This is a genomic window from Ruegeria sp. BE9, assembly GCF_056538765.1.
Genome location: NZ_JBQFTS010000003.1, coordinates 55,478 through 168,809, shown reverse-complemented (window position 1 = coordinate 168,809; position 113,332 = coordinate 55,478). Strand labels below are relative to the sequence as shown.

The window sequence follows — 113,332 nt, the reverse complement described above, 5'->3', positions numbered from 1 at the left end:
CGCCGCCTTGCGGCGTGTCCGCTCGTGATCGCCTTGGGTGACGTGTCTGTTGCGAAAGGAGATCATGATGACACACACCCGATATGCTTTTATCAAAGCCAACTGGCATTCCGATATTGTTGACCGTGCGCTTGATGGGTTTCAGGAACTCATCCCCGCCGAACAAATCGACGTCTTCGACGTACCGGGTGCGTTCGAAATGCCACTATTGGCCCGCGATCTGGCCCAAACTGGCCAATACGCCGCTGTTGCCTGCGCGGCCTTTGTCGTTGACGGCGGTATTTACCGGCACGACTTCGTGGCGCAGGCCGTAGTCGATGGGCTAATGCGCGCAGGCATGGATACGGGCGTTCCAGTTCTGTCTGTTTCGCTTACTCCGCATCAGTATCAGGAAACAGATCACCACAACGCCATCTACCGAGACCATTTCGTGGAAAAGGGTCGCGAGGCCGCCCAAGCCGCCCTAAAGATCACCGAAACCCGTGCGAAAATCACCCGGGCTGCCTGATCTGCCTGTTTTTTCATAAGCACAAACGCGTTGCCCATTGGGCAGCGCGTCCCGCGTGATGCGCAAATCCGCTTGAGGCCAAGCCCTGCGCCCGCTAATCACATCGCGCAAAGGAGCACGCCCCATGTCGATGAACAGCTTTGGACACCTTTTCCGCGTCACCACCTGGGGTGAAAGCCACGGGCCCGCTTTGGGAGCGACAGTTGACGGCTGCCCGCCGGGCGTTCAGATCGACGAAGCGATGATCCAGCACTGGCTGGACAAGCGCAAACCCGGCCAGAACAAGTTCACCACCCAACGGCGCGAGCCCGATCAGGTGAAAATCCTGTCCGGCGTATTCGAGGGTCAGACCACCGGAACGCCGGTGCAGTTGATGATCGAGAACACTGATCAGCGCTCGAAGGATTACGGTGACATCATGGACAAGTTCCGTCCGGGTCACGCTGACATCACCTATTGGCAGAAATACGGAATCCGCGACTATCGCGGTGGCGGACGCAGCTCGGCCCGTGAAACCGCATCACGCGTAGCGGCTGGCGGCTTGGCCAGGGAGGCAATCAAGCAAATCGCTCCGAACGTGCAGATCACGGGCTATATGACTCAGATCGGGCCCCATAAGATCGACCGCGCCAATTTCGACTGGTCTCAGATTGAACAGAACCCGTTCTGGACACCTGACGCCCAAGCAGCCGAGGATTGGGCCGAATATCTGGATGATCTGCGCAAATCCGGCAACTCAGTCGGAGCCGTGGTTGAGGTCGTGGCCCGCGGTGTTCCTGCTGGTATCGGCGCGCCTGTATATGCCAAGTTAGACACTGATCTGGCCGCAGCGATGATGTCGATCAATGCGGTGAAAGGCGTTGAGATTGGCGAAGGTATGGCCGCCGCTGAATTGACCGGCGAAGCCAACGCTGACGAAATCTTCATGGGTCAGAATGGACCACAATACAGCTCGAACCACGCAGGCGGTATTTTGGGCGGTATTTCAACCGGACAAGACGTGGTTGTCCGCTTTGCCGTGAAGCCGACCTCGTCGATCCTGACAACGCGCAAGACCATTACCAAATCAGGCGAGGAAACCGAGATCATCACCAAGGGTCGCCACGATCCCTGCGTAGGCATCCGAGCAGTTCCTGTCGGTGAGGCGATGATGGCCTGTGTAATTCTCGACCACCTTCTGCTGCACCGCGGTCAAATCGGAGAGAATCGTGGACGGATCGGCTGATCTGCGTTCGCGCCTGCGCGCAGTCGTTGCGCAGCTCATGGAAACCGATCCGGCGCATGACCTGGCCCATCTGGACCGGGTCTGGGTGAATGCTCAGCAAATAGCCGGTGATGCGACCGACAAGTCCGTATTGTTAGCCGCCAGCTATCTGCACGATTTGGTCAACCTGCCAAAAGATGACCCTGAGCGTCATTTGGCCTCTCGCAGGTCCGCGCAGGAATCAGAGCCTATTTTGCGGGAATTGGGTTTCAACCCAAAGCAAATCAGCGCCATTCAACACGCAATCGAAGCGCATAGCTTTTCTGCCAATATCACCCCCAAAACGTCCGAAGCGTGCATTCTGCGCGATGCAGACCGACTGGATGCGCTCGGGGCCATAGGGATCGCGCGGAACTTTTCCGTCTCGGGCGCACTTGGACGAACGCTTTACGATGCGGCCGACCCTTTCGCGGCAAACCGGCCGCTGGACGATCTGCACTATTCGCTGGATCACTGGAAGGTAAAGCTGTTGAGCCTGCCGGATGACATGCTAACGGAGCCGGGAAAGCAGATCGCAAAGGACCGAGTCTTACGCATGATCCGCTTTCTCGAAGAGTTCGCCGAAGAGATTGGCAGCCCTTTGCCTGAAACCTGGGTGACACGCTGATCGGGCCGTTGATCTTTGCAAAGTAAAGGCGCAGGGTCGCGCCGATGGCAAAACCCTTAACATCGCACCGACCTGTTCTAGCCGTGTCGCTGAAACTCAGTGCACTGGTGCTGTTCACATCGATGCAAGCGCTGGTCAAAGCGTTGTCGGACGACTTTCCGCCCGGCGAGATGGTGTTCTTCCGCTCGCTCTTTGCGGTTCCGGTAATCATCGGCTGGTTGGTATATCGGGGTGAATTGGCGCAAGGTTTGGTGGTCAAAAAGCCAATGGGACATTTCTGGCGCGGCGTTCTGGGAACCAGCGCCATGGGATTAACCTTTACCGGCCTTAGTCTGCTGCCCCTGCCCGAGGTCACAGCGATTGGTTACGCAACGCCGATCTTCACCCTGATTCTGGCCGCCGTCATGTTGGGTGAGCGAATCCGCATGATCCGTATTGGAGCGGTCGCCATTGGCCTTTTGGGGGTGTTGATCATGATTTGGCCGCGTCTGGGCGGCAACAACATGGACACCGCCGCCACCATTGGCGCGCTCTGCGTACTGGCAGCGACCATGGCACGGGCTTTCGTCCAGATCCACATACGGCAACTGGTACAGGTCGATCATCCCGCCGCAGTAGTCTTCTACTTCTCGCTGACCGCTACGTTGCTTTCATCCCTGACCGCTTTCTGGGGTTGGACGATGCCGACGCTTGAACAGGCTCTAATATTGGCCTTTATGGGGCTTATTGGGGGTGTCGCGCAGATCCTTGTTACGTCGTCCTATCGCTATGGCCAGGCCTCAATGCTGGCCCCATATGATTATACGACTATGCTGTTTGCTATTGTCATTGGCTATGTCTGGTTCGATGAGCTGCCTACACTTGTGATGCTAGGTGGCGCAGCGCTGGTCATTTCGGGCAACGTATTGGTCATCCTGCGCGAACGCCAATTGGGGGTGGATCGCGGGAAGGATAAGTCGGCCCCGGATCCGAAGTCCTGATCTTTACCTTTGGCAAACTTCGCTTAGTTTGGGCGCAACATCAGGAAAGGTTCCGCTCATGAGCGACGCACAAGATCACAAGAAAAAGATGCAGAAGGTGCAGGCCAAGCACCGTAAGAAAGTGTCCGAGGCCGTCGACCCGGAACGTGGGCTGGTGCTGATCAACACCGGCAAGGGCAAAGGTAAATCCTCGGCCGCGTTTGGTGTGGTGATCCGCGCATTGGGATGGGGCCAGAAGGTTGCCGTGGTTCAGTTCATCAAGGGGAAATGGAAAACTGGCGAACGGCGCTTTTTCGAGGAGCGCGATCTGGTCACCTGGCACACGATGGGCGAAGGCTTCACCTGGGACACGCAGGACAAGGAGCGTGACATCGCCGCCGCCAACGCCGCCTTCGACAAGGCACGAGCGCTGATGTCCAGCGGAGAGTATGATCTGGTAGTTCTGGACGAGATCAACATAGCTCTGCGCTACGAATACCTATCGGTGGACCAAGTGATCGACGGATTGAATGAGAGGTCCGACAAGACCAGCGTGTTCCTGACGGGCCGCGATGCACCGCAAGCGCTGCGCGACTATGCAGACCTTGTCACCGAAATGACCGAAGAAAAACACCCATTTCAAGCCGGAATCAAAGCTCAGCGCGGCGTTGATTTCTAAGTTTAGAGACTAAACAGCCCCGGTTCGGGGCTGTTACCCTTGCGGGTTTTCGTTGAGATAACGAACTGAACCGCGACGATTGGCAGCGCTGTTAGGCAAGCGCTCAACCCCTCCGGTTGTTGGGTCGAGTTTCTTCTTTTCTACATAGGCGCAAAAGTCATCGTCACAGTTGCAACCGCAAGCGGTTGCCGCTTCGTGCCGTGCCATGATTTCGTCCAGCGGATCGCCCATATTTCCTTCCGATCATTCGTTTCCGAGGCGGCGGCAAGCTCTCACCATTTCATGCGCTAAGCCTGCAAACCGCCTCGAAACTCTGTACCAAATGTCGCTGCATCTGGCGTTGCTCGTTATCTGACTATTTTACTCGGATTTTTCAAGGGCAAAAAACACCTCGTCTTTGAACAATCTCGGACAAAACGCGGCGGGGAGTTAGATACCCTGAGGTTGAGGGTCCAGAGTCACCGACCACAACTCGGTGTCTGCACGATCCATGAGGCGCACGGTCATCTGCTGGGTCGCCCCGTCGATGTCGACCAGACCAAAGAACTGCAATCCCGCACTTGGTGGCAGATTGACGCCTTGCTCTTCCGTCGGAGCTTTGACGAATTTCACCTGCGGCCCAAAGGTACCGTCCAATGCATTCGGACCAAAGGTTCCTGCGTGCAGCGGGCCGGAAACGAACTCCCAAAATGGCTCGAAATCCTGATATTGAGCCGTGTTAGGGTCATAGTAGTGCGCTGCAGTGTAGTGAACATCGGCCGTAAACCAGACAGTATTGGAGATGCCTTCTGTTTTGATGAAACGAAGGAGGTCAGCGATCTCGAGCTCGCGCCCTTTTGCCGGTCCGTTGTCACCGTTTGCGATTGCCTCAGCGCCAGCTTGGTCTTTCCAACTGTCCCACACGATCAATCCAATCGGCATATCGGATGCAATTACCTTCCAGGTCGCTTGAGAAGCCGCCAACTCACGTTTCAGCCAAGCCAATTGCTCGGCCCCCAGAATGCGGGACTTATCGGTGATTTCATCCTCCATTGAGGGACCATTCGGCCCGCGATAGCTGCGCAGGTCCAAGAAGAACACGTCCAACATCGGTCCGTATGAGATCTTGCGATAAACGCGCCCCGGTTCGGCCGGCGTAATCCGCAGCGGAGTCATCTCGTGAAACGCACGGCCCGCGCGGGATTGCAGTACGTGCACCGATTTCTCGGTATAGCGGTCATCCGAAATCAGGTCTTTAGCGTCCGACCAGTTGTTGACCACCTCATGATCATCCCATTGAAAGAAAGTCGGGCAGACTGCGTTCATCGCACGCACGTGCTCGTCCATCATGTTGTATTTCCACTGGGCACGAAATTCTTCCAGCGTTTCAGCGACCTTGCGTTTCTCATCGATCAGGGTGGTGTTTTTCCAGATCAACTGGCCGTCTTTCTCAACCTCGTCCTTCATCGGACCATCGGCATATATCGTGTCGCCAGAGTGGATGAAGAAATCAGGCCGATGCTGCGCCATCGTGGCATAAGTGCGCATCCCTTCATCGTCGATACCCCAGCCCTGCCCGGCCGTGTCACCTGACCAAGCAAAGCGGATATTGCGGCGTTCGGACGGGGCGGTGCGGAATTGGCCAATAATAGGCTCTGATACGACGTTGATGTCGCTTAGATCGGCGGCCACGAACCGATAGAAGACATCCTGATCCGAGGGCAGTCCGTCAACCAATCGCTTCACCGCGAAGTCGCTGTTTGGAATGGCGTCCATCGGGGGCAACTGGCGGGCATCGGCGAAGCTCTCTGTGGTCGACACTTCCATCATCACACGCGCAGGACGATCGGTGCGGGTCCAGATCATGCCCGAACTCATATCGACGTCACCTGACTGCACACCGTGAGTGAACACGGGGCGCGACGACGCGCGGCTGATTGCGGGCATCGACAGTGATGCGGCAAAGGCGGTGCTGCCAGCCAAGAAGGCACGGCGGTTGGGGCGAAGGATTCGGGTCATACTGGCTCTCCTGTCTGGTGACCCTTGTGGATCACGCGATTGGTGAGCGGCAGTGAGCCGCCTGTTTGTAAAACAAGCGGCTCAGATTTTTGAAAGTACCACGATGATATTGTGACACTTGTGATTAGGTTGCTCAGGCCGTTACGCCCTCTTCCGGCGTGCTGAGCGAGATGACGGCGACCACCGCCGCGCCGTTCAGCCAATAGTATATCGCATCCAGACCCGAGAACCCAAACAGGCTGGGCGCGGCCAGAAACACAACGCCAACCAACAGATCAACGGCAAGATGGAATTTGTAGGGCAGCACCCGCCATACACCGAGATGGTGATCCGTCAGCACCGTTAGAGTAAAGGCTGCGACCCCGGTGACCACAGACAGCCACAACGCCATCGGGTTGGATTGCCCAAGCCCAAGAACAAATGGCAGCCCCATCAGTGCGAGGGCAACCGGATAGTCCAGATAGGCGTGTATGGTGCGGTTAACAAAACGAACAGACATCTAAATTTCCTTTCCTTGCTTGGTATAGCCCCAAGTTAAGAAAGAGCTTCTGAACGTTTAATTCTGGATCGTTCGCAAAACCTTGCAGATCGTGCGGATATGAGTCCGATTAGTGCATAGACCTATAGGCAGCCGGTGAAAGGCCAATCTGTTTTTTGAATACGCGGGAAAAGGCAGCCTCCGAAGCATAGCCAACCTCGGCAGCGGCATCCGCCACGTTCCACCGGGCCTCGGTCAACCCGTGGCAGGCAATCTGCATCCGCCAGTCGGTCAGGTATTGCATGGGTGTGGTCCCCATCTTTTCTGCAAACAACTGCGCAAAGGCGGTGCGAGACATGCCAGCCTCGCGCGCCAAAGACTCAACGCTCCACTCTTGCGCAGGGGCTTGGTGAAAGGCAGTCAGCGCGCGAGAAATACGTGGGTCGGCGAAGCCCGCCAAAGCGGTGTCGGTGGGGCTTTGATGCTCAAGATGGGCCCGGATGGCCTGTGCGAACAACACCTCGGACAGTTTCAGGGCGATCAGATCTCCACCGATACGGGCGCCACTGACCTCGGAGCCTATCATGCGCAGGGTGGCCTCGATCCAGGCTCCGGCCTCTTCTCCGTAGTTCTCGATCAAAATGTAAGGTGGCAGACGATCGATTAACATGTGCCCTGTGCCTTGGCGCCCCGGCGGGCCGGTAAACGAGAAATGACCGCAGATCAGCTGGGTATCGCGACTTTTGTCCTCACCGCCGTAAATCAGGACGCCATCGCCCTGATAGCCCGCATCCTCCAACACCTGCTCAAGCGGCAGCGCATCCACTGGCTTTACCTCGTTGCATAGCAGGGCGTGGGCAGAACCGTGTGGAATTAGGATCAAGTCACCCTGCTTTAATCGCAGGGTTTCGCCTGTGTTAGAGACAAAAACCTTCAATTCCCCACGTTGAACAAAGTGAAACCGGGCCACGTTCTGAAAAGCGGGAACCTGAACGCCGAATGGCGGCGTGAAAGAGGTGCGAAAGTAGAACGTGCCCCTAAGGGACAATCGCGTGAGGATATCGCTGAGCAGGTCCAACATGGGGTTAACCTACACTCGGATGCGCCTTCGTCCAGCCATCTGAACGATCTGCACAAAGTCTTGAACGGCAGGCAAAGAAAAACCCCCGCCAACAGCGGGGGTTCCAGAAATCAGCGGCCGGCCTGATCAGGCGCGAACCAGCGCCTCATAATCAGCGGCGATCTCGCGGGTCAGGTCTCCGACCTCGAAGGTATAATCGCCGATCTGCCCGACCGGGGTGACCTCGGCCGCGGTACCGGTCAGCCAGCACTGTTCGAAGTCGGCCATTTCTTCGGGTTTTATGCGGCGCTCATGGACGGTGATGCCCTTGTCTTTCAGCATCTGGATCACTGTCTGGCGGGTGATACCGTTCAGGAAGCAATCGGCCAGCGGCGTGTGAACCTCACCGTCCTTGACGAAGAACACGTTGGCCCCGGTTGCTTCGGCCACGTAACCGCGCCAGTCCATGAACAAGGCGTCCGAGCAGCCCTTGGCCTCGGCCTTGTGCTTCGAGATAGTGCAGATCATGTAGAGACCCGCCGCCTTGGCGTGAACCGGGATGGTTTCGGGGCTGGGGCGCTTCCATTCCGCGATGTCCAGCTTGGCACCCTGCATCTTGGCGTCACCGTAATAGGCACCCCAGGGCCAAACGGCCACGGCCATGCGCACCGGGTTCTTGGCCGATGCCACCCCCATATCCTCGCCCGAGCCACGCCAGACCAGCGCGCGAACATATGCATCCTGCAGACCGCTGGCTTTCAGCGCTTCTTCTTTTGCCGCCTCGATCTCGTCCACCGAATAGGGCATCGGCATGTCCAGCGCCTCGGCCGAAGCAATAAGACGTTCCGAATGTTCGCGGCTTTTGAAGATTTTACCATTGTAAGCGCGCTCACCTTCGAACACGGATGAGGCATAGTGCATGGCGTGTGTCAGAATGTGCACGTTGGCTTCGCGCCAGGGTACCAGTTTGCCATCCAACCAGATGACACCATCACGATCATCATACCCCGCCATGCGAAACCTCCTAACCGGGTTGAATTTTCCGATTGTTGCGCCAATTAAGTCCGATGCGGACATAAAGTTGCGCAGAAACTGCGATTCGATACCTGTCCACTATTGGAATGTCAATAACGCTGACATAAAGTCGGCATGTGTAACGAATGAGGCATACTATGTCGGATACGCGTCCCGCCCAAGTCTTTGGCGGTGAAAGCTTGTTGTTTTTGACCGACGAACAGCTTCGACAAGGGATCGAAGCGATGTTTTTCGCCTATCGCGGCTTTACTGCGGACCCAGATCGCATTTTGGCGCAGATGGCCTATGGGCGGGCGCATCACAGGGCAATCCACTTTATCAACCGCGCGCCGGGAACAACGGTCAACAACCTTTTGGCCATTCTTGGTGTAACGAAACAGTCGTTGAATCGAGTGCTTCGGACCCTTATCGAGGATGGTCTTGTCGAAAGCCGCGTGGGCACTGTCGACAAGCGAGAGCGACACTTGTTTCTGACGGAAAACGGCAAGGCGCTTGAGGCCAAACTGTCCGAAGCTCAGCGCGTTCGGATGCGTGCAGCCTACAAAGATGCAGGCCCCGAGGCCGTTTCAGGATTTCGTAAAGTGCTTGAAGCAATGATGGATGCTGATATGCGTCATGCTTACACAAAACTTCGGGATACTACCTCATGAGCGAAATGGACGCCCATCTGCTGATCGTCGATGATGATGAGCGTATTCGTGATCTGCTCAAGAAGTTCCTGATGCGGAGCGGTTTTCTGGTTACGGCGGCCCGCGATGCGGCACATGCGCGGCGGGTTCTGTCCGGCCTGGATTTCGACATGATCGTGCTGGATGTGATGATGCCCGGCGAGGATGGGGTCAGCCTCACCAAAACCCTGCGCGAAACGCACACGACACCGATCCTTTTATTAACAGCGCGCGGCGAGACCGAGCACCGCATTGCCGGGCTTGAGGCTGGGGCAGATGACTATCTGGCCAAGCCGTTCGAGCCGAAAGAGCTGTTGTTGCGAATTAACGCCATCCTGCGGAGGATGCCGGAAACACCGGCGCAAGACACCGCTACCAAGATCCTCAACCTCGGCCCAATCCGGTATGACGTGGAACGTGGTGAGATGTGGCAAGGCGAAGAACCTGTGAGACTGACGGCAACCGAGAGTCAGCTGATGAAGATTTTCTCGGCCCAACCCGGTGAGCCCATCAGCCGCGCCAAGCTGGTAGAGGATCTGGGGCGCGACAAAGGTCAAGCGCAAGAGCGCGCGGTAGATGTACAAATCACCCGTCTGCGTCGCAAAATCGAACAAGACCCTAAGCAGCCGCGGTATTTGCAGACTGTGCGTGGTGCCGGGTATATGTTGGCACCGGATTGATTTGGCAGCTTGCCGACGGCTCTGAACTGACGGCCAGCAGAAGTTCACCGAGACGAATAGGGGATCGTGATGAAGACCGCGCTTTTGACTCATGCGGATTGCCTTGGGCATGTGACGCCGGACGGGCATCCAGAGCGCGTTGCGCGGCTGGAGCATATTCTGCACGCATTGGAGGCCCTCGACCTTAAGCGGGTCACGGCGCCTTTGGCAGCAGATGATGATCTGCTACGCGTTCATCCCGAAAGTTACATCCAAGATATTCGGAGTTCGCGTCCTTCGGACGGCTTCAAGCAGATTGACGGTGACACGTTCATGTCTCCGGGGTCAGTGGATGCTGCATACCGCGCAGCCGGCGCCGTTGTGCGTGCGGTTGACATGGTTATGGGTGGCGAAGCTCCGAACGCGTTTTGCGCGATCCGGCCGCCGGGGCATCATGCCGAAACCGATACGGCTATGGGCTTCTGTCTATTCGGCAACGCAGCTTTGGCAGCGAAACATGCGCTTGACCATCACGGGCTGAACCGGGTCGCTGTCGTGGATTTCGATGTCCATCACGGCAATGGCACGCAGGACTTGCTGTGGGACGAGAAACGCGCGCTGGTGATCACCAGCCAGCAGATGCCGCTTTGGCCTGGATCGGGACGCCCGGATGAAACTGGTTCTTATGAAACTGTTCTGAATATCCCATTGGCACCCGGAACCGGTGGGGCAGAAATGCGCGCGGCCTATGAAAATCAAGCCTTCCCTCGTTTGCGGGCCTTTAAACCGGAATTGATCATCATCTCAGCCGGATTTGATGCGCATCAGGATGACCCACTGGCAAATCTGAATTGGTCCACAGGCGACTTCGCATGGGTCACGGCCGAGCTGTGCAAGATTGCCGATGAGCTTTGCGAGGGACGTATCGTCTCGACTCTGGAGGGCGGGTATGATCTGAACGCACTGGCCGAGGCGACACGCGCCCATGTGGAAGAATTGATGAAGGCAGCCCGATGACCGAGACTCCCGTTGATCAGATGACATTTGAACAGGCGATGAAAGAGCTTGAGGCCGTGGTTGGCCAGCTGGAGCGCGGCGATGTGGCGCTGGACCAGTCGATCGCCTTGTATGAACGCGGCGCGGCGCTGAAAAAACGCTGTGAGGACGAGTTGAAGCGGGCCGAAGAAAAAGTGGCCGCGATCACACTTGATGCCAATGGTCAGCCGACCGGGACGATACCTGTCGAAGGCCAGTAAATGTTTCGTGAAAAGCTAGCGCAGGACGCCGCGCAGATTCAGGATCAGTTTGATCTGGTTCTGGGCGCATTGGACGATCTCGATGTGACCCATGCGATGGCCTACACGACCCAAGGCGGCAAACGGCTGCGCGGGTTTCTGGTTCTGGAAAGCGCACGCCTGCATGGCGTCAGCGATGATCGGGCAATCTGGCCAGCAACGGCGATCGAGGCATTGCACGCTTATTCTCTGGTCCATGACGACCTGCCCTGCATGGACGACGACGATCTTCGTCGCGGACGGCCAACAGTTCATGTGAAATGGGATGAAGGTACCGCCGTTCTGGCCGGAGATGCGCTGCAAACGCTAGCCTTTGAACTGTGCACTCGCCCCGAAGTAGGCAACGCCGAGGTTCGGGCCGAAATGGCTCTAACACTGGCAAAAGCCAGCGGTGCACAAGGTATGGTACTGGGTCAGGCTTTGGATATTGCGGCAGAATCGGCATCCACACCGTTGACGCTGACCGAAATTACCCGCCTGCAGGCAGGCAAAACCAGCGCATTGATCGAATGGTCGGCTTGCGCAGGGGCAAGACTTGCGCAAGCCGATCCCGAACCCTTGCGCCAATATGCCCAAGCCCTTGGGCTTGCTTTTCAAATCGCGGATGACATTTTGGATATTGAAGGTGACGCCGAAAAAGCCGGGAAACGCCTGCAAAAGGATGCCGAGGCTGGAAAAGCCACGTTCGTTTCCTTGCTCGGTTTGGATGCAGCCAAGATCCGCGCAACAGAGCTTGTTGATCAAGCCTGCGCAGCACTGGATGGCTACGGTCCTTCGGCTGAAACCTTGAAGGACGCCGCACGCTTCGTTATTGCCCGGGACAGCTAAGCCAGGAACGCGCCAAATGTCTGACCGCCCGAACACGCCTCTGCTGGATCTTGTGAGCCGCCCTGCGGATCTCAAACAGTTTTCAGACGCGCAGTTGCACCAGGTTGCCCAAGAGTTGCGGTCCGAGACGATTTCCGCCGTCTCGGTTACCGGTGGCCATCTGGGCGCTGGCCTTGGTGTGGTCGAATTGACGACAGCCTTGCACGCAGTTTTCGATACACCCCGCGATAAGATCATTTGGGACGTTGGTCACCAGTGCTATCCCCATAAGATTCTGACCGAACGGCGCGACCGTATCCGCACGCTGCGTCAGAAGGACGGCCTCAGCGGATTCACCAAACGTAGCGAAAGCCCCTATGACCCATTCGGAGCAGCGCACTCCAGCACTTCAATCAGTGCCGCGCTTGGTTTTGCCGTCGCGCGAGATCTGGGAGGTGTAACACCCGAGGGGTTGGGTGACGCGATTGCCGTGATTGGCGATGGCTCGATGTCAGCGGGTATGGCGTTCGAGGCAATGAACAACGCCGGGCATCTGAAGAAGCGCCTCATTGTTATCCTCAACGACAATGAGATGAGCATCGCCCCGCCAGTTGGCGCATTATCCAGCTATTTGTCACGCATTTACTCCGAAGCTCCTTTTCACGATCTGAAAGCCGCTGCCAAGGGCGCTGTGTCGCTGTTGCCAGAACCCTTCCGCGAGGGAGCCAAACGCGCCAAGGAAATGCTCAAAGGCATGGCTGTCGGAGGCACGTTGTTCGAAGAGTTGGGCTTTTCCTATATCGGCCCGCTTGACGGGCACGACATGGATCAACTGCTGCCGGTCTTGCGCACAGTCAAGGCGCGGGCGACCGGCCCTATCCTGATTCATGTGCTGACCAAGAAGGGCAAGGGCTACGCCCCCGCTGAACAGGCGCGAGACAAAGGCCATGCGACTGCAAAGTTCGATGTGGTAACGGGCAAACAGCAAAAAGCACCTTCCAACGCACCATCCTATACCTCGGTATTTGGCAAGACGCTGGTCGAAGAGGCCGGACGGGATGATAAGATTGTTGCCGTGACTGCCGCGATGCCGGACGGCACCGGGCTAAGCCTGTTTGCGGAACGCTACCCTTCCCGTTGTTTCGATGTGGCAATCGCCGAACAACACGGTGTGACCTTTGCAGCGGCATTGGCAGCTGGTGGAATGAAACCGTTTTGCGCCATGTACTCCACCTTTTTACAGCGCGGTTACGATCAGGTTGTGCACGATGTGGCCATTCAGCGCTTGCCTGTACGTTTTGCCATCGACCGTGCTGGTCTGGTGGGTGCTGACGGAGCGACCCATGCCGGTTCCTTTGACATCGCCTATCTGGCCAACCTGCCGGGCATGACCGTAATGGCCGCTGCCGACGAAGCCGAACTGATGCACATGGTCGCCACCGCTGCGGCACATGACGAAGGGCCTATCGCGTTTCGTTACCCACGAGGCGAAGGCGTGGGTGTTGACCTGCCTGAACGCGGTGAAGTTCTTGAGATCGGCAAGGGCCGTGTAATTCAGACCGGCGCGCGGGTTGCTCTGCTTTCGTTCGGTACGCGCCTGGCCGAAGTCCAAAAGGCAGCCGAAGCGCTCTCGGCCCGTGGGATTACCCCCACGATCGCCGATGCCCGCTTTGCCAAACCGCTGGACCGTGAATTGATCCTCGATCTGGCCGCAAACCACGAGGCGCTGATCACCATTGAAGAGGGCGCTGTTGGCGGCTTTGGCAGCCACGTGGCACAGCTTTTGTCGGACGAAGGCGTATTTGACCACGGGTTGAAGTACCGATCCATGGTGCTGCCGGATACCTTCATCGATCAGGCCAGCCCGGCAGACATGTACGCCGTTGCGGGGATGAATGCCGAACAGATTGAGGCAAAGGTTCTTTCTGTTCTGGGCGTGACGACCATCGGCGAGAAACGCGCATAGGCCGTTAGCTGCCCGCCCCATTCAGGCTACGTTAAAACAAGATGGTGCTGGGCAGAAACCAACCTGCCCGCCAATTCACAAGCCTGCTTAGCGAAAGCTCTAAGCCCCTACCCTGCTCGGATCATTAAGGCGTTTCGCACTAGGGACGTAGGTGCTTCATCATACTCGCAGGCACGGGATTCAAAATTGGATCTGATGGGCCGCGAATCGAAAGCTCCAGTTCCGGCTTCAAATCGGGATGGCTCAACTTGACACAGAAAACCTTGACTTTGCTTCGATAGAGACCGGCCTCCAATACGACATCAGCGTAGGAGTTTCGTGGCGCCTTGGCCTCGATGAGTTCAAGATCGATTACGGGCTTGCCCTCAATATCCAATTTGGCACCACAGGTGGTAGAAAACCGATTACTCGGCCAGTCGTATGTCAACGCAAATGTATAATCACCACTTTCGCGTAAATCTAAATAGCCTTCCAGCTCAAGCAGCCAAAAACTGTCTTTGTACTTCTTGAGAGCCGGTTCAATCTCAAAAACGTCGTTGTAGCCGACCGGAAAGCTTCCTTTGTACAACAACGTAGCAATGGAACGCCCGCTGGGTGTGTCCGGTTTTCCCGAGTCGGTGACCGGGTAGAAGTTCATTAACCACCCATTGGATAATTTGGACGCATCAATCTCTTGGGCGAAAACACTGCCAGACATCGAAAACACCAAGGCGGCAATTGCCCCGGAAACTACCTTTTTCATTTACTCTCTTCCTTCTCGAATGATTTGGTCGGATTTATTGTGTCGTCATATGGATATCTTGGTTGCGCCGGTGCCTTTTCGGGTTGCTCTGATCCCACTGGAATCCGAAGGCTTGGAGAAATGTCAGAATCAAAATCGCTGTCTGGAACTTGCGACCAGTTCAACTCTTTCGCAACAACCGGGATAATGCTGGAAACAGCCAGAAATTTGGCTTCCCACTGGTCTCGGGCTTCAATTGCCATGCCAAAAGCCACATCATCCAGAAACGCGATCGACCCGCTTGTGCCCTGATGAACCTCGTTGGTCGGATCCTGAATAGCGACTTGCGCGTCAAAACTCGTGGTATCCGCCTCTGCAACCCGCATGTAGATGTTCTTGATACGACCCGCTTTCGGCACCTGCTTTAACACAACTTCTGATACCGAATTGGCCGGAGAAAACGGCCATGAGATCATCGTTTGCCAAGGCGTCCCACAATCTTTTGTCGCCTCTTCCGTAACCTCAGCCAGTGCCAGATCCATTGTCTGTATCCTGTCGGCAATAACTTCGGCCTTACCCGCCTTTACACCGGACCCTAACTCGAACGTTAAACGCGAGCTGCGCCCCAGAACGTGACTGGGCAAAAAGATGTAGCATTGGCCATTTTCGCCAAACAGGAATCCATGTCCTTTTCCCCGATCTATTGAGACCACTTCAGCCTGAGCGGGATTGTGGATGACGGCTCCGGTCAGGAGGGAAACGAAAATTAAATTGCGTAACTTCATGAATCGCTGGCACAATGTCCTGGTTAAAGGAATTAGAGGTTAATATGTTTCACAAGGCAACTGCGATTTTTGCAGCGGCAGCTCTCGCATTACCCTTGTCCGCAGCCGAACTTATTCCGGTGAGCCCCCTTAACGAGAGCTTGGGAGAACAGGCCAAGATTTCCGGAAATGTGGTTGTCGGGTTCATGTCACTCGGTACAGCGCCTGAGGAAAAACCTTATGTCGAGGCCCTTGTCCCACAGATTTGGAAGAGCGCGACGGTGTGCCTAACGCTGGTTTCTCAGGACGGTCGATACGAAGCCTATGGTGAATACACGGTGCCTCCAGAATGGTCCGGGGGCCTCGTTTCAATTCCAATAAAATCCAACCACGACAAATACCTAAGCGAGATTGGGCGGGGGCAGTTCGCGGGTATGTTGAGCAAAGGCCAATGCACAAAACGTGGGGAAACCGTAGCTCCGCTTGGGTGGAACGAAAAACTGAACAGCCTGCCCCCAGATGTTGAACTGCTGATCAATTCGCATGCGTCAGACGAAGTCTATCTGGTGTTCGAAGACGGCACAGACATCGATTGCGTGCAGACCGAAGCAGAGAACCATCTTGCTTTTGATTTCACGTGCACGATTCCGAAAGCTCAATTCGTTTCCGGCGAAGTCATTGAGATCAACAGGGTAAGACGCGGGCGCCGTGCCAGACCTCATTTCGTTGAGGTCTCAGCCAGCCAATGACGAATAGGCGCCTAACCACGCTATATCGGCAGTTGGATCCAAGCACCCGTAGGGTCATCTGGATCGCGGCTTCCTGTTCGTTGCTTTTATTTTCCTGGTACGTTTACCCGCGGATGTTCGACAGAACTTATGTCCTGTCTGTTTCGACAGCCGGTGTTGAAGTCGAATTCTCGAGAAGCCTGACAAATAGCTGGTACGTTTCCGAAGTCACTTACTGCGAACGCCGCCAAGAGCGTCTGAAGGGCAATCCAGCCCCAAGCCAGATGTGTGACAGTACATTGTTTGCCGAACGTCCGATTTCAGACGTGGACATCCTCTTTGAGAAGGAGGCCCACACGACAATTGCGGCAACGCCCGAGATGAATGGTTTATTGATAACGGTTCATAACGACAACGAAGATGGTGCGCTTTGGCTGAACGGCGATGCCGTCCCTGCAGGGTCTTTGCTCTTCGTGTCCAAGGATGCTTGGGCCGAAGCCGGTTCGCTGGAGTTCACAGGAAAAGTAACGATTGGCGAGGTCGCCTCGTCTGGTGAAACCCGACTTGTCTCCGGCGGCACATACGAAATTAGAGAGCGTACTTTCCCCGGTTCGAGCCACACAGTCACAACCAAAAGCGGACGCTTTTTTCGGGGGGATCAGATTCGAATTGTTGACAGAAGCGAAGAACAATCCGTCGATGTAAAAGGATTTCTGGTTCCAGATGGGTCGGAAATGGCCGTGCAAGCTGCATCCCCTGATGGAAACAACTTTTTAAGGATCGACCGCCTGGGAAGTGGACATTCCATTATTTCAACTAGCGCAATGGACAGAACCCGAAATGACCCGGCGATATTGTTCCTTTCTTTGCTGGCAACGGTGATCCTTACGCTTTCTCAACTGTTTTCAGCGGTTACTCCGTCGCCCAAGAAGGCAGAAGAGCCAAAAAAGGTACCTCGCGAGTAAAGGAGCTAGGACGAAGACCTCAAAATGCCGCGCGAGTTTTCTTGAAACCTTTTCTTCGATAGAACTGGTGCCGTCGAAGGGCACACGCAACCTGTTTGAGTTTGTGTGTTCTTGTTTCGATTACCGTTCAGTTACAACGTTCTAGATGAATGAACTGTCCGGGCTTGTCTTGCCGTGTTTGGCGCCACCCAAAAGAGTAAGGTGGACATCAGGGTAGATAGAAATACGGGCAACAAACAGACTTTCAGCTTCTTTTGTAAAATCAGCACCGGTGGGTAAACACTGCGATGGTGCTGGGCTTTGGACTATTTAAACGAACTGATGGTGGCACGCAGTGGATGCTGCGTGTGACTGTACACGGCCGAAAGCGTGAAATGGGTCTGGGTAGCTAGGCAGCCTGATCCGCGCAGATACCAGCCGTCTAAACTGGGAGCGGCATAAATCAAAATGCGTTCCTTATCGACATCGCACAACCTCTAGCAAGCACTAGGCGGCCAGCCGTGCGTAGCGTCCGGTATGCGGAAGACCCGAACTTTCGTCACAGTTGCGCCAATGGCCGCTATGTACGTGGTGTCAGATGTATTCCAGCGATAGTGCAGCGCACCGAACCTCCGGAAAGCTCGATGGTTGGAATCTTTAATGCCACCAATTTCGCACTTGAGGATATCTTGGCCAGTTGATCCGGGGACAAAGACTTCAAAGCCGTTTCTGAGAGGGCAAGAATGCGCCCGTCGGAACCTTGAAGCTCTATGGCGTTCCCGGCGAAATTGCTGATTTGGTCCTCGTTCAATTCAAGGATGGTCCGGCCCGATTGCCCCAAGCGTTGTAGTACATCATCGCGACGGGCGGTATTTTTGATCATGCTGCTTCCGATCAAGGCAAACTCAGTCGCGATGCACATCAAAACGTTAGTGTGATACACGGCCCGGCCTTGACCATCGACAGCGCGAAATGCCATCGGCTCGTAGTTGAAATGCGTGCAGAACCGTTCCAACGCAATTTGGCTTGTCCTCTCGGATTCAACGGCATAAGCAATCCGGTCCACATGATCGAGCACCATGGCACCTGTGCCTTCAAGGTACAGACCATCTTGCTCCAGACCGGAGTAATCCATGACGTCTTGAACCCGGAAATTGGCCTTCAGCATGTCAAGGACATCTACACGCCTCTCCAATCTACGGTTAGGAGCCATCATTGGGTAGACGGCGATATGACCACCTACATGTGTGGAAAACCAGTTATTTGGGAATACGCAGTCAGGTGTCCTCGGGTCATCTCCGTCGAAGAGATGGACATTGACGCCATGGGACCGCAACGTATCGGCGGCTTCGGTCAGTTCCAGATAGGCCTTGGTTGCATCATCATCTGAGGACGGAGTTGCGGACTGGAAAGCATTGTCAAATGTTTCCGAGTTAACGGCGAAATGGTGGGGTCGCACCATAACAACGGATGATGGTGCTTGTAGGCTCTTGGAAACGGTCACGAGGCTTCTCCTGTCAATTAACAGGTATTTCGACCTTTCAAAATGTTGGGGCAACTTTCAAATTGCCGACATTTTGGTAGCAAACTATACAAATCGCGAAGCTCATATCTAAGATTTGCATCAAATGAATGATACTGACCTGAAAAAACACCGGTTCGATGATCTTGATCGCAGGTTGGTTGCGCTCCTCATGCGTGATGGCCGCGCGCCTGTCGCAAAACTGGCCGACATCCTGTCCGTTTCACGCAGCACGGTGCAAAGCCGCCTTGATCGCATGTTGCAGACAGGGGCCTTGCTTGGCTTTACGGCCCGCGTTCGGGAGGACTATGAAGACGGCCAAATCAACGCAATCATGATGATCAAGGTATCCGGAAAAAGCACCACACAGGTCATCACAAGTCTGCGGCGTTTGCCGGAGTTGCGACGTGTTCATACAACCAGTGGGAAATGGGATCTCGTCGCGGAAATACGCGTCGAGACCTTGGCAGAATTTGATCGAACACTTCGAGAAGTTCGGCAGATCGACAATATTGAAGACAGTGAAACGAGCATATTGCTGACAAGCGTTTAGATCAGAAAGAAGCCTTTCAACGCGCTTGCGGCATGTGGTATTTGGGGCTCGATAAAGCCATCCGACGTATTCGGTCAGAGGTCCGTTTATTCCCCAGTGTTTTCGGGTATTCTGACCCACTCTAACCTCTCACATTTCTTGGCCTATGTCGGGGGTTCTAGGGGTTGGGCAGCACCTAGGGATTTCGGACTCAGACCCCAAAGGCGACCTTGTCGGGCTGACAGAAGTCGAGTGTCGCGTTAAGTTCCTTAAAACGGGGGAACGAATGGACAGACGCCTTACTACAGTGCTTGCGGCGGACATTGTCGGCTACTCAGCACTGATGGATCATGATCGTGAAGGTACGATTAGTGCGCTCAAGTCATTCCGTGAAGATACGCTCCAATTGCTACTGAAAGCCCATGGCGGGACAATGATCAAAAGCTTGGGCGATGGTTGGATCGCCGAGTTTAAGTCCACATCAGACGCTGCAGATTGCGCTATTGCAATACAGTCGGCGCAGAAACCAGACAGTATCAAGCTCCGAATTGGCATCCATACCGGCGAGGTTGTCACCGAAGGTGACGACATTTTTGGTGATGGAATAAATGTCGCCGCTCGTCTCGAAGCAATGGCCGAGCCAGACCAGGTACTGTTATCGGACACGTCTCACAACAGTCTTGACCGAGGGGACGCATCCAAATTTGACGGAGGCGAGCAGACAGAACTCAAAAACATAACGCGCCGCATCGGTGTTTGGTGCTGGCCCAAGGGCACTTCAGCCAATATTTCACCAATGACAGATGTTAGACCCGGGATTGCAGTGCTTCCCTTCGACAATATGTCTGGCGATCCCGAACAGGAGTTCTTTGCGGACGGCATAACAGAAGACATCATCACGGAGTTGTCTCGTTTCCGGTGGCTGATGGTCGTGGCTCGAAATTCATCCTTCACCTTTAAAGGCAAAAGCACGGATATTCGCGAAGTCGGTCGCATACTTGGAGTGCGCTATGTTCTCGAGGGCTCGGTCAGACGAGCAGGTCAACGCGTCCGCATTACTGGACAGCTGATTGACGCGGAAAACGGCAGCCATCTCTGGGCAGAACGCTTTGACGGCGTGCTTGATGATATTTTCGACCTTCAAGACAAAGTCACGCTAGAGGTCGTAACGGCGATCGAGCCATCTCTCAGGAACGCCGAAACCAACCGTGCGCGTGCGAAACCCACAGACAATTTGGAAGCCTATGAACTTTACCTTCGAGCACAATCGCACTTCCATCTTTTAACGGACGAAGACAACCGAGAGGCCATACGGCTGACGACCCTCGCATTGGATCGCGACCCGGACTATGCGACCGCATCAGGGTTGTTGGCTTGGTTGCACATTCAACGAATGGTCCAAGGGCTTGAGCCCATTGGCCAAGGGCCGAAAGAGGCCGTAAAGGCAGCCGAGCGGGTGCTGCTGAGCGATCGTGCAGACGGGATCGCGCTGGCGTATGCTGCGCATTCGATCTCAATGCTGGCACGGGACTTGCCACGCGCGCGGGCTGCTTTCGAACAAGCTCTCGAGCAAAACCCAAACGCCGCAACAGTGCACATGCTAGCATCCATCAACCTATTTCTGCTTGATCGGCCTGAGGAGGCACTAAGCCACGCGACGCAATCTGTGGACCTCAGCCCGCATGATCCGTTGCGCCATGCTGCTTACCTTGCTCAGGCAAGCGCACTGTTTCATCTCGGGCGTTACGAGGAGACGGTTAAGGCTTGCCGAAATGCCTTATCTGTGCGTTCAACCTTTGTTATGAGCCATCTCATGCTAATTGCCGCTCTGGGGCACCTCAACAATGAGGATGAGGCTCGCCAAGCGGTTGCTGACCTTCAGGCATTGCGCCCTGGCCTGACAGCGACCTCAGCGCAGACTCAATTACCGATATTCACTGTTCCATCTTGTGCAAACAACTGGCGTGAAGGTTGGACAAATGCAGGGTTACCACAATAAGCAACCAGTCGTGTTGTAATGCAGGCTTGAACTTCATGCCTCGCCAAATGGTCGTCTAATTTACACCAGTAGAGAACATCAGCTTCTAGCCCGACGAGTAAATGGTGAAGTCCGCTTTGGGCAGCGACCGGCTCATCGCGCAAACTGCAGAGAACGACAGGTCTGAGCCCTTAGTGACCCATGTTGCTCCATGCCAAATTCTCTAAATCGGGCGGAAAGCGGAATTTAGTTGCATCCGCAAGAGCATCTCACTCGATCATGAAAGGCGGCCAATCGCAGCCACGAAGGCAGGAGGAAAAGTGTAGGGGGCATCCCAGTGGGAATACGGACAAGCAGGCTTGCACAGTCGACATTAAAGGGTCTTTGCCAAATCGAATGGCAATATCTGACATAAGTACGAGTAATATGGGGCCTCATAGCGGCTGCAAAACGCTCCCTTCTTTTTGGTTCCATTCAATCGACCATGTATACCGTTTCGCCGGTGTCTATTGCCTGTTGCGCTGCTTGCCCCATTCTGACGGCCCAGAGGCCGTCATTCAAACTTACATCCGGTTTTGCCTTTTCGCCACGAAGCACAGCCAGGAAGCCTCTATGCTGATAGTAAGTCGATCCATTGTGATCCCCGGCCGCCAATAGGTTGGCGTCCACTGGCACGTCCATTGATACGGGACCTTTGGGATTACGCGAGCTTACGATCACCTTCGGAAGCGGCGGAGTTCCCAAATGATCAGGCCAGAACCGTTCGGGTCCGGGTACCAACGCCTCGATCTTAGCGTCTGGTCCGACGGCCGATATTTCCTCCTGATAGCGAGAGCCTTCGGCAAACATGCAAAGTTCCAACATCGCGCGCGCACCCGAAGCAAAGTCGACAAGAACATAGCCGTGATCCAGAATATCTGGGGTTTGACCGTCGTAACTCTCGTCCAAATGGTTCACCGCCTGCCCACCACTTGCCGTTATTCGCACCGGGTCAGATTTCAATATCAGACGCATGAGATCGAAAAAGTGGCAGCATTTTTCTACAAAAGTGCCGCCAGTATTGCGGTTGAAACGGTTCCAGTGGCCGACCTTTTCCAGGAAAGGAAAACGATGCTCGCGGATCGATAACATTTTTATACCACCTGTCGCCTGAGCCTTCTCGATCAGAGCAGCAATAGGGGGCATGTACCGGTATTCCATCGCGACCCAAATCGGGCAAGGGTAGTCGCGCTGCAATTGCTCGAGTCGGGCCACGTCTTGCGGGTCAGTGAACAATGGCTTTTCTACCAAAAGCGGTAGTGGACGTGTTTCAGCGATTTCGCAAATCTGGTCCACATGAAGATGGTTTGGGCTAACAATGACGACGCAGTCCAGTTCATCAACCGCCAGAAGCTCTTGCACGGAACCCACCATGGCTGCAGTTGGCGCGATTGCCTTCGCGACTATTGCCATCTCTGGATCGGGCTCAAAGATCGCTGACACGTTAGTACCTTCCAGCAATCCGATATTGTGCAGGTGCTCTTGCCCCATCATGCCGCATCCAATCAGCCCGTAATTGACGGTCCGGGTCATGTGCGATTCCTTTTACTTCAAGCGTTGTACGTAGTTGGCCCGATCTGGGTCGAACCATGTTTTTGAGAATTCAACGGGTTCGGCATTTTCCGACCAGCTGAACCGCTCGATATAACCTACCGCTTGGCCCGCTGGTTTGGTGAAGTCATGAGGTGTCCAGTCCGGTAGCGGTTGGACCGAAACTCTGTCTTCGGCTCTTGCGATCCAAAAGCCCAATTGGCGCTGATAATAGCGATAGAGTGAGTCGGACAGCAGGCTCTGGTCGATCAGGCCCGCTGATTCGTCTAGCCAAATTTCCTCGACTGCGATGATTGTATCATTCAGGTAGCGCATCCGCCGGACGCGCGAACCGGCATCAGATGCACCGAATTTTGGCAGATCGACTGGCTTCTTCAGATGGTCAACTGACAGGATATCCGCACGTGGCAGACCACCCCCTTCAGGTAGTTCCAGCCTGAACATTGCATAGACGCTATTTTGTGTACCGGTCTCGCGGATGTAGTTTCCTGAGCCTTGGATACGCTCCAACATCCCCTTTTTTTCTAGCTCGGAGAGCGATTTTCGAAGCGTTCCAACCGAGACATTCAACTCCGCCGCCATCTCCCGCTCGGGCGGCAAACGCTCACCGTCTATAAGGCGCCCAGCCGCGACGTCGCGGATCAGAAGTTCCGCGATCTGAATATATACCGGCAGGGCATTTGGGTTTCGGTTGGATGCAGTCACGGTAGACGCTTCACTCGGTCGCAGCAAAAATTGATACACTATTGATCTACATCAAAGCGATTGCTACGCAAGAGGAAAGTCAAAGATGTACGGAGCGTGAATCAAATGAGCATCGTCCCCATCACATCCCCCGATCTAAATGCGGCCGAAGTTTCGTGGTTTGCTGCGCTGTGTTCCGATGATTACCAGTTCCTTGGCGTTCCCGATGGCAACCTGCGGTCGAGTTGGGAGCATTGCTCGAGCATTGTGAAAGAGGCCGAAGCGCAGGGGTTCCGCAACATCCTCTGCCCGTCCTCCTATCAGGTTGGTCAGGACACGCTGAGCTTTGTCGCGGGTTGCGCCCCAATCACCGACCGGATCAACCTGCTGGCCGCCGTACGCTGCGGTGAGATGCAGCCGATCATGCTGGCCCGCACCATTGCAACGCTGGATCACATGCTGAAGGGGCGATTGACGGTCAACATCATCTCATCCGACTTTCCCGGTGAGAAAGCCGACAGCGCGTTCCGCTATCAGCGCTCTCGCGAAGTGGTAGAGATCCTGAAACAGGCCTGGACGCAGGATGAGATCAATCATGCAGGCGAGGTCTATAACTTCTCAGGCCTGACCACTGACCCGGCCAAGCCATACCAGACTGGAGGGCCGCTACTCTATTTCGGCGGCTATTCTCCCTCCGCGCTGGACCTATGTGGCGAGCATTGTGACGTCTACCTAATGTGGCCCGAAACCAAGGACCAACTGGCCGAACGTATGAAGGCCGTTCACGCGGTCGCCGAGAATTACAACCGCACGCTGGACTATGGCCTGCGCGTCCACATGATCGTTCGCGACACCGAGGCTGAGGCGCAGGAATACGCGGACTACCTCGTCTCGAAGCTGGACGACGAATATGGCCGCGCAATCCGTGAGCGCGCTTTGGACTCGACCTCTTTGGGCGTCGCGCATCAAGCCAAGAACCGCGATCTGGCAGATGAATATGGCTATGTGGAACCGGGTCTCTGGACCGGCGTTGGCCGTGCGCGTTCAGGGTGTGGCGCAGCGCTGGTCGGCTCGACCGATCAGGTTATGTCCAAGATCGAAGAATATCAGAAGATGGGCATACGTGCCTTCATCTTCTCGGGCTATCCCCACGTGGACGAAGCTCGCCATTTCGGCAGCCGTGTTCTGCCGAACTTGAAAACCTGCTCCCTTCCCGAAGCTTACGGAAGGGTTCCTTCAAATACCCCGGCAACACCGCTGGGCAACGGAGTTCGTCGCTGATGCAACGTGTTAAACTATCTGACTCGCTGGAAATGAGCCGCCTTGTCTATGGCATGTGGCGCTTGGGCGACGACACAGACACATCGGCGGCTCATGTCGAAGCCAAAATTCAAGCCTGTCTGGATCAGGGTATCACAACCTTCGATCAGGCTGACATTTATGGAGGCTACGAGGCTGAGGCTGTTTTGGGCGCGGCCCTGCGAACCAATCCAAGCCTGCGCCAAAAGATGGAGATCGTCACCAAATGTGACATCATCGCGCCGGTTGGCCGTTACGCGGATGCGAAGGTGAAATACTACGACACCTCGCGCGCGCACATTCTGAAATCGGTCGACACGTCGCTGTCCGAAATGGCGATTGACCATATCGATCTGCTTCTGATCCACCGCCCCGATCCCATGATGGACCACCATGAAACTGGAGCCGCTCTGGACGAGGTTGTCGCCAGCGGCAAGGTCGGCGCGGTCGGCGTGTCGAACTTCCGGCCGTGGGATTGGTCCCTGCTGCAATCGGCGATGAAGACCCAACTGGTCACCAACCAGATCGAGGTTTCTCTGGGCGAGATCAGCCCCTTCACCAACGGTGATTTGGCATTTCATCAGCAACATGGCCATCCGCTTATGGCTTGGTCTCCGTTGGGTGGTGGGTTGTTGATGGCCGGAAACCCACCTGTGGGCGTTGTCGCGGATGAAATCGCAGCCGAGTTCGGCGTGGATCGCGCCGCGGTTGCCGTGGCCTTTCTGCTGGCCCATCCGGCCAACATCTTGCCGGTTCTGGGCACCAACAATCTGGACCGGATCAAACGCGCCTCGGACGCGCTGAAAGTCAAACTGGATCGCGAAAGCTGGTTCCGCCTGTATGAGGCGGCGCTGGGGCATGAGGTACCATGATGAACGCAATCTCAAAGGACATGACCCATACCTTCGTCCCGCACAAGGATGACACCCGCACTCTGCGCGATGCCTTCGGGCGTTTTGCAACCGGCGTCACCATCGTCACCTGTGACAGTGAGGACGGCCCGGTTTGCATCACCGCCAACAGCTTTTCGTCGCTGTCGCTGGACCCGCCACTGATCATGTGGGCAGGCGACCGCAACTCGCGCCGTTTCCCCTATTTCCACAAGGCTCGCCACTTCAGCGTGCATGTGCTGTCCTCGGAACAGGCCGAGCTGTGCTTTGGCTGCTCCAAGGACGCCTTTGCGCTGCGCGACATCGTGCATGAGCGGTGCGAAAACGGAACGCCAATCCTGCCGGACTGTCTGGCGCGGTTTGAATGCGAACAGCACGCGTATCACGATGCAGGCGATCACGTTATTGTGGTGGGAAAGGTTCTTAAGGCCAGCATGGCGGATGGAGACGCGCTGACCTTTTACGCCGGGAAACTCGGCCAATTCGCGCAGCACTAAGCGCGATCTGACGACCGTGGGACATACACGCGGCTGAATAAGGGAGGATCCGCATGGGCGGACTGGCATCGGCGCTTGCGCCGGTTGCATTCGTGAACGAAACCGTGCTGCGTCTGGGCCGCGCGGTTGGTGTCGTTGCGATTGCACTCATGGTGATCGCAATCCTGATTCAAGTGTTCTTCCGTTATGTACTGGGCAATGCTCTGCCATGGCCGGATGAGGCCGCACGGTTTTGCATGCTCTGGATGACCGGCCTGATGGCGCCCACCGCCTTTCGCCGCGGCGGCTTTGTGGCCATCGACATGCTGGAGCGCTTTTTGCCACGCTCAATTGGTCAGACGCTCAACCTGTTCCTGTTGCTGATCTCGCTGGCTGTCTTGCTAGTAGCGGTCAATATCGGTTGGTCCGAGGTCACTGGTTTTGGCGGTAAATTCGCCACCGCCGCGCTATACCTTCCCACCTCATTCGGGTTCGACGAATGGTATCGAATACCACGCAGTTGGATGATGGCCTCGTTGCTGGTGGGGATCATTCTGCTGATTTCGGTGAATATTGAGCTGATCCTGCGATCCTTCATCACTCTGCTGGGCGGGGGTCACCTGTTGCCTGAAATTCCTGACGCGGCAGTGGGGGCCGAATAAGTGCTGATCTGGTTCCTACCCACCTTCCTGATTTTCCTGTTGATCGGCCTGCCGGTCTTTTTCGCCCTGCTGGCCGCTCCCGGTATCCTGCTTTGGCTCAACGGTCAGACCAACGACATCACGCTGCTCTATCGCAATGTCTACAATGGCATGGACAGCTTCCCGCTGATGGCGATCCCCTTCTTCATGCTAGCCGGAGAGTTGATGAACCGCGGCGGTATTACCATCCGCTTGGTCGAGTTCAGTCAGGCCCTGATGGGTCACCTGCGCGGCGGTCTGGCGCATGTGAACGTGCTGAGTTCGATCCTCTTCGCGGGCCTTTCCGGGTCTGCCGTGGCCGATACATCCGCTTTGGGGTCTATGCTAATCCCGGCGATGGAAAAACAGGGCTATACACGCAAATTCGCCGCTGCGATTACAGCGGCGAGTTCTGTGATCGGCCCGATCATCCCACCTTCGGGCATCATGATCATCTACGCATATGTGATGGGCGAAAGCGTCGCCGCGCTGTTCCTTGCAGGCATCGTGCCCGGCGTGATGGTCGGTGTCGGCCTGATGCTGATGATCAAACTGATGGCTGACAAGTACGACTTCCCCGTGGCCAGCCGCAAATACACTTGGCCCGAACGGCGTCAGGCCAGCCTGAAAGCCTTCTTCCCGCTGATGACCCCAGTGATCATTCTGGGCGGCATTCTGGGCGGCATCTTCACACCGACCGAGGCTGCCGCCGTCGCCGTGGGCTACGCTTTCATTATAGGCTTCTTCGTCCTGCGCACACTGACATGGAAAGAGGTGCCCGAGGTTCTCAGCAACGCAGGCATGACCTCCGCCGTCGTCCTGCTGTTGGTCGGCGCGGCGATGGCGTTCAAGACGGTTGTCAGCCTCAGCCATGCGCCGGAACAACTGGCCTCGCTGATCCTCAGCCTGTCGGAAAACCCGCTTATCCTGCTGTTCCTGATCAATCTGCTGCTTTTCATCGTCGGCATGTTTCTAGATGCAGGCCCCGCGATCATCATCCTTGGCCCGATCCTTGGGCCCATCTTCACCAGCCTTGGTGTAGACCCGATCCATTTCGCCATCATCATGAGCGTCAACCTGACCGTAGGCCTCGCCACCCCGCCAATGGGCTTGGTCCTGTTCGTCGCCGCGGCCGTATCGCGCGAACGGGTCGAAACCATCGCCAAGGCGATTCTGCCGTTCCTGGCCGTCGAAATCATAGTGATCTTCCTGATCACCTATATCCCCGCACTATCCATGACGATCCCCAGGATAACGGGATTTGCAAACTGAACTGAGTATCACAGGGAGGAAACGCATGCTCAGAAACTTCATCAAAACCGCAGCGGTGGCCACATCGCTTGTGGCCGCGTCCGCCATGGCCGCCACAGCCGCCGACTACACACTGCGCGCTACTGCCAATTCGAACGAAAATGACGAGGACTATGACGGCCTGATTGTCTTCAAGAACTATGTCGAGGCCGCCTCAAACGGTGCGATAGAGGTCGAGCTGTTCATCGGTACCCAACTGTGTTCGAATGGCGCGGAATGCCTGCAAGGCGTGGCCGATGGCACCATCGACATCTATATTTCCACCTCGGGCGGAGCCTCGGGCATTTTTCCTTACGTGCAGGTTCTGGACCTGCCTTACCTTATGGCCGATGACCGAATTGCCGAGCATGTTCTGTCCGGCGACTTCACCCGCACCATGCGTAACATGGCACTGGAGGACTCTGGCGGCGCGATCCGTCTGATGACCATTGGCAACACCGGCGGCTGGCGCAACTTCGCCAACACCCAGCGCCGCGTTGCCGAGCCTGCAGACATGGAAGGTCTAAAAATCCGGACCGTGGTCGCCGACCTGCCGCAGGAACTGGTCAAGGCTCTGGGAGCTTCGCCGACACCGATCCCATGGCCTGAACTGTTCACCAGCTTCCAGACCGGCGTGGTCGAGGGATCCAAGAACGGCATCACCGACATTATGGGCATGAAATTCCCTGACGCGGGTCTGCAATATGTCACCTTGGACGGCCATGCCTACATGGGCGCACTGTGGTGGATGAACAACGCCAAGTTCCAGGAGATGCCCGAGGATATGCGCCGCGTCGTCGTCGACGGTTTCTACGCGCTGCAACAGGCCACCTTTGCCTCGCCCAAGCGCAAGTCGATTCAGGCCTACGAGGATTTTGTCGACGGTGGTGGCGACCTCTATGTCCTGACACCCGATCAGAAGGCCGCGTTCAAAGAGGCTGCAACCCCGGTTTATGACTGGTTCCAGTCCAACGTTGCCCGTGGGGACGAAATCTTTGGTGCGTTGACCGAAGCGGTTGCTGCAGCTGAGGCCGATGTGAACGCTTCACGCGATGCGGACCTGAACTAAGTGTATGGGTCGGGCTTTGCGGCCCGGCCATCACCGAAACGGGTACATCCACCCTTTGTAGTCGTTGACCAGCACATGGGCCCTTTCAATCTGCTCCGGCGACATTTTCTTAACCACTTCCTCAAGGCTGATCGCCGCGTCGGGGTCGCCACCAATGGCGCTGAGCGTGTACCACATATAGGCTCGCACAAGATCAGGCGCGGGCATGCCCAGACCCAATTCATAGTACCAGCCAACTCCCGACTGAGCGCCCGGATGCCCTTTCATCGAGGCACGCAGATACCATTCAAAGGCCCGTTCATAATCCTGCTCGACCCCAAGACCCAACCCGTACATCACGCCGATCAACTCTTCAGCCTCGGCGTTGCCCGAGCGAGCGGCTGGAAGAAGTTCCTCGCGCGCGGCTTCAAACTGTCCGGCTTCCATCATATCGCGCGCTTGCTCCAGTTCAGCCAGAGCCGGAGAAGCATATACGCAAAGGGCGAAAACAAGCTGACGCATGGAATAGTTGCTCTCTTCTGGGTTGGGGCCGCTGCGGCACAGGATTTGCCGCGCCCGCTAACCGATGATGACTTTATCCACTTTGATATGAAACAGGCCGCTGTCGGTCATCAATTGTTTTACGACCCGATCCTGTCAGGTAACCGCAACATCACCTGCGCCCATTGTCACCACCCGGATTTCGGCACATCGGACGGGTTGTCACTGGGCATAGGAGAAGGCGGACAGGGGCTGGGGCCGGACCGCACACCCGGCACCGGGGCAGACAGAATACGCAAACGTATCCCTCGCAACTCTCCGGGTCTATGGAACCTAGGTGCCAAGGAAATTCACACCGTCTTTCACGACGGCAGGCTGAGCATTTCCAACGTCTACGGCAACGCCTTCAATTCCCCAGCGCAGGAGTGGCTGCCCGAGGGCCTGAATTCCCTGTTGGCGGCACAGGCTCTGTTTCCCCTGACCTCACAATTCGAGATGGCGGGCAATGTGGCTGAGAATGAGGTCACAGGCGCGGTGCATGATCGTATTGACAAAGGCTGGCCGATTCTGGCGAAACGCGTCCGCACCGATCCACGCTATGGTCCGGCCATCGTCGCCGCCTTTGATGAGGTTGAGACGACCGAAGACATCACTATCACGCAAATCGCCAACGCTCTGGCCGCTTTCATGGCGATAGAGTGGCGTAGCACGGACAGCCCGTTTGACCACTACCTCGCAGGAGACACGAATGCCCTTTCGCCGGCTCAAATGGATGGGATGAAGCTATTCTACGGCAAAGCACGCTGCTCCACTTGCCACACCGGACCGCTCATGTCAGATCAGAAGTTCTATGCCTTGGGTTTACCGCCCTTTGGGCCGGGCCGCACCCGGCAGTGGGATCCCTTCGTCCGGGATGTAGGCCGCATGGGTGAAAGCAACCGCCTTGAGGATGCCTATAGGTTCCGCACCCCTATGTTGCGCAACGTTGCCCTGACCGCGCCTTACGGTCACAATGGCGCCTTCCCCGATCTTGAAAGCGTCATTCGCCATCATCTAAATCCGCAGGTAAGCCTAGACGACTGGAGTCCTGAAATGGCTGCATTGCCCGAGGTGCCATGGTTGCAAAAAACTGATTTCATAGTTTGGGAGGACGACTATGAAATGGAGCGTCAACGCAAAAAAAATGACATTGTTCCGGTCCAACTCACGGAGTTAGAAATTCAAAACCTGGTTGCTTTTCTGCATTCGTTGACAGGTATCAGCGTGGGTTCGTTGAAGTTTGGGGTACCGAAAGAATTTATTCCTTAGCCCTTCCTAACATCGAAAAGGTACTGTCAGAGGGATCGTATCCTGCCGTCCTTCTTGGTTGTCCTTTCTGAGGGGACCTAGGAATGAAATGATCTGCAGAGAAATTGAGCCTGTAGAGCGGTGCGAAACAAAAATACAGGCAACTGAAACGGTATCGAACCGTACCGGTTTCTGAGATTTGCTTGCAGCACTGACGCGCGTACCCGGATCTGACCAGACGCCATCACATCCACGACCTTCATCTTCAGCAGGTCGCAGCCTCAAAGCTTGCTATCGATTGCCATATTGGTCAGGGATAGATCACCGTGGTTTTCTGCCAGTTCAAGCCGCACCCAGATTGCCCAGACATGCTTTTGCTCTAGCGGGCCTTTCTGACCTACGATGCGGCCCTCGGCCCAAGCAGGCGGAGCGCGTGGATTGCAGGTAGGTTTGGTGTTTCCATGACTGATCCTCCGATCCGCCATGTCCTGCTCAAACGACAACCCGACGTTGTACCAAAGAATGCCGCGCGACCTTCTTGGTCCTGTTTGATCCCAGACCTGCAGCCTGAAGTTAACGGCATGCTGTACTTTCATTCGGCAGGTTGCAGCCCAGAGCGGACATTCAAAACAAGAATTTGCAGTTTCCGTTTCGCGGACAAAGCTGTCGCTCAAAGGCGGGACAAGACTTGCGTGTATTTTCTGGTTGTCGCCGGCACTAGTAACGCCCCCAACGTTGCTGGATTTCAGCAGCCGCCGTAAGCTTCGGTGGATGGGAGGATTCGAATGAGACTGATTGTTACAGCGGCGGCCATAGCTTTGGCTGCGTTTTCTGCACATGCGCAAAGCTATGATGTTGTAATCCTGAACGGTCGTGTCATGGACCCGGAAACTGGGTTCGATCAAATCGCCAATGTCGGGATTAACAACGGTTGGATCACAGCAATAACGACCGAGACCATCGAGGGCGCGGAGACCATAGTCGCGACCAACCACGTCGTTGCACCTGGTTTCATCGATCTTGAACAGCATGGGCTGGATCCTTGGGGTATCAAGGTGAACCTCCGCGATGGCGTCACCACGCAAATGGACTTTGAAGTGGGTGCGGCCAACATCGGCGAGTGGTACGACGCGCGCGCCGGTGTCACCCAAGCCAATTATGGGACTGTTGTAGGACAGGAGTATGCGCGCATGCGGGTCCACGACGGGCTTGTGCTCGAAGGTGGAGACATTGATTTTCGAAATTTCTTCGCGCTGCGTGCACAATCCGTAGAAGACGGAGTTGAAGGATGGTCTTCGGTACCGAGCAACCGCGAACAGATGAACGAGATAACGGCGCAACTCGACGAGGGTTTGCGCTTGGGAGCCATAGGCGTTGGGTCAACCATCGGCTATGCCCGCAAAGGCATTACCACCTACGAAATGTTCGAAGCGCAGCGCGCTGCCGCTCGCTATGGCAGGCTTACCTCTGTCCATCATCGGTTTCACCCAAGCGCATCCACACCGACCGAGACCCAAACTGGTGTGAATGAAATTCTCGTCAATGCGATGGTTCTGAAGGCACCGCTGCACATCCATCACGACAATGACTACGGTTGGTGGGAGAACCAGGAAAAGCTGCAGATGGCGAGAGACCAAGGCTACAATGTCTGGTCCAGCTATTACCCATGGACAGCCGGTTCGGGAAACTACGGCGCTTCGATTATCGCCCCCGACAACTGGGAAGGTTCAATGGGTTACAAGTACGAAGAAACCATCTTTGACCCTCAACTCAATCGATACGTAACCAAAGAGGAGTTTCTCGAATTTGCTGAGAATGAACCGGGCCGAACTGCCATTGTTTTTAGCCCGCCACGGGAGCAATGGCTGCACGACTGGATCACAATTGCTGGCTATGGGATTTCCGGCGACGGAATGATGGGTCTTGATGTTGAAGGCAATCAACTGAATTGGGACTCCCCCTATGAAGACTACGCCGGACATCCAAGATCGGCAGGAAGCCATGCACTGGTGCTTCGGATGGCACGCGAGGCAGACGTCCCGCTCATGCTCACATTGACCCAATTGAGCTATATCCATGCCAAGCGCCTCGGTGACACCGGCTTACGTGCGATGCAAATACGCGGGCGCATGCAGGAAGGCATGGTGGCTGACATTACTATTTTTGACCCCGAAAACGTCACTGAAAATGCGAACTATACACTGGGACAGCAGGGCTTACCGTCTACTGGAATTCCCTTTGTTCTAGTGAACGGAACCGTTGTTGTCCGCGATAGTGTCGTTCAACGAGACGTTTTTGCAGGGCAAGCCATTCGTTTCCCGGTCGAGGAAAAGGGACGATTTGTGCCTGCTGGTCGCGAGCAAATCATGGGAATCTTAACACCAGATACTGGTACGACACGCCCGACATTGCTGCAGGACATCACAAACGATGAGGCGAAACTTGAGCGCACTGCACCTGCTTCAACGCAGTTCGCATCTGTCAAACCAAACGACCCGTTTGACTGGTTTTCTCCTCGAAACGGCCTCGACGACAGCGCACTGTTCTTCTGCGTGGTGCATGGGCGTTACGAGGATAAGAACGCCGCTGCACGAGATTGGGCACTGTCAATGGCAGCAAAGCTTGGCAGCGATCCAAGCAAAAGGTTCGATCCGCTGGAAACTCAATAGGCAAGCGCGTTTAATCAACTCTGTTGGCGCTGTTAGACCTGTGGGCGCTTCGGCAACAAATTGGACGTGAAATGTGGTCCTGATGTCGCCTGCTTCGACCTCGAAACCGTCATCTTACAGTTTTTGTTGGATGACGGTTCTACTTGTTGAGCGGACATTGCGATGACAGATGCCATTCATATCTGCTCCGTGATTCAAATGCGGCAGGAGGATTGCCCATGTCGCATCGGTTCTGGCTCGACTACGAGCGTTTCAACCGCATCAAGCACCTATTCCCAAAGCCATGCGGGGTTTTGAGGTCAGACGACCGCACGGTTCTCATTGGTATCATCGGCGTTAATCCGCAATGGTCTGCGCTGGCGGGATGCTCCGTCCGTGTATGAACCTCGCTAGACCCTCTACAATCGGTTTGTAAGATGGTCCCGCCTTGGCGTATTTGCGCACAACTTCAGAGAATTGGCTCAGCCCGGAACGGACGACAAAACTACTTTGATCGACAGTGCTCATCTGAAAGGCGCATCGAACAGCGGCAAGCCTTTTAAAAGGGGTACTCGGACACGGGCCATCGGTTGATCCAAAGTTGGGTTGAACAACAATTTTCACTCGGTTTGCGACGTACACGGAAGTGCATCGCGCCAAGGCTGCGCGGCTTCTTCGATCTTGGTGCGGATGTCGGGGTATCGACCACGTATGCGTGATTTCCTTGGACCAATCAGGGCACGCAATCAGCGTGTGGAACATCGGTGCGCCAACATCATTTATGCCTTCCAATGCCATAACGACCTTTGCGCCTAGGGCTTCAAGAGGCACCATTCCATTTACCAAACGGGTGAAATTAGAGCGGACAGAAGAAACACAGCTTACTCTATCACACTAATAAAATAGAAGGTTTTAGACAGAACTGGTGCCGCTGAAGGGACTCGAACCCCCGACCCCATCATTACGAATGACGTGCTCTACCAGCTGAGCTACAGCGGCCTTCCGGGCCAGGTCCTGGCTCGGCTGTTCTATCTGCTCGCCTCGAAGACATTGATTTTACGAGCCACTCCAAAGCTTGAAAGCAAATTCAGAGGGGCTTGCTCTACCACATAGGCTCCTGAGACAAGAGAAGGCTCGTTTAAACGGTCACGTTACACCGCGCAAGACTCGAAAATCAGAGTTGCCCATGGCGGATCGCCACGTCCCTGCCATAGATTCTGACAACTCCATTTGGCAGGGCTCCGGCAGAAATCCGCAAGACCCAATTTCGAAACAAAAAGCAAATTGACGAACGCTCTTAATTTCTATATTTCATGAAATATGATAGAAGAGATAACAAATCAATTGGCCGTTCTCGGTCACCCGCAGCGCATCACTGTGTTTCGCATGTTAATGCGACGGTTTCCTGACACCGTGCCCGCAGGTGAGTTGGCGTCGGAACTGGACATCAAACCAAGCACCCTGTCGAACTACCTGAACGCGCTGCAGCGATCAGGTCTGGTGACGCAAGAGCGGTCGGGAACCTCTCTGCTCTATTCAGTTGAAATGAAGAATGTGCAGCACATGCTCGGCTTTTTGCTGAACGACTGCTGCCGTGGCCGCCCTGATATCTGCATGCCTCTTGAGCAAGGAAAAGTCGACATGACGGACCGGAAATTCAACGTACTATTCATCTGCGTCGGCAATTCGGCGCGGTCCATTTTTGCGGAGTCTCTTCTGCGTGAGATTGCCGGGGACAGGTTCAATGTCTACTCGGCCGGAACCCAGCCTTTTTCGGAACTAAACCCGATTGCGACGCAGGTTTTACAAGATAAGGGTCACGACACCTCTGTATTGCGATCGAAGAACCTATCCGAGTTTTCAGGCCCTGATTCGCCGGAAATGGATTTCGTGTTCACCGTCTGCAACAAGGCCGCGAACGAGGAATGTCCAGCCTGGGACGGTCAGCCAATCAGCGGCCATTGGGGCATGGAAGATCCGGTGAAAACCGAAGGCACTGACGCCGAAAAAAGCCTGTCCTTTCAGAACGCATACGGCGCGCTCAAGCGCAGAATTCAAGCCTTTACATCTTTGCCGGTCGAAAGCCTTGACCGGATCGCATTGCAAACTGCCGTCGATGAAATCGGCAGAGGACCTATTGAGGACACAAAATGACGACTTACGCTATAAACGGCTTGGGCCGAATGGGGAAATTGGCCCTTAAGCCGTTGCTGGATAAGGGCGCAAAGATCGCCTGGATTAATGATGGGGTCGGTGACCCCGAGATGCATGCGCATCTACTGGAGTTCGACACGGTGCACGGCCGTTGGGACGCGGAATTTTCGCACGATTCTGACAGCGTCACGATCAATGGTACCCGATTGCCCTTCATCGGCACCAAGGATCTGAATGAACTGCCGATAGAGGGTGTCGATGTCGTGATCGACTGTACCGGCGTCTTCAAGACCGAGGCCAAACTGGCGCCCTATTTCGCGGCCGGAGTGAAAAAGGTTGTCGTCTCGGCTCCGGTCAAGGACGGCCTCACCGCCAATGTCGTTATGGGCGTCAACGAAAACACCTACGACCCGGCTACGCATCACATCGTGACAGCGGCCTCTTGCACCACCAATTGTCTGGCTCCGGTTGTTAAGGTGATCCACGAGAACCTCGGCATTCGCCATGGATCGATGACGACGATCCATGACGTGACCAACACGCAAACCATCGTGGACCGCCCAGCAAAGGACTTGCGGCGCGCGCGCTCTGCTTTGAATTCGCTGATCCCAACCACCACCGGATCGGCCACCGCAATCACATTGATCTATCCCGAGCTCAAAGGGCGATTGAACGGCCATGCCGTGCGAGTGCCACTGTTGAACGCGTCGCTGACAGACTGCGTTTTCGAGGTTGAGCGGGAAACAACCGCGGAAGAGGTCAACGCCCTCTTCAAGGCTGCCGCAGAGGGCGAACTGAAGGGTATTCTGGGTTATGAAACCCGGCCGCTGGTCTCGACCGATTACACCAATGATGAACGCTCTTCGATCGTTGATGCTCCCTCGACCATGGTTGTGAACGGGACGCAGGTAAAGATCTATGCGTGGTACGACAACGAGATGGGCTATGCCCACCGTTTGGTCGACGTCGCGCTAATGGTTGGGGCCTCGCTGTGACATCCAGGCCCGAAGGACTGTCGGCCTATATTGCGGTCACGGCGGCCTATTGGGCCTTTATGCTGACCGACGGGGCCCTGCGTATGCTGGTGCTGCTGCACTTTCATACGATGGGGTTCTCGCCGGTACAGTTGGCTTACCTGTTTGTACTCTATGAAATCGCCGGGATGGGGACGAACCTTGCCGCCGGCTGGATCGCGGCGCGGTTCGGGCTGGCCTCGACACTGTATGCAGGGTTGGCGTTGCAGGTAGGGGCATTGCTTGTTTTGACCCAGTTAGACCCTAATTGGGCGATTCCGGCCAAAGTTACCTTTGTGATGATCGTTCAGGGGGCCAGTGGCATCGCCAAAGATCTGGCCAAGATGTCCTCGAAATCCGCCGTGAAACTGCTGGCACCGACCGAGGGCGGCGGGTTGTTCCGATGGGTTGCTGTTCTGACCGGCTCGAAAAACGCCGTGAAGGGCTTGGGCTTCTTACTAGGGGCCGCTTTGCTGGCCACGCTCGGCTTTATGTGGGCCACGCTGGCCATGGCGATTGTGCTGGCTATCATTCTGGTCGCCGTCATCCTCTTTATGCCACCGGGTCTGCCGAAGGGGCGCAAGGGCGCAAAGTTCTCCGAGGTTTTTTCAAAGTCCTCCAATGTAAACTGGCTGTCAGCGGCGCGGGTATTTCTGTTTGGCGCGCGGGACGTTTGGTTCGTAGTCGGCATCCCGATCTATTTCTACGCGGTGCTGTCAGATGGCACCGAAGAGGGCAACCGCGCGGCGTTCTTCATGATCGGCACTTTCATGGCCGTCTGGGTCATCCTTTACGGGGCTGTTCAGGCCAGCGCGCCAAAGATCCTGCGCGCGGCGGATCGCACCGAAAGCGACCTGATCCACGCCGCCCGCAATTGGGCGGCAGCCCTGTTCTGTGTGCCAGCGGCGTTGACTGTTGCGGTCCTGATGTCCTCTGGACCCGAAACATGGCTGACTATCACCCTAGTGGTCGGGTTACTGATTTTTGGGGCTATCTTTGCCATTAACTCTTCACTGCATTCCTACCTGATCCTGGCGTTTACCAAATCAGAACGGGTCACCATGGATGTGGGCTTTTACTATATGGCCAACGCGACAGGGCGACTTGTGGGTACCCTGCTGTCAGGCCTGACCTATCAAATCGGTGGGCTGCCCCTGGTTCTGGGCACGGCGGCAATCATGGTCGCTTTTGCCGCCCTGACATCTGGCAAACTAACCGATCAGACCAAAGAGGCATACACATGAGCATCTTCGAACGCTACCTGTCGGTTTGGGTCGCGCTGGCTATGGTCGGGGGCATTCTAATCGGTCTCGCCGCGCCCGGCCTCGTAGGCCTTGTCGCCTCTGCCGAGGTCGCGAGCGTAAATCTCGTGGTCGCTCTTCTGATTTGGGCAATGGTCTACCCAATGATGGTCGGGGTAGATTTCGGTGCTGTCGCAGGTGTCGCCCGCCAACCGCGCGGACTGATCGTTACCTTGGTTGTGAACTGGCTTATCAAGCCATTTACCATGGCATTTCTGGCAGTGTTGTTCTTTGACTACGTCTTTGCCCCATGGATCCAACCCGAGGACGCCGCACAATACACTGCCGGCCTGATCCTGCTGGGTGCAGCACCATGTACAGCCATGGTGTTCGTCTGGTCCCAACTCACCAAAGGAGATGCAACTTACACCCTTGTGCAAGTGTCGGTGAACGACCTGATTATGGTGGTTGCCTTTGCGCCGATCGTGGCTTTTTTGCTGGGCGTTACCGACATCCAGGTCCCATGGCAAACATTGGTGCTTGCGACTGTGCTTTACGTGGTGCTGCCGTTGATTGCCGGCCTGATCACGCGTCATAAGCTAGGATCACAAGACGCGATTGACGCCTTTTCCGCACGGGTTAAACCGTGGTCGATCATGGGCCTGATCGCGACGGTGGTTATCCTGTTCGGGCTGCAGGGTCAGACTATTTTGGCCAAACCCTTGGTTATCGTGCTGATCGCTGTACCCATCCTAATCCAAAGCTATGGAATATTCGCGCTGGCTTACGGTGCCGCGTATGCGCTGAAAGTTCCCCACCGAATTGCAGCACCCTGCGCCATGATCGGCACGTCAAACTTCTTTGAATTGGCGGTCGCCGTAGCCATAAGCCTGTTCGGATTGAATTCCGGCGCCGCCCTTGCAACGGTCGTTGGGGTATTGGTCGAAGTACCGGTAATGCTGTCTCTGGTCGCATTCGCCAATCGCACCCGTGCCCGGTTCCCAGAGCCAGCGATTCAATAAATCTGGCGACCCCGGCAGGATTCGAACCTGCAACCTGCCCCTTAGGAGGGGGCTGCTCTATCCAGTTGAGCCACGGGGCCGCGCAAGGCCCTCTGTAGCGCGGTTTTTTCTGGATGTCATGAGTTTTGCACAACAGTTGTAAATCGCATCCTGTTCACGCTACCATCGGGCAAAACAACAGTGCAGGTGCCCTCCGTGACCACAGAAACAAAACGCCCGCTTACCCTTCGTGATGTATCGGAAGCGTCCGGTGTATCCGAGATGACGGTCAGCCGAGTTCTGAGAAACCGGGGCGACGTATCAGACGCCACCCGCACCCGCGTTCTGGCCGCGGCGAAAGAACTGGGATACGTGCCAAACAAGATTGCGGGAGCTCTGGCTTCGAGCCGGGTAAATCTGGTTGCGGTCATCATCCCTTCGCTATCGAACATGGTGTTTCCCGAGGTGCTGACCGGGATCAATCAGGTGCTGGAAGACACCGAACTGCAGCCGGTGGTCGGCGTAACAGATTACCTGCCTGAGAAAGAAGAGAAGGTGCTGTACGAGATGCTCTCGTGGCGGCCTTCGGGGGTGATAATCGCGGGGTTGGAGCACACTGAAGCAGCCCGTGCGATGCTGGATTCAGCCGGGATACCTGTGGTCGAAATTATGGACACCGACGGCAAGCCCGTGGACGCGATGGTCGGCATCTCGCATCGGCGCGCAGGGCGCGAGATGGCTGAGGCAATCCTCAAAGCGGGGTATGAACATATCGGCTTTATGGGCACCAAAATGCCGCTGGATCACCGTGCTCGGAAACGCTTTGAAGGGTTTACCGAGGTTCTTGGAAAGAACGGGATCGAAATCGAAGATCGCGAATTCTACTCTGGTGGCTCTGCCCTTGCTAAAGGTCGTGAGATGACCCAGGCCATGCTAGAGCGTTCGCCTGAACTGGATTTCCTCTATTATTCCAATGATATGATCGGCGCTGGCGGTCTGCTGTACCTGTTAGAACAGGGAATCGATGTGCCCGGCCAAATCGGCCTCGCCGGGTTCAACAACGTTGAATTGCTGCAGGGCCTGCCACGCAAGCTGGCCACAATGGATGCCTGTCGGTTGGAAATCGGACGCAAGGCGGCTGAAATCATCGCCGCACAATTGGCCGACCCGAATGCAGAAGTCGAAACCCGCGTGACCCTGACCCCCAAGATCAGCTTTGGCGACACTTTAAAACGGCGCTGATCTGGTGTCGTTGCAACGGCTGGACAACAAAACAGCGCGCGCGCTGTTCATGGATCGCCACGCATTGGCGGAAACGCCGGCGGGCGGCGCAAAAGGGGCGGATCTGCTGGGCCTAATACAACGTCTAGGCTTTGTTCAGCTCGACAGTATCAACACGGTCGCCCGCGCCCATGACATGATTTTGTATTCGCGCAGGCCCTCCTACCGCGCGGAAAACCTCAAGCGGCTTTACGAGCGCGACAAAGCCCTGTTCGAACATTGGACGCATGACGCAGCCGTCATACCAATGGAATTCTACCCCCATTGGCACCTGCGGTTTCAACGCGACGCCGACCTGCTAAAATCACGCTGGAAGAACTGGCGTCGAGATGGGTTCGAACAGCAGTTTTCTATTGTTCTTAAGCACATACAGGATCACGGACCCGTCTCCTCCTCAGACGTTGGAAAGGATGAGAAGAAGGGTTCGGGCGGGTGGTGGGACTGGCACCCTTCAAAGACTGCATTGGAGTTTTTGTGGCGATCCGGGGCATTGACGGTTGTTGGGCGGAATGGCTTTCAAAAGCGGTACGACCTGACCGAGCGGGTGATTGAAACGCACCTGTGCCCCGGAAACATGGCCTGTGACCCAGAGCAAACCGTCGATTGGCTGTGCAATGCAGCGCTGGACCGACTGGGATTTGCTACACCGGGTGAGCTCGCGGCGTTCTGGGATACTGTCAGCGTGAGCGAGGCTAAGAATTGGTGTGAACAGTGCCTAAAGCAGGGGAAATCAGAAGAAATTGAGATCACCTGCGCAGATGGGCGTGTGCGCAAGTTGTTCGCACGGCCAGATCTAGCGAACCATGAAGTACCGTCCCCTACTGGGCGGATACGTGTTCTCAGCCCGTTTGATCCAATGCTCCGCGACCGCAACCGCGCCGAACGCCTGTTTGGATTCCATTACAGGATTGAGGTCTTCGTACCTGCTGCCAAGCGGACATACGGTTACTACGTCTTCCCGTTGTTAGAAGGTGACCGGATGGTCGGCCGGATCGATATGAAGGCGCAACGCGACAGGGGCATCCTGCATGTCAGCGCGCTTTGGCCTGAACGTTCCATTCGCTGGTCAGAGGCGCGGACACGACGCCTGCAATCTGAACTGGACCGGGTGCGAAGGTTTGCCGGGTTGGATGACGTAGAATTCGCGTCAGATTGGCTGAAAGACCCTAAATAGGGTCTATTCTGGGTTCGAAAGCGTTAGGCTGATAGGCTCCAGGCCATCAATACCACCTTTGACAACATCACCGGCGTGAACTGGCCCCACTCCGGCTGGTGTGCCAGTGAGAATAATATCTCCGGGTCGCAGGTGATAGTATCCGGACAGATGGCTGATGATCTCATCAATCTTCCAGATTAACTCGTGCAGCGTAGCATCCTGACGGGTCGTTCCGTTCACACTTAGAAAAATACGAGTTTCATCTTTGGGTTCCCAATCCGAGGCCTTTGTCATCGACGCAAACACTGCGCCTGCCTCAAGGTCTTTACCCAAGTCCCAGGGCCGCTGCTTATTGCGTTCGCGAATTTGCAGATCTCTGCGCGTCATGTCCAAAGCACAACCATAGGCGAAAACCGCATCCCAGGCCTGCTCGCTCGTGGCTCGGAACACCGGCTTACCGATCGCCACTGCCAACTCCATCTCATAGTGGAAATTCTCTGTTCCCGGCGGGTAAGGAACTCTGGCACCAGACAAAACCGCGTTCGGCGCAGATTTGGTGAAGTAAAATGGGGCTTCGCGGTCAACTTCATGGCCCATCTCAGCCGCATGTGCCGCATAGTTGCGACCGACGCAGAATATACGACCCACCGGATATGAGGCGCTTCGCCCCTGAACCGGTATTGAAACAGGATCTGGGAGAGAGAATAAACTACCTGACATCACCGCCCCTTTTTTACTTGGCTGGCGGCATCTTAGTATAGATAGGGTTGAGGACAAGCTGCTCCGCAGCCACGAATTCCCCCGTATATCGCAACCTAGGGTCGTTCACATTTAAATGGTTGCACCTTGAAAACGCTGCTGGCGCTCTAGTATTGTGTGTAGGCAGGACGAGCCCCTCCACCAGTTTCAGAGGGCGATCGTTCGTGACGCCACTCACTGTTCGGCGGACATCTAAGCGTTCGCCTTAACGAGAAGACACCTTGGGTGACCGGCGTGCATATCCGGTGACAAGGTGCGTTTGTTTCAGAGAACTACGGCCAAAGATGCTGCCCCCTAATGTCTTTGCGCCCGACAGCCAGCCTTATTTCAGGCAAGCTTGTTCTCTGGAGAGCAGGTCGGACCGTCGACCCAAATCCGGCGCAACCGGCCTCGGGCCAGGCCAAAAGTCCAGTGCAAGTCTGGCCTCCCCGCCGGAGGATGACTAACCACTCCGGCGGGGTTTGGTATCAAGTTTCCAGATCATGCAGTTCATTCAAAAGGTCCAGAAGGGCTTCGTGCCGTTTCGGACCCAGCTTGGTGCGCAGTTCTTCAGCCAAGCGGATCGTCACTTGGATGTTGTCTTGTATGATCTGATCCCCTTTCGCCGTTATGTCTACAATCTGACGGCGTTTGTCGTCGGGATGCACCTTTCTCAGGATCAAACCCTTGGCTTCGAGCTTTTGCAGAATTCTCGTGAGACTCGGCAACAAAAGACAGGCCCGTTCAGCGATATGAGTCGGTTCTTGCGGGCCTTCTTCTTTCAGAACGCGTAACACGCGCCACTGTTGTTCCGTCACACCCGCATCAACAAGCATTTTGCGAATAGGTCCCATGACCCTTTCGCGTGCCCGCAGCAAAGCAATAGGCAGCGACCGTGACGTGATAGGAAGTTCACTGGTCATAATAAATTTTGGCCGAATTCGAACTCTACTGCAACTGGTCATACAGTATCACCGCACAAGTTCCCGTTTTCGCACTGTTTAGAGTCTATGTGGAACTACTATAGCGTCAAAAACCCTAACCATTTCTATGAACCGCAGTGAAAGTGCGTTGACGTCCCTGTCGGAATGGCCATCACTGGCAAACGTGAAATTTGGCGTTGAGAGCGTCGGTATCTGAAAAAATCAGGGGCATGCGATGAAGTGGGATGAGTTTTCAGACTGGGGAAAGAAAGTCGCAGAATGGACGCAGGACTATCACCTGACAGTCGGGGACAAACCCGTGCGCCCCCAGACTGAGCCCGGCGACATTCTGAACGCTTTGCCCGCTCAACCTCCGGAATACCCACAGTCGATGGAAGATATCTTTAACGACTTCGAGCAAGTGGTTATGCCCGGGATAACACATTGGCAACATCCCCGGTTCTTTGCCTATTTCAACGCCAATGCGTCGGCCCCGTCGGTATTGGCCGAATTCCTCGTCAGCGCCATCGCGCCACAATGCATGTTGTGGCAAACCTCACCCGCCGCGACCGAAATGGAAACGCGGATGATGGACTGGCTGCGCCAGGCTCTTGATTTACCCGAAGGGTTCGCGGGCGTTATTCAGGATTCCGCATCTACTGCGACGCTGGCCGCAGTATTGACGATGCGCGAAAAGGCGTTGAATTGGCAGGGCAACAGCCAAGGCCTTTTTGAGCGCAAGCCCCTGCGTGTCTACTGTTCCGCCGAAGTTCACACCTCTGTGGATCGCGCCATTTGGATCGCCGGGATCGGCCAGGACAATTTGGTGCGCATCCCGATCAAGGGCGATTGGCGTGGCATGGACCCCGCCGCATTAGAGGCTGCAATTCAGGCCGATTTGGAAGCTGGGTTACAACCCGCGGGGGTCATTCTTTGTGTGGGGGGAACCGGAACTGGTGCAGCTGATCCGGTCGATGAATGCTTGAAGATCGCACAGAAATACGAACTCTATTCGCATGTTGATGCAGCCTGGGCCGGATCAGCCATGATCTGTCCCGAGTATCGTCACTACTGGTCCGGAATCGAACAAGCCGACAGTGTTGTTTTCAACCCGCATAAATGGCTAGGCATACAATTCGACTGCTGTGCGCATTTCCTGAAAAACCCCGAAGACCTTGTGCAAACGCTGGCGATCAGCCCAGAGTACCTCAAGACGCACGGCAAGGACGGGATCATCAATTACTCTGAGTGGTCTGTACCTTTGGGCCGCCGATTCCGGGCACTCAAGCTGTGGTTCGTGATACGCGCTTATGGGCTTGAGGGTCTGCGGTCACGGTTGCGAAATCACGTGAACTGGTCCGTTGATCTGCATGACCGCCTGAAAAGCGAGCCGGACTTTGAGATCGTCACCCAACCCATGTGGTCTTTGTGGACCTTTCGCTATGTCCCGGCAGGCCACACCGATCTGGATGACCTGAACCTGCAACTGGTGAACGCAATCAACGATGACGGCCGCATCTACCTGACCCAGACTCGAGTAGATGGTGATCTTGTCATTCGCTTTCAGGCCGGTCAGTTCGAAACCACCGAAGACGACATCAAAATGGCCTATGATGTGATCACCGAAATCGCGCGCTCTTTAACTTAAAGGTCAAGCTATGCCCGCACCGACAAACGACTTTAAACAAGCTTTGAAGGACGGCAATCGCCTGATTGGATGCTGGATGAGTTTCGCCGAAGCAACCCCGGCTGAGATCATGGGCACTGCCGGATTCGATTGGCTTGTGATCGATGGAGAACACGCGCCGAACGATATCCGCTCGATCCGCGATCAGTTGATGGCGCTTGCCGGCAGCCCGTCTCACCCAATTGTGCGGGTGCCTGTGGGGGATACGGCGTTAATCAAAATGGTGCTGGACGTGGGTGCACAGACCATTCTGGTGCCGATGGTAAACAGCGCCCAACAAGCACGCGAACTGGTGCGGGCCTGCCGCTATCCACCAGAAGGCGTGCGCGGGGTCGGTGCTGGCGCCGCACGTGCGACCGGCTTTGGATCAGTAGCAGATTACATTCAAACGGCTGATGATCAGATTTGCCTTCTAGTTCAGGTGGAAAACAGGGCGGGAATGGCTGCTCTGGATGAAATTCTGCAGGTCGACGGGGTCGATGGGGTGTTTATCGGGCCGGCCGACTTGTCTACTGACATGGGTTACCAAGGTAATAGTGCTGCGCCCGAAGTACGGGCCGCTATCTCGGATGCAATGGAGCGCATAAAATCCGCCGGTAAAGCACCCGGCATTCTTGGCACGAATGACGAGGCAACACAGATCTATTTTGATATGGGCGCTCAGTTTCTGGCCGTTGGAATTGATGTGATGCTGCTGGCGCAGGCCTCTCGGGCGTTAGCAGCACAATGGAAGGCGAAATAATCCGTCAGCCCTGCATCGCGGCGGCCGCCTGTGCGTAACCGCCAGAGGCCCCATCGACGAAATGCACATGGTCGTCTCGCGTGGCCGATGGGACAAAGCAGGTCATCATTGCTTCGTCCTGGGCGTGCAGGCCATAGCGGATCTTACCCTGCCCGCGCGCTTGCTCAAGCATCGTCCGTATTTGCGCCAGCGTTGATGGATCGCAATCCAGCGTCATTTTGAGGCCATCATCAAACTTACGAAAGTCAGCGTTCCGACTGACCATCTGTTTGTAGTGCTCGGGATCGAATTCGCCCAATCGCTTGCCAGATTTGAACAAAATGGCGATCAACAGGTTCTGCCCCAAAAGCTTCAACCTCTGTGCAAGCAAATTGCGCCCGGCTCGCGACACTCGGGCGTCAAGCTCAACATCCGGTGGCGGCCAACTGATCGGTGGGCCGTTTTCCGGCACCGGGTGCCCGGCACGCTCCAGACCTTCCGACGCCGACAAAACCGACTGAGCCAAGTCGGCAAAGTCGCTCTCGGTCGCTTTCGCAGTTGGTTGCACAACCAACGATACAATCTGGCCGTGGCGCGCTTTGGTGTTGGACCATCTGCAGGACAAGCCAGTCAAATCAGGCAACGCACCCGAATCTGCCGGTGGAACCTCGAACGCGCCAGATTTCATTTGTGTTTCGGCCCAGACCAGCCCGCCACCCGAAAACATGGCGTAATCCACACCATCCGAGGGTGCGTAACGCGCCACCCTCAGATCCCTGCCCGCCAGACGGATTTCGGACACGGGAACCAAGGCCCCGCGCAATTCGATCGAGAACTCCTCTTCTGCCCAACGTCGTAGATCTGCAAGCACGGTTCGGGCTGTATCAACGGCGCCTGCAGGCACAGCGAACCCTGCGCCGTCCCCTCCGAAAACATAGGGAAATTCTTTTCCGCGCAACCCGTTGATCATGGCCGAGATGACTGCCGCCCCGACCATGTTGACAGTTTTGTACCGTCCTCTGGCAATCTCGCCGGTTGAATCCACAATGTCAGCCACGCCCAGCGCCCAATCATCCGGCACGGCAGAAAAACGTGCTGGATTGGATAAACGAGTAAAGTCCCGTTGCAGCGGAAGACTGTCATAAAACGCGGCCTGGGCGTCTTTCATTGGTACCTCGGGTTGGTCGTTCTATTTATATAGTAGCCCGATTGTGAACTCTGTCCGGTGAAAACATCATAACACATACGCTTGTGTGGCGCACCGTGACGTGCCAAGCATTTCCGCGCAGCTTGGGGGAGAAGGGGCGTTTCATGAAGGCAGGTCTGGTGGTCTTGTGTCTGGGCTATGTGCTCAGCCAATTTTTTCGCGCCTTTTTGGCGGTACTTAGCGTCGATCTGGGGCGCGATATCGGTGCCACACCAGAGGATCTGGCCTTTGCCTCGGGGCTTTGGTTTCTTGTCTTTGCCGCAATGCAGTTACCGGTCGGCTGGGCGCTGGATCAGATTGGACCGCGCCTGACAGCTGCGGTTTTGCTGCTGGTAGGAGGGGCCGGCGGGGCTGCGTTGTTTGCCGTGGCTAGCACTCCATTTCATATCGCCATCGCCATGGGCTTGATCGGTGTCGGATGTTCTCCAGTCCTCATGGCCTCGTACTACATCTTTGCGCGCGAATACCCGCCTGCCCGCTTTGCGACCCTGGCCGCAGTGATGCTGGGCGTAGGATCTGTTGGCAATCTCGTGGCCTCTTACCCCACAGCCCTTGCGGTTGAGCTTATGGGCTGGCGCGCGACCATGTGGGTGCTGGCCCTGTTCTCGGGCGCGATCGCGCTGGGCATCTGGATTACGGTACACGATCCCAAACGGGTAGAGACCGAACACCGTGGATCAGTGCTTGATCTGCTGAAGGAGCCCGCATTGTGGGCAATATTGCCGCTTATGCTGGTGGCTTATGCGCCCTCGGCCGCGACGCGCGGTTTGTGGGCTGGGCCTTATCTCAGCGATATCTTTGCGTTGAGCACCACCCAGATCGGAACCGCGACGTTGATAATGGGCGCGGCGATGATTGCAGGAACCTTTGCCTACGGACCGTTGGATCGGCTTCTAGGAACGCGAAAATGGGTGATTTTCGGCGGTAATGCGCTGGGCACGGCGGCACTGGTCCTGCTGTGTCTGTGGGTCGACAACGCGGTTTGGTTGTCGGTGATGCTGATGGCAGTGATCGGCTTCATGGGGGCCAGCTTTCCGGTCATCATGGCACATGGCCGCGCCTTTGTGGCGCCCCACCTTGTAGGACGCGGCATGACACTGCTGAACCTATTTGGAATTGGCGGTGTGGGGTTGGCGCAGTTTGTCACTGGCCGCATCCATGCCGCTACAGTGGACATCAGCCCGACCGCGCCCTACACAGCGATATTCGGCTTTTTCGCGGTCACACTTGCCATTGGTTGTGTGATCTATCTATTCAGCCGCGACAGCGTCGACTGACGCTGGAACCGTCAGGAGAGCCCATGTCCGACCCGCGCGTCATTGCCCCCAATCTAAAACGCCGGCTTTCGGGCGTGACCGCGACGATCGCCCGACTTGTTCCGTTACAGGTGCAATGGATCGACATTGCTGCCACCGGGCCGGGCCTGCCAAAGGATATTCCACATATTCCGCTGGGCCGCCTGCCCTTTTTATCGCGCAAAACCCTGCGGGTCTGGCATGCCCGCCGCAACACCGAAATGTTACTGGGCCTGTTCCTGCGCAATATCCTGCGGCTGCGACTGAAGCTGCTTTTTACCAGCGCTTCGCAACGCACCCACACGGGCTATACAAAGTGGCTGATCCAGAAAATGGACGCGGTAGTCGCAACCTCTCGTAAGACCGCCGGGTACATGGAGCGTGACGCGCAAGTTATCATGCACGGCATCAACCTCCAGGATTTCACACCACCCAAAGACAAAGCCGCTGTCAGGGCACTGCTGAGCCTGCCAGATGGTCTGCTGTTGGGTTGCTACGGCCGCATTCGTCATCAGAAAGGCACGGATGCGTTTGTTGATGCGATGATTGACCTCTGTGGTCGCTTCGACGATGTCCACGGCGTCGTTATGGGCCGCGCGACCGAAAAACACACCGGTTTTCTGGCTGAGTTGAAGGACAAGGTCGCCAAAGCGGGTCTTTCCGATCGTATCCTTTTCAAACCCGAAGTCACCGTAGATCAGATCGCTGAGTGGTATCAGGTGCTGGACTTGTTCGTTGCGCCGCAACGGTGGGAAGGGTTCGGCCTTACTCCACTTGAGGCGATGGCCTGTGGCGTTCCAGTCGTGGCCACCGATGTAGGTGCATTTTCCGAGATCGTCACGGATCCTTCTTTGGGGCGGGTGGTTGAACCCGGTGACATACCCGCGCTAGCGGACGCAGCCGCGGAAATGCTGTCTAACCGCGATTCCCTCGCGCGATCCGGAGCTGCCGCTCGTTCCCATGTCGAGCAGAATTTCGACATCAATGGCGAAGCCAAGACCCTCGTCGCCCTCTACGAACGTCTTCTGAACGACACTTGAAGTTGTTTACGGCGTAAAATCGGCGTCATTGCTGGAAATATAACCTGAAAACCCTTTTTTCTTCGCTGCAACGCGGCTATGAACGCGCGTCCTTAACTTTGGAGACATGAAATGGGCTATCGCGTCGTAGTCGTCGGCGCCACGGGTAACGTGGGCCGCGAAATGCTGAACATTCTGGCTGAACGCCAGTTCCCCGTCGATGAACTTGCCGCCCTGGCAAGCCGTCGTTCGCTGGGCACCGAGGTAAGCTTTGGCGACACGACACTCACTACCAAGGATCTGGACACATTCGATTTCACCGGCTGGGACATGGCCCTGTTTGCCGTGGGTTCCGAGGCGACCAAGGTGTACGCCCCCAAGGCGGCTGCAGCTGGCTGTGTGGTGATCGATAACTCTTCGCTCTATCGCTATGATCCGGAGATCCCGTTGATCGTGCCGGAATGTAACCCCGAGGCGATCCACGACTATAAGAATAAGAACATCATCGCCAACCCCAACTGCTCGACCGCGCAGATGGTTGTCGCGCTGAAACCGCTGCACGATCGCGCCAAGATCAAGCGCGTTGTTGTATCGACTTATCAGTCGGTTTCGGGTGCCGGTAAAGAGGGCATGGACGAGCTTTGGGATCAGACCAAAGCCATCTACAACCCCACCACCGACGTTGAACCGAAGAAGTTCCAGAAACAAATCGCTTTCAACGTCATTCCGCAGATCGACGTCTTCATGGAAGACGGCTCGACCAAGGAAGAGTGGAAAATGGTTGTCGAGACCAAGAAGATCGTCGATCCGTCGATCAAGGTCACTGCAACCTGCGTCCGCGTGCCGGTTTTCGTTGGCCACTCTGAGGCTGTGAACATCGAATTCGAGGAATTCTTGGACGAAGACGAAGCGCGCGACATCCTGCGTGAAGCGCCGGGCATCATGGTAATCGACAAGCGCGAGCCAGGTGGCTACGTGTCTCCGATCGAATGTGCCGGTGATTTCGCAACGTTTATCAGCCGTATCCGTCAGGATTCGACCGTTGAGAACGGCATCAACCTGTGGTGCGTCAGCGACAACCTGCGTAAGGGCGCCGCCCTGAACGCGGTACAGATCGCAGAACTGCTAGGTCGCGAAGTTCTGAAAAAAGGCTGATGCGCCTTTAAAACGTGATCCAGGGGGCCGCTAATCAGAGCGGCCCTTTTGCTTGAACGAACCAGTCGCAAGCAAAACCTGGTATTGATCATCCAGCAAATATTGTCGGTAGTGCTGCCTTGTTTTCCCAAGGGCGATCAGGAACCTTGCGGAACAGACGCATGAATTTGGCTCTGAACTGATCACTTGTGCATCATGAGCACAAAGTCGGAGGCGCGGATACGGTCCGCGCCACCTGTTCGATGCAGGTTAAACGACTACGAACTTCTTTTCTTCGGGGTCATAGCATTGAAGGCCGCCCTCGCCGATGTCCGTCCACAAACCGTGCAGGCTGAGCGAACCATCCTGAACAGCCGATGAGATGAAGGGGAAAGTCATCAGGTTTTCGAGCGAGGCAACAACGGCCTGCCGCTCGAACTGTCGCGCTTGATCCACGCTGTCCTCGACGTCGGCAACCAGTTCAAATTTCGGCTTAAGGATATCCATCCAGCGGCCGACAAAGCTGTCTTTCGCTTCCAACTGTGGAGCCTGGCCTTTGCACATGTCGATACAGCCCTGAACGCCGCCGCATTGCGAATGCCCCAGTACGATCAGGTGTGCAACCTTCAGCGCAGTAACCGCATATTCGATTGCAGCACTGGTGCCGTGGTGATCGCCATCCGGCGCGTAAGGTGGAACGAGGTTCGCGATATTGCGGTGGATAAAGAAATCACCCTGATCCGCACCAAACATAGAAGTCACATGCACCCGGCTGTCACAGCAGGAAATTACCATCGCGCGCGGACGCTGCCCTTCGGTTGCAAGGCGGCGGTACCAGACCTGATTTTCCGAATACGTGGTGGCCTTCCAGCCGTGATACCGCTTTACCAGATAGCCAGGCAGAAGTTTGGCGTGTTCCATTACGTGTCCCTAATTGTTCGCTGGGGATTGCTCTACTCTGAATTCGCGGAAAATTCGAGCAATTATCCTGATCCGATGCAAGGTTTTGCAAAGGAATTCACCGTCAAAGTCGATTTACGCCGTGGGGGCGAACTAAATTGGGGTGAATGTGGTGGATAAGATACTCACACTTGAACATAAGGAAACCGTTCGGCTGGACCCGGATCGCCTGAATGCACTTTACCGACAACTGGGCGACAAGAACGCTTTGGACGTGCTGTGCCGAACAGTCGAGGAACTTGCCGTGCGCCTTTCGAACTGTGAACGGTTCTGGCGGCAGCGCGACTGGCCAGGCCTACGCAAATGCGCCCGCTCATTAGTAGCGATATCCGAGCAGATCGGGATGGTGGCACTGGCCCGTGTAGCGGGCGATGTGGCGCAATCCGTGGATACTGGCGATGCTGTGGCCACCGGGGCAACACTGTCCCGGCTGATCCGGGTCGGCGAAAAATCTCTGACAGTGATCTGGGACCAACAGGACCTTTCGGTCTGACGGGGCTTGCAGACAGGCCGTGGGCAGATAGGCTGGGCGCAAATCGAAACTTCTGAGATGTCCATGACCCTGTCTTTCGCGTCCCCGTCCGACTCTTCTGTGCCACTGCATGTAATTGCGCAATCTGATCTGGATGACTGGCTGAGCAGCCAGTCCGATCAGGTTGCCTCTTGGGTTCAGGCCAATGGATTTACAGGGGCTTTGGGGCAGGTTCTGCTAATTCCAGGGGCTGAGGGCACACCAAACAATGCGTTGGCTGGTTATGGCAGCGATGCAGTTCGGGCGCGCAAAAGGTTCCCGCTGGCCAGCGCGGCCCAAGCCCTGCCAGAGGGTGTGTATCATATCGCAACTGGGCTTCCGGCAGACTCCCTCGAAACTGAATGCCTTGGATGGCTTCTGACCGGCTATGGATTTGACCGCTATGCGTCTCAATCCGGTGCCAAAGCGCGTCTGGTTGCGCCAGAAGGAATCGACGCTGCCCGTATGGAAGTTTTGGCCAATGCAGAACGCCTAACTCGTGATTTGGTTAATACCCCGGCCTCAGATATGGGTCCGAACCAGTTGCAAAAGGCAGCTGAAGCGCTGGCAAAGGAATTCGGTGCATCCTGCAGTGTGATCCAAGGCGAAGAACTTTTGGATCAGAACTTTCCCTTGATCCATGCCGTGGGACGCGCCGCCGCGCAACAGCCGCGCCTGATTGAGATGAACTGGGGCAGTTCAGGCCCCAAGCTGACCCTTGTGGGCAAGGGCGTGTGCTTTGACACCGGCGGTTTAAACCTAAAGCCGGGCAACTCGATGTCCTTGATGAAAAAGGACATGGGCGGGGCCGCCAATGTGCTGGGTTTGGCCCAGATGATAATGGCCCTGAAGCTGCCTGTTCAGCTGCGGGTACTGATACCTGCGGTCGAAAACTCGGTCGCCGGCAACGCGTTTCGGCCCGGCGACATCCTGACCTCTCGCAAGGGTCTGACAGTTGAGATCAACAATACCGATGCAGAAGGGCGGTTAGTCCTGGCCGATGCTCTGACGCTGGCAGATGAGGGTGAACCTGATCTTGTGATCTCAATGGCGACACTAACCGGCGCAGCGCGTGTGGCCGTTGGCCCCGATCTTGCGCCGTTTTACACCGATGATGACAAAGCAGCCGACGCGCTGGCAGCGGCAGGTAAGCGGGCTGCTGATCCCGTCTGGAGGATGCCTTTCCACGAACCTTACGAAGCAATGATCGAACCGGGGATCGCTGACTTGGACAACGCACCATCAGGTGGGTTTGCGGGATCGATTACTGCAGCTTTGTTTCTGCGCCGATTTGTTGGCGAACGTCGCTACATGCACTTTGACATCTATTCCTGGCAGCCCGGCAAGGCGCCGGGGCGTAGTAAAGGTGGGCTTGGTCAAGGTCCACGCGCCCTGCTGTCCGCCCTACCTGAGATTTTAGACCTATGACCAAACAGCGCGTCATAATCCCCGTGGTCAACCTGTTGCGCCGCCCTGATGGGCCGCGAGACCGGCAACTTTTGTTCGGCGATACGGTTTTGGTAACGGAAACGCAGAATGGCTGGAGCAAGGTTGCCGCGGAAAAGGACGGGTACACCGGATGGATCGCATCGGACCAACTAGACGACCCGGTGCCGGATACGCACTGGATCACAGCCCCAGCGACCCACGCATACGCTGAACCGGATATGAAAAGCCCTGATCAAATCTCGCTAAGCTTCGGCAGCAGGGTGCAAGTTCTGTCAGAACAGGGCAGGTTCTTGGAAACGGAGCTGGGTTTCATTCCAACGGTACACGCTAAACTCAAAGCCACCCGATTAACCGATCCGGTCGCAGTGGCCGAAATGTTTCTGGGCACACCGTACCTCTGGGGCGGCAATAGCCGTTTTGGACTGGATTGCTCGGGCCTGGTGCAGGCAGGGCTTTTGGCTTGCGGCATCCCGTGCCCGGGCGACAGCAGTGGTCAGGAACGCGAGCTGGGCGAAACCTTAGCGGAAGGGACTGAACCGAAACACGGAGATCTGCTATTTTGGAAAGGACATGTCGCCTGGGTCTACGGCGAAAACATGCTGTTACACGCCAACGCCTATCATATGGATGTTACGTTTGAGCCGATGGACCAAGCAATAGCGCGCATTTTGGAACAAGGCGACGGGCCAATCACATCGCATAAAAGGCTCTAATCCAAGTCTACCGATCGGATTAGCTTGCGCTCTAATACGCGCAAGACGGTACGCAGATCGTGGCCGCGTTTCAGGATGCGCCCGTCCATACCCACAACCGAATACATCCCCTGCTTTTGCCGCAAGCGGGGGTGTTTTTCGACCCGGTAGATCGGATGCTCAGCCGTGCGTCTAAAGATGGAAAACACCGCCATATCCCGAAGGTTTGAAATACCATAATCGCGCCATTCTCCGGCGGCGACCATCCGGCCATAAACGGACAGGATATGGGACATCTCGTGCCGGTTAAACGCGACGGGCATCTGGGCCGAGTTTGCAGAAAACCGGCTGGGAGGCTGCATGTTCATACTTTCAGCCTTGCCGGAAAATGCGTTTGAATCAAGCCCGAGCACGAAAAGGTGTGGTATTTTCGCCTGACGCGTCTCAGCGTCGTCCGACCTGGCGACAAATCAAGATCACGGGCAGCAACCCTACGGCCAGGATGACCAGCGAGGGCACTGCAGCACCCTCTAACCGCTCATCCGAGGCAAGCCGGTAGGCCTGAACTGCCAACGTGTCAAAGTTGAACGGACGCATTATCAGGGTGGCGGGCAGTTCTTTCATCACGTCGACAAAGACGATCAACAGTGCCGTCAAAAGAGAAGGTGTGAGGATCGGCAAGTGCACTCGACGCAATGTCCCAAGCGGTGTCTGACCCAACGACCGTGCTGCGGCGTCCATATTGGCGTGGACTGTGCTTTGACCGCCTTCATAAGCGCTGAGCGCAGCTGCCAGAAAGCGCACCATGTATGCCGCGACCAGCAACCAGATGGACCCAGTGACCAAAAGCCCTGTCGAGATGTCGAAAGTCTGCTGCATCCATGCATCCAACGCATTGTCAAAGCTGGCAAAAGGCACAATCAGGCCAACGGCGATAACCCCACCCGGCACGGCATAACCCAGCCGGGCTAAATACCCTGCTGTCGCCGAAACCCGACCCGGGCGCAGGCGCTGAAAAAACCCAACACAAATGGCGGCAAAGACTGTAACGACAGCAGCCGTACCCGCCAGTGTCAAAGAGTTCTGGATGAACCCAATATAGCGTCGTGAAAAGAGGTTCTGCTCAGACTCGAGGCCCATTTGGACCAGGATGAAAACTGGCAGCAAAAACCCTAAAAACACCGGTATGGCGCATAGCGTAAAAGCCATCACGGACTGCCAGCCCTTCAGTTGTGCTGAAGGCAAAGAGGCATGGCTTTTGCCTGCCTGATAGTATTTCGCCTTGCCGCGCTGAATACGCTCGGCCATCGCCATAACCAGCGCGAAACACAGCAGGCAAAGGGCAAGTTGCGCAGCAGCGGCGCGGTCTCCGATCGAGAACCAGCTGGTGTAAATACCAGTGGCAAAGGTCTGAACGCCAAAATAGGCCACCGTGCCGAAATCGGCGATGGTTTCCATAATGGCCAGTAGAACACCACCCGCGATGGCAGGGCGCGCCATTGGCAAAGAAACATGCCAAAAGGCCAGCCACGGACTTTTGCCCAATGCACGGGCGGCCAGAAAGGCTGTGGCGCTTTGCTGTAAGAAGGCAGCGCGCGCCAGCAAATAGACATACGGATACAGGACGAGGATCAGCATTACCGCAGCACCCTCGGTCGAGCGGATCTCGGGGAACCAATAGTCGCGCGGCCCCCAGCCCGTCACATCGCGCAAGGTGGCTTGAACGATGCCGGGATGATCCAGAATGAAAGTATAAGCATAGGCCAACACATAGGCCGGAAAGGCAAGCGGCAGGACCAGTGCAATCTCAAGGAAGCGCACGCCGGGAAAACGGGTCATTGTCACCAGCCAAGCAGCACCCACACCGATGGAAAATGTCCCAATGGCCACTAGTACTACCAAAATCACCGTCGTCAGAGCATAGCGGGGCAGCACCGTGTCCAGCAGGTGCGAAATAGTGTCCGTGCCGCCAGTTACTGCTGCCAGAACAACAGCGACCATCGGCAGCAGGCAGGCCGACGCCACCAGACAGGCCACCACAGCCACCAACCGGGTGCCAAACACACCCCGATTACGTGTTCCGTGTTCTGAGTATTCGATTTCGGCCATGTTTCCGGTATTTGGCTTGAAAGGGCGCAGAGTCCGCCTTTAATCGACCAAAATGCTAAGAAACACCAGTGGGCGAGCTTACAAATCTGCGACACATACTGCCGCAGACCTATAGTGGGATCATTCGTAGACCCGCTGATCCTCGATCACCAAGCCATCCTTTGGCAGCGATCCCGGTGCAACAACTTCAATCGCGCCTTTCAATTTCAGCACCTCGATTACCGACTTTGCATAGGTCACGTCATCGTCACGGGGGCTTTCGATCTGGACGGTCATAGTATCCATCTCTCCTTGACGGGCGGCTATGACACGAGCCTTGACGATCTCATCATGCTTGTCGACCAAAGCGGCCACCTGTTCGGGGCGCACGAACATGCCCTTGATCTTGGTGGTCTGATCAGCCCGACCCATCCAACCCTTGATCCGCATATTGGTACGTCCACAGGGGGATTCACCCGGCATGACGGCCGATAGATCGCCCGTCGCAAACCGGATCAGCGGATAATCTGGATTAAACGTGGTCACCACAACTTCGCCAACCTCACCCGGAGCAACCGGTGTCCCTGTGCCGGGCGTGACGATTTCAATGATCACGTGCTCATCAATGATCATCCCTTCCATCGCGGGACTTTCATAAGCGATATTGCCTAGATCGGCAGTCGCATAGCATTGCAGGCACGAAATGCCCCGATCCGCATATTCCTGACGCAGAGAGGGGAACAGCGCGCCCCCACCCACAACTGCCGTTGTGAAGTTGAGTTCGACCCCCATCTCATCGGCTTTATCCAGAATGACTTTCAGGTAATCCGGCGTCCCTGCATAGGACGTGCAACCAATGTCTCGTGCAGCGGTAACCTGCAGTTCGGTCTGGCCAGTGCCAGCTGGCAGGACGGCGGCACCAACGGCGCGTGCTCCGCTTTCAAAGATCATTCCAGCCGGGGTCAGATGGTAACCAAAGCAATTCTGTACGATATCGCCCGGTCCTACGCCTGCTGCGTGAAGGAACCGCCCCATGCGCCACCAGTCATGATCGGTGCTGCCGGGTTCATAAATCGGACCCGGTGATTGAAACACATGATGGAAATGCCGGGCTGGCTTGACCGTAAAACCACCGAACGGAGGTCGAGATGACTGTGCAGCAGCCAAATCAGACTTACGCAAGACAGGGAGTTTCGGCAGATCTTCAAGCGTCTTGATTGAAGAGAGATCAGCATCTGCCAGATGCGCAGCGAACCCCGGAGCGGATTTAGCCCGATCAAGCTGAACACGCAGCGCCTGCGCCTGATCAGCGGCGCGCTGATCGGCCGAACGGGTTTCGAGCGTATCGTAGAATTGTACCATGCTTAAATCCTCCATCCGCTTACAGCCATCTCTTGCGGCGGCGGTACGAGCGCACGTCGCGGAAACTCTTACGCCCTTCATCGGACATGCCGAGGTAGAATTCTTTCACGTCCGGATTTTCGCGCAGTTCGGCGGCGGGACCGTCCATCACCACACGTCCGGATTCCAAAATGTAACCGTAATGGGCAAACCGAAGAGCAACGTTGGTGTTCTGCTCAGCCAAGAGGAAAGAAACGCCCTCTTTCTCGTTCAGATCTTTCACGATGCCAAAAATCTCTTCGACCAACTGCGGCGCAAGACCCATCGAAGGTTCGTCCAGCAGGATCGTCTCGGGCCGCGACATCAGGGCCCGGCCCATCGCCACCATCTGTTGCTCACCACCCGAAGTGTAGCCAGCCTGTGACCGGCGACGCTCTTTCAGGCGGGGGAAATACGTATAAACCAGCTCAAGATCCTGTTGGATCGCCGCTTTGCCATCCTTACGGGTATAAGCGCCAGTCAGCAGGTTTTCTTCGACTGTCAGGTGTTCGAAACAGTGGCGGCCTTCCATTACCTGGATGACGCCCTTTTCCACCAGATCAGCCGGATCGCTTTCATGGACATTCGACCCGCGATACTTGATCGAACCCTTGGTGACCTCGCCCCGTTCGGAATGCAGCAGGTTCGACACAGCCTTGAGCGTGGTCGTCTTACCTGCCCCGTTACCGCCGAGCAGAGCGGTAATACCGCCTTTGGGCACGGTCAGGCTGACGCCTTTCAGGACGAGGATCACGTGGTTGTAGATCACCTCGATATTGTTGACCTCAAGCAGGGTTTCCGCCTGTACGTCGGTGGTTTGAGCCGCATCCAGCATCTGCGCGTGTCCTCGTGCGAGTGTTGGTGTCAGGGCGGCGGTCTGCCGCCGCCCCGGTGTTTCAAAAGCGCTTAGTTGCAGCGCGCGTCGATGTTGTTTTCCGAAGCGTAAGCTGCGGAGTCTTCGTCGATCAGCGCGCCGATCACTTCACCATCGGTCGGTTTGAATTCCGAGATCAGCGACCATGTCTTGTTCGCCGCGTCCCACTGGGTCACACCGACAAGTGCGTCACCGCCGTGGTTGTCACACGAAACCGCGAAGGTTGGACCAAAGTTCGGCAGACCCAGCTCGGCCATCTTCGCCTCTGTCATCTCCAGAGCTTCCATGCCATCGCGCATTTCGGCCGGAGTGATGTCGGCATTGCCCGAAAGCTCTTGCGCTGTCTTGATGGCTTCGGCGGCCAGAACGGCAGCATAGAGACCACGGTTGTAGAGAACTGTACCAACCTGATCGCCAGCACCCGCAGCCTTACCTGCGTCGACAACGTACTTCTGCATGTCATCGAAGATCGGGAAATCGGTGCCCACGTTGTGGAAGGTCAACGCCTTGTAGCCATTCGCGGCCTCACCCGCGGGCAGCACATCGTTCTCAGAGCCGGACCACCAGATGCCGATGAAGTTCTCCATCGGGAAGCGGATGTTTGCAGCTTCCTGCACCGCCACCTGGTTCATCACGCCCCAGCCCCACATCAGGACATAGTCGGGACGGTCACGGCGGATTTGCAGCCACTGCGACTTCTGCTCCTGACCCGGGTGATCGACCGGCAGGGCCACCAGTTCAAAGCCGTGCTTCTTGGACAGCTCTTCCAGCGTGCGGATTGGTTCCTTACCATAGGCCGAGTTGTGGTAAACCAGCGCAACTTTCTTGCCGCTCAGGTCGCCGCCGTTTTCTTCAAGAAGATAGTTGATCGCGCCCGAGGCGCCGTCCCAATAGTTGGCAGGATAGTTGAAGGTGTGGCTGAACACGTCGCCGTTCTTGGCCGACGTCCGACCATAACCCATGGTGTGCAGCGGGATGTTGTCTGCGGTCACTTTGGGGATCAGCTGGTAGGTGATGCCGGTCGACAGCGGTTGATACACCAGCGCGCCTTCACCCTTGGTGGACTCGTAGCACTCCACACCTTTTTCCGTGTTGTAGCCGGTTTCGCACTCGACGACCCGGATCGGAACACCACCGATGCCACCGTCACGTTCGTTCAGAAGGGTGAAATAGTCGTTATACCCGTCCGAGAACGGAATGCCGCCGGCCGCGTAAGGTCCGGTGCGATAGCTGAGATCCGGGATCACAAGATCGGCCATCGCCGGACCTGCAGCCATCAGGGCGCTCAGCGCCAGAGTCGTCAGTGTCTTTTTCATCGGGTGTCTCCTCCCTTGGTTAATCCGATGTTGGGATCGGGCTTTGCACCCGTTATCTGATTGGGCCTGCCCCTAGTGCGGGAACGGCCAGAGTCTGAGTTTTTCCTTGGCGACGCGCCACAGCTGCGCCAGCCCATGTGGTTCGAGAACCAGGAACAGGATGATCAGTGCACCCACGATCACCAGCTGCAGGTGCGCAACGATATCGGTGGGCCATCCCAGCATGTCAGCGCCGACGACCTTCAGAACCACCGGAAGCAGCACAAGGAAGGCCGCCCCGGCAAAGGATCCGAAGATCGATCCAAGTCCGCCGATAATGATCATGAACAGCACCAGGAACGATTTTTGGATGCCAAAGACTTCACCCACTTCAACTGCGCCTAGATAGACCGCGAAGAACAACGCGCCTGCGATACCGACAAAGAAAGAGCTGACGGCAAAAGCAGTCAGTTTGGCCTTCAGCGGGTTCACCCCAATGATCTCGGCCGCGATATCCATATCGCGGATGGCCATCCACGTGCGCCCTGTCGTGCCGCGCGTCAGGTTGCGTGCGATCAATGCGCTGATAGCCAGGAAGATCAGACAGAACAAATAGGTAGCCCATGCCGGAGCGTTCGGTCCGGTGATGATAATGCCAAAGACATCACGCTCTGGCGCGTTGATCTGACCAGAAGCCGAATAGTTGTAGAACCACGGCACCCGATTGAACAACCACACCAGAAAGAACTGAGCCGCCAACGTAGCCACCGCAAGGTAAAACCCCTTGATCCGCAGCGAAGGTAGGCCGAACAGCACACCGACAATGGCTGTGATTCCTCCAGCTAGGATCACATGGATAAACATGCTGACATCCGGGAATGACGTCATCAGTTTGTAACAGGCGTATGCCCCCACAGCCATGAATCCACCGGTACCTAGCGAAACCTGTCCACAGTAACCCACCAGAATATTCAGTCCGATGGCCGCGATTGCGTAGATCAGGAAGGGCAGCAAGAGCGCGTTCGCCCAATAGTCGTTGATGATGAACGGAATGATCCCAAACGCCACAGCCAGCACGACGTAGTACCGATACCGGTCGAACTTGATCGGGAAGGTCTGGCTGTCATCAACGTAAGAGACTTTGAAGTCTCCGGCCTCACGATAAAACATGTCTTACTTTCCCCATTCTTCCTGCGCCCGATTACGGGCTTCGGCGTCCAGTTGGTTGGACCCTTTGGCATATCCGCTCGCTTCTGAGGCACGCACCAGTTTCAGATAAGCCAGAACACCCATGATCAGTCCGGCAAAGGCCAGGATCGCCGCGACAGTTAACTGACCGTCCGTCAGATCGTCCGAGGTGATGGCGATATACCCAAAGGCCCAGAATCCAGCCCACGAGACCACGTTGATGATGGCGATGAGTTTGGTCATGCCCTAAACCCTCTCGATGATCTTCTCGCCGAACAGGCCTTGCGGCCGGAACACAAGGAAGATCAGCGCCAGCACATAGGCGAACCAGTTCTCGGTCGCGCCGCCGACTAACGGGCCGATTGCGAATTCGAACAGCTTTTCGCCCACACCGATGATCAGCCCGCCTACGATCGCTCCGGGGATCGATGTGAACCCGCCCAGCATCAGCACTGGCAGTGCCTTGAGCGCGATCAGCGACAGCGAGAACTGAACACCCGACTTGGTGCCCCACATGATACCGGCGACCAGAGCGACAAACCCGGCTACCGACCAGACCATAATCCAGATGAAGTTCAGCGAGATTCCAACAGACAACGCGGCTTGGTGATCGTCAGCAACCGCGCGCATCGCTCGGCCCTGTTTGGTGTATTGGCTGAATGCGACCAGTGCCGCCACCAGCAGCGCAGCGATAACCGTCGCAACAATATCCAGATTGTCGATGAAGAAGCCGTAGCCAAAAATGTTGAATGTGGTTTCATCGATCCAAAGGTTGATACCCTGCGGAAGACCCACATCAAGCTTTTTGATCTCAGACCCCCACATCAGGTCGGCCACACCTTCTAGGAAATAAGCCAACCCAATCGTTGCCATGAACAGAATGATCGGTTCCTGACCAATCAAGTGGCGCATCACGAACCGCTGCACCGCCCATGCCAAAAGAACCATCACCGCCATTGTCAGTGCGATCGCCAACAGCGCTGGAACGTTCCACCCGAAATAGTGGATATGCGTCCCGAAGATCGCGTTGATCAGATGCGAGAACGGCACCTGCCCTTTCATTATTCCCACAAGTGTCATCGCTGCGAACAGCGCCATAACCCCTTGTGCATAGTTGAAAATTCCGGATGCCTTATAGATTAGAACAAAGCCCAGCGCCACCAGCGCGTATAGCACCCCGGCCATCAGACCATTGAGGATGACCTCCATCGCGAAAATCAGCTGATCAGGCATGTGCGCCCCTCCTCATGTCTGTCAGATGCTCAGTCATGGCTCACCCCCAGATAGGCGTCGATGACCTCTTGGTTGTTGCGCACCTCATCCGGTGTGCCGTCACCGATCTTTTTGCCGTAATCCATCACGACCACCCGGTCGCTCAGATCCATCACAACGCCCATATCGTGTTCGATCAGGGCAATCGTGGTCCCGAATTCGTCATTCACATCCAGGATAAAGCGGCTCATGTCCTCTTTCTCTTCGACGTTCATGCCTGCCATTGGCTCATCCAGCAGCAGCAGCTTGGGTTCCGCCGCCAAAGCTCGGGCCAGCTCAACACGCTTTTTTAATCCGTAAGGCAAACGTGAGACCGGCGTCTTGCGGATGTGCTGAATTTCAAGGAAATCGATGATCTTCTCGACCGCCTCACGGTTCTGCACCTCTTCCGCCTCGGCCTTACCTTTCCACCAAGCCTGCTGGAAAATGTTGGTTTTCATATAGTTGAGGCGCCCGGTCATGACGTTGTCCAGAACGCTCATTCCCTCAAACAAGGCAATGTTCTGGAAGGTACGCGCAATGCCCTGACGCGCCACCTCATAGGGTCGCATCGGCGGACGTTTGGCCCCGTGAAACCAGACCTCACCCTCCTGCGGGATGTAGAAACCTGATATCACGTTCAGCATCGAGGATTTTCCCGCACCGTTTGGCCCGATTATCGCGCGGATCTCACCCTCGCGAATGTCGAACGAGATATCCTTAATCGCCACAACTCCGCCAAAGCGCAGGGTGATGTTTTTCATCTCCATCACCACGCCGCCGATATTGCGGCCGTCTTCGGTGACATATCCTTCGGAACTATCCAGCATCAGTCACTCCCTGACTTACGCAATTACGGGACGGCGGGCGGGGCGTTGACCGCAGGTCGAGCGGCGTTCGACGGACCATCATTCAGCCGCCACCTTGTGTGAAACCGTCGCCACAACCGGCGCGTCGACAACCTCCAACGTTGCACTGATCGAGCCCTTGCGACCGTCCTCATAGGTCACTTCGGTCGTAGTCGAGACACTCGTTGATCCGTCATAGAGCGCATCGATGATGTCCTGGAACTTCTCCTCGACAAATCCACGGCGCACCTTCCGGGTCCGGGTCATTTCACCATCATCCGCGTCCAACTCTTTGTGCAACACAACAAAGCGATGAACCTGACAACCCGACAGCATTTCATCCGCCGCAACGGATTTATTCACTTCCTCAACGTGGGACCTAATCGTCTCTAACACACGCGGATGGCCCGCAAGTTCCTGATAGGACGCATAGGCAACGTTGTTGCGTTCAGCCCAGTTACCAACCGCAGTCAGGTCGATATTGATGAAGGCGACACAGCGATCCTTGCCGTTGCCAAACAGGACAACCTCAAGAATGTCCGGATAGAACTTCAGCTTGTTTTCGACGTACTTCGGAGCAAACATCGAACCGTCGGCCATTTTACCTACGTCCTTGGCCCGGTCGATGATACGCAGATGACCCGTGTCATCCTCGATAAACCCTGCATCACCGGTAGCGACCCAGCCCTCAGCATCCTTGGTCGAGGCCGTGGAATCGGGGTTCTTGAAATACTCAACAAACACACCGGGTGAGCGATAGTGAATCTCGCCATTATCGTCGATTTTCAGTTCTACGTCTGGTGCTGGGACGCCAACAGTATCGGCACGCACCTCGCCATCAGGCTGAACCGTAATGAACACGGTCGCTTCGGTTTGGCCATAAAGCTGTTTCAGATTAATGCCCAAAGACCGATAGAAATCAAAAATCTCTGGTCCAATCGCTTCGCCCGCGGTGTAGCCCACACGGAACCGGCCATAGCCCAGCGTATCCTTCAGCGGACCGTACACCAGCAGATTGCCCAGCGCGTATTTCAGACGGTCCCCAAATCCCACAGGCTTGCCGTCCAGCAACAGGCCACCAACTTTTTTCGCATGTGCCATGAAATGGTGGAACATGCGCTGCTTTAGCTTGCCCGCATCCTCCATCCGGATCATCACATTGGTCAACTGGGTCTCAAACACCCGCGGAGGAGCGAAGAAGTAGGTCGGCCCGATCTCGCGCAGGTCTGTCATCATCGTGTCAGCGCTTTCAGGGCAGTTCACGCAGAAACCGCACCAATAGGCCTGACCGATGGAAAAGATGAAGTCGCCGACCCATGCCATTGGCAGGTACGACAGGATATCCTCGTTCCGGCTCAGATGGTCGAACGCCGCAGAGTTCTTAGCGCTTTCGATTACGTTTCGGTTGGAAAGAACCACACCCTTGGGCTTGCCGGTGGTGCCAGAGGTGTAAAGCATCACACAAGTGTCGTTGTACCCGATTGCATTGATACGCTTATCCAATTCCGCATCGAAACGGGCATGGCCCGCGCGACCCTCGGCCATAATGTCCTCGAGCGCGTTCATCTGGCTGTGGTCGTATTTCCGCATCCCCCGTTTGTCGGTATAGAGGATGTGTTTAACCTGATGCAGGTTCTCTTGAATTTCGATGACTTTGTCGACCTGCTCTTGGTCACCGCAAACGACGTATTTCGCGCCGCAATGCTCCATCACATAGGCCATCTCTTCTGCCACTGAGTCCTGATACAGGGGTACTGGTACAGCGCCCACCATCTGGGCCGCGACCATTGACCAGTAATGGGCCGGGCGGTTTCGACCGATCACAGCGATGTGGTCGCCCTGCTCGACACCGATCTCCAGAAACCCTAGCGCGATGGCGCGAATTTCTTTTGCCGACTCGGCCCAGGTCCAGCATTGCCAGATCCCGAATTCTTTTTCCCGATAGGCCGGGGCGTCCCCGAACTGCGTTGCATTACGGTTCAACAGCGCCGGAATGGACGTGATGCCCTCGGCGCCTGACTGCGTCTGAGCCAATCTCTCTCTCCTCCCCATCCGACCCCTCCTCCGGGCCGGAAACGGCGGACCCGAGGATCAACCCCGGACGCCAACGCCCCGATTAAGGGACGCTTGCAAGATCAGCGTCAACTTTTTCCTGATGTTTTCTCAATTCTTACGAATTGTAACAGGTGTGGAAGGAGATCTTTGGGGTTTCGTATCTCGCCTTACAGAGAAAGGTATTCACATCAATGCAACTGTAAGCATTAGCAACGCTCGAAATCGACCGCCTGGAATGTCGGGACGAAGTGCAAACCGTTTTGAATTACACCCGTATGGGCGTACCCTGCCAACTGAAATTCGGCTGACTGCCTAGAAAGTCTGGTAGATTTTGAAAGGGGAACGAATGTCAATCCAAGAGATCGGAAGAGAGTTTTTAGAGGCCTGCGATACCGGTAAAGGATGGGACGGCTGCAAAGAATTCTGTCACGAAGGGGCTACGTTTTCAGCGCAAGCCGATGCACTAGCTGACGTCACTACCGTCGAAGGCTACGCGGACTGGATGAAGGGACTTTTAACACCCATTCCGGACGGTCATTACGAACTCAAATCCTTCTCGACAGATGACGAGCGTGGAATTGTGAATGCGTTTGCCGTTTTCCATGGAACCCACTCGGTTGATGGGCCCGTGCCAGCCACTGGGAAAAAGCTGGCCGCTGATTATGTCTACGCGATCGAGTTCGACGGCGACAAGATCAAGCATATGACCAAGATCTGGAATGACACTCACTCTTTGAAGCAACTAGGCTGGGCCTAGAGCTTGGAGACCGTAAATTGGTCGGCGATGGTCGTTTAGATATGTACAACCGTCGCCTAGTCTGACCAATGAGGCTAAGCGTCTACAACCAATCCCGCAAAATCGGGATCAGCGGCACATCCGCCGCAGGCATCGGATAATTCCGCAGGTCATTCGCGCGCACCCATTTCAGCGCCTGACCTTCTTTGGACTGCGGGATGCCCTCCCATTTGCGGCAGGCGAACAACGGCATGAGCAGGTGGAAATCATCATAGCTGTGGCTGGCAAAGGTCAGCGGGGCGAGGCATGAAGCCCAGGTGTCGATACCCAGCTCCTCATGCAGTTCACGGATCAGCGCGGCCTCGGGGGTTTCGCCGGGTTCGATCTTGCCGCCGGGGAACTCCCACAGACCGGCCATGGATTTACCCTCAGGTCGCTGTGCCAGAAGCACCCGCCCCTCGATGTCGATCAGGGCGACTGCAGACACTAATACTGTCTTCATGAACGATAATCCGCGTTGATCTCAATGTAACCGTGGGTGAGGTCGCAGGTCCAAACGGTGGATTTTCCGTCGCCCAACCCCAGATCGACCGCGATCACGAGGTCCTGACCCTTCATATAAGCAGCGGCTTCGTCCTCACTGTAATTCGGGCTAACCCAACCCTTTTCAGCCACCAGAATCTCACCGAACGAAATGCTCAGCAGATCCCGATCGGCTGCGGCTCCGGATTTCCCGATCGCCATAACCACACGTCCCCAGTTGGGGTCTTCGCCGGCAATGGCGGTTTTCACTAGCGGAGAGTTCGCGATAGCCAACCCGTGCACCTTTGCGTCCGCATCCGAGGCGGCTCCGGTCACGCGGATTTCTACGAATTTGGTCGCACCCTCACCGTCACGCACCACTTGCTGCGCGAGATCCAGCATCACGCCTTCCAACGCTTCGGCAAAGGCCTCATTGCCGGTCGCATCGACGCCCGAGGCCCCTGTCGCGCACAGCAACAAGCTGTCAGAGGTCGAGGTATCGCTGTCCACAGTAATGCAGTTGAAAGTCCGATCAGTTTGCGCGCCCAGCATCTCCTGCAAGGCCGTTTGTTCGACCTGCGCATCAGTGAAGATGTACACCAGCATCGTCGCCATATCGGGCGCGATCATGCCGGAACCCTTTGCTATCCCCGCAATAGAGACTGTTTTGCCACCAATCTCGACCTGCGCGCTGGCCCCTTTCGGGAAAGTGTCCGTGGTCATAATCGCCCGCGCGGCGTCTTCGACCGCATGACGGCTGAGGCCTGATTTCAACGCCTCTAATTGCGAAACAATGCGATCATGGGGCAGTGGCTCACCAATCACGCCAGTTGACGAAGTAAAGACACGCTCGACCGGAACACCGGTCGCTTTGGAAACCGCTTGGGTCACTTCGGTCACTGAAGTCTGACCGTAATGACCCGTGAACGCATTTGCGTTGCCCGAGTTCACCAAGATTGCCGCAGGCCCATCGCTGGAACCACCGATCTTGTCCTGACAGTCCAGAACCGGAGCCGCACGTGTGGCAGATCGGGTAAACACCCCGGCAACAGAAGTGCCCGGGTCCAAAACCGCCAGCATGACGTCGGTGCGCCCTTTGTATCGCACACCTGCCTCGACGGTGGCAAAGCGCACACCGTCAATCGCAGGCAGATCGGGAAAGGCCGCTGGGGCCAGCGGGGAAACCTTGGTGATCGTTGCCACGGGGCTTACTCCTGAATCAGCTCGATCTGACGCAGAGCTTCTGGGCCGACGCCTTCGGTTGTTGGTCGATCAATCTCGGCCTGCTGGGTCAACTCGTCGATCCGGGCCTGAATAACCTCTTGCTGAAGGGTTTGGGTCAGTTCGGCACGCACTTGATCCAGTTCAGGTGCTTCGGATTTGCGCTTGTCGTTCAGGGTAACCACATGCCAACCGAATTGAGTTTTCACTGGCTCAGATACCTGACCTTTTTCCAGGCTCATCACAGCTGCCTCGAACTCCGGCACCATCTGGCCGGCACCGAACCAACCCAGTTCACCACCATTTGGACCAGAAGGACCGGTGGATTTCTCTTTAGCCAGTTCAGCAAAATCGGCACCGTCATCCAACTGCGCCTTGATCTCTTTGGCCTCTTCTTCAGATGCGACCAGAATATGGCTGGCGTTGAATTCATCAGCGCCTTCAAAATCCGCATATTGGGCATCATAGGCTGCCTGAACCGCCTCATCCGTCAGGCTCTCTTCAAGCAGAGTGTTCACAGTTTGAACGGCCCGCAGCGAACGAGACTCGTTTTCCAGAGCCAGCATATTTAGCCTGCTCAGCGCCTCTTGTTGCTGGCCCAACAGTTGCTGTTGAATCAACTGGTCGACAATCAGTTCATACAGAACATCATCTTCGATCTGCTGGTATTGCTCGGGCAGAGCTGCTGCGGTTGCGATGACGTGACCCAATGTGATCTCATCCCCGTTGACGCGTGCAATTACGGCGCTGGCGTCAGGCTTGGTTTCGGCGGCCAATGGCAGGGCCATCACGGCAGCAAGCGCCAGCGATGGCAGAAAAGTGAGGCCTTTGGGCATGGATTCATCCTATTTCTTTGCCGCGACAGGGCGCAGCGTTGACACTCTGGAACCTGCCGCTTACATCGCTTTGAAGCCTTGGACAGGGCCGCCTTTCACCCCCCGTATCTATGGGTTGCGCGCAAGGTGGGCAAGCCTGTCGCAACCAAGACAAGAACAGATCCGCTGGAGTGAACATGCTGGGACTCGGAACGCTCGCCAAAAAGGTGTTCGGAACACCGAACGACCGCAAGATCAAGGCGACCCGCCCCCTGATCGAAAAGATCAACGCGCTGGAGCCCGAGTTCGAGAAACTTTCCGATGACGGCCTGATCGAAAAAACCGCTGAACTGCGACAACGTGCGCTGGATGGTGAAAGCCTGGACGCCCTTCTGCCTGAGGCATTCGCCAACGTTCGCGAAGGCGCCAAACGCGCGCTGGGTCTGCGTGCCTTTGACGTTCAGTTGATGGGCGGCACCTTCCTGCATCAGGGCAACATCTCGGAAATGAAAACGGGTGAGGGTAAGACGCTGGTCGCTACCTTCCCGGCTTATCTGAATGCGTTGACCGGCAAAGGCGTCCACGTGGTCACGGTGAACGAATACCTGGCCAAGCGTGACTCGGAATGGATGGGCAAGGTTTTTGCCGCCGTAGGTATGACAACCGGCGTGATCTGGTCGGGGCAACCCGATGCCGAGAAAAAGGCGGCCTATGCGTGTGACATCACTTATGCCACCAACAACGAGCTAGGTTTTGACTACCTGCGCGACAACATGAAGGCCGATCTGGCTGAGATTTATCAGAAGTACCACAACTTCGCGATCGTGGACGAGGTCGACTCGATCTTGATCGATGAGGCGCGTACTCCTCTGATTATCTCTGGCCCGGCGCAAGACCGTTCGGACCTGTATACCGCGATTGACGGCCTTATCCCGTCGCTCAGTGATGACCATTTCACGCTGGATGAGAAATCTCGCAACGTGACCTTCACCGACGAAGGAAACGAATTCCTCGAGCAGCAACTGATCGCCTCGGGCCTGATCCCCGAAGGCCATTCGCTGTACGACCCTGAAAGCACTACCGTCGTTCACCACGTGAACCAGGGCCTGCGTGCACACAAGCTGTTCCAGCGCGACAAAGATTACATTGTCCGCGACGGCAACGTGGTTCTTATTGACGAATTTACCGGACGTATGATGCCGGGCCGCCGTCTGTCCGAGGGCCTGCACCAGGCCATCGAAGCCAAGGAAGGCGTGCAGATTCAGCCCGAGAACGTGACGCTGGCCAGCGTTACCTTCCAGAATTACTTCCGCCTGTATGACAAACTTGGCGGCATGACCGGTACCGCTTTGACCGAGGCCGAAGAATTCGCTGAAATCTATGGTCTGGGCGTGGTTGAAGTTCCAACCAACAAGCCAATTGCCCGTTTGGACGAAGACGATCAGGTTTATCGCACCGCCGCCGAGAAATACGGCGCGATGATCGAACAGACCAAAGAGGCGCAGGAAAAAGGCCAACCGGTCCTTCTGGGCACCACGTCCATTGAAAAGTCCGAGCTTCTGAGCCAGATGCTGCAAAAGGAAGGCATCGCACATAATGTTTTGAACGCCCGCCAGCACGAGCAAGAAGCTCAAATTGTTGCCGATGCGGGACGTTTGGGCGCTGTAACAATCGCCACCAACATGGCCGGCCGCGGTACCGATATTCAGCTGGGCGGCAACGTCGAAATGAAGGTTCTGCAAGCGCTGGCCGAAAATCCCGAAGCAGACCCTGCCGAGCTGCGCGCGGCTGAAGAAGCCCGCCATGCGGAAGAAAAAGAAAAGGTTCTGGCAGCCGGCGGACTTTACGTGATGGCGTCTGAACGCCACGAAAGCCGCCGCATCGACAACCAGCTGCGTGGCCGCTCGGGCCGTCAGGGCGACCCGGGCCGAACTGTTTTCTACCTGAGTCTCGAAGACGACCTGATGCGCATCTTCGGCTCAGAACGTCTGGACAAAGTTCTGACCACGCTGGGCATGAAAGAAGGCGAAGCGATCGTCCACCCCTGGGTAAACAAGTCGCTGGAGCGCGCGCAGTCCAAGGTCGAAGGTCGCAACTTTGACATGCGTAAGAACGTACTGAAGTTCGACGACGTTATGAACGACCAGCGGAAAGTTGTATTCAGCCAGCGACGCGAAATCATGTCGGCCGATGACCTGTCCGAAATCGTGTCAGATATGCGCGAACAGGTGATCGATGACCTGATCGACGAATATATGCCGCCGAAATCTTATGCCGATCAATGGGACACCGATGGTCTGCACGAGGCCATCAAGGACAAGCTGACCATCGACGCTCCGGTTCAGGACTGGGCCGCCGAGGAAGGTGTCGATGATGAACAGGTGCGCGAGCGTCTGGTCAATGCCGCAGATGAGATGATGGCGCAGAAGGCCGCCGCCTTTGGCCCCGAAAACATGCGCAATATCGAAAAGCAGGTGCTACTGAACACCATCGACAGCAAATGGCGCGAACACTTGCTGACGTTGGAACATCTGCGTTCGGTCGTTGGTTTCCGTGGATATGCCCAGCGCGATCCTCTGAACGAATACAAAAACGAAAGCTTCCAGCTGTTTGAGAGCATGCTCGACTCGTTGCGGGAAACTGTGACACAGCAACTTTCGCGCGTGCGTCCGTTGACCGAAGAAGAGCAAAAGGAAATGCTGGCGCAGATGGCCGCCCAACAGTCGCAGACTCAGCGGACCGTTGAGCAAGCGACCGAAAAGGCCGAAGCCGTTGCCGAAGCAGAAGCCTCGGGCGACCCGCTTCCAGGGTTTGTCGAAGACGATCCCAGCACGTGGGGTAACCCGTCGCGCAACGATCGTTGCCCGTGCGGATCCGGCAAAAAATTCAAACATTGCCACGGCCGCCTAACCTAACGTCACCCAACGGCAGACACATTGAGTCCCCTTCACGGCCACATATTGGCCGTGATTCATGACCAATATCCGACTCGCTCCTTCAACTGGGGAGGGTGTCTTGTTTGTAATTAAGAACTACGTAACCACCGGGGGTACAGTCGCTTGTGCCCTTGCTATCGGCTACCTGATGCAAAACGGTGCGCCTGCGCAGCCTGATGCGGCGCAAGCTCAAGTTGTGGCTTCTGCTGACCAATCCGCAGACTTGCTGGATCTTGAAGGTATTGTTCTGACTTCGTCATCCTCATCCGTAGAAGCAGTTACTTCTGATGCACCCACGCACCGCACTCTTCGGCCCAATCGGTCAACCCCCTCTGACCACGCCGATTGTAGCCTAAGTGCACGGGCCCGTTCTGTGCCCGGCGCGGCTGCACGTGTGATCGTTAAGGCTCCGTGCCATAGCAATTCGCGAGTCGATATTCATCACAGCGGCTTGACGGTGTCACAACACACAGATGAAAACGGAGCACTGGACCTGACGATCCCTGCTTTGTCGGAATACGCAATTTTCCTGATCTCGCTTGATGACAAGCAAGGAACTGTTGCCACCACTCACATCCCCGACATCGCGCAATTCAACCGGATCGCGCTGCAGTGGCAGGGTCAAACAGACCTGCAAATCCACGCTCTGGAGTTCGGCGCAACCTACGGCGGCGACGGGCACGTCTCAGCAGGGTCCGAGTCTCAGGGCGAAGGAACTGTCGTGCATTTGGGGCAATATGGCCTGAATAGCGCCCGTAACATTCAGGTTTATTCCTTCCCGACTTCGCAGGCCGCTCAATCAGGTTCGATCGCTGTAACGGTCGAAGCCGAGATAACACCTGAAAACTGCGGCCGTGATCTGAGCGTGCAATCGCTGGAACTGCGTGGCGATCGTGACCTACGTTCGCGCGATCTTACGCTTACCTTCCCAGATTGTTCGAAGACCGGTGAGTTTCTGGTGTTGAATAATCTGCTCCAAGACCTGACAATCGCGGCTAAGTAAACCCGCAGGCAGGCTAGACTTTCCAATGATATTTTTTCGTGCGGCGGCGGCTGCACTTATTTCTTTTCCTTTTGTATCCGGCGCGTTGGCGCAGGACATCACACTTACATCCCATGATGGCAAAGTCGAAGTTACCGGAGATTTGTTGGGCTTCGACGGTGAGTTTTACCGCATCGGTACAAAGTTTGGCGAACTGACTGTCGATGGGTCCGGAGTGACCTGCGACGGCCCAGCCTGCCCCAATTTGACCGACTTTGTGGCCGAGGTTCGCTTTTCAGGCGCTTCGGTAATGGCCGATAAAGTCCTGCCAACTCTGTTAACAGAATTCGCCCGGCACGAGGGATTGTCGATAGAAGCGCAAGCCCTTGGCCCCAACGGCAGTGGTTATGAGCTTTTCCAGGATGGTCGCGAGGCCCCGTTGGGGCGTTTTCTTTTTGATGCCGCGAATACCGGACAGGGTTTTAGTAATTTGGTCGAAGACCAGACTGACATCGTCATGGCGCTACGTGAAATTCGCCCCATAGAACAAGAGGCCGCAGAAACTGTTGGGCTAGGTGATTTGACACAATCTCACCGATCTCGGGTCATAGCGTTGGATGCCTTGGTTCCGATCGTCGCGAGTAACAACACAGTGCGACAAATATCTCCTACCGATCTGGTGCGTGTATTTTCCGGTGAGGTTGTGAACTGGTCCGATCTTGGCGGCCCAGACGCGCCAATATCACTGCACTTACCCGATGCCAGCTCGGGCATCTCACAGGTCTTGGACGATCAGTTGCTGAATCCAATCAACGCGGCCCTCTCGGAGCAGGTCGTTCGGCACGGCAACAGTGGCGATCTGGTGCGCATTGTCGCTGATGACCCTTTTGCCATCGGTATAGCCAGTCAGGCCGAGGCAGACAGCGTGCAAACCCTGCCTTTGGCAGGTGGTTGCGGTCATGCTCTGGCCGCAACACGTCAGTCGATCAAGACCGAAGACTACCCCCTTACGGCGCCTATGTTCCTCTATCTGCCAGATCATCGGCTGCCACGTATTGCCCGACAGTTCCTGGCTTTTACTCGAAGCGCGGACGCTCAGATGGCGGTCAGAACGGCCGGATTCGTAGACCAAGCTCCCGAGGCTATGCGCGTTGGTCTTCAGGGAGATCGGCTGGCGAACGCAATATCCACAGGTGCGGCTGAAGTTGGCCTGGAAGAACTGCAACGCATGATCGAGACATTGCGACCTATGTCGCGCCTTACCTTTTCTTTCCGTTTTGAGGCCGGTTCGTCCCGCCCAGATGCTCAATCAAGGTCGAACATCCTACAACTGGCTCAGCAGTTGGAGGCTGGTACACTAGAAGCGCATAAACTTGTTTTTATTGGCTTTAGCGACGGAGACGGCCCCGCATCGTCGAATGCCCGGATCGCGCTGCTAAGAGCGAAGACCGTTCGTAATGCAGTTTTGGCAGCTGTCGAAACTGCCATTCCTGACAGCGTCGAACTGGAAGTTGATGCGTTTGGCGAGGCTATGCCGATGGCCTGTGATGACACTGATTGGGGTCGCAAGGTCAATCGTCGCGTCGAGGTCTGGATTCAATAGATCCTAAAGGTATCCTTCCGCCCGAAAGCTGAGCTCATTTGATTTGCCGATGATCAAGTGGTCATGCAACGTCAAACCCAGCGCCAGACAAGCGTCCTGAATGCGGTTCGTCATGTCTATATCCGATTGCGATGGTGTCGGATCACCCGAAGGGTGATTATGAACCAGGATCAGGGCCGAAGCATTTAGTTCCAGCGCCCTTTTGGCGACCTCTCGCGGATAAACCGGTACATGGTCCACAGTGCCCTTGGCTTGTTCTTCGTCAGCGATCAGAACGTTCTTACGATCCAGATAGAACACCCTGAACTGCTCAGTCTCGCGGTGCGCCATCGTCGTATGACAATAGTCCAGCAAGGCATCCCACCCCGAGATCACATGCCGCTGCATTACGCGCGCGCGGGCCATCCTGTGGGCACAGGCCTCAAGGATTTTCAGATCGGTGATAACTGTATCACCCACACCTTTGATCTGGCGCAGACGTTCTTCGGGTGCGGTCAGAACACGGTTAAAGTCACCAAATGTGTCCATCAGTGCCCGCGCCAACGGTTTTACATCCTGCCTAGGGATAGACCGAAACAGGACCAACTCCAGCAGTTCATAGTCCGGCATAGCCGCCGAGCCCCCAGACATGAACCGTTCGCGCAGCCGCTTGCGATGATCTTTAATGTAGGAGGGTAACCGACCACTCGGCAGCGGCTGCGCTGGCGCTTCGTCCGTCTCAAACAACATAGGGGCTTCGGCAAAGGCGTCCTGGGTCATGGCTTTACCCTGACGCAGAATCGGTTTCCGAAAGGTTAACGCATCTCACCCGCCATGCGCGCCGTGGCTCGTCGAACCGCCATATGGAGCAGGATCGAGAACACGCCCAACGTCAGCATCGCGGCAAACATCAGGTCGGTTTTGGCCCTGCCATTGGCCAACAACATCAAATATCCCAACCCTTGCGAAGACCCTACCCATTCGCCGATCACGGCTCCGATCGGGGCATAAACCGCCGCCAGTCGCATCCCCGAGGCCAATGAGGGCAATGCCGCAGGAATACGGATATGCCAGAGTACAGAGCGCTGGCTTGCCTGCATTGTTCGAGCCAAGTCCAGGTACCCCGGAGGCGTCCTCATCAACCCATCAAAAAAAGACGACGTAATCGGGAAATAGATGATCAGCACGGCCATAGCGACTTTGGACCAGAGGCCATACCCCAGCCACAACGTCAGCAGCGGCGCCAAGGCAAATACCGGCAGAGCTTGGGTGAACACCAGCATCGGCTGCACCAGAACGCGGGCCGCGCGAGAGTTGGCCAGTTGCAGCGCGGTGATAACCCCCAGGACTGTGCCGCAAGCAAGTCCAATCACCACCTCAACCGCTGTGACCCAAGTGTGCTCGGCGATCAGCCAGCGGTTCTGCCACCAGGTTTCAGCCACTACGGCAGGCCCCGGCAGGATGAATTTTGGAAGTCCGGTCAGCGACACGATGCCCTGCCAGATGGCGAGTGCAAACATGGTGGCAGCAAGGGCAGACAGATACTTCATACCGCCCCCTCACGCAGCAGGCGGAGCAGAGCGCCTTGTGTTTCAAGAGTTTCGAGATCGTCCACACTACGCGGTGCAGGAGCGTGTGGCGGGTCACAGGGTGTCAGACCCTGCTGCGTCATCACTGTGATGGATTGCCCCAAACGCGCGGCCTCACCTGGATCGTGCGTTACCAAAAGAACCGTTCGGCCTTGCAATGCCTCGGCCGCGAGGTCTTGCATATCCGCACGCGTGCGCGCGTCGAGCGCTGAGAACGGTTCATCCAACAGGACAATAGGGCGATCTTCCATCAACGTCCGGGCAAGGGCCACCCGCTGACGCTGCCCCCCAGACAGTTCGGACGGCTTTTTGGTCATATGATCCTGTAAGCGCATCCGTTCGATCAGACGGTCGCGTCGGTCAAAATCTACCTTTTCACCTCTTAGCCGCGCACCGAGAGAGACATTTTGCGCCACCGTCGCCCACGGCAGCAGAAGATCATCCTGCGCCATATAGGCAACCCGCTCAGAAACCGGATGCCCATCACTCGCCGTGATTTGGCCGGCGAAGTCAGCGCCGGTTTCAAGCCCGGCAATCAGGCGCAAAACGGTGGTTTTACCTACGCCCGATCCTCCCAGCAGACAGGTCCACGCCCCAGCCCCAAGGGTCAGGGTCAAAGGTGCGAACAAAGTTGCGCCTTCAATTGTGGCCGAACCGCTAATGGTAAGATCAGGCGCTGGAGTCATGGGGTCAGGCCCATCTGCCAGAAGTTGACTTCCAGCTCGGTCGCTGTGCGAAAGGTTTGGCACAGGCGATCCCAACGCGGAGAGGTGTCGAATTCCACCCCAACCCGCCTTGTTAGAGCCTGATCCAGTAGCTCTCCAACCGCCTTGCACGCGCCCTGGTAATCATCGCTGGCATAAGTATTGATCCAGTCGCGATAGGTTTCAGAAGTCGCCTCAGACGCCAACCGCGCACCAATCTCACCATACCCCATCACGCAGGGCGCCAAGGCCGCCAACAAGTCCAGCAGATCGCCGCTATAGCCAGCCTCTAACACAAACCTTGTGTAAGCCAGATTCTCTGCACGCTCTGCTGTAGCAAACAGTTCCTCTCCGGAAATGCCTTCTGCTTCGCAGATACTGATATGAAGCTGCATTTCCTCAGCGACCAGTGCGTTCACTGTTGCCACGGCCGTCAACATTTCCGAGTGGGTCTCGGATTTAACCACTGCAAGCGCCCATGCGCGCGAGAAGTGGATCAGGAACACATAGTCCTGCCGCAAGTAGTGCAGGAACGCCTCACGCGGGAGCGTTCCGTCTTTCATACCTTCGACAAACGCGTGGCGGGTGTAATCCCGCCACGATTCTTGAGCAGCATCACGCATCAGCGTGAAGGCTTTTCCGTAAGCGCTCATTGCGCGGTCACATCGATTGCGATGTCGCTAACTGGGTTGATGCTGTCGATCATGCCGCTGTCCTTCAGGAACTGCTCGAAACGAGCATAACGGCCGGCGTCAAAACCCGCCGGGCGCAGCGCAAAGCGCGGTAGGGTGTCTACCCAAGCAAGTGCATTCAGCTCATCCTGCAGTTCGGGCGATGTGTCTGCAAAGATTTCCCAGCTTTTTTCGGGGTTGTTGACGATGTACTGGGTTGCCTTTTCCGTCGCGGCCAGAAAACGAGCAACCTTATCGACATCCATTGTGTTAGGGTTGGCGACGTAAATCAGCTCGTCATACGAGGGAATGCCTTCCTCTTCGATATAGAAGCAACGACCAGCAACCCCTTCGATATCCATCTGGTTCAGTTCAAAGTTACGGAACGCGCCGATTACGGCATCCACCTGACCAGTCATCAGAGATGGCGACAGCGAGAAGTTAACGTTGATCATCTCGATCTCATCCAGGCCGATATCGTGCTGACCCAGCAGTGTCGTCAGGATAGCTTCTTCGACACCCGCAACCGAAAAACCGATTTTCTTACCCTTCAGATCCGCCAGCGATTTGATTGGGCCGTCTTCAAGCACCAGCAGACAGTTCAACGGGGTCGCGACCAGAGTGCCCACGCGTTTCAAGGGCAGGCCCTCGTGGATCTGCAGGTGTAGCTGAGGTTGATACGAAACAGCCAGATCGGCCTGACCCGCAGCCACCAACCTTGGCGGGGCGGACGGATCCGCGGGCGGCACGATTTCAACCTCTAACCCTTCGTCAGCGAAATAGCCATTCTCTTGTGCCACGATAATCGGGCCGTGGTCGGGGTTCACAAACCAATCCAGCAGGACGGTCATCTTATCCTCGGCCCAAGCTGGCGCGGCGGCCAGCAGAGCAACGGCTGCAATCAGTCTTTTCATGTCTCGCGTTTCCTTTTCACTCACGAGGTTGAGGCCGCGACGAGGACAATCTCACCTGGCCAATCCGGTTGAATTCGTTCGGCCGCGCGCCATGCGCGCAGGCCAGTGGCGCAGCACAGCGCCAGTCTTTTACCCTTATTAGGGTCTATTTTCTGAAGATTATCCGGCGATATCCGCAGCGCATCTGGGTGCGCCATTGCCGGAGCTTCATCCGCATCCCGCAGGTCGACAATCTGGTCATCTCCCGTCAACTGACTGGCCGAGAGAAACCGGAAACAGCTATTTGGTTCGGGCGCGTCGTCGAACCTGAAGCCGCTGCTGCGCATTGTGCGGGCATCATATTGGATCATCTGACCAAGGGGTGAGGGGTCAATCCCCAGAATCAGGTTTAATGCCATTTGGGCCTGCATCGCGCCCATGACCCCGACAACAGGACCCAGAACACCTGCAGTTGCGCAGCTTGCGCCGCTGTCTGGCGCATCCGGGAACAGCGCGCGCAAAGAAGGGGCTCCACCACAACAACCACCTACGTATCCCGACAAACCAAGTACTGACGCGCTAATCAACGGCTTACTTTGCGCTAGGCATGTGTCCGAAAGAACATAGCTGGCCGCATAACTGTCGGCGCAATCGAGTATCACATCCGCTTGTGCAACCAATGAGGCCGCGTTTTCACTTGTCAAAGCTATGCTTTCGCCACGGACCTCGATTTCAGAGTTTATGGCCCGGCACCGGTCGACGGCTGCATCAGCTTTGGATCGTCCACAATCCGCCTCAGTAAACAACGTTTGACGGTGCAAGTTTGACTGGTCGACAGTATCGCCGTCTACAATCTTGATCTGCCCTATCCCCGCACCTGCCAACAATGGTAGCGCCGGAGACGCCAGTCCACCCGCGCCAATCACCAAAACACGCGCCGAGGATAGACGCGCTTGGCCTTCAGCGCCTACCTCGGACAACAGTGTCTGACGGCTGTAACGGCTCATCTGGTGACCTCGATCCACGCCCGCACACGCGCCTCGGGGTCTGTATTCAGAGTGATATCCGTAACAGCAGAAACAATATCGGCCCCTGCCTCCAGAACGCCGGGCGCGCGCTCAACGCTCATGCCGCCAATACCTACCAATGGGATATCACCGACACGAGCTTTCCATTCGGTGACCCGAGGCAAACCCTGCTGGTGCCATTTCATCTTTTTCAGGATGGTCGGATAGACTGGCCCCAACGCGACATAGTCCGGGTCCATTACCAGAACACGTTCAAGCTCATCATCGTCATGGGTCGAAATACCCAGCTTTAGACCCGCTTTTCGGATCGACTTTAGATCTGCATCGTCCAAATCCTCTTGCCCCAAGTGGATCCAGTCGCAGCCCAAATCAATAGCAGCCTGCCAATAGTCGTTCACCACTAGAACCGCACCATGCGCACGGCACAGATCGTGTGAGATACTGATCTGTTCGCGCACATCTTCGTCAGGCTGGTCTTTCATCCGCAGTTGCACCAGTTTCACGCCCAGAGGCAGCATCCGTCGCAGCCAGTCCGAGTGATCGAAGATTGGATAAAACCGGTCTAGCTTCATGACAGGAAGGCCTTTCCGATAACAGGAGTGGAAGGCTCAGCCATATCGCGCGCCTCGATCGGGTCAGCTTGGTAAGCCATCTGCCCAGCCGTTATGGCCTGTGCCATAGCTTTGGCCATCAGGATGGGATCCCCGGCACGGGCAACGGCCGTGTTCAACAGAACTGCGTCATAACCCAACTCCATCGCATGGGCGGCATGACTCGGCAGACCTATGCCAGCATCGATAACCAGAGGCACTTCGGGGAACTCGGCCCGCATCGCGCGAAGCGCATATTCGTTGTTCAACCCACGCCCCGAGCCAATAGGTGCGCCCCACGGCATCAGAACTTCGCATCCTGCCGCGAGCAAGCGTTCACCTACGATCAGATCGTCGGTGGTGTAAGGAAAGACCTGAAATCCGTCCTCCGTCAGGATACGGGCCGCTTCGACCAGTTGAAAAACGTCTGGTTGCAGACTGTCTGTATGGCCAATCAGCTCAAGCTTGATCCATTTCGTGTCGAAAACCTCTCGCGCCATTTGGGCAGTGGTCACAGCCTCTTTCACGGTATGGCAACCTGCGGTGTTAGGCAGAATGAGAACACCCAGGTCTTGAATCATCTGCCAAAACGTCTGCCCCGCCCCAGACTCGCGCCGCAGCGACACGGTGGCGACACCGGCCCGGCTTTCCTTGAAAGCCTGCTCCAGAATGGCTGGGCTGGGATACTGCCCAGTGCCTAGCATCAGCGGGTTTGACAATTCGGTTCCGTAGAAGGTTTTCATCCTCAGCCCCCCTGCATAGGCGCGACGACTTCAACTCGGTCCCCGTCGGACAGCTTGTGAGCAATACGTAGACTGGAGGGAACGAAATCCTCGTTCACCGCTGTGGCAACGCGGCCTGAAAAGCCGCATTCCTCTAGCAGGTCCGACAAGGTTTCGGCACGCACTTCGCGTGTTTCGCCGTTAAGCACGATCTTCATCGACCATCTCCGAATGTTTGTTCTCCAACGCCAAATCGGCCACCCCTTGCGCAAGTGCAGGGGCCAATAGATAGCCGTGGCGGTACAACCCGTTGGCATAGATCTTCCGGCCAAGTCGCCGGATACGGGGCAAATTGTCAGGGAAAGCAGGGCGCAGATCGACACCGATCTCAAGCACCTCAGCTTCGCCAAACGCAGGGTTCAGGGCGTAAGCTGCACTGAGCAGTTCCAGCATTGAACGAGCTGTGATGCGGCTGCTATCCTCTGACTCGATCATCGTCGCGCCCAGCATATAGACGCCATCCTCGCGGGGTACGATGTAAAGCGGCATTCGCGGATGTAACAGGCGCACTGGTCGAGTTAGTTTTACATCCGGGCATCGGATTACCAGCATCTCACCCTTGACGCCGCGCAGATCATGCAGGACTTCGCGGGCATGCAGACCACGGCAGTCGATCGCATTCTCCAGCCGAGACGGCGCGAGCTTGCGGTGAAACTCAACGCCCTGCTCCTGCAACTGCCGATACAAGCTTTGTAGTGCGAGACGGGGGTCCAGATGGGCCTCTTCCGCGAAATGGAGGCCCTTGGTGAAACCGTGCAAATCAGGCTCTAATTGGTTGATTTTTGCCTGATCAACCTCTGAAAATCCTTCGGTTCTGCGTCCAAATCGTCGCAGGTCTGGTAAATCGCGCGGGTTGGCCACGACCAGCGTGCCACACCGATGCACCGGCGTGCGGGCGCTCCACCAATCCAAAGCCGCCTGCCCCATCCGCAACACCGGCTCTTCGGCATTCTCGTATTCGCACCACGGGGCCAACATGCCGCCTGCCCACCATGAACATCCGTGCGGTCCCGGAGGTCCGCCGGGATCAAAGACCTGAACCTTTGCCCCACGTGACACAAGTTCACTGGCAACTGCCAAACCGGCAACACCGGATCCTATGATCGACCAAACGGTCACGCGCCCCAAACCCGATGAAAGTGGTGCACAGGACCGTGGCCTTGCCCAATTGTCAGATTGTCCGCCTCAGCAATTGCACCTTGCAGGTACTCATGCGCTTGCGCAGTGGCGTCGAGCAGGCTGAGCCCTTTGGCAAGCCCTGCTGCAATCGAGGATGAAAGCGTGCAACCGGTACCATGAGTGTTGCGTGTGTCGCGTCGAGGTGCCTGGAACTCTGCGACCCGTCCTGAAGGGTCGATCAGCAAGTCGTGACACACGTCGCCACGGCCATGCCCCCCCTTCATCAGAACCGCACCTGCACCAAGGCTGCACAAGGCAAGCCCCTGTTCAACCATCTGCTCAGGCGTTTCCGCTTCGCCGCTGCCAAGCAAACAGGCCGCTTCAGGCAGATTTGGCGTCAGCACCGTCGCGCGCGGTAACAACACATCCCGCAAGGTTTGCACGGCATCTTGTGCTAGCAATGCGTCACCTGACTTCGCAATCATCACCGGATCCAGCACAATTGGGCCGGTAAATTCTGCGATACTGTCGGCGACCGTATGAATAATCTGGGGCGTTGCCAGCATACCAATCTTGATCGCATCTACGTTCAGATCGGTTAAAACGGCCTCAATCTGTGCCGCGATAACTTCCAAAGGAATACCGTGAACGGCAGTCACTGCCTGCGTATTTTGCGCTGTAACGGCAGTGATAACGCTGGCGCCATAGACGCCCAGGGCTGACATCGCCTTCAGGTCAGCCTGAATTCCAGCCCCACCACCACTGTCCGACCCTGCAATTGTCAACGCAATTGGCGTCATGTCGTTGCTCCAACTCATATGGGGCAACACGGGCATAGAAAACGTCTGCAAGAGTTAGGCCGTTCCCTCCGCCGGTATTGCCCGGATCAGGTTCGATGGGTTGGCGCAGTCGTGCCTCTCAGCCCCTTGTTACAGGGCACCCCAACGGTTGACGCGGACAATCTCAGGGGTTGAGGTGGGAATCAAGGGCCAATTTCAGCTGTAACGCCGTCAAACTGGACTCAAAAAGGCCGGTCCAACGGAACCGGCCTTGTTCATATTCTCTGGCTTGTATGTCAGCCTTTCATGCCATCCCAAAAGGATTTCACAGATGAGAAAAAGCTCTTTGATTCTGGGTGGTTATCCTCACCTAGATCATCAAATTCGCGCAGCAGTTCTTTCTGACGGCTGGTCAGGTTGACGGGCGTTTCCACGGCCAGTTCTATGAACATGTCACCAACTCCGCCGCCACGCAGGGCAGGCATGCCTTTGCCGCGCAGACGCATCTGGCGACCGGATTGGCTGCCAGCCGGGATTTGGACACGACCACGTCCACCGTCAATGGTGGGTACTTCGATCGAGCCACCCAACGCAGCCTTGGCCATGCTGACAGGTACGCGGCAATACAAGTTCACGCTGTCGCGTTCGAACAACCTGTGATCAGAAACTTCGACAAAGATGTACAGATCGCCCGGAGGGCCGCCGCGCATTCCGGCTTCACCCTCACCAGCCAAACGGATACGAGTTCCAGTTTCGACACCGGCGGGGATATTGACGGACAACGCGCGCTCTTTTTCCACGCGGCCCGCACCATTGCATGACTTACAGGGGTTCTTGATGATCTGCCCCAAACCGGAACAGGTCGGACAACTGCGTTCAACTGTAAAGAAGCCTTGTTGCGCGCGAACCTTGCCCATACCCGAACAGGTTGGGCACGTTGTTGGCTCAACGCCGCCTTCTGCGCCCGATCCATCACAGGCCGAGCACGCCACAGCGGCTGGCACATTGATGGTTTTCTGCAGACCCGAGAAAGCCTCCTCCAGTGTTACGCGCAGGTTGTAACGCAGGTCAGATCCACGTGCAGCTCGGCGTCCACCGCCGGCACCGCCACGCTGACCACCCATGAAATCACCGAAGAGGTCATCAAACACGTCCGAAAACGCGCTGGAGAAATCGCCTTGCCCAAAGCCGCCACCTGGTCGACCGCCGCCGCCCATACCGTTTTCAAAAGCAGCATGACCAAAGCGGTCATATGCGGCCTTTTTGTCGGCATCGCGCAGCACATCATAGGCTTCGTTCGCTTCCTTGAACTGAGCCTCGGAATCCGGGTTGTCCTTGTTGCGGTCGGGATGCAACTCTTTGGCTTTCTTACGAAAACCTTTTTTGATCTCGTCCGCTGATGCGCCCTTGGACACGCCGAGCACATCATAGTAGTCGCGTTTTGACATCAGTTTTTCCTTCTGCCTCAACGTAATCGGGCCGGCCCGGCAACCGGACCGGCCCGAATTGGCCCGGTTACCCGTTAGTTACGCTTGTTATCGTCCAGATCTTCGAACTCGGCGTCGACGATGTCGTCATCACCGGCCGGAGCAGCATCTGCCGCTGCGGGCTCATCTTCGGCCTCTTCGGACTGCGCCTTATAGATGGCCTCACCCAGCTTCATTGCAGCTTCGGTGACGTTCTGGATGCCGGACTTGATCTTGTCGGCATTTTCGGTTTCCAGCTCGTCCTTCAGCGCGGCAATCGCCAGCTCGATGGCTTCGATGGTGGTCGGGTCGACCTTGTCGGCATGCTCTTCCATCGACTTCTCGGTCGAGTGGATGAGGCTTTCCGCCTGGTTCTTGGCGTCGACCAGCTCGCGGCGTTCCTTGTCGGCTTCCGCGTTCTCTTCGGCGTCCTTGACCATTTTTTCGATGTCGTCGTCCGACAGACCACCCGACGCCTGGATAGTGATCTTCTGCTCTTTACCGGTGCCTTTGTCTTTGGCCGAAACCGAGACAATGCCGTTGGCGTCGATGTCAAAAGTCACCTCGATCTGAGGCATACCACGCGGTGCGGGCGGGATATCTTCGAGGTTGAACTGACCCAGGATCTTGTTGTCCGCAGCCATTTCACGCTCACCCTGGAACACGCGGATGGTCACAGCGTTCTGGTTATCTTCGGCGGTCGAGAAGACCTGAGACTTTTTGGTCGGGATCGTGGTGTTGCGGTCGATCAGACGGGTGAACACGCCACCCAGCGTTTCGATACCCAGCGACAGAGGGGTTACGTCCAGCAGAACCACGTCTTTGACGTCGCCTTGCAGAACACCTGCCTGAATGGCGGCGCCCATGGCAACAACTTCGTCCGGGTTCACACCTTTGTGCGGCTCTTTACCGAAGAACTTGGTGACCTCTTCGATCACTTTCGGCATCCGGGTCATACCACCGACCAGAACAACTTCATCTACGTCCGAAGCCGACAGGCCCGCGTCTTTCAGAGCGGCTGCACAAGGCTTCATCGACTTTTTGATGAGGTCGCCAACCAGCGATTCCAGTTTGGCACGGGTCAGTTTCATGACCATGTGCAGCGGCTGGCCGTTCGAACCCATCGAGATGAACGGCTGGTTGATTTCAGTCTGTGAGGTCGAGGACAGTTCGATTTTGGCTTTTTCAGCAGCTTCTTTCAGACGCTGCAGGGCCATCTTGTCTTGCGACAGGTCGACACCGTGTTCCTTTTTGAACTCATCCGCCAGGTAGTTGACGATGCGCATGTCAAAGTCTTCACCACCCAGGAAGGTGTCGCCGTTGGTCGACTTAACTTCGAACAGGCCGTCGTCGATTTCCAGAATGGTCACATCGAAGGTACCGCCGCCAAGGTCATAGACCGCGATGGTTTGGGTTTCTTCCTTGTCCAGACCATAGGCCAGAGCAGCCGCTGTCGGTTCGTTGATGATCCGCAGCACTTCGAGACCGGCGATCTTGCCAGCATCTTTGGTGGCCTGACGCTGTGCGTCGTTGAAGTATGCCGGAACGGTGATAACCGCCTGAGTGACTTCCTCACCCAGATAGCTTTCGGCAGTTTCCTTCATCTTACCCAGAGTGAAGGCCGAGATCTGGCTTGGGGAGTACTTTTCACCACGGGCTTCGACCCACGCGTCACCGTTGCCGCCATTCACGATGGCATACGGCACCATTTTCTTGTCTTTTTCGACTTCTGCATCATCCACACGACGACCGATCAGACGCTTAACGCCAAAGATCGTGTTGTCGGGGTTGGTGACCGCCTGACGCTTTGCAGGCTGACCGACCAGTCGCTCATCTTCGGTGAAGGCGACGATCGAGGGCGTGGTCCGCGCCCCTTCGGCGTTTTCAATAACCTTCGGCTGCGAGCCGTCCATGATGGCTACACACGAGTTGGTGGTTCCGAGGTCAATCCCGATTACTTTTCCCATATGTTCAATCCCTTTCTCTTCAAGGCGATGTCCGAGGTCCGGACCCGTTATGGCACCCGGCCCCGATCTGATGTGCGCAACGGCCCTACACCATCGCGCGTCCCGGCGTATATAAGGGCGGGATGAATGGCCTGCAAGCGTTGTAAAACGCAGGTTTTCGGGAATCTGCAGCCTTTTTGGCAAGGTTTTGGCAAGGATTGAGGAATCTTGGATGGCGCGACTGCTTTTACGCGGTTTTGATATCAGAAAAGCTTGGCTGGACGGGCCAGCACAGGCGCAACTGATAGAAGTGCTGCGTCCGATTCTGAAAACCGCGCCCTTATTCAGGCCTGTGACGCCATCAGGCAAAGAAATGTCTGTGCGCATGACCTCAGCCGGATCGTTGGGCTGGGTCACTGATAAAGCTGGCTACAGGTATCAGCCACAACACCCAAAAGGGGCGGATTGGCCGTCCATACCAGAACCGATCCTCGATATCTGGCGCGCATTGGCAAGTCAGGACCGTGACCCGGATTGCTGCTTAATCAACTACTACGGCGAGGGTGCTCGAATGGGGTTGCACCAAGACAAGGATGAGGCCGATTTTTCATGGCCGGTGCTGTCGGTATCCCTGGGTGATGACGCCTTGTTCCGCATTGGCAATCAAACTCGCGGAGGAAAAACCGAGTCGATCTGGCTCAGCTCCGGTGACGTCGTAATCATGGGCGGACCCGCCAGACTGACATACCACGGCATTGACCGGATCCGGTTCGGATCATCAAAACTATTACCCAAGGGTGGAAGGATTAACCTTACACTACGCGTGGCCAGTTAACGCCGTGCGCCCCAGCTTTTGGAGATGTGTTCGCGGGTGAAGAAAATCCCCAACAGCCCGACCAATAGCAACGCAATCCCAACCCAAAGCGCGTATTCCCAACTGGTGTTTCGCGGAAAGTAGTTGCGAAAAACAAACCCGCGACACTGATCGATAATGTGAAACAGCGGGTTCCAGGCAAACATGGCGAGCGTGGCACCGCCCAGCGCATTGGCCACGAACATTTTTCCCGAAAAAATCATGTTCAGACGCCGATAGATGTTCTTGAGAATTTCGGACGTGGACGGAAACCATGGCTTGAGAGCCATGAATACCACCCCGACAGCACACCCCGTGAACCAAGAAAGGATGAGCATCGCAAACGCCCCTCCGGGTTCCTGCATTTCGATCGGTGAAACCGCTGCGCTGTATAGAAACAACAACACAAAGAGGGTCATGAGCTGTATGTACAACACGCCGAACGCCTTCGACAGAAGCACGATCATCATATTCATTGGCGAATGCAGCATCATCGGGTTACTGCCCGTGCTGACACCAGCAACGGCACTTACCGACTTGATATGCGTCATAAAGAGAAACACGCCAGACAGAAGATAAAGAATGAATTCACCGCGTATCTTTGCGATACGCGGTCCCATGAAGGACATGATGAGGTAAAACACCAACACCATCGCAAGGACCTGAATTATATTCGAGATAATTGCGATTACGGCATTCGAGTGCTTGGACCGAACGCCACGCACTACGGAATGGAAAACCAGTTCCGCCGAAGTAAACGCACCGCCCAAAAGCGTCTGGTTTCGCTTGAAATAAAACACCCGAAGCGTCTTTCCCGTTTTTTCGCCTGCAATCTGCCACGAATTTCTTGCCGTTCCGTAACCGGCACATCATAAGGCCGTCAGGATTTTCGATCAACAAATCACAGGAACGGAGCATTTTTGTGACCTACGACGCCCTTATTCCCGTTATCCGACGTCTGGCCCTGGAAGCTGGTGACAAGATCATGGAGATCTACAACTCGGACGATTTTGACGTGAAGGTCAAATCCGACTCCAGCCCCGTGACCGAAGCGGATGAGGCCGCCGATGCCCTGATATCCGCTGGTTTGCGCGACGCGTTCCCTGATGTCCTTCTGGTGACCGAGGAACAAGCCGCCTCGCATTCGGAAAAGGGCGACACGTTCCTGATCGTCGATCCGCTGGATGGCACCAAAGAGTTCATCAATCGTCGTGGCGATTTCACCGTGAACATCGCGTTGGTGGAAAACGGCGTACCGACCCGTGGGGTGGTATACGCTCCGGCCAAGGGTCGCATGTTCTACACTCAGGCAAGCGGTCAGTCGGTCGAAGAAACTGGCGCGTTGGACAAATCCCAAGCTGGCGATTTGAAACCGATTTCAGTGTCTGAACCAGACAATTCAGCGCTTTTGATCGTAGCTTCGAAATCGCACCGAGATCAGGCGACCGAAGACTACATCAACAAATATAAGGTCCAGGACAGCAAGAGCGCAGGTTCGTCGCTGAAGTTTTGTCTGGTCGCTACCGGCGAAGCGGATCTTTATCCGCGTGTTGGACGCACTATGGAGTGGGACACGGCCGCAGGTCACGCGGTATTGGCCGGTGCAGGCGGACAAGTCGTGCGTTTTGATGACCACAGCCCACTAACCTATGGCAAGGATGGCTATGCAAACCCATTCTTCATCGCCTACGCTCCGGGTGTTGAGCTGAAGGAGGCCTGATGTCCGTTCTGATCGCCATTCCCGCCCGTTATGCTTCGACCCGATACCCGGGCAAGCCGCTGGTACCACTGACCGGAGCCAGCGGTAACGCAATGACCCTTATTGAGCGGTCATGGCGTGCTGCATGCTCAGTTTCGGGTGTGGATAAGGTGGTCGTGGCCACAGATGATGACCGCATTCGCGAAGTCGCAGAAGGCTTCGGGGCCGAAGTTGTGATGACGTCAGAAACATGCGGCAACGGAACGGAGCGCTGCGCTGAAGCACATCAGGTTCTGGGCACGGGCTATGACATCGTGGTCAACCTGCAAGGTGATGCCCCGCTTACCCCTCATTGGTTTGTCGAAGATCTGGTCGCAGGCCTGCGTGCCGCACCCGCTGCTGGTGTGGCCACGCCAGTGCTGCGCTGTGACGGAAATGCCCTGAACAGCCTGTTGAATGACCGCAAAAACGGGCGTGTCGGCGGCACCACGGCAGTATTTGCTGCGGACCAAAGCGCTATGTACTTCTCGAAAGAAGTGGTGCCCTACACTGCGCAAACCTATGCCGGAGACGACGCGACCCCGGTTTTCCACCATGTTGGCGTCTATGCTTACCGCCCGGATGCCTTGGCCGCCTATCCTTCTTGGCCGGTTGGTCCGCTGGAGCAATTGGAGGGATTGGAACAGCTGCGCTTCATGGAAAACGGTCGCAAGGTTCTATGCGTCGAAGTCGAAGCCAAAGGTCGCCAGTTCTGGGAGCTCAACAATCCCCAAGACGTGCCAAAACTTGAAGAGATGATGGCCGCTATGGGGTTGGATTGATCGCCCCCGGCAGTATTATGAAAGCGCTCTGCGCTACGACGGCGCGGGGCATCCTTTGTCAGGAAACCCCATGACAAATATTCTTGTGACCGGCGGTGCCGGATATATTGGTTCTCATGCGTGCAAGGCGCTCTTTCAGGCAGGATACACGCCTGTAGCCTTCGACAATTTGGTCACCGGCTGGCAGGACGCAGTAAAGTTCGGCCCCTTTGAACATGGCGATCTGCTGGATCGCGCGCGCTTGGATGAGGTTTTCGCCAAATATCAACCTGCCGCCGTCATGCACTTTGCCGCCCTTAGCCAGGTCGGTGAGGCAATGTCTGAACCTGGCAAGTACTGGTCCAACAATGTGACCGGCTCGTTGACACTGATCCAAGCCGCGGTTGCTGCGGAGTGTCTGAATTTTGTGTTCTCATCAACCTGCGCGACTTATGGTGAACATGACAACGTGGTGCTGAACGAGGATACTCCACAAGAGCCTCTGAATGCCTATGGCGCCTCAAAGCGCGCAATCGAAGACATCCTGCAGAACTTTAGCGCAGCGCATGGGCTGAACCACGTGATCTTCCGCTATTTCAATGTGGCCGGTGCTGACCCGGATGGTGAGATAGGCGAGTTCCATCGTCCTGAAACCCATCTGGTGCCCCTGATGTTGGACGCGATTGACGGCAAGCGAGACGGGCTGACCGTTTTTGGCACCGATTACGACACACCTGACGGAACCTGTATCCGAGACTATGTCCATGTTTGCGATTTAGTCGACGCGCATATCCTTGGATTGAATTGGCTGGAACAGGGCAAAGGCAGCCGGGTTTTCAATCTTGGCACAGGTTCGGGGTTTTCGGTGATGGAAGTGATCGGACACTCCAAAGCTGTTACTAATCGAGAGGTGCCCTACTCTATCGGTCCACGCCGCGCCGGGGATTGCACCAAGCTGGTTTCGGGATCAGTCCGCGCCGGGGATGAATTGGGCTGGAAGCCAAAGAGATCAACGTTAGAGACTATGATCAGCGACGCGTGGCGTTGGCACCAGAACGGCCACTACGAGAAATGAGCCGTAAGTGAAGCGCATTGCAACCGATAGCCTTCCTCCCATTGGTTGGGTTCAGAAATACCGGTTGCGCTTAAAGCGTCGGAGATTGCTTTGGCGCTCCTTTCGCAGCAGGCACCAATTGACTTGCGTAAAAGACGAAACCCCGCAGATCGAATCGGGCCATATCCTAACCTTCACAACATTGCGCAACGAAATCGAACGTTTGCCTAGGTTCTTTCAGCACTATCGCGCCTTGGGAGTTGATCACTTTCTGATTGTCGACAACAACAGCGACGACGGTTCAGCCGAGTATCTACAAGATCAACCGGATGTATCCTTGTGGCAAACCGGCGCCAGCTATCGCGACTCTCGCTTTGGTCTGGATTGGCTAACATGGCTGCAGATACGATATGGCCATGACCATTGGACGCTGATGGTGGATGCCGACGAGCTTCTGATTTATCCGGAGCACGACACCAAATCCCTGAAAGACCTGACAACGACGCTGGATCAAAACGGCCAGACAGCTTTCGGTGCGCTGATGCTGGATCTTTACCCAAATGGCGCGCTTGGCACCCAGAAATATGATCCGAAAACCGACCCGACAGCGGTTCTGAACTGGTTCGACGCCGGCCCCTACCGGTCACAACGACAGAGTCCGATGGGTAACCTATGGGTTCAGGGGGGCGCACGGGAACGCATGTTCTTTTCAGATCAGCCCAGTCGCTCGCCGACGCTGAATAAGCTCCCGCTGGTGCGCTGGTCGCGACGCTACGCCTATGTTAATTCATGCCATTCCGCGCTACCGCGCCACCTGAATGCCGCCTATGATGGCCCAAATGGCAAAGCGCCTTCTGGCGTATTGCTCCATACTAAGTTTCTTCCCGAAGTTGTTCTGAAATCCAAAATCGAAAAGTCCCGCCGCCAGCACTTTCACGACCCAAGCCGGTTCGAAAGCTATTATGACGGCATCCTTAATCAACCGGTAATGTGGACTCCACAATCCAAGCACTACACAGGTTGGCATCAGCTTCAGGAACTGGGCTTGATGGGGAAACTTCCCTAAATCGCACCATATATGACTAACGACTTTTAAATGCGTTGCTTCGATATATGGAAAGGTGGCATAAATCGACAATTGCCCGGCACCACTCTGGATTGTCCAGCCCCCGGGCAAGCTCGCGTAGACAAGAGGGATGAGCAGACGCGTGAGCCTGTTGGATTCATACCGGATGAGACTACGGCGCAAGCGCCGCCTTGTGCGCTGCGTACGGAAACGCCGCGAGTTGAAGCCGATCGCTGACAACACCAGCAAAATCCACCGCCACGATATCCTGTTGATGAGTGTGGTTCGGAATGAGAAAATCCGGTTGCCTTATTTTCTGGAATATTACCGCAAACTCGGGATCGACCATTTTTTGTTCGTCGACAATGACAGCGATGACGGCACAGGCGAGTTTTTAAGAAACCAGCCCGATGTTTCGGTTTGGCACACCAACGCAAGCTATAAACGCGCGACATTCGGGATCGACTGGTCCAACTACTTGTTGCGTAAATATGCCCATAATCACTGGGTTCTGACCGTCGATCCGGACGAGTTCTTTATCTATCCATTCTGCGATACGCGCCCAATCCGCGCCCTGACCGATTGGCTGAACGGCTGCGCGGTGCGCAGCTTTGGAACCATGCTGATCGATATGTATCCGCAAGGCCCTGTTGAGGCCGAAATCTATAGCGAAGGACAGGATCCCTTTCAGATCGCGCGTTGGTTCGATACTGGGAACTACATGATCACTAAGAATCCGGACTACGGAAATCTCTGGATTCAGGGTGGACCGCGCGCCCGAGTGTTTTTCAGAGATACCCCCTCTAAGGCACCTGCTCTCAACAAGATCCCGCTGGTAAAGTGGGACCGGCGCTATGTCTATGTTAGTTCGACCCATTCCCTGTTGCCGCGTGGATTGAACCAAGTCTACGACGAATGGGGCGGTGAGAAAACGAGCGGCGCGTTGCTACACGCCAAGCTCATCAACACACTCGGCGACAAAGCACGAGAAGAGATGCAGCGAGGCCAGCACTACAGGCGCTCTGGTGAGTACCGCGCCTACGCGGAGCAGCTTGGCGAAAAACCCGTATTCTGGTGCAAACAATCCGAAAAATACATCAATTGGCGGCAACTTGAGATCCTTGGCCTCATGTCAAAAGGAAACTGGGCATGAGCAAACTTGGCGTCGTCATGTTGGTCCACACAGCTCTGTACAGGGCCGAGCAGGTTGCACGCCATTGGACGGCATCTGGCTGTCCAGTTGTTATCCATGTTGACCGCAAAGTACCAAAGCACGTCTTTTCAAAGTTCGTTGCATCTTGTGCAGATGAGCCACTGATCCGGTTTTCTGACCGGCATAAATGCGAATGGGGAGGCTGGGGGATCGTCGCTGCCTCTCAATGTGCGGCTGAGCTCATGCTGAACGCATTTCCGGATGTACACCATGTGTACCTGTCTTCTGGCGCGTGCCTGCCGCTGCGACCGGCAGATGAACTGATCGATTACCTAGAAGATCGGCCCCGTGTAGATTTCATTGAAAGTGCGACAACTGCGGACGTCAGCTGGACGATCGGCGGTCTGGATCAAGAACGGTTCACGCTGCGGTTTCCATTTTCATGGCGCAAGCACCGCAAACTCTTCGACGCCTATGTGAAACTCCAACGCGCCACCGGCATGCGTCGGCGTATCCCCGATGGTCTGGTACCCCATATGGGAAGCCAGTGGTGGTGCCTGACCCGCCAAACACTGTCTGCTATCCTACAAGACCCAAAACGGCGGACATATGACCGTTACTTTCGGCGCGTCTGGATTCCGGACGAAAGCTATTTCCAGACGCTCGCGCGGTTATACTCCACTCATATCGAAAGCCGCTCTCTGACCTTGTCCAAGTTCGATTATCAGGGAAGGCCACACATTTTCTACGATGACCACTTGCAGCTTTTACGCAGATCCGACTGCTTTGTAGCGCGCAAAGTTTGGTCGCACGCAGACCGCCTTTATCAGACTTTTCTAACCGATCAGGCGGGCGCCATGAAACCAGCTGAGCCCAATCCCGGAAAAATTGACAGGGTGTTTTCTAAAGCGGTCGAACGTCGAACACGCGGGCGAGATGGGCTGTATATGCAAAGTCGCTTTCCCCGCCACGGCAGCGAAAATGGTCTGACTTCTTTCCCCTATTCGGTGTTTCAGGGTTTTAATGAACTGTTCGAAGATTTTCAGCCTTGGTTGGCAGAAACGACCGGAACACGCGTCCATGGGCATCTGTTCGGCCCGGAGCGCGCTGAGTTTTCCGATGGCGACACGATCACCAACGGTGCGCTCAGTGATTGCGCAGTTCTGCGGGATTACAATCCAAAAGCCTTCGTTTCGAGCTTGATCTGGAACACACGAGGCGAGCGACAATGTTTTCAGTTCGGGCCGCGGGATACGCAAACGATCAACTGGTTTCTTGCTCGGGACAAGAACGCTCAAATCTCGGTCATAACCGGGGCCTGGGCGATCCCATTGTTCCGGTCGAACCTGAACTTTGCAGACATCCGCACCGAAGCCGCCCGCCTGCAACAGATCGAAACAAAACAGCTTGAAGTGCTTCAGTCTGTTTGGACCAAGGCACGTTTGCGAACATGGTCTCTGGCTGAATTTGTGGAATCACCGATGGAACCTCTGCAGTCAGTGGTTGAAGAGATCGGAACCGGCCACGCCGGCCACCTGACAGAAGCCCCAAAGATGGTCGAACTCTCGGGCTTTGGCCAATTTCTACAGAACCTCAAGAACCAGGGGATGCACCCCTATATGATGGGTGACTTTCCAACCGATGACGTGTTTGGTACGCAGATCAGGCCCTATCGAAAACCCTATCTGGTGCAATAACCCGTCATGACGCCCAAGTTCGACTATTTCATCGTACTCGCGGCGATGCGGACCGGATCCAACCTTCTCGAAGCTAATCTGAACGCGCTGGATGGCGTCACATGCCACGGAGAAGCATTCAATCCGCATTTTATCGGACGGCTTAAATCAGAAGACCTGCTGGGCATCTCGATCGAGGATCGCGACGAAGATCCAATGAAGCTGGTGCAGGCGATCAAGTCTGCCAACGGTGAGTTAAACGGATTTCGATTTTTTCAGGGGCACGACCCGCGTGTGTTAGAGCCTGCTTTGACCGATCCCCGTTGCGCCAAAATCATTCTGACGCGCAACCCGGTGGACAGCTATGTATCGCTCAAAATCGCACGGGAAACCAAGCAATGGCAGTTGAAGAACGTCAAACGTCGACGTGAGGCGCGGGTCGAATTCAATAGGAAAGAGTTCGAGAGATACATCGATCAGCAACAGGAATTTCAACTGACCGTGCTGAACCGGCTTCAGGACACGGGTCAGACCGGTTTCTACATCTCGTATGACGATCTGAACCGTCTGGATGCGCTTAACGGTCTCGCCGCATGGCTGGGTGTAAAGGCACGGCTGAAAGCAATTGATGATACGCTAAAACCGCAGAACCCTGTCTCCACCCTATCCAAGGTCTCCAACCCGGACGAAGCCGAGCAGGCGTTGAACCGGATCGACAGTTTTGACCTACATCGCATACCAAGTTTCGAGCCCCGGCGCGGGCCAGCTGTGGGTAATTACATCGCTGCTGCAAAAACTCCGCTCATGTATATGCCGTTGCGTGGCGGCATCGAAGGCCCGACCACTGAATGGCTAGCAGAGTTGGACCAAGTTGATCCTGAGAAGCTGCTTGTCAACCAAAACCGTAAGCAAGTTCGACGGTGGTTACAGGCGCATCCCGGACACCGGAAATTCACCGTTCTGCGACATCCCTTGGCCCGAGCGCATTCGGCCTTTTGCACTTATATTCTCAGCACCGAACCCGGCGCATATCTCAAAATCCGGAATATGCTTCGCAACCGGTTCAAGATTGCGATCCCGGGTCAGCTGCGTAAAGACAACTACCCGATCGACCAGCACTACGAGGCGTTCGCTGCCTTCCTGGTCTTCTTGCGTCAAAACCTAGCCGGGCAGACGCCGGTGCGAGTAGACGGGGTGTGGTGCAGTCAGTCTCAGGCGCTGGAAGGAATGGCTTCTTTCGCCATGCCCGACTTGGTTCTGAGAGAAGATGAAATAGCTTCAGCCTTGCCTGAACTGGCGCGCAAAATGGGCCATGATACCCCGCCCACGCCACATCTGAGTGCCGAGGATGTTCCGTTCAAACTGTCAGAGGTATATGATAGCAAGCTCGAAGCGCTGGCGGCCGAGGCCTACCAGCGCGACTACATGCAGTTCGGGTTCGGAGACTGGAAACCGCTTATGGGCGCAGGGTAATCAACGTACCCTTGTTCACCATCGCATAGATCTCTTCGATCTCGTCATTCTTGACGGCAATACAGCCCGCAGTCCAATCCGGTGTTTTCTTGGCACGCTTAAATTCCGACCGCTTTTTGGGCTGGCCGTGAATGAAAATATCACCACCCGGATCAACACCGGCCGCCTTTGCCAGCGCGACATCCTGTGAGTTAGGATAAGAGATCCCAAGCGACAGGTGATAACGGCTGTTCGGATTGCGGCGGTCGATCAGATAGCTGCCTTCCGGAGTGCGACCATCACCACGTTTGGTCTTTGTGCCTGTCGGCGCAAAGCCGAGATCGACCTTATATTCCTTAAGGACGTGTTCGTTGTGCAGAAGATACATCTTCCGCGCGCCCTTGTTGATGACCAAAGAGGTCACCTCGGGGCCATCATAAGTTAGAAATCGTGGGCCAGCCGAGGCACAGGCCGAAAGGCCCAGAGTTGCCATAGCGCCCAATCCAAATGCTCGACGATCCATGTTTCACTGCCTGCTCTTTTTTTTAAGCATTATGCCAAAAAACTAAAAAACTGAAATCACTTTTTTATGTGTGATTGCTCAATCAACCGACGTTCAATGTTTTCCAGTCTTTCCAATACCTCATCGCGATAGGCATCGGTTTTGACCTCGTCCTCAGCGTGGTGTGCATCCTGCATCGAGTTCACGATCAAACCTACCAACAAGTTCACCACCGCAAAGGTGGTGACCATGATAAAGGGCACAAAGAAAAGCCAAGCGTATGGGTAAACTTCCATCACAGGGCGTACGATACCCATAGACCAGCTTTCCAAAGTCATGATCTGGAACAGGGTGTAAGCGGACAGACCCAGATCACCGAACCAATCGGGGAAAGTGGCCGAGAACAGCTTGGTTGAGATAACAGCGCCGATATAGAACAGGATCGCCATCAACAGGAACACGCTGGCCATACCCGGAAGGGCCGAGATAAAGCCTTCGACCACGCGACGCAGGCGCGGTGCAACCGAGATAACACGCAAAACCCGCAAGATCCGCAGTGCCCGCAGCACTGACAGCCCACCGGCACTGGGGACCAGAGCTATACCGACGACAATAAAGTCGAAGACATTCCACCCATTGGTAAAGAACCGCCGCCCGGTTGCCACCAGTTTCATGGCAATCTCAGCTACAAAGATAGCAAGACAGATACTGTCGAGCGTCACAATCAGGGGGCCAGCGACCTCCATCAAGGTAGGCGAAGTCTCCATCCCCAACAGAATGGCGTTAAAAATGATGACTCCGGTGATGAAACGGCCAAAGGTGGGACTTTCAATTATGCCCAGCAGGCGTTGATTGAACCCCATATTGACACTCTCCTGTCTGCTCATGATGCGGACCCCAATACAAAGCGCGCGGCAAGTTCTGTGTGTGACGACCACCGAAATTGGTCTACCACCTGTACCCATTCAAGGGTGTAGCCTGCGTTAACCAGCATTTTTGCGTCCCGTGCGAAAGTGACCGGATTGCAAGAAACATAAGCAAGAACCGGACGCCGCGCCTGAGCTAGTTCGGCCACCTGTGCCTCAGCACCAGCACGGGGCGGATCGATAACCACGGCGTCAAAGGGTTTCACCTCGTCCGGCATCAGTGGGCGGCGGAACAGATCACGCGCCTCAGTTGTGACGCGTTTGAGCCCCTGTGCGCGACGCCAACCTTGATCCAATGCCTCGGTCATTGCCGCTTCACCTTCGACCGCATGGACTTCTGCTGTTTCAGCCAGCGGTAAAGAGAAGGTACCGCTGCCGGCAAACAGATCAACGACACGCTTTGCGCCCTGTGTTGCCTGCAAAACAGCCTTTAATAGAGCCTTTTCTCCATCCTTCGTCGCTTGCAAAAACGCTCCCGGCGGCGGCACGACTCCGGCAACACCGAAACGCTGAACCGGGGGTTCACGCATGGCTATTACTTCGCCATCCCAGCTGAGCCGAGCCAATCCGTGCTTCTCGGTCGCTTGGGCCAATGCGAGCTCCAACGGGCCATCCAATGGTTTGCCACCTTTGACGGCCACGTCCAGCCCGCCTTCGGACAACGTGATAGTAACCGCCAACACTCCTTTACGACTACCGCCCAAAACGGCCAACGCTTCGGCCACAGGAATTGCGGCAGTCAAGGCCGGATCCAACAGATGACAGTCTGGAATTTCAGTGATCGTCTCCGAGGCACGCCCGTGAAACCCGGCAAGCGTGCCTTTCTTCGTTCGACGTACTGCAATTGTCGCCCGACGACGCGAGCGTTCAGGAGATGTGTGGATCGGACGCATCTGGGTTTCCAGCCCCTGAGCGGCCAACGCGTTTCGCACTATTCCAACCTTCCAGTCTGCCACAAAAGCATCCGAGGCGTGCTGCAACTGGCATCCGCCGCATGCTTTGTAGTGGCGACACGGAGCCTTAACCCGCTGATCAGAAGGCGTCTCGACCCGAATATCCGCTAGCAACTGGCCTAGCAAGGTACCGCTGACCACTTCACCCGGCAGGGTGCGTGCGGCGTAAACGGGACCATCGGCGATGCCATCACCCTGATGGCCAAGGCGGGTTATGATAAACTCTTGCGTCATAGGCCGCCTGATACCGGGGCTTTGCGCACAACAAAACCCCCTTGAACGTATTGCGCCTTATTCGGCGGCTTCGGCCTGAATGAACCCGCCGGACTGACGATGCCAGAACCGGGCGTACAAGCCGCCTTGCTCCAATAGCGCGTCATGCGTGCCGGTTTCCACGATCCGCCCTTCATCCAGAACAATGATCCGGTCCATCTCACTAAGCGTCGACAGGCGGTGGGCAATTGCCAAAACCGTTTTGCCCTGCATCACCCGGTGCAATGCCGCCTGAATCGAAGCCTCGACCTCGGAGTCCAACGCCGAGGTCGCTTCATCCAACACCAGAATTGGCGCGTCTTTCAGAATGGCGCGGGCTAGGGCAATCCTCTGCCGCTGTCCTCCGCTCAGCTTCACACCGCGTTCCCCTAAGTGCGCGTCATAACCTTTGCGGCCATTTGCGTCTTGCAGACTGAGAATGAATTCATGTGCTTCAGCCTTCTTCGCTGCGGCGACCATCTCATCTTCCGAGGCATCCGGTCGGCCGTACAAGATGTTCTCACGTGCCGACCGGTTGAACATCGCAGTTTCCTGCGTGACCATGCCAATCTGACCGCGCAAACTGTCCTGCGTGACATGTGAAACATCCTGACCATCGATGCGAATGGCGCCGTTTTCCCCATCATAGAGCCTTAAAAGCAGCGAAACCAACGTTGATTTACCTGCACCCGAAGCCCCAACGATACCCAGCTTTTCTCCAGGGTGAACGGTCATTGTCACGTCAGATACGCCACCCACATCACGACCATATGCAAAACTGACGTGGTCGAAATCAATCTGGCCTTCGGTCACGCTCAGGTCGGTTGCTGCGGCGGCATCCTCAACACGGTCGCGCCTGGTCAGCGTCTTCATGCCGTTCTCAACCTCACCGACATTGGCATACAGCCCCATGAGCGTGAAGCTGACCCAGCCGGTCATTTGCGAGATGCGGATTGATACAGCGCCAGAAGCCACAATATCACCAGCTGTTGCGACGCCATTCCGCCACAACATCAGCGTCGCGCCCAACAACAGCACAGGTAAAACGCCTGCAAGCACCATCAGGATAAAACGGAAGCTGGCGGACAGTTTACCAAAAGCCAACATCTTTTCCCGCAGATCAACCATCGAGTTCCGTGCAGCTTGATCTTCGAACGCAGAATGCGCGAACAGTTTGACGGTTTTGATGTTGGTGATCGTATCAACTACCTGCCCCGATACCATCGCCCGCGCTCCGGCGCGCGCGGCAGATCGAACACGGATGCGCGGCAGATACCAGCGGATCAGCAAAAAATAGACCGCCAGCCAGGCCGCGAATGGTAAGATAACAAGTGGATGAATAGACCCTAACAATAGCAATGACCCCACCAGCGAGGCCAACGCAAAGACAATCGCGCTGATGGTTTCCGACACCACCGAAGCCAGCGCGTTGGAGGTCTGCATTTGTTTCTGCGCAATCCGGCCCGCGAAATCGTCGTCGAAATAGGTGACCGATTGGCCCAGTGTCCAACGGTTCAGCTTAGCCAAAACCAGTGGTGGGATGTTTGGCATGACGACGTAATTATTACTTACTGAGGACAGCCCGAATAACGCCGGTCGCAACAGCATAAAGAATGCAACGACACCCAAAATCGTCCACAGATTACCGCCCGACAGGATGCTCTCCGGTCCGCTTGCTGCTGTTAGGTCAATCACCAAACCCAACATCCAGGCCGTGCCCGCCTCCATCGCGCCGGCAGAGGCCGAGAAGAACGCCGCCACAAAAATCATCGGCCACGCGCCCGACAGGCACCAGCGAATAAACGCCCCCAGCGATTGCGGCGGGGGCGTTTCAGTGTTTTTGAACGGATCGATCAGGTCGGCAACCTTCATTCCGCGGCCTCCGGGCTCAGGAAGCCTCCAGATTGCCGCGCCCAGAACTGGGCGTAAAGGCCACCATGCGCCAACAGCTCGGAATGTCCGCCCTGTTCGACGATCCGGCCGCCATCCATGACAAGAATGCGGTCCATCTGTGCAATGGTGCTGAGCCGGTGGGCAATAGCGATCACGGTTTTGCCTTGCATCATGCCGTAGAGGGTCTCCTGAATTGATGCTTCGACCTCGGAATCTAGGGCAGATGTTGCCTCATCCAATAACAAGATCGGCGCGTTCTTCAGGATCACCCGCGCCAGCGTAACTCGCTGCCGCTGACCACCTGACAGCTTCACACCCCGTTCGCCCACATGCGCATCATAACCGGTACGCCCCTGCGGATCCTGCAGGTCGAGGATGAACTCATGCGCTTCGGCCTGCTTGGCGGCTGCGATCATCTGTTCCTCGGTGGCATCAGGGCGACCATAGAGAATGTTGTCCCGTACCGACCTATGCAGCAGGGCGCTATCCTGCTGCACCATTCCGATATGGCTTCGCAGACTATCCTGCGTGACGCTTGCGATGTTCTGATCGTCGATCAGGATCGCCCCCTGTTCCACGTCATAAAACCGCAAAAGTAGCTTGACTAGAGTCGACTTTCCCGCACCGGACCGTCCGATCAAACCTATTTTCTCACCCGGATGGATGGTCAGGTTGATGTGATCCAGACCACCGGTCTTACGCCCGTAGTGGTGGGACAAATCGCGGATATCGATCTGGCCATTGGTCAGCTGTAGTGGTTTGGCCGCAGGCTGATCCAAAAGGTCGATAGGCTGGGCAATCGTCTCCATCCCCTCGGCCACGACGCCAAGCTGACGGAAAAAGCTGGTCAGCGCCCACATGATCCACCCGGTCATCGCGTTCAAACGCAGTGTAAGCGCGGTTGCGGCAGCGACAACACCAACCGAGGCGCTACCCTGCATCCACAACGCAATCGCCCAGCCGACAACGCCAACAATCAATAGGCCGTTCAGCGTAACCAGAACCGCATCCATGATGGTGAAGATCCGCATCTCGATCTGGAAGGTGCGGCGCGTTTCCTCGATCGCTTCGCGGGCATAGTCCAGCTCTTGCTCACCATGCGCAAACATCTTGACCGAGTGGATGTTGGTGTAGCTGTCCACCACCCGTCCCGTCACAGCCGAACGCGCGTCAGAGGCCGCCTGTGACGCCGGGCCCACCCGGGCTACAGTCCAGCGCACCAGCAAACCGTAAAGCACCAACCAAATCAGCAGCGGGAGCAAGAGGCGCGGATCAGCGGCCATTAGCAGGATCGCCGCCCCGATCAGGTAGGCAATCGAGAAGGAAATGGCATCAAAGACCTGAAACACCGCCTCTCCCGCAGCGGGCGGCGTTTGCATAATCCGGTTCGCGATACGACCGGCAAAGTCATTTTCGAACCACCCCACCGACTGCCGCAGCACGTGTTTATGCGCACGCCAGCGGATCAGGGTGCCAAAGTTCGGCAAGATCGTGTTGTTCAGCAACAATACATCGACCACATGCAGCATCGGACGCAGCAACAGCACGAAAACTGCCACCAGGATCAGTTCGGTGCCGTGCGCTTGCCAGACTTCGGCAGGCGGTCCGGACAGCAGGTCTACGACACGACCCATGTAATAGATCAAGCCGACCTCGACCGCCGCAACAATGACCGAGATCAGCGCGGCCCAGAAGAACACCCGCATAAACGGCTGGGAGTAATCCAGCATGAACGGCCACAACCGCGTGGGCGGCGTGTCGGTTTCTTTGTAGGCGACAAAAGGGTCAACAAGGTTTTCGAAATAGCGAAACATGGAGGGTGCTCCGATTGAGCGATAAATAAGGACGTGCGAAAACAGATGGCGCCAGAACACCACCCTTACGGGTCAAAGTGTTCCGGCTTTAGCCGAACCAGATCCCGTAATACATTCGCATGCCTCCCTCCAAATCAGGTAACAGGCGAAAGTAACCACAATATTTTTTGTTTGTCATCCCCTTTTGAGACTTCGCCTCAGTCGCCCAGCAGGTCGTTACGGGTCAGGGAAAAACCCGAGGCGATCCAGCGCGCCTCAAGCTCGGCAAGTTTCTTGCCCAGCGCGGGGCCGGTGAAATCAGGAATTAGATCGGTAGCTTGTACAGGGAAGTCGGCCGCGGCCCCCTTGCGCAGATCCTGTCGCATATCCTCGGACCAGGGCTGCTCCAGAAAGGCACAGCGGAGCAGGGTTTCGTGCATCCCGCCTTCTTCGCCATATCGGAAACCCAGTTCGGCAATGCTGGCGGTGCCCGAGGCCTCATCCCGCATCCGGGTCAAGCGTGCCAACTGCGCCTTACTGAGGCGAAGGGTTTTAGCGATTTCGGGTGAGGCTATCGCAGCTAGACGGCGGATCGGTTCAGGATCAGCCCCAGCCTGTTGTTCCAATGCCACCAAGGGTGCCAACGCGCGATCATCAGCCCCAGGAAGCAATTGCGCCAGAACACCCGCCTGACGCATCGCCGCGATAGAAGGAGAAGGGTCAGAAGCGCCCAACAGTTTCAGCAGTTCGGCTCCAACCCTTTCGCGAGACAAACCGGCCAGACCATCCAGATTGGCGGCGATCGCCGCTAAGGCATCCGGGTCGAACCCGGCCTCTGAATCACCATACCAGGCATGGAACCGAAAATAGCGAAGTGAGCGCAGGTAGTCCTCGCGAATGCGGTTTTCGGCTGTACCAATGAACCGAACACACCGTGCCTGCAGATCCGGTAATCCGTTTAGCGGATCCAGAATGCTTCCATCAGGCCGAGCGTAAATCGCGTTCATGGTAAAGTCACGTCGCGCGGCATCCTCTGCCACCTTGTCGGAAAAGGCTACAACGGCCCGGCGACCATCGGTTTCAACATCGCGGCGAAAGGTAGTGATCTCGTGCGGGGCACCACCGCTAACAACAGTGATGGTCCCGTGGTCTATCCCCGTCGGAATAGCCTTGAGCCCTGCCGCCTGCGCCAGTTCCATCACCCGCTTGGGTCGGGCATCAGTCGCAATGTCGATATCGGAAACTGGTGCCCCCAACAGGGCGTTGCGAACACACCCACCAACAAACAGAGCTTGGGCACCTGCCTCGGTCAGCGCCGCGCAGACTTTTTGTGTTGCCGGATCAGAAACCCAAGCCTCAGAAATTTGCGTCATTCACTCACCCGCGCGGCCAATCCCCGCAACATCCGCGCCGTAGCGCCCCAGATGTAATAAGGACCGAACGGCACTGCATAATAATACCTTTTGTGACCACGCCAGCGGCGCGATTCAACAGTATAATTCGCAGGGTCGAGTACATGTGCAAGAGGAACTGAAAACACCTCATCTACCTCACCCGGTTCCGGGATCAGCTGAAACGGTTCTCGCAATATCGCGACAACCGGTGTCACGGTAAACGAGGTGACAGTCTCGTGCGTTGGAAGGTGACCCAGAATTTCGGGCAACTCTGTCGGCAGACCAATTTCCTCCTGCGCTTCGCGCAAGGCTGTGGCGGTCACATCCTCATCACCCTCATCCTGCTTACCACCGGGAAAGGCGATCTGACCGGGGTGATGTTTGAGCGCAGAGGACCTTTTGGTCAGGATCAGACGCGCCGATCCGCTGGAAACCGTGATCGGGACAAGCACCCCCGCGGGACGCAATTTGCGTCCTTCGGGAAGTACGGTATCAGGGTTCAGGTCGAAATCACTCGACCCGTGGCCAGGGCGACGCAAGGCCGCCCTTAGCAGATCAGTTGGATCAGGCGTCGTCAGCATCAAAGCCGACCGTGCCTGGTTCCAGCACATAATGGGCGCCACAAAACTGACAATCAGCCGTTACCTTGCCTTCTGGTGTGGTCATCTTTTCGATGTCCTTGGCCGAATAAATCGACAAGCTTTGCCGAACGCGGTCCTCCGAGCAGGTGCAGCCGAACTGGACGGCTTGTGCGTCATAAACCCTTGGCTGTTCCTCGTGGAACAACCGGACCAGCAGGTCAGTCGGAGCCACAGAAGGCCCGATCAGTTCCAGGTCCTCAACCGTATCTAGCAAGATGTTCACACGCCCCCAGTTTTCACCCTCTTGGCCATCGACCAGATCTTCGGCAGAGAGGATTTGACCCTCACCCTCGCTGGTCGCAACAAAAGGAGAGGCCTTGGGCATGTGCTGCAACATAACCCCGCCCGCGCGCCAGTGTTCGCCAACGCCCGGCTCGGTTGATTTCCCAAAGCTTAGCGAGAAACGGGTCGGCAACTGTTCGGACTGCGCAAAATACGCCTCGGCGCAAGCGCTGATCGAACCACCCGCCAAAGGTGTGATCCCCTGATACGGCTGCGTGCCTTCGCCTTGGTCAATCATGATGGCGAAATAGCCTTCGCCTACCTGATCAAAGGGCGCTCCATCCGTCAGGCGTTCAGGGTCGAAACTGGCATAGGCGCGGATGCGGGCCGGCTCGCCCTCTTGCTTGGGCGCATAATAGTCGGTGGCAATCATCCGCACCGGACCCTTGGACTGAACCTGTAGAGACAGCTTCCAGCGCAGCGATATGGTCTGGCCGATCAATGCGGTCAGCAGGGCCATTTCGGCCACAAGGGCTTCGACCTTTTCCGGATATTCATGCTGTTTGAGGATGCCATCGAGCACGCCATCCAAACGGGCCACGCGGCCACGCATATCCGATACATCAAGTTGAAAGGGCAGGACGGTATCGTCCCACGCGATTTTCGTTCCAAGAGACATGGGGTTTCCTTACACGCCACAGGTTGGCATACCGCCAGCATATAGGTCGAACAATTCGGGTTTTAAGGGGCCATACATGATCAGACGGTTCGGTGAAACCCCGCAAGCGGGGCAGAAATACATCAGACGCGTGGGTGTTTATGCTTTGTTGCCACGTGGTCGGCACCTATTGCTGACGTGTCAAATGGAGCCCGGCCCCGATTTGCAACTGCCCGGTGGTGGAATTGATCCGGGCGAATCACCCATTACTGCCCTGCACCGTGAGGTTTTCGAAGAAACAGGCTGGCTGGTTGCCTCTCCCCGCCGTGTCGGAGCGTTCCGGCGGTTCACTTTCATGCCTGAATACGATCTCTGGGCCGAAAAAGTATGCCTGATTTATCGCGCCCGCCCCGTACGCCATATCGGCCCGCCAACCGAGCCGTTTCACGAGGCATTGTGGATGGATACCGCTGATGCGGCGCAAATGCTGGGGAATGCTGGCGACCGCCACTTTGCCACCCAGTATCTGAACGGACTTTAAGGCCCGTTGTATTCAAAAAACACGGCCGACACGTCGTCATCCATGCCGCTGCCAGGTGCCATGGCTTGCGTTAAACGCCAGAACATATCATTCAGAAACTCGGTGCCGCTGCGACCGGGAGCGCAATCGAGCGCCATCTGTTGCAGCCCTTCCTCTTCCAGCAAGCAACCGTTGTTCAAGCGGCATTCGGTGAAGCCATCCGAATACAACATCAGTTTATCGCCAGGTTGCAAGTAGGTCTCGATCTGTTGAAACGACACGTCTGGTAACAAACCAATGGGCAAGCCGCCCTCACCCAGAAATTCAGAGCTGCCATCCTTGCGCAGTACAAGTGGATGCGGATGCCCGGCCTGCACCATCTTTAAGTGGCCGTTCCGCAAGTCTACGATCGCGTAGACCATAGTAAAATACTCTTCGACACCGGCATCCGCCATCAGTCGCGAATTGAGCATTTCTGCCACCTGTTCCGGCGGCAAAAGAGCGTAGAATTTGTCAAAGCGCTTTTCCATTGCAACGTTTTGTTCAAAGTGGTTGCTGGACAGATAACCACCCAGCCGCGCCGTCATCATCGCCGAGGTGATACCGTGGCCTGAGACGTCAATGCTGTAGAACCCCAGGCGATTGACCCCGGGCGAGAACATCCCCACCAGATCGCCGCCGATATGGCCACAGGGCTTCAACAACATGCTAACCCGAGATTTGCCGAATTCGCGCGTCAGTTCTGGGACCAGCGATTCCTGAATTTTTCTGGCCTGAATCAGATCTTTGTCTATGGCATCATGTGCCACACGGAGCTCTTCTAGCGCCGTTTCGATCATCCGATTTTTCTCGGACAGTTCCCGCTGCATATCCAGAATACGCGCCCCAGCCGAAATGCGCGCGCGCAGTTCATCTGCCTCAAGCGGTTTGATCAGAAAATCGTCGGCCCCGGCATCCAGGCCCTTTGCCACCTCCTGCTTTTCACTCTTTGAGGTCAGCAGGATGAAATAACTATATTGCTCACAATCCAACGATCGAAATGCTCGGCAGAACTCCAGCCCACTCATCCCGGGCATGACCCAATCGCTAAGAACAAGGTCCGGCGGATCGTTGGCGCACATCTCAATGGCCACATCACCGCTGTCAGCCTCAAGAACCTCAAACCCCCACTTCTTAAGCGACGCTACCAGAATCCGCCGTTGCAGCCTGCTGTCATCGACGACCAGCACCCGTTGGATCGCGCCAAAATCCAGCTCTGCCCTGGCCTCTGCCTGACTGCCCTCTGCCACCTGCACCCTCTGAACTGTGACTTTACCTAAACAAAAAGAGCCTAGCGTATGCCGGTTTAACATCCCGTGAAGGCGTCTAATTTGCGTTGTTTAACCCCCTCTTTACTGCCCTTGGGGTAATTCGGTCAGGTCGCGATATGTGTGGAGAGACCGAAAATGATTAACTGGTCCAGGGTCAGACAACTACGGGATGAAGTCGGCGCAGGTGAGTTCGACGAGGTTGTCCAAATCTTTCTAGACGAAGTGCAGGAAACCATTGAATGCGTTCGTTTGGATACCAGTCGTATTGAGTTCGAGCAGAATATGCATTTCCTCAAGGGCAGCGCGCTGAGCCTTGGGTTCAATCGTTTTTCCAGCCTCTGCCAGGATGCCGAACGCAACGCCGCTGCGGGCAAAGCAGCTGAGGTTGATCTGCCTGCGATCCTTAAAACCTATGACGAATCCCGGGCCGTGTTTCTGGCCGAAAAAGCGGCAAACCTGACTTAGATCACAAACTGCGCCAGCGTCTCGTCTTCGGTGATGTCAGTATAGGTGAATCCGGCCTCGTCCAGATGCGCAAACAGGCGGGCAAAATTCTCCGGTTTGCGGGTTTCGATGCCGATCAGCACCGAACCGAAATTGCGCGCAGATTTCTTCATGTATTCGAACCGGGCGATGTCATCCTCGGGGCCGAGAATACCCAGAAACTCTTTCAGCGCACCGGGACGTTGAGGCAGGCGCAGTATGAAGTACTTTTTGACGCCGGAATAGCGCTGTGCGCGTTCTTTGACTTCGGGCAGACGTTCGAAATCAAAGTTGCCACCGGATGTAACGCAAACCACAGTCTTGCCGCGAATAAAGCTCTGAATATCGCCCAGTGCCTCGATCGCCAACGCACCGGCCGGCTCCAATACGATGCCTTCGACGTTGAGCATCTCGATCATGGTGGTGCAGATGCGGTCCTCGGACAGGACCAGAACGTCGGACAGGTGGCGATCTTTGAGCAGTTCAAACGGCTTCGCACCGATCTTCCCTACGGCCGCGCCATCAACAAAATTGTCCACATGATCCAGCGCCACCGGATGACCCGCCGCCATCGCCGCATGCAAACACGCCCCGCCTTTGGGTTCGACAAACAGGCAGTGAGTTCTGTCACCGAACCACGTCGCCACGCCGGATGACATTCCGCCTCCACCCACCGGTAGGATCACGTGATCCGGCAGACCGCCCAGTTGTGCCTCGATTTCAACCGCCAAAGACGCCTGCCCCTCGATCACATCTTCATCGTCGAAGGGTGACAGAAAATACCCGCCTTGCTGCGCGCACCAAGCCTGTGCAGCGGCCAGTGTGTCGTCGAAATAGTCCCCAACCAGGTGAATTTCGATATTTTCGCCACCGAAAATGCGGGTCTTCTGGATTTTTTGCTGTGGCGTCGTCACCGGCATGAAAATCACACCACGCACGTTCAAATGCTTACACATGAACGCCACGCCTTGCGCGTGGTTGCCCGCGCTGGCGCAGACGAAGAGATCCTGTCCCTTCTGTTTGCGCATGGCATTGAAGGCACCACGGATTTTATACGACCGTACCGGGCTTAAATCCTCTCGCTTGAGCCAGATATCGGCCCCATAGCGATCAGACAGATGGGCATTCCGCTGCAGCGGCGTCGCCGGAAAGACAGAGCGCATCGCCTGTTCGGCGGCGCGGGCGCGGGTCATGAAATCAGTCATGACCCGTTCAGTGGCCGATCCTGACTAAAAGAGCAAGGAATACATATGTGTACGGGGGTTAAGAGAGTTCGCGTTCTTCGACACATACACCATAGAACGTGGTCAGAATGCTGAGGCCGAGCATTGCAATCACCCAATTTATGGCGGCCTGAAGAACAAAGCCCAGTAGCGTTGAAAAGGCACCAACAAACCCTGCAACAGCCCCCAAAATAAAGCTGAACGCAAAGAAAATCAGGAAAACCATTAGAATTGTCGTCGCAATTGTCTGAGTTGCGCGCCACGATTCCGAGATCGAGATCGGGTTCCCCACTGCACTTGCCGGAAGCACTAGGCTCAAGCGCTGTATGACCCAAAGAGCGAAGATTACGCCAACCGTCATGACAGCTGCACCAACCAGGGAAAACGACCCTGACCCAAGATTTCCAACGAGATATACGGCGCCGATCAAAAGAGTGGCCAATCCAATTAGGATTACGGCCAGCAGCATCGCCCAGCCGAAATAAGCCAAGATGCGTGATCCATTAAATTCAGGCAGTGCTTTTTCAGGGTATTCTGCTAGCAGACAATAGCGATGCCACGCGACCGCGACCCAAAGCGCAGCGATGTAATTCAACACCGCTAGCAACAAAACACCTCCGACGGCTCCTTGTTCTCCGGAGACAAATGCGGGGCCTTTCACAATGAACATCAACACACCTAGCAGTGATACTGCAATGACAGGGGACGACACGCGCAATGCCGTACCAAAATCGTTGAAAATCATACCAAGCGCGTGTTTGAAAATTCGCCAGCTAAACATCCGAAACTACTCTCTCAACCAATCATTGTTTTCTTTTCATCCGTTTCACCTCAATTACCGCGTCTCGTCAACGCAGATAACTTGCCCCCGCTTGGAAAACCCGCTAGGGGCCAAGCGTTCTACGCATAAAGGGAAGTCAGATGTCCGCGCCCAAGAAAGTTGTTCTGGCCTATTCCGGTGGCCTTGATACTTCGATCATCCTGAAATGGCTGCAGACCGAGTATGGTTGTGAGGTCGTCACCTTCACCGCCGACCTGGGTCAAGGTGAAGAGCTGGAGCCCGCCCGCCAAAAGGCCGAGATGCTGGGTATCAAGCCTGAAAACATCTATATCGAGGACATCCGCGAGGAATTCGTCCGCGACTTCGTCTTCCCCATGTTCCGTGCAAACGCACAGTACGAAGGTCTGTATCTGCTGGGCACCTCGATCGCGCGTCCGCTGATCTCAAAACGTCTGGTTGAAATCGCACAGGAAACCGGTGCCGACGCTGTGGCGCATGGCGCAACCGGCAAAGGCAACGATCAGGTTCGTTTTGAACTGGCGGCCTACGCACTGAACCCTGAAATCAAGGTCATCGCACCCTGGCGTGAGTGGGATCTGACCAGCCGTACCCGCCTGATCGAATGGGCCGAAGCGCATCAGATTCCGATTGCCAAAGACAAACGCGGTGAGGCTCCGTTCTCGGTTGATGCCAACCTGCTGCACACCTCGTCCGAGGGTAAGGTACTGGAAGACCCTGCCGATATGGCGCCCGACTACGTCTATCAGCGCACTGTCCACCCCGAGGATGCGCCAAACGAACCCGAGTTCATCGAAATCGGCTTTGAAAAAGGCGACGCCGTCAGCATCAATGGCGAGGCGATGAGCCCGGCCACTATCCTGACCAAGCTGAACGAATATGGCGGCAAGCACGGCATCGGTCGTCTGGACCTGGTCGAAGGCCGCTTTGTCGGTATGAAATCGCGCGGTATCTATGAAACTCCGGGCGGCACCATCCTGCTGGAAGCACACCGTGGTATCGAGTCCATCACAATGGACCGCGGCGCTATGCACCTGAAAGACCAGCTGATGCCGCAATATGCTGAGCTGATCTATAACGGATTCTGGTACAGCCCCGAGCGTGAAATGCTGCAGGCCGCGATCGATAAATCGCAAGAGCACGTCACCGGAACCGTTCGCGTGAAACTGTACAAAGGTCTGGCCTCGACCGTAGGCCGTTGGTCGGATCACTCGCTGTACTCCGAAGCACATGTAACCTTCGAAGAAGATGCCGGTGCATATGACCAGACAGATGCAGCGGGCTTCATCCAACTGAATGCCCTGCGTCTGAAGCTGCTGGCAGCACGCGATAAACGCCTGAAGTGAGGCATCACTGAAGGAAAGAGTTGAATTGGCCTCTCAGGTCGCAACTTCGCCCCAGAATTGCCTACTTGATTGAACAAACAAAACGGGTCGGTCCTTGCATGGACCGGCCCGTTTTTTTCAGGCATTCACACTGAGGCTCTTATGCAGGCAGATCAACAATATGGCACCCCAACGGATTTTGAGTTCCGGGGGTCGGCAACCGAGTATTTTGGCATTTGGATCGTTAACCTGCTGTTGTCCATTTTGACCTTTGGGATCTACAGCGCCTGGGCCAAGGTGCGCACAAAAAAGTACTTCTATCAGAACACTTATGTCGCCGGGCGCAGCTTTGACTACCACGCCACGGGCTTGCAGATTCTGATCGGGCGGATCATCGTGATAGGCGGGATCATTGCCTACACCATTCTGGGGGCGATCCCGTTGGTTAACTTGGTCATGCTGGTGGGCTTGATCTTTTTGATCCCCTATCTTCTGGTGCGATCGCTGCGATTTCAGGCACGTATGTCCAGCTGGTCGAATGTGCGGTTTGACTTTCAGGGCACATGGGGTGCGGCCGCGGCCAATTACTTCCTTTACCCCATCGTCGCGGCTTTGACCCTATATACAACTTGGCCGTTTGTTACGCGCTCGATTCAACGGTTTTACGTGAATAGCCACACATTCGGGACGTCTTCAATGACCTTCGACAGCCCAATTGCACCGTTCTACAAAGCGTTCCTTTGCGCAGCGCTATGGGTCATCTTTGGTCTTTTCGCATTGGTTGCAACCATGGGAATAAACGCCTCAACTTTTGAAGCTCTTGGACAACTGGACAGCGACTCTGAGGGGTTTGCTGCCCTAATGCTCATTCTGTCACTTTATGGGTTTCTAATTTTGGTTATGGTTCCGGCAGTGATCATCTACCATGCCATGGTGCGCAACACGGTCTACAACTACACCATTCTAGGAAACGGGCATCGGTTCCATTCCGATGTGAACGCCCTTCGTCTGTTGTGGATTTCTGTGTCTAACGCGATTGTCGTTGGAATTACATTCGGCCTGATGTTGCCCTGGGCCCATGTGCGCCGCGTGCGGTATCTGGCTAATCACACAGTCTTTATTCCAAATGGGTCGCTGGACGAGTTCATTGGCGGCGCTACCCAAAACGTAAGCGCCATAGGCGACGCGTACGGTGATATCGAAGGCTTCGATATCGGTATTGCGGTCTGATCCTTGGATACGTTTCCAGAAGATACCGGTGCGCCCGTACACGGGCGCGCCTATCCACCCCTCAGTTCGCGAGAAGTCCCAGCTCGGTTAGCGGTTGGAACAAACACTGTTTGGCTGATCGACGAGGACGGTCAAATTCAAGCCCACTGCACGCCAGAAGAATTGAATATCGAGGCTCGGGTCGGATCGACCGAACGACGAGTTAATTTCCCTGATGGAACACTCTTCCTCACCGAGAAACATGCCGCACTCGAACACCTGATAGCCGATAATAGCGGATCGATATTGCACCGGGCCGAGCGGTTTCATCCCCGGTTGATCATCATTTCCTTGATCTGTCTGATTGGCGCGTGGGGCGTGTGGAAATACGGTCTGAGCGTGTTGGTGGCGTTGGCTGTCTGGATGACACCTCCCCCATTGGTGGCCTCGATCGACGCAGGTATCATGCAAGCAATCGATAAGGTCATGGCAGAACCCAGCGCTCTGAATGCTGACGAGAAAGCCGAAGTTCAGGACAGTTTTGACCGGATCATCGCAGTCATGGGGCCGGAAGCCGAAAAACACGATTACAAGCTAGAGTTTCGTCAACTTCCGGGAATAGGTCCGAACGCTTTTGCCCTACCCAACGGAACGATTGTGGTGACCGATGAGTTGGTCAGTCTCATTTCCACCGACGCGATGGCGGGCGTAATAGGCCACGAGATTGGGCACGTTGCCGAACAGCATGGGCTGACTCAGGTTTACCGCTCACTCGGTACCTTCGTTTTGATCGGCATGATGGCTGGCGATACCGGGCCGGTACTGGAGCAGGTGCTGCTAGAGGGCAATCTGATCTTGTCCCTGTCATACTCTCGACAACACGAACTGTCGGCAGACCAGTTCGGCGTCGACCTCGCCAAACGTGCCGGCTTTGACCCTAATGGGTTGGCCGAGTTCTTCGACCTCTTGGCCGATGAGATCGGAGATCAGGGACCGGATTGGCTGAGCACCCATCCAGGATTTGAGCAGCGGCGGGAAAACCTGAAATCAATGACCCAAGGTCACTAAGATCAAGCACTTGTCTGCACATGCGCAGCCTTCTAACCCTGTGTGCCAACTAAGAGGGAAGCTCATGACACTCATCACTATTGCCGAAGGCATTCAGAAAAACCTGGTTGGGCGCAGCTTTGAAGGCTCGTTGAAATTCGATTGCGGCGATGCCGGTGTTATTGTTCTCGCCGAAAATCAGGCCACCACTCAGGATCAGGACACCGACTGCACTATCCGCATCTCGCAGGACAACCTGACCAAGCTGCTGACAGGTAAGCTGAACCCAATGACCGGAGTTGCTTTGGGCAAGCTTAAAATCTCGGGCAATATGGGAGTCGCGATGAAGTTGGGTCAACTGCTGGGGTAAGGCGATAAACTCGTCTCACCACCCCGTGACAAACCATGTCAGCGGATTGCGTCGGGTCATAAGTCAGGGCAGCCTGATCCTGAAAGGAGACCTGTCATGACCCGAACCGCCTATTTTGACTTCGTCAAACCGACACTTCTGCTCACGCTTATTACGCTGGTCTCACTATTACGCGCAGGCCCCGCGCCCGCAGCCGAAACCGAAACACTGACGGTTGCGGGGGGATGTTTCTGGTGCGTCGAGTCCGATTTCGAATCCGTATCCGGAGTGATCGGCGCAGTTTCCGGGTACACCGGCGGAAAGGCAGCCAACCCTACTTACGATCAAGTTTCCAAGGGCGGCACTGGCCACTATGAGGCCGTCCAGATCACTTTTGATCCAGCCCGCGTTTCCCGTGAAACGTTGTTGAACATGTTCTTCCGCTCGGTTGATCCAACAGATGCAGGCGGGCAGTTCTGTGACCGTGGTGATAGCTATCGCACAGCCATTTTCGTCTCTAACCAAGGCGAAAAGGCGCTTGCGCAACAGGCCAAAGCCAAGGCTCAAAGCGCTCTTGGTCAAACGGTCGTGACCCCGATCCTACAGCAAGGCACGTTTTATCCGGCAGAAGCTTACCATCAAGACTATTACAAAGGATCCAAGCTTGTCCTGACCCGCTTTGGTCCTAAACGTCAGCACAGTGCCTACAAGGCTTATCGCAAAGCCTGTGGTCGTGACGCCCGGGTCAAGCAATTGTGGGGCAGCGAGGCACCGTTCGCAGGATCTTAATCGAACCGCGCCTCGTGTACTTCTTTGAGGTCAGGAATAACATCTGCTGTTCCGTGCCGCGTGACCATCAAGGCCGCGGCACGATTTGCCTGAGTGATCGCCTGAGCCATCGGCATTCCGCGATCCATGCCCGCCAGAACATAACCAGTGAACGTATCCCCTGCGCCAGTCGTATCGACGGCCTGCACCTTGTGGGCCGGAAAG

Annotated in this window: 111 protein-coding genes, 2 tRNA genes, 1 pseudogene and 1 riboswitch (1 of these 115 only partly in view); of the genes and pseudogenes, 57 read left to right on the top strand and 57 right to left on the bottom strand. The window is 55.9% G+C overall.

Translation table 11 applies throughout. The features are described from left to right. The first annotated feature begins 67 nt into the window (after positions 1-67). From ACR0EO_RS11755 to cobO, 5 genes are all read left to right on the top strand, one after another. Complete coding sequence (locus ACR0EO_RS11755) at positions 68-508, top strand: 6,7-dimethyl-8-ribityllumazine synthase (RefSeq protein ID WP_480690075.1); 441 nt, start codon at positions 68-70, stop codon at positions 506-508. A gap of 124 nt (positions 509-632) precedes the next feature. Then, a complete protein-coding gene (gene aroC, locus ACR0EO_RS11750; RefSeq protein ID WP_480690073.1) occupies positions 633-1,733 on the top strand; it encodes a chorismate synthase in 1,101 nt (366 codons plus the stop codon). Next, on the top strand, positions 1,717-2,379 hold the full coding sequence (locus ACR0EO_RS11745; RefSeq protein WP_480690071.1) for an HD domain-containing protein: 663 nt from the start codon (positions 1,717-1,719) through the stop codon (positions 2,377-2,379). The genes aroC and ACR0EO_RS11745 overlap by 17 nt, the downstream gene beginning before the upstream one ends. 44 nt (positions 2,380-2,423) lie before the next feature. Continuing rightward, a complete protein-coding gene (locus ACR0EO_RS11740; RefSeq protein ID WP_480690070.1) occupies positions 2,424-3,359 on the top strand; it encodes a DMT family transporter in 936 nt (311 codons plus the stop codon). Between the two features lie 58 nt (positions 3,360-3,417). Then, positions 3,418-4,017: a cob(I)yrinic acid a,c-diamide adenosyltransferase gene (cobO, locus tag ACR0EO_RS11735; RefSeq protein WP_480690068.1), complete on the top strand. Its 600-nt coding sequence runs from the start codon at positions 3,418-3,420 to the stop codon at positions 4,015-4,017. 33 nt (positions 4,018-4,050) lie between these two features. On the opposite strand, the gene ACR0EO_RS11730 is transcribed toward cobO, so the two are convergent. The 5 genes from ACR0EO_RS11730 to ACR0EO_RS11710 form a co-directional block, all read right to left on the bottom strand. Next, positions 4,051-4,248, bottom strand: coding sequence for a hypothetical protein (locus tag ACR0EO_RS11730; RefSeq protein ID WP_480690066.1), 198 nt, complete (start codon positions 4,246-4,248; stop codon positions 4,051-4,053). Positions 4,249-4,446: 198 nt separating this feature from the next. Next, a complete protein-coding gene (locus tag ACR0EO_RS11725; protein ID WP_480690064.1) occupies positions 4,447-6,015 on the bottom strand; it encodes an alkaline phosphatase D family protein in 1,569 nt (522 codons plus the stop codon). A gap of 133 nt (positions 6,016-6,148) precedes the next feature. Next, a complete protein-coding gene (locus ACR0EO_RS11720) occupies positions 6,149-6,514 on the bottom strand; it encodes an SPW repeat domain-containing protein (RefSeq protein ID WP_480690062.1) in 366 nt (121 codons plus the stop codon). Between the two features lie 109 nt (positions 6,515-6,623). Further along, entirely contained in the window at positions 6,624-7,574 is a 951-nt protein-coding gene (locus ACR0EO_RS11715; RefSeq protein ID WP_480690060.1) for an AraC family transcriptional regulator, read from the bottom strand. A gap of 126 nt (positions 7,575-7,700) precedes the next feature. Continuing rightward, complete coding sequence (locus tag ACR0EO_RS11710) at positions 7,701-8,567, bottom strand: branched-chain amino acid aminotransferase (protein WP_170426075.1); 867 nt, start codon at positions 8,565-8,567, stop codon at positions 7,701-7,703. A gap of 158 nt (positions 8,568-8,725) precedes the next feature. Here ACR0EO_RS11710 and ACR0EO_RS11705 point away from each other — a divergent pair, with 158 nt between their 5' ends. The 6 genes from ACR0EO_RS11705 to dxs all read left to right on the top strand — a co-directional run bounded on the left by ACR0EO_RS11705 (position 8,726) and on the right by dxs (position 13,983). Continuing rightward, positions 8,726-9,238 (top strand): MarR family winged helix-turn-helix transcriptional regulator, encoded by a 513-nt coding sequence (locus ACR0EO_RS11705; RefSeq protein ID WP_480690058.1) that lies wholly within the window; start codon positions 8,726-8,728, stop codon positions 9,236-9,238. Further along, complete coding sequence (locus ACR0EO_RS11700) at positions 9,235-9,936, top strand: response regulator (RefSeq protein WP_480690056.1); 702 nt, start codon at positions 9,235-9,237, stop codon at positions 9,934-9,936. The genes ACR0EO_RS11705 and ACR0EO_RS11700 overlap by 4 nt, the downstream gene beginning before the upstream one ends. Before the next feature lie 69 nt (positions 9,937-10,005). Then, the gene (locus tag ACR0EO_RS11695) at positions 10,006-10,932 is read left to right on the top strand and encodes a histone deacetylase family protein (protein WP_480690054.1); all 927 of its coding nucleotides are present in this window, start codon (positions 10,006-10,008) and stop codon (positions 10,930-10,932) included. After that, a complete protein-coding gene (locus tag ACR0EO_RS11690; protein WP_480690052.1) occupies positions 10,929-11,171 on the top strand; it encodes an exodeoxyribonuclease VII small subunit in 243 nt (80 codons plus the stop codon). The genes ACR0EO_RS11695 and ACR0EO_RS11690 overlap by 4 nt, the downstream gene beginning before the upstream one ends. Beyond that, positions 11,172-12,038 carry a polyprenyl synthetase family protein gene (locus ACR0EO_RS11685; RefSeq protein WP_480690050.1) on the top strand — a complete coding sequence of 289 codons (867 nt, stop codon included), beginning with the start codon at positions 11,172-11,174 and terminating at the stop codon, positions 12,036-12,038. 16 nt (positions 12,039-12,054) lie between these two features. Beyond that, a complete protein-coding gene (gene dxs, locus ACR0EO_RS11680; protein ID WP_480690048.1) occupies positions 12,055-13,983 on the top strand; it encodes a 1-deoxy-D-xylulose-5-phosphate synthase in 1,929 nt (642 codons plus the stop codon). 139 nt (positions 13,984-14,122) lie between these two features. On the opposite strand, the gene ACR0EO_RS11675 is transcribed toward dxs, so the two are convergent. Beyond that, positions 14,123-14,725, bottom strand: a complete 603-nt coding sequence (locus ACR0EO_RS11675; protein ID WP_480690046.1) for a PA14 domain-containing protein — start codon at positions 14,723-14,725, stop codon at positions 14,123-14,125. After that, positions 14,722-15,489, bottom strand: coding sequence for a hypothetical protein (locus ACR0EO_RS11670; RefSeq protein ID WP_480690044.1), 768 nt, complete (start codon positions 15,487-15,489; stop codon positions 14,722-14,724). Before ACR0EO_RS11670 ends, ACR0EO_RS11675 begins: the two co-directional genes overlap by 4 nt. 44 nt (positions 15,490-15,533) lie before the next feature. On the opposite strand from ACR0EO_RS11670, the gene ACR0EO_RS11665 reads away from it, so the two are divergent. Together ACR0EO_RS11665 and ACR0EO_RS11660 are read left to right on the top strand one after the other, a co-directional pair. Then, positions 15,534-16,217: a hypothetical protein gene (locus ACR0EO_RS11665; protein WP_480690042.1), complete on the top strand. Its 684-nt coding sequence runs from the start codon at positions 15,534-15,536 to the stop codon at positions 16,215-16,217. A gap of 113 nt (positions 16,218-16,330) precedes the next feature. Beyond that, positions 16,331-17,161, top strand: a complete 831-nt coding sequence (locus ACR0EO_RS11660) for a hypothetical protein (protein WP_480690040.1) — start codon at positions 16,331-16,333, stop codon at positions 17,159-17,161. 559 nt (positions 17,162-17,720) lie between these two features. Here the strand turns inward: ACR0EO_RS11660 and ctlX are convergent. Beyond that, positions 17,721-18,602: a citrulline utilization hydrolase CtlX gene (gene ctlX, locus ACR0EO_RS11655; RefSeq protein WP_480690439.1), complete on the bottom strand. Its 882-nt coding sequence runs from the start codon at positions 18,600-18,602 to the stop codon at positions 17,721-17,723. 166 nt (positions 18,603-18,768) lie between these two features. Between ctlX and ACR0EO_RS11650 the strand changes: the two genes are divergently transcribed. Further along, the gene (locus ACR0EO_RS11650) at positions 18,769-19,215 is read left to right on the top strand and encodes an Lrp/AsnC family transcriptional regulator (protein WP_480690038.1); all 447 of its coding nucleotides are present in this window, start codon (positions 18,769-18,771) and stop codon (positions 19,213-19,215) included. 265 nt (positions 19,216-19,480) lie between these two features. Further along, complete coding sequence (locus ACR0EO_RS11645) at positions 19,481-21,193, top strand: adenylate/guanylate cyclase domain-containing protein (protein ID WP_480690036.1); 1,713 nt, start codon at positions 19,481-19,483, stop codon at positions 21,191-21,193. A gap of 453 nt (positions 21,194-21,646) precedes the next feature. On the opposite strand, the gene ACR0EO_RS11640 is transcribed toward ACR0EO_RS11645, so the two are convergent. Together ACR0EO_RS11640 and ACR0EO_RS11635 are read right to left on the bottom strand one after the other, a co-directional pair. Next, positions 21,647-22,744: a Gfo/Idh/MocA family protein gene (locus ACR0EO_RS11640; RefSeq protein WP_480690034.1), complete on the bottom strand. Its 1,098-nt coding sequence runs from the start codon at positions 22,742-22,744 to the stop codon at positions 21,647-21,649. Between the two features lie 12 nt (positions 22,745-22,756). Further along, positions 22,757-23,467, bottom strand: a complete 711-nt coding sequence (locus tag ACR0EO_RS11635) for a GntR family transcriptional regulator (RefSeq protein WP_480690032.1) — start codon at positions 23,465-23,467, stop codon at positions 22,757-22,759. Positions 23,468-23,572: 105 nt separating this feature from the next. Here ACR0EO_RS11635 and ACR0EO_RS11630 point away from each other — a divergent pair, with 105 nt between their 5' ends. From ACR0EO_RS11630 to ACR0EO_RS11605, 6 genes are read left to right on the top strand one after another with little or no spacing between them, the layout of a single operon-like run. Continuing rightward, entirely contained in the window at positions 23,573-24,727 is a 1,155-nt protein-coding gene (locus ACR0EO_RS11630; RefSeq protein WP_480690030.1) for an LLM class flavin-dependent oxidoreductase, read from the top strand. Beyond that, positions 24,727-25,617, top strand: a complete 891-nt coding sequence (locus tag ACR0EO_RS11625; RefSeq protein ID WP_480690028.1) for an aldo/keto reductase — start codon at positions 24,727-24,729, stop codon at positions 25,615-25,617. The genes ACR0EO_RS11630 and ACR0EO_RS11625 overlap by 1 nt, the downstream gene beginning before the upstream one ends. After that, complete coding sequence (locus ACR0EO_RS11620; RefSeq protein ID WP_480690437.1) at positions 25,617-26,132, top strand: flavin reductase family protein; 516 nt, start codon at positions 25,617-25,619, stop codon at positions 26,130-26,132. Before ACR0EO_RS11625 ends, ACR0EO_RS11620 begins: the two co-directional genes overlap by 1 nt. Before the next feature lie 53 nt (positions 26,133-26,185). Next, positions 26,186-26,773 (top strand): TRAP transporter small permease, encoded by a 588-nt coding sequence (locus ACR0EO_RS11615; RefSeq protein WP_480690026.1) that lies wholly within the window; start codon positions 26,186-26,188, stop codon positions 26,771-26,773. Further along, on the top strand, positions 26,774-28,063 hold the full coding sequence (locus tag ACR0EO_RS11610; protein WP_170337175.1) for a TRAP transporter large permease: 1,290 nt from the start codon (positions 26,774-26,776) through the stop codon (positions 28,061-28,063). It abuts the gene before it with no gap. A 25-nt stretch (positions 28,064-28,088) separates the two neighbouring features. Then, entirely contained in the window at positions 28,089-29,150 is a 1,062-nt protein-coding gene (locus ACR0EO_RS11605) for a TRAP transporter substrate-binding protein (RefSeq protein ID WP_480690024.1), read from the top strand. 30 nt (positions 29,151-29,180) lie between these two features. Here ACR0EO_RS11605 and ACR0EO_RS11600 read toward each other — a convergent pair whose 3' ends face one another. Then, complete coding sequence (locus ACR0EO_RS11600) at positions 29,181-29,651, bottom strand: tetratricopeptide repeat protein (protein ID WP_480690022.1); 471 nt, start codon at positions 29,649-29,651, stop codon at positions 29,181-29,183. 45 nt (positions 29,652-29,696) lie between these two features. On the opposite strand from ACR0EO_RS11600, the gene ACR0EO_RS11595 reads away from it, so the two are divergent. Next, positions 29,697-30,938, top strand: a complete 1,242-nt coding sequence (locus ACR0EO_RS11595) for a cytochrome-c peroxidase (RefSeq protein ID WP_480690020.1) — start codon at positions 29,697-29,699, stop codon at positions 30,936-30,938. Between the two features lie 260 nt (positions 30,939-31,198). Here ACR0EO_RS11595 and ACR0EO_RS11590 read toward each other — a convergent pair whose 3' ends face one another. Next, complete coding sequence (locus tag ACR0EO_RS11590) at positions 31,199-31,513, bottom strand: hypothetical protein (protein ID WP_480690018.1); 315 nt, start codon at positions 31,511-31,513, stop codon at positions 31,199-31,201. A gap of 189 nt (positions 31,514-31,702) precedes the next feature. On the opposite strand from ACR0EO_RS11590, the gene ACR0EO_RS11585 reads away from it, so the two are divergent. Beyond that, the gene (locus tag ACR0EO_RS11585) at positions 31,703-33,586 is read left to right on the top strand and encodes an amidohydrolase family protein (protein ID WP_480690016.1); all 1,884 of its coding nucleotides are present in this window, start codon (positions 31,703-31,705) and stop codon (positions 33,584-33,586) included. Between the two features lie 218 nt (positions 33,587-33,804). Then, positions 33,805-34,156 (top strand): annotated as a pseudogene (locus tag ACR0EO_RS11580) (transposase); the annotation flags it as partial. Between the two features lie 332 nt (positions 34,157-34,488). Here ACR0EO_RS11580 and ACR0EO_RS11575 read toward each other — a convergent pair. Continuing rightward, positions 34,489-34,564, bottom strand: a tRNA-Thr gene (locus ACR0EO_RS11575). A 321-nt stretch (positions 34,565-34,885) separates the two neighbouring features. Here ACR0EO_RS11575 and ACR0EO_RS11570 point away from each other — a divergent pair. From ACR0EO_RS11570 to arsB, 4 genes are read left to right on the top strand one after another with little or no spacing between them, the layout of a single operon-like run. Further along, entirely contained in the window at positions 34,886-35,719 is an 834-nt protein-coding gene (locus tag ACR0EO_RS11570) for an arsenate reductase/protein-tyrosine-phosphatase family protein (protein ID WP_480690014.1), read from the top strand. Continuing rightward, positions 35,716-36,714 carry an ArsJ-associated glyceraldehyde-3-phosphate dehydrogenase gene (locus ACR0EO_RS11565; protein WP_480690012.1) on the top strand — a complete coding sequence of 333 codons (999 nt, stop codon included), beginning with the start codon at positions 35,716-35,718 and terminating at the stop codon, positions 36,712-36,714. Before ACR0EO_RS11570 ends, ACR0EO_RS11565 begins: the two co-directional genes overlap by 4 nt. Further along, positions 36,711-37,976 (top strand): organoarsenical effux MFS transporter ArsJ, encoded by a 1,266-nt coding sequence (gene arsJ, locus ACR0EO_RS11560; RefSeq protein ID WP_480690010.1) that lies wholly within the window; start codon positions 36,711-36,713, stop codon positions 37,974-37,976. Before ACR0EO_RS11565 ends, arsJ begins: the two co-directional genes overlap by 4 nt. Continuing rightward, the gene (arsB, locus tag ACR0EO_RS11555) at positions 37,973-38,995 is read left to right on the top strand and encodes an ACR3 family arsenite efflux transporter (RefSeq protein ID WP_480690008.1); all 1,023 of its coding nucleotides are present in this window, start codon (positions 37,973-37,975) and stop codon (positions 38,993-38,995) included. The genes arsJ and arsB overlap by 4 nt, the downstream gene beginning before the upstream one ends. A 3-nt stretch (positions 38,996-38,998) precedes the next feature. On the opposite strand, the gene ACR0EO_RS11550 is transcribed toward arsB, so the two are convergent. Continuing rightward, positions 38,999-39,075 (bottom strand) — tRNA-Arg (locus ACR0EO_RS11550). A gap of 115 nt (positions 39,076-39,190) precedes the next feature. On the opposite strand from ACR0EO_RS11550, the gene ACR0EO_RS11545 reads away from it, so the two are divergent. Both ACR0EO_RS11545 and ACR0EO_RS11540 read left to right on the top strand, forming a co-directional pair. Next, positions 39,191-40,216, top strand: coding sequence for a LacI family DNA-binding transcriptional regulator (locus tag ACR0EO_RS11545; protein WP_480690007.1), 1,026 nt, complete (start codon positions 39,191-39,193; stop codon positions 40,214-40,216). Positions 40,217-40,220: 4 nt separating this feature from the next. Then, positions 40,221-41,429 (top strand): winged helix-turn-helix domain-containing protein, encoded by a 1,209-nt coding sequence (locus tag ACR0EO_RS11540; RefSeq protein ID WP_480690005.1) that lies wholly within the window; start codon positions 40,221-40,223, stop codon positions 41,427-41,429. 3 nt (positions 41,430-41,432) lie between these two features. Here ACR0EO_RS11540 and ACR0EO_RS11535 read toward each other — a convergent pair whose 3' ends face one another. Then, a complete protein-coding gene (locus ACR0EO_RS11535; protein WP_480690003.1) occupies positions 41,433-42,131 on the bottom strand; it encodes a fumarylacetoacetate hydrolase family protein in 699 nt (232 codons plus the stop codon). 506 nt (positions 42,132-42,637) lie between these two features. Beyond that, the gene (hpaR, locus tag ACR0EO_RS11530; RefSeq protein ID WP_480690001.1) at positions 42,638-43,072 is read right to left on the bottom strand and encodes a homoprotocatechuate degradation operon regulator HpaR; all 435 of its coding nucleotides are present in this window, start codon (positions 43,070-43,072) and stop codon (positions 42,638-42,640) included. Positions 43,073-43,307: 235 nt separating this feature from the next. On the opposite strand from hpaR, the gene ACR0EO_RS11525 reads away from it, so the two are divergent. Together ACR0EO_RS11525 and ACR0EO_RS11520 are read left to right on the top strand one after the other, a co-directional pair. Continuing rightward, the gene (locus ACR0EO_RS11525; protein WP_480689999.1) at positions 43,308-44,720 is read left to right on the top strand and encodes a pyridoxal phosphate-dependent decarboxylase family protein; all 1,413 of its coding nucleotides are present in this window, start codon (positions 43,308-43,310) and stop codon (positions 44,718-44,720) included. A gap of 10 nt (positions 44,721-44,730) precedes the next feature. Further along, positions 44,731-45,501 carry an aldolase/citrate lyase family protein gene (locus ACR0EO_RS11520; protein ID WP_480689997.1) on the top strand — a complete coding sequence of 257 codons (771 nt, stop codon included), beginning with the start codon at positions 44,731-44,733 and terminating at the stop codon, positions 45,499-45,501. Positions 45,502-45,505: 4 nt separating this feature from the next. Here the strand turns inward: ACR0EO_RS11520 and ACR0EO_RS11515 are convergent, their stop codons facing one another. Then, positions 45,506-46,648 (bottom strand): DUF3095 domain-containing protein, encoded by a 1,143-nt coding sequence (locus ACR0EO_RS11515; RefSeq protein ID WP_480689995.1) that lies wholly within the window; start codon positions 46,646-46,648, stop codon positions 45,506-45,508. Between the two features lie 143 nt (positions 46,649-46,791). Here ACR0EO_RS11515 and ACR0EO_RS11510 point away from each other — a divergent pair, with 143 nt between their 5' ends. The 3 genes from ACR0EO_RS11510 to ACR0EO_RS11500 all read left to right on the top strand — a co-directional run bounded on the left by ACR0EO_RS11510 (position 46,792) and on the right by ACR0EO_RS11500 (position 50,156). Continuing rightward, positions 46,792-47,964 (top strand): MFS transporter, encoded by a 1,173-nt coding sequence (locus ACR0EO_RS11510; protein ID WP_480689993.1) that lies wholly within the window; start codon positions 46,792-46,794, stop codon positions 47,962-47,964. Between the two features lie 23 nt (positions 47,965-47,987). Further along, positions 47,988-49,022: a glycosyltransferase family 4 protein gene (locus ACR0EO_RS11505; protein ID WP_480689991.1), complete on the top strand. Its 1,035-nt coding sequence runs from the start codon at positions 47,988-47,990 to the stop codon at positions 49,020-49,022. Between the two features lie 111 nt (positions 49,023-49,133). Further along, positions 49,134-50,156 carry an aspartate-semialdehyde dehydrogenase gene (locus tag ACR0EO_RS11500; RefSeq protein WP_480689989.1) on the top strand — a complete coding sequence of 341 codons (1,023 nt, stop codon included), beginning with the start codon at positions 49,134-49,136 and terminating at the stop codon, positions 50,154-50,156. A 249-nt stretch (positions 50,157-50,405) separates the two neighbouring features. Here ACR0EO_RS11500 and ACR0EO_RS11495 read toward each other — a convergent pair whose 3' ends face one another. Continuing rightward, a complete protein-coding gene (locus tag ACR0EO_RS11495) occupies positions 50,406-51,056 on the bottom strand; it encodes a carbonic anhydrase (RefSeq protein WP_480689987.1) in 651 nt (216 codons plus the stop codon). Between the two features lie 142 nt (positions 51,057-51,198). On the opposite strand from ACR0EO_RS11495, the gene ACR0EO_RS11490 reads away from it, so the two are divergent. From ACR0EO_RS11490 to ACR0EO_RS11480, 3 genes are all read left to right on the top strand, one after another. After that, positions 51,199-51,588, top strand: coding sequence for a hypothetical protein (locus ACR0EO_RS11490; RefSeq protein ID WP_480689985.1), 390 nt, complete (start codon positions 51,199-51,201; stop codon positions 51,586-51,588). Between the two features lie 63 nt (positions 51,589-51,651). Then, positions 51,652-53,034, top strand: a complete 1,383-nt coding sequence (locus tag ACR0EO_RS11485) for a leucyl aminopeptidase family protein (protein ID WP_480689983.1) — start codon at positions 51,652-51,654, stop codon at positions 53,032-53,034. Beyond that, positions 53,031-53,768, top strand: a complete 738-nt coding sequence (locus ACR0EO_RS11480; RefSeq protein WP_480689982.1) for a C40 family peptidase — start codon at positions 53,031-53,033, stop codon at positions 53,766-53,768. The genes ACR0EO_RS11485 and ACR0EO_RS11480 overlap by 4 nt, the downstream gene beginning before the upstream one ends. On the opposite strand, the gene ACR0EO_RS11475 is transcribed toward ACR0EO_RS11480, so the two are convergent. The 10 genes from ACR0EO_RS11475 to ACR0EO_RS11430 form a co-directional block, all read right to left on the bottom strand. Beyond that, on the bottom strand, positions 53,765-54,115 hold the full coding sequence (locus ACR0EO_RS11475; protein WP_171123908.1) for a DUF2794 domain-containing protein: 351 nt from the start codon (positions 54,113-54,115) through the stop codon (positions 53,765-53,767). The genes ACR0EO_RS11480 and ACR0EO_RS11475 overlap by 4 nt on opposite strands. A 76-nt stretch (positions 54,116-54,191) precedes the next feature. Beyond that, positions 54,192-55,856, bottom strand: coding sequence for an ABC transporter permease (locus ACR0EO_RS11470; RefSeq protein WP_480689980.1), 1,665 nt, complete (start codon positions 55,854-55,856; stop codon positions 54,192-54,194). A 120-nt stretch (positions 55,857-55,976) separates the two neighbouring features. After that, positions 55,977-57,197 carry a phenylacetate--CoA ligase family protein gene (locus ACR0EO_RS11465; RefSeq protein ID WP_480689978.1) on the bottom strand — a complete coding sequence of 407 codons (1,221 nt, stop codon included), beginning with the start codon at positions 57,195-57,197 and terminating at the stop codon, positions 55,977-55,979. Between the two features lie 19 nt (positions 57,198-57,216). After that, complete coding sequence (locus ACR0EO_RS11460) at positions 57,217-58,050, bottom strand: ABC transporter ATP-binding protein (protein WP_480689976.1); 834 nt, start codon at positions 58,048-58,050, stop codon at positions 57,217-57,219. A 71-nt stretch (positions 58,051-58,121) separates the two neighbouring features. Then, positions 58,122-59,405, bottom strand: coding sequence for an ABC transporter substrate-binding protein (locus ACR0EO_RS11455; RefSeq protein WP_480689974.1), 1,284 nt, complete (start codon positions 59,403-59,405; stop codon positions 58,122-58,124). 72 nt (positions 59,406-59,477) lie between these two features. Continuing rightward, positions 59,478-60,554, bottom strand: coding sequence for a branched-chain amino acid ABC transporter permease (locus ACR0EO_RS11450; protein ID WP_480689972.1), 1,077 nt, complete (start codon positions 60,552-60,554; stop codon positions 59,478-59,480). A 3-nt stretch (positions 60,555-60,557) separates the two neighbouring features. Continuing rightward, on the bottom strand, positions 60,558-60,815 hold the full coding sequence (locus tag ACR0EO_RS11445; protein ID WP_480689971.1) for a hypothetical protein: 258 nt from the start codon (positions 60,813-60,815) through the stop codon (positions 60,558-60,560). Between the two features lie 3 nt (positions 60,816-60,818). Then, positions 60,819-61,805, bottom strand: a complete 987-nt coding sequence (locus tag ACR0EO_RS11440; RefSeq protein WP_480689970.1) for a branched-chain amino acid ABC transporter permease — start codon at positions 61,803-61,805, stop codon at positions 60,819-60,821. Between the two features lie 29 nt (positions 61,806-61,834). Continuing rightward, positions 61,835-62,653 (bottom strand): ABC transporter ATP-binding protein, encoded by an 819-nt coding sequence (locus ACR0EO_RS11435; protein WP_480689969.1) that lies wholly within the window; start codon positions 62,651-62,653, stop codon positions 61,835-61,837. A 78-nt stretch (positions 62,654-62,731) separates the two neighbouring features. After that, positions 62,732-64,723, bottom strand: a complete 1,992-nt coding sequence (locus tag ACR0EO_RS11430) for an AMP-binding protein (RefSeq protein WP_480689967.1) — start codon at positions 64,721-64,723, stop codon at positions 62,732-62,734. A gap of 349 nt (positions 64,724-65,072) precedes the next feature. On the opposite strand from ACR0EO_RS11430, the gene ACR0EO_RS11425 reads away from it, so the two are divergent. Then, entirely contained in the window at positions 65,073-65,483 is a 411-nt protein-coding gene (locus tag ACR0EO_RS11425; protein ID WP_480689965.1) for a nuclear transport factor 2 family protein, read from the top strand. A gap of 82 nt (positions 65,484-65,565) precedes the next feature. On the opposite strand, the gene mutT is transcribed toward ACR0EO_RS11425, so the two are convergent. Genes mutT through ACR0EO_RS11410 form a run of 3 tightly spaced genes read right to left on the bottom strand, consistent with a single transcriptional unit; the run spans position 65,566 to position 68,041 of the window. Further along, positions 65,566-65,964, bottom strand: a complete 399-nt coding sequence (mutT, locus tag ACR0EO_RS11420) for an 8-oxo-dGTP diphosphatase MutT (protein WP_170334201.1) — start codon at positions 65,962-65,964, stop codon at positions 65,566-65,568. Further along, complete coding sequence (gene argJ, locus ACR0EO_RS11415) at positions 65,961-67,187, bottom strand: bifunctional glutamate N-acetyltransferase/amino-acid acetyltransferase ArgJ (protein ID WP_480689963.1); 1,227 nt, start codon at positions 67,185-67,187, stop codon at positions 65,961-65,963. The genes mutT and argJ overlap by 4 nt, the downstream gene beginning before the upstream one ends. A 5-nt stretch (positions 67,188-67,192) precedes the next feature. Continuing rightward, a complete protein-coding gene (locus tag ACR0EO_RS11410) occupies positions 67,193-68,041 on the bottom strand; it encodes a peptidylprolyl isomerase (protein ID WP_480689961.1) in 849 nt (282 codons plus the stop codon). A 176-nt stretch (positions 68,042-68,217) separates the two neighbouring features. On the opposite strand from ACR0EO_RS11410, the gene secA reads away from it, so the two are divergent. The 3 genes from secA (at position 68,218) to ACR0EO_RS11395 (ending at position 73,541) form a co-directional block, all read left to right on the top strand. After that, complete coding sequence (gene secA / locus ACR0EO_RS11405; RefSeq protein ID WP_480689959.1) at positions 68,218-70,935, top strand: preprotein translocase subunit SecA; 2,718 nt, start codon at positions 68,218-68,220, stop codon at positions 70,933-70,935. Between the two features lie 100 nt (positions 70,936-71,035). Next, positions 71,036-71,959 (top strand): hypothetical protein, encoded by a 924-nt coding sequence (locus ACR0EO_RS11400; protein ID WP_480689958.1) that lies wholly within the window; start codon positions 71,036-71,038, stop codon positions 71,957-71,959. A gap of 25 nt (positions 71,960-71,984) precedes the next feature. Next, positions 71,985-73,541: a phosphate ABC transporter substrate-binding/OmpA family protein gene (locus ACR0EO_RS11395; RefSeq protein ID WP_480689956.1), complete on the top strand. Its 1,557-nt coding sequence runs from the start codon at positions 71,985-71,987 to the stop codon at positions 73,539-73,541. 3 nt (positions 73,542-73,544) lie between these two features. On the opposite strand, the gene radC is transcribed toward ACR0EO_RS11395, so the two are convergent. The 13 genes from radC to dnaK all read right to left on the bottom strand — a co-directional run bounded on the left by radC (position 73,545) and on the right by dnaK (position 85,108). Next, the gene (radC, locus tag ACR0EO_RS11390; protein WP_480689954.1) at positions 73,545-74,300 is read right to left on the bottom strand and encodes a RadC family protein; all 756 of its coding nucleotides are present in this window, start codon (positions 74,298-74,300) and stop codon (positions 73,545-73,547) included. 35 nt (positions 74,301-74,335) lie between these two features. Then, positions 74,336-75,070 (bottom strand): ABC transporter permease, encoded by a 735-nt coding sequence (locus ACR0EO_RS11385; RefSeq protein WP_480689952.1) that lies wholly within the window; start codon positions 75,068-75,070, stop codon positions 74,336-74,338. Beyond that, positions 75,067-75,795 carry an ABC transporter ATP-binding protein gene (locus ACR0EO_RS11380; RefSeq protein ID WP_480689950.1) on the bottom strand — a complete coding sequence of 243 codons (729 nt, stop codon included), beginning with the start codon at positions 75,793-75,795 and terminating at the stop codon, positions 75,067-75,069. Before ACR0EO_RS11380 ends, ACR0EO_RS11385 begins: the two co-directional genes overlap by 4 nt. Then, positions 75,792-76,466 (bottom strand): thiaminase II, encoded by a 675-nt coding sequence (gene tenA, locus ACR0EO_RS11375; RefSeq protein ID WP_480689948.1) that lies wholly within the window; start codon positions 76,464-76,466, stop codon positions 75,792-75,794. Before tenA ends, ACR0EO_RS11380 begins: the two co-directional genes overlap by 4 nt. Next, positions 76,463-77,398, bottom strand: a complete 936-nt coding sequence (locus ACR0EO_RS11370; protein WP_480689946.1) for an ABC transporter substrate-binding protein — start codon at positions 77,396-77,398, stop codon at positions 76,463-76,465. Before ACR0EO_RS11370 ends, tenA begins: the two co-directional genes overlap by 4 nt. Before the next feature lie 20 nt (positions 77,399-77,418). Beyond that, positions 77,419-78,384: a ThiF family adenylyltransferase gene (locus ACR0EO_RS11365; protein ID WP_480689944.1), complete on the bottom strand. Its 966-nt coding sequence runs from the start codon at positions 78,382-78,384 to the stop codon at positions 77,419-77,421. Beyond that, positions 78,381-78,977, bottom strand: a complete 597-nt coding sequence (locus ACR0EO_RS11360; protein WP_480689942.1) for a thiamine phosphate synthase — start codon at positions 78,975-78,977, stop codon at positions 78,381-78,383. Before ACR0EO_RS11360 ends, ACR0EO_RS11365 begins: the two co-directional genes overlap by 4 nt. Continuing rightward, a complete protein-coding gene (locus ACR0EO_RS11355) occupies positions 78,974-79,738 on the bottom strand; it encodes a thiazole synthase (RefSeq protein ID WP_480689941.1) in 765 nt (254 codons plus the stop codon). The genes ACR0EO_RS11360 and ACR0EO_RS11355 overlap by 4 nt, the downstream gene beginning before the upstream one ends. A gap of 2 nt (positions 79,739-79,740) precedes the next feature. Next, positions 79,741-79,935, bottom strand: coding sequence for a sulfur carrier protein ThiS (thiS, locus tag ACR0EO_RS11350; protein WP_480689939.1), 195 nt, complete (start codon positions 79,933-79,935; stop codon positions 79,741-79,743). Further along, positions 79,919-80,896 carry an FAD-dependent oxidoreductase gene (locus ACR0EO_RS11345; protein WP_480689937.1) on the bottom strand — a complete coding sequence of 326 codons (978 nt, stop codon included), beginning with the start codon at positions 80,894-80,896 and terminating at the stop codon, positions 79,919-79,921. Before ACR0EO_RS11345 ends, thiS begins: the two co-directional genes overlap by 17 nt. After that, on the bottom strand, positions 80,893-81,696 hold the full coding sequence (gene thiD, locus ACR0EO_RS11340) for a bifunctional hydroxymethylpyrimidine kinase/phosphomethylpyrimidine kinase (protein WP_480689935.1): 804 nt from the start codon (positions 81,694-81,696) through the stop codon (positions 80,893-80,895). The genes ACR0EO_RS11345 and thiD overlap by 4 nt, the downstream gene beginning before the upstream one ends. A gap of 46 nt (positions 81,697-81,742) precedes the next feature. Next, a riboswitch (TPP riboswitch) is annotated at positions 81,743-81,850 on the bottom strand. A 121-nt stretch (positions 81,851-81,971) separates the two neighbouring features. Next, positions 81,972-83,123 (bottom strand): molecular chaperone DnaJ, encoded by a 1,152-nt coding sequence (gene dnaJ, locus ACR0EO_RS11335; RefSeq protein WP_480689933.1) that lies wholly within the window; start codon positions 83,121-83,123, stop codon positions 81,972-81,974. Between the two features lie 74 nt (positions 83,124-83,197). After that, complete coding sequence (gene dnaK / locus ACR0EO_RS11330) at positions 83,198-85,108, bottom strand: molecular chaperone DnaK (RefSeq protein WP_480689931.1); 1,911 nt, start codon at positions 85,106-85,108, stop codon at positions 83,198-83,200. 211 nt (positions 85,109-85,319) lie between these two features. Between dnaK and ACR0EO_RS11325 the strand changes: the two genes are divergently transcribed. Next, positions 85,320-85,922 carry an alpha-ketoglutarate-dependent dioxygenase AlkB family protein gene (locus ACR0EO_RS11325; RefSeq protein WP_480689929.1) on the top strand — a complete coding sequence of 201 codons (603 nt, stop codon included), beginning with the start codon at positions 85,320-85,322 and terminating at the stop codon, positions 85,920-85,922. Here the strand turns inward: ACR0EO_RS11325 and ACR0EO_RS11320 are convergent. Next, the gene (locus ACR0EO_RS11320; RefSeq protein ID WP_480689927.1) at positions 85,919-86,740 is read right to left on the bottom strand and encodes an ABC transporter permease; all 822 of its coding nucleotides are present in this window, start codon (positions 86,738-86,740) and stop codon (positions 85,919-85,921) included. The two genes, ACR0EO_RS11325 and ACR0EO_RS11320, sit on opposite strands and share 4 nt — an antisense overlap. 122 nt (positions 86,741-86,862) lie before the next feature. Here ACR0EO_RS11320 and cysQ point away from each other — a divergent pair, with 122 nt between their 5' ends. The 7 genes from cysQ (at position 86,863) to ACR0EO_RS11285 (ending at position 94,861) form a co-directional block, all read left to right on the top strand. Next, positions 86,863-87,660, top strand: a complete 798-nt coding sequence (gene cysQ / locus ACR0EO_RS11315) for a 3'(2'),5'-bisphosphate nucleotidase CysQ (protein ID WP_480689925.1) — start codon at positions 86,863-86,865, stop codon at positions 87,658-87,660. Then, positions 87,660-88,460 carry a 3-deoxy-manno-octulosonate cytidylyltransferase gene (locus ACR0EO_RS11310; RefSeq protein WP_480689923.1) on the top strand — a complete coding sequence of 267 codons (801 nt, stop codon included), beginning with the start codon at positions 87,660-87,662 and terminating at the stop codon, positions 88,458-88,460. The genes cysQ and ACR0EO_RS11310 overlap by 1 nt, the downstream gene beginning before the upstream one ends. 70 nt (positions 88,461-88,530) lie before the next feature. Then, positions 88,531-89,514: a UDP-glucose 4-epimerase GalE gene (gene galE / locus ACR0EO_RS11305; RefSeq protein WP_480689921.1), complete on the top strand. Its 984-nt coding sequence runs from the start codon at positions 88,531-88,533 to the stop codon at positions 89,512-89,514. A 7-nt stretch (positions 89,515-89,521) separates the two neighbouring features. Beyond that, positions 89,522-90,559, top strand: a complete 1,038-nt coding sequence (locus tag ACR0EO_RS11300) for a glycosyltransferase family 2 protein (protein WP_480689919.1) — start codon at positions 89,522-89,524, stop codon at positions 90,557-90,559. Positions 90,560-90,725: 166 nt separating this feature from the next. Further along, entirely contained in the window at positions 90,726-91,712 is a 987-nt protein-coding gene (locus ACR0EO_RS11295) for a glycosyltransferase family 2 protein (RefSeq protein WP_480690435.1), read from the top strand. Next, the gene (locus tag ACR0EO_RS11290; protein WP_480689917.1) at positions 91,709-93,409 is read left to right on the top strand and encodes a DUF5927 domain-containing protein; all 1,701 of its coding nucleotides are present in this window, start codon (positions 91,709-91,711) and stop codon (positions 93,407-93,409) included. Before ACR0EO_RS11295 ends, ACR0EO_RS11290 begins: the two co-directional genes overlap by 4 nt. 6 nt (positions 93,410-93,415) lie before the next feature. After that, complete coding sequence (locus ACR0EO_RS11285; RefSeq protein ID WP_480689915.1) at positions 93,416-94,861, top strand: nodulation protein NodH; 1,446 nt, start codon at positions 93,416-93,418, stop codon at positions 94,859-94,861. Here ACR0EO_RS11285 and ACR0EO_RS11280 read toward each other — a convergent pair. The 8 genes from ACR0EO_RS11280 to hslO all read right to left on the bottom strand — a co-directional run bounded on the left by ACR0EO_RS11280 (position 94,845) and on the right by hslO (position 104,095). Further along, positions 94,845-95,363, bottom strand: coding sequence for a L,D-transpeptidase family protein (locus tag ACR0EO_RS11280; protein WP_480689913.1), 519 nt, complete (start codon positions 95,361-95,363; stop codon positions 94,845-94,847). The two genes, ACR0EO_RS11285 and ACR0EO_RS11280, sit on opposite strands and share 17 nt — an antisense overlap. A 56-nt stretch (positions 95,364-95,419) precedes the next feature. Further along, the gene (locus ACR0EO_RS11275) at positions 95,420-96,205 is read right to left on the bottom strand and encodes an ion transporter (RefSeq protein WP_480690433.1); all 786 of its coding nucleotides are present in this window, start codon (positions 96,203-96,205) and stop codon (positions 95,420-95,422) included. A 20-nt stretch (positions 96,206-96,225) separates the two neighbouring features. Next, positions 96,226-97,455 carry a class I SAM-dependent RNA methyltransferase gene (locus tag ACR0EO_RS11270; RefSeq protein WP_480689911.1) on the bottom strand — a complete coding sequence of 410 codons (1,230 nt, stop codon included), beginning with the start codon at positions 97,453-97,455 and terminating at the stop codon, positions 96,226-96,228. 57 nt (positions 97,456-97,512) lie between these two features. Continuing rightward, positions 97,513-99,345 carry an ABC transporter ATP-binding protein gene (locus tag ACR0EO_RS11265; protein ID WP_480689909.1) on the bottom strand — a complete coding sequence of 611 codons (1,833 nt, stop codon included), beginning with the start codon at positions 99,343-99,345 and terminating at the stop codon, positions 97,513-97,515. Then, positions 99,342-101,180, bottom strand: a complete 1,839-nt coding sequence (locus tag ACR0EO_RS11260; RefSeq protein WP_480689907.1) for an ABC transporter ATP-binding protein — start codon at positions 101,178-101,180, stop codon at positions 99,342-99,344. The genes ACR0EO_RS11265 and ACR0EO_RS11260 overlap by 4 nt, the downstream gene beginning before the upstream one ends. Before the next feature lie 197 nt (positions 101,181-101,377). Further along, on the bottom strand, positions 101,378-102,532 hold the full coding sequence (locus ACR0EO_RS11255) for a CCA tRNA nucleotidyltransferase (RefSeq protein WP_480689905.1): 1,155 nt from the start codon (positions 102,530-102,532) through the stop codon (positions 101,378-101,380). Beyond that, positions 102,529-103,134 carry a CoA pyrophosphatase gene (locus ACR0EO_RS11250; RefSeq protein WP_480689903.1) on the bottom strand — a complete coding sequence of 202 codons (606 nt, stop codon included), beginning with the start codon at positions 103,132-103,134 and terminating at the stop codon, positions 102,529-102,531. The genes ACR0EO_RS11255 and ACR0EO_RS11250 overlap by 4 nt, the downstream gene beginning before the upstream one ends. Beyond that, the gene (gene hslO / locus ACR0EO_RS11245; RefSeq protein ID WP_480689901.1) at positions 103,118-104,095 is read right to left on the bottom strand and encodes an Hsp33 family molecular chaperone HslO; all 978 of its coding nucleotides are present in this window, start codon (positions 104,093-104,095) and stop codon (positions 103,118-103,120) included. The genes ACR0EO_RS11250 and hslO overlap by 17 nt, the downstream gene beginning before the upstream one ends. 76 nt (positions 104,096-104,171) lie before the next feature. Here hslO and ACR0EO_RS11240 point away from each other — a divergent pair, with 76 nt between their 5' ends. Continuing rightward, positions 104,172-104,615: an NUDIX hydrolase gene (locus tag ACR0EO_RS11240; RefSeq protein WP_480689899.1), complete on the top strand. Its 444-nt coding sequence runs from the start codon at positions 104,172-104,174 to the stop codon at positions 104,613-104,615. Here ACR0EO_RS11240 and ACR0EO_RS11235 read toward each other — a convergent pair. Next, the gene (locus ACR0EO_RS11235) at positions 104,612-105,883 is read right to left on the bottom strand and encodes a PP2C family protein-serine/threonine phosphatase (protein ID WP_480689897.1); all 1,272 of its coding nucleotides are present in this window, start codon (positions 105,881-105,883) and stop codon (positions 104,612-104,614) included. The genes ACR0EO_RS11240 and ACR0EO_RS11235 overlap by 4 nt on opposite strands. A gap of 156 nt (positions 105,884-106,039) precedes the next feature. Between ACR0EO_RS11235 and ACR0EO_RS11230 the strand changes: the two genes are divergently transcribed. Continuing rightward, positions 106,040-106,369 carry an Hpt domain-containing protein gene (locus ACR0EO_RS11230; protein WP_480689895.1) on the top strand — a complete coding sequence of 110 codons (330 nt, stop codon included), beginning with the start codon at positions 106,040-106,042 and terminating at the stop codon, positions 106,367-106,369. On the opposite strand, the gene ilvA is transcribed toward ACR0EO_RS11230, so the two are convergent. Beyond that, a complete protein-coding gene (gene ilvA / locus ACR0EO_RS11225) occupies positions 106,366-107,592 on the bottom strand; it encodes a threonine ammonia-lyase IlvA (RefSeq protein ID WP_480689893.1) in 1,227 nt (408 codons plus the stop codon). The genes ACR0EO_RS11230 and ilvA overlap by 4 nt on opposite strands. Positions 107,593-107,650: 58 nt before the next feature. Continuing rightward, the gene (locus ACR0EO_RS11220; protein WP_480689891.1) at positions 107,651-108,391 is read right to left on the bottom strand and encodes a hypothetical protein; all 741 of its coding nucleotides are present in this window, start codon (positions 108,389-108,391) and stop codon (positions 107,651-107,653) included. 140 nt (positions 108,392-108,531) lie between these two features. Between ACR0EO_RS11220 and ACR0EO_RS11215 the strand changes: the two genes are divergently transcribed. The 5 genes from ACR0EO_RS11215 (at position 108,532) to msrA (ending at position 113,128) form a co-directional block, all read left to right on the top strand. Then, a complete protein-coding gene (locus tag ACR0EO_RS11215) occupies positions 108,532-109,755 on the top strand; it encodes an argininosuccinate synthase (protein ID WP_480689889.1) in 1,224 nt (407 codons plus the stop codon). 141 nt (positions 109,756-109,896) lie between these two features. Beyond that, the gene (locus ACR0EO_RS11210) at positions 109,897-110,964 is read left to right on the top strand and encodes a YjgN family protein (RefSeq protein WP_480689887.1); all 1,068 of its coding nucleotides are present in this window, start codon (positions 109,897-109,899) and stop codon (positions 110,962-110,964) included. 3 nt (positions 110,965-110,967) lie between these two features. Further along, the gene (locus tag ACR0EO_RS11205; RefSeq protein WP_480689885.1) at positions 110,968-112,011 is read left to right on the top strand and encodes a M48 family metallopeptidase; all 1,044 of its coding nucleotides are present in this window, start codon (positions 110,968-110,970) and stop codon (positions 112,009-112,011) included. Between the two features lie 64 nt (positions 112,012-112,075). Further along, positions 112,076-112,360, top strand: a complete 285-nt coding sequence (locus ACR0EO_RS11200) for an SCP2 sterol-binding domain-containing protein (protein ID WP_480689883.1) — start codon at positions 112,076-112,078, stop codon at positions 112,358-112,360. A gap of 96 nt (positions 112,361-112,456) precedes the next feature. Beyond that, on the top strand, positions 112,457-113,128 hold the full coding sequence (gene msrA, locus ACR0EO_RS11195; RefSeq protein WP_480689881.1) for a peptide-methionine (S)-S-oxide reductase MsrA: 672 nt from the start codon (positions 112,457-112,459) through the stop codon (positions 113,126-113,128). On the opposite strand, the gene ACR0EO_RS11190 is transcribed toward msrA, so the two are convergent. After that, a protein-coding gene (locus ACR0EO_RS11190) for a ribokinase (protein ID WP_480689880.1) crosses the window boundary here: on the bottom strand, positions 113,125-113,332 show its 3' portion. 662 nt of this gene lie beyond the right edge of the window; only the last 208 of its 870 coding nucleotides appear in the window; its start codon lies off the right edge, out of view; the stop codon is at positions 113,125-113,127. The genes msrA and ACR0EO_RS11190 overlap by 4 nt on opposite strands.

What these genes read in the sequence shown, in the direction of transcription:
- ACR0EO_RS11755 (WP_480690075.1), top strand. Translation starts at nt 68, where the DNA reads ATGACACACACCCGATATGCTTTTATCAAAGCCAACTGGCATTCCGAT.
- aroC (WP_480690073.1), top strand. Translation starts at nt 633, where the DNA reads ATGTCGATGAACAGCTTTGGACACCTTTTCCGCGTCACCACCTGGGGT.
- ACR0EO_RS11740 (WP_480690070.1), top strand. Translation starts at nt 2,424, where the DNA reads ATGGCAAAACCCTTAACATCGCACCGACCTGTTCTAGCCGTGTCGCTG.
- cobO (WP_480690068.1), top strand. Translation starts at nt 3,418, where the DNA reads ATGAGCGACGCACAAGATCACAAGAAAAAGATGCAGAAGGTGCAGGCC.
- ACR0EO_RS11730 (WP_480690066.1), bottom strand. Translation starts at nt 4,248, where the DNA reads ATGGGCGATCCGCTGGACGAAATCATGGCACGGCACGAAGCGGCAACC.
- ACR0EO_RS11725 (WP_480690064.1), bottom strand. Translation starts at nt 6,015, where the DNA reads ATGACCCGAATCCTTCGCCCCAACCGCCGTGCCTTCTTGGCTGGCAGC.
- ACR0EO_RS11720 (WP_480690062.1), bottom strand. Translation starts at nt 6,514, where the DNA reads ATGTCTGTTCGTTTTGTTAACCGCACCATACACGCCTATCTGGACTAT.
- ACR0EO_RS11715 (WP_480690060.1), bottom strand. Translation starts at nt 7,574, where the DNA reads ATGTTGGACCTGCTCAGCGATATCCTCACGCGATTGTCCCTTAGGGGC.
- ACR0EO_RS11710 (WP_170426075.1), bottom strand. Translation starts at nt 8,567, where the DNA reads ATGGCGGGGTATGATGATCGTGATGGTGTCATCTGGTTGGATGGCAAA.
- ACR0EO_RS11705 (WP_480690058.1), top strand. Translation starts at nt 8,726, where the DNA reads ATGTCGGATACGCGTCCCGCCCAAGTCTTTGGCGGTGAAAGCTTGTTG.
- ACR0EO_RS11700 (WP_480690056.1), top strand. Translation starts at nt 9,235, where the DNA reads ATGAGCGAAATGGACGCCCATCTGCTGATCGTCGATGATGATGAGCGT.
- ACR0EO_RS11695 (WP_480690054.1), top strand. Translation starts at nt 10,006, where the DNA reads ATGAAGACCGCGCTTTTGACTCATGCGGATTGCCTTGGGCATGTGACG.
- ACR0EO_RS11690 (WP_480690052.1), top strand. Translation starts at nt 10,929, where the DNA reads ATGACCGAGACTCCCGTTGATCAGATGACATTTGAACAGGCGATGAAA.
- ACR0EO_RS11685 (WP_480690050.1), top strand. Translation starts at nt 11,172, where the DNA reads ATGTTTCGTGAAAAGCTAGCGCAGGACGCCGCGCAGATTCAGGATCAG.
- dxs (WP_480690048.1), top strand. Translation starts at nt 12,055, where the DNA reads ATGTCTGACCGCCCGAACACGCCTCTGCTGGATCTTGTGAGCCGCCCT.
- ACR0EO_RS11675 (WP_480690046.1), bottom strand. Translation starts at nt 14,725, where the DNA reads ATGAAAAAGGTAGTTTCCGGGGCAATTGCCGCCTTGGTGTTTTCGATG.
- ACR0EO_RS11670 (WP_480690044.1), bottom strand. Translation starts at nt 15,489, where the DNA reads ATGAAGTTACGCAATTTAATTTTCGTTTCCCTCCTGACCGGAGCCGTC.
- ACR0EO_RS11665 (WP_480690042.1), top strand. Translation starts at nt 15,534, where the DNA reads ATGTTTCACAAGGCAACTGCGATTTTTGCAGCGGCAGCTCTCGCATTA.
- ACR0EO_RS11660 (WP_480690040.1), top strand. Translation starts at nt 16,331, where the DNA reads ATGTTCGACAGAACTTATGTCCTGTCTGTTTCGACAGCCGGTGTTGAA.
- ctlX (WP_480690439.1), bottom strand. Translation starts at nt 18,602, where the DNA reads ATGGTGCGACCCCACCATTTCGCCGTTAACTCGGAAACATTTGACAAT.
- ACR0EO_RS11650 (WP_480690038.1), top strand. Translation starts at nt 18,769, where the DNA reads ATGAATGATACTGACCTGAAAAAACACCGGTTCGATGATCTTGATCGC.
- ACR0EO_RS11645 (WP_480690036.1), top strand. Translation starts at nt 19,481, where the DNA reads ATGGACAGACGCCTTACTACAGTGCTTGCGGCGGACATTGTCGGCTAC.
- ACR0EO_RS11640 (WP_480690034.1), bottom strand. Translation starts at nt 22,744, where the DNA reads ATGACCCGGACCGTCAATTACGGGCTGATTGGATGCGGCATGATGGGG.
- ACR0EO_RS11630 (WP_480690030.1), top strand. Translation starts at nt 23,573, where the DNA reads ATGAGCATCGTCCCCATCACATCCCCCGATCTAAATGCGGCCGAAGTT.
- ACR0EO_RS11625 (WP_480690028.1), top strand. Translation starts at nt 24,727, where the DNA reads ATGCAACGTGTTAAACTATCTGACTCGCTGGAAATGAGCCGCCTTGTC.
- ACR0EO_RS11620 (WP_480690437.1), top strand. Translation starts at nt 25,617, where the DNA reads ATGAACGCAATCTCAAAGGACATGACCCATACCTTCGTCCCGCACAAG.
- ACR0EO_RS11615 (WP_480690026.1), top strand. Translation starts at nt 26,186, where the DNA reads ATGGGCGGACTGGCATCGGCGCTTGCGCCGGTTGCATTCGTGAACGAA.
- ACR0EO_RS11605 (WP_480690024.1), top strand. Translation starts at nt 28,089, where the DNA reads ATGCTCAGAAACTTCATCAAAACCGCAGCGGTGGCCACATCGCTTGTG.
- ACR0EO_RS11600 (WP_480690022.1), bottom strand. Translation starts at nt 29,651, where the DNA reads ATGCGTCAGCTTGTTTTCGCCCTTTGCGTATATGCTTCTCCGGCTCTG.
- ACR0EO_RS11590 (WP_480690018.1), bottom strand. Translation starts at nt 31,513, where the DNA reads ATGAAAGTACAGCATGCCGTTAACTTCAGGCTGCAGGTCTGGGATCAA.
- ACR0EO_RS11585 (WP_480690016.1), top strand. Translation starts at nt 31,703, where the DNA reads ATGAGACTGATTGTTACAGCGGCGGCCATAGCTTTGGCTGCGTTTTCT.
- ACR0EO_RS11570 (WP_480690014.1), top strand. Translation starts at nt 34,886, where the DNA reads ATGATAGAAGAGATAACAAATCAATTGGCCGTTCTCGGTCACCCGCAG.
- ACR0EO_RS11565 (WP_480690012.1), top strand. Translation starts at nt 35,716, where the DNA reads ATGACGACTTACGCTATAAACGGCTTGGGCCGAATGGGGAAATTGGCC.
- arsB (WP_480690008.1), top strand. Translation starts at nt 37,973, where the DNA reads ATGAGCATCTTCGAACGCTACCTGTCGGTTTGGGTCGCGCTGGCTATG.
- ACR0EO_RS11535 (WP_480690003.1), bottom strand. Translation starts at nt 42,131, where the DNA reads ATGTCAGGTAGTTTATTCTCTCTCCCAGATCCTGTTTCAATACCGGTT.
- hpaR (WP_480690001.1), bottom strand. Translation starts at nt 43,072, where the DNA reads ATGACCAGTGAACTTCCTATCACGTCACGGTCGCTGCCTATTGCTTTG.
- ACR0EO_RS11525 (WP_480689999.1), top strand. Translation starts at nt 43,308, where the DNA reads ATGAAGTGGGATGAGTTTTCAGACTGGGGAAAGAAAGTCGCAGAATGG.
- ACR0EO_RS11520 (WP_480689997.1), top strand. Translation starts at nt 44,731, where the DNA reads ATGCCCGCACCGACAAACGACTTTAAACAAGCTTTGAAGGACGGCAAT.
- ACR0EO_RS11515 (WP_480689995.1), bottom strand. Translation starts at nt 46,648, where the DNA reads ATGAAAGACGCCCAGGCCGCGTTTTATGACAGTCTTCCGCTGCAACGG.
- ACR0EO_RS11510 (WP_480689993.1), top strand. Translation starts at nt 46,792, where the DNA reads ATGAAGGCAGGTCTGGTGGTCTTGTGTCTGGGCTATGTGCTCAGCCAA.
- ACR0EO_RS11505 (WP_480689991.1), top strand. Translation starts at nt 47,988, where the DNA reads ATGTCCGACCCGCGCGTCATTGCCCCCAATCTAAAACGCCGGCTTTCG.
- ACR0EO_RS11500 (WP_480689989.1), top strand. Translation starts at nt 49,134, where the DNA reads ATGGGCTATCGCGTCGTAGTCGTCGGCGCCACGGGTAACGTGGGCCGC.
- ACR0EO_RS11495 (WP_480689987.1), bottom strand. Translation starts at nt 51,056, where the DNA reads ATGGAACACGCCAAACTTCTGCCTGGCTATCTGGTAAAGCGGTATCAC.
- ACR0EO_RS11485 (WP_480689983.1), top strand. Translation starts at nt 51,652, where the DNA reads ATGACCCTGTCTTTCGCGTCCCCGTCCGACTCTTCTGTGCCACTGCAT.
- ACR0EO_RS11480 (WP_480689982.1), top strand. Translation starts at nt 53,031, where the DNA reads ATGACCAAACAGCGCGTCATAATCCCCGTGGTCAACCTGTTGCGCCGC.
- ACR0EO_RS11475 (WP_171123908.1), bottom strand. Translation starts at nt 54,115, where the DNA reads ATGAACATGCAGCCTCCCAGCCGGTTTTCTGCAAACTCGGCCCAGATG.
- ACR0EO_RS11470 (WP_480689980.1), bottom strand. Translation starts at nt 55,856, where the DNA reads ATGGCCGAAATCGAATACTCAGAACACGGAACACGTAATCGGGGTGTG.
- ACR0EO_RS11465 (WP_480689978.1), bottom strand. Translation starts at nt 57,197, where the DNA reads ATGGTACAATTCTACGATACGCTCGAAACCCGTTCGGCCGATCAGCGC.
- ACR0EO_RS11460 (WP_480689976.1), bottom strand. Translation starts at nt 58,050, where the DNA reads ATGCTGGATGCGGCTCAAACCACCGACGTACAGGCGGAAACCCTGCTT.
- ACR0EO_RS11455 (WP_480689974.1), bottom strand. Translation starts at nt 59,405, where the DNA reads ATGAAAAAGACACTGACGACTCTGGCGCTGAGCGCCCTGATGGCTGCA.
- ACR0EO_RS11450 (WP_480689972.1), bottom strand. Translation starts at nt 60,554, where the DNA reads ATGTTTTATCGTGAGGCCGGAGACTTCAAAGTCTCTTACGTTGATGAC.
- ACR0EO_RS11445 (WP_480689971.1), bottom strand. Translation starts at nt 60,815, where the DNA reads ATGACCAAACTCATCGCCATCATCAACGTGGTCTCGTGGGCTGGATTC.
- ACR0EO_RS11440 (WP_480689970.1), bottom strand. Translation starts at nt 61,805, where the DNA reads ATGCCTGATCAGCTGATTTTCGCGATGGAGGTCATCCTCAATGGTCTG.
- ACR0EO_RS11435 (WP_480689969.1), bottom strand. Translation starts at nt 62,653, where the DNA reads ATGCTGGATAGTTCCGAAGGATATGTCACCGAAGACGGCCGCAATATC.
- ACR0EO_RS11430 (WP_480689967.1), bottom strand. Translation starts at nt 64,723, where the DNA reads ATGGGGAGGAGAGAGAGATTGGCTCAGACGCAGTCAGGCGCCGAGGGC.
- ACR0EO_RS11425 (WP_480689965.1), top strand. Translation starts at nt 65,073, where the DNA reads ATGTCAATCCAAGAGATCGGAAGAGAGTTTTTAGAGGCCTGCGATACC.
- mutT (WP_170334201.1), bottom strand. Translation starts at nt 65,964, where the DNA reads ATGAAGACAGTATTAGTGTCTGCAGTCGCCCTGATCGACATCGAGGGG.
- ACR0EO_RS11410 (WP_480689961.1), bottom strand. Translation starts at nt 68,041, where the DNA reads ATGCCCAAAGGCCTCACTTTTCTGCCATCGCTGGCGCTTGCTGCCGTG.
- secA (WP_480689959.1), top strand. Translation starts at nt 68,218, where the DNA reads ATGCTGGGACTCGGAACGCTCGCCAAAAAGGTGTTCGGAACACCGAAC.
- ACR0EO_RS11395 (WP_480689956.1), top strand. Translation starts at nt 71,985, where the DNA reads ATGATATTTTTTCGTGCGGCGGCGGCTGCACTTATTTCTTTTCCTTTT.
- radC (WP_480689954.1), bottom strand. Translation starts at nt 74,300, where the DNA reads ATGACCCAGGACGCCTTTGCCGAAGCCCCTATGTTGTTTGAGACGGAC.
- ACR0EO_RS11385 (WP_480689952.1), bottom strand. Translation starts at nt 75,070, where the DNA reads ATGAAGTATCTGTCTGCCCTTGCTGCCACCATGTTTGCACTCGCCATC.
- ACR0EO_RS11380 (WP_480689950.1), bottom strand. Translation starts at nt 75,795, where the DNA reads ATGACTCCAGCGCCTGATCTTACCATTAGCGGTTCGGCCACAATTGAA.
- tenA (WP_480689948.1), bottom strand. Translation starts at nt 76,466, where the DNA reads ATGAGCGCTTACGGAAAAGCCTTCACGCTGATGCGTGATGCTGCTCAA.
- ACR0EO_RS11370 (WP_480689946.1), bottom strand. Translation starts at nt 77,398, where the DNA reads ATGAAAAGACTGATTGCAGCCGTTGCTCTGCTGGCCGCCGCGCCAGCT.
- ACR0EO_RS11365 (WP_480689944.1), bottom strand. Translation starts at nt 78,384, where the DNA reads ATGAGCCGTTACAGCCGTCAGACACTGTTGTCCGAGGTAGGCGCTGAA.
- ACR0EO_RS11360 (WP_480689942.1), bottom strand. Translation starts at nt 78,977, where the DNA reads ATGAAGCTAGACCGGTTTTATCCAATCTTCGATCACTCGGACTGGCTG.
- ACR0EO_RS11355 (WP_480689941.1), bottom strand. Translation starts at nt 79,738, where the DNA reads ATGAAAACCTTCTACGGAACCGAATTGTCAAACCCGCTGATGCTAGGC.
- thiS (WP_480689939.1), bottom strand. Translation starts at nt 79,935, where the DNA reads ATGAAGATCGTGCTTAACGGCGAAACACGCGAAGTGCGTGCCGAAACC.
- thiD (WP_480689935.1), bottom strand. Translation starts at nt 81,696, where the DNA reads ATGACGCCAATTGCGTTGACAATTGCAGGGTCGGACAGTGGTGGTGGG.
- dnaJ (WP_480689933.1), bottom strand. Translation starts at nt 83,123, where the DNA reads ATGTCAAAACGCGACTACTATGATGTGCTCGGCGTGTCCAAGGGCGCA.
- dnaK (WP_480689931.1), bottom strand. Translation starts at nt 85,108, where the DNA reads ATGGGAAAAGTAATCGGGATTGACCTCGGAACCACCAACTCGTGTGTA.
- ACR0EO_RS11325 (WP_480689929.1), top strand. Translation starts at nt 85,320, where the DNA reads ATGGCGCGACTGCTTTTACGCGGTTTTGATATCAGAAAAGCTTGGCTG.
- ACR0EO_RS11310 (WP_480689923.1), top strand. Translation starts at nt 87,660, where the DNA reads ATGTCCGTTCTGATCGCCATTCCCGCCCGTTATGCTTCGACCCGATAC.
- galE (WP_480689921.1), top strand. Translation starts at nt 88,531, where the DNA reads ATGACAAATATTCTTGTGACCGGCGGTGCCGGATATATTGGTTCTCAT.
- ACR0EO_RS11295 (WP_480690435.1), top strand. Translation starts at nt 90,726, where the DNA reads ATGAGACTACGGCGCAAGCGCCGCCTTGTGCGCTGCGTACGGAAACGC.
- ACR0EO_RS11290 (WP_480689917.1), top strand. Translation starts at nt 91,709, where the DNA reads ATGAGCAAACTTGGCGTCGTCATGTTGGTCCACACAGCTCTGTACAGG.
- ACR0EO_RS11285 (WP_480689915.1), top strand. Translation starts at nt 93,416, where the DNA reads ATGACGCCCAAGTTCGACTATTTCATCGTACTCGCGGCGATGCGGACC.
- ACR0EO_RS11280 (WP_480689913.1), bottom strand. Translation starts at nt 95,363, where the DNA reads ATGGATCGTCGAGCATTTGGATTGGGCGCTATGGCAACTCTGGGCCTT.
- ACR0EO_RS11275 (WP_480690433.1), bottom strand. Translation starts at nt 96,205, where the DNA reads ATGGGGTTCAATCAACGCCTGCTGGGCATAATTGAAAGTCCCACCTTT.
- ACR0EO_RS11270 (WP_480689911.1), bottom strand. Translation starts at nt 97,455, where the DNA reads ATGACGCAAGAGTTTATCATAACCCGCCTTGGCCATCAGGGTGATGGC.
- ACR0EO_RS11265 (WP_480689909.1), bottom strand. Translation starts at nt 99,345, where the DNA reads ATGAAGGTTGCCGACCTGATCGATCCGTTCAAAAACACTGAAACGCCC.
- ACR0EO_RS11260 (WP_480689907.1), bottom strand. Translation starts at nt 101,180, where the DNA reads ATGTTTCGCTATTTCGAAAACCTTGTTGACCCTTTTGTCGCCTACAAA.
- ACR0EO_RS11255 (WP_480689905.1), bottom strand. Translation starts at nt 102,532, where the DNA reads ATGACGCAAATTTCTGAGGCTTGGGTTTCTGATCCGGCAACACAAAAA.
- ACR0EO_RS11250 (WP_480689903.1), bottom strand. Translation starts at nt 103,134, where the DNA reads ATGCTGACGACGCCTGATCCAACTGATCTGCTAAGGGCGGCCTTGCGT.
- hslO (WP_480689901.1), bottom strand. Translation starts at nt 104,095, where the DNA reads ATGTCTCTTGGAACGAAAATCGCGTGGGACGATACCGTCCTGCCCTTT.
- ACR0EO_RS11240 (WP_480689899.1), top strand. Translation starts at nt 104,172, where the DNA reads ATGATCAGACGGTTCGGTGAAACCCCGCAAGCGGGGCAGAAATACATC.
- ACR0EO_RS11230 (WP_480689895.1), top strand. Translation starts at nt 106,040, where the DNA reads ATGATTAACTGGTCCAGGGTCAGACAACTACGGGATGAAGTCGGCGCA.
- ilvA (WP_480689893.1), bottom strand. Translation starts at nt 107,592, where the DNA reads ATGACTGATTTCATGACCCGCGCCCGCGCCGCCGAACAGGCGATGCGC.
- ACR0EO_RS11220 (WP_480689891.1), bottom strand. Translation starts at nt 108,391, where the DNA reads ATGTTTAGCTGGCGAATTTTCAAACACGCGCTTGGTATGATTTTCAAC.
- ACR0EO_RS11215 (WP_480689889.1), top strand. Translation starts at nt 108,532, where the DNA reads ATGTCCGCGCCCAAGAAAGTTGTTCTGGCCTATTCCGGTGGCCTTGAT.
- ACR0EO_RS11210 (WP_480689887.1), top strand. Translation starts at nt 109,897, where the DNA reads ATGCAGGCAGATCAACAATATGGCACCCCAACGGATTTTGAGTTCCGG.
- ACR0EO_RS11200 (WP_480689883.1), top strand. Translation starts at nt 112,076, where the DNA reads ATGACACTCATCACTATTGCCGAAGGCATTCAGAAAAACCTGGTTGGG.
- msrA (WP_480689881.1), top strand. Translation starts at nt 112,457, where the DNA reads ATGACCCGAACCGCCTATTTTGACTTCGTCAAACCGACACTTCTGCTC.